This window comes from Aeromonas genomosp. paramedia, assembly GCF_023093515.1.
In the GTDB taxonomy this organism is placed as follows: Bacteria; Pseudomonadota; Gammaproteobacteria; order Enterobacterales; family Aeromonadaceae; genus Aeromonas.
In genome coordinates this window covers 111,990-225,789 of the sequence record NZ_JAAROG010000001.1, presented here as the reverse complement: position 1 = coordinate 225,789, position 113,800 = coordinate 111,990, and the positions used below count along the sequence as shown (strand labels likewise).

The following is a 113,800-nucleotide window of genomic DNA, read 5'->3' as shown; positions in this document are numbered from 1 at the left end:
GACCAGCCATCGAGATCCCAGCGCAGCTGGGTCAAGGACTCGCTGGCATATTGCAGCCGGGCAATCTGGCCGCTCCAGAGGGTGCCGCTCACCCCCTCCAGCTGCATCAGGTTGGGGGGCAGCGGCAGATGGCGCACCACCAGGGTGGCTGGCAACCTCACCAGCAGGAAACCGAGATAGGCCACCAGAAACAGGGCGGCGATCAGGACTTTTTGTTTCATAGAACAGGACTCGACTGCAAGGATCCGGCCCGGGCCAAGCCAGGAGCCAACATTGAGCGCCATGCCAAAAACCGGGCGGCGCCCATTACGCTTGGTGTCATTGGGGACGGCTCAACTGCAAGCGCCTGACCTTGACCAGGCCGGGAGCCAGCCCCTCCCGGGCCACCTCTATGATCTGCACCTGGACGCCGTACTGCTCGGAGAGGGTCGCGAGCCAGAGCAGCAGATCCTCGAACGGGACTGTGTCTATCCACACCTGCAACTCCTGCCCCTGGGGTTGCAGCCTGGCTATCTTGATCTTCTGGTTGAAGGCGGTGCGGTTCACTACCCCGTCCAGGGTGCCGCTGGTGTCGATCTGGCGGCCTTGGCCCCCCTGCATCGCCAACACCTCCTGCCCCTTCTCTTTCAACCAGGCGAGCGTCTGCTGCTGGTTGGCCACCTGCCGCTGCCGCTCGTCGATGCGATTGGCGACGGGCTGCCAGATGACCCAGTAGCAGAGCCCGATCAGCAGGGCACAACCCCCCACCGCCACCAGCCGCTGCTCGCGGGGACTGATGCCACGCCACCAGCCTTGCAGTTTGTCCATCATGATGATTTCCCCTTCAGCATCAGCGCCCCTTCCACCTTGCCCTCATGGCTTCGCACTTCACCCTGCTGCACCTCGAAGCGCTTGCCCGCCAGCTCGCGAAAACGCTCTATCTCGGTGAAACCGGGGGCGGTCACCTGCAACCTGAGCTCGCCCCTGGCCGCGTCGAAACGCATCACCTCGGGCTTGAGACCGGGCACCTCGGCAAACACAGGCGCCAGCTCGGTCAGCAGCAGCAGAACCCCACCCTGCGGGGCCTGCCCCAGGGACTTGAGGTGCTGGCTCATCTGGCTGCGGACGTTGACGATCCGGGTCTCCCCCGGGAAGATCCGAGTATAGACCTGCCGGATCTCCGCCTTGAGGGCCTTGTCCTGCTCCGTCAGTTGATAGAGCTGTACCCCGCGCTGGGCCAGGGCCACCAGCAGCAGCATTCCCGCCAGCACCGCCACCTTGCGCCACTGCTGCCAGTAACGACCGTATTCGGTCTGGGGTCGATAGGGCCCCTGCAACAGGTTCGCCTGGCAAGCGATCGCCCCTTTCGCCAGCAGCAGCATGGGCAGCTCGGGATCCGCCGCCTGCCAGTTGGCGGCCGCGATGGCGGGAGCCGGGGTATGGGCATGGATGGTGACGGGTTCGGGCTGGGCCGCCAGCAGCATGGCCAGCAGCGGCTCGTCGGCGACTATCCCCTGGGCTGGGCCCTGGCGGATCAGCCACTCGGCGCCGAGTTGCAGGGCAGACCACCCCTCGGCGGCGGGCGGCAGGGCCAGCACGTCCGGCAGCAGTTGCAGGGTCTTGAGCCCCGCCTGCTGCAGCCACGCCAGCCACGCCTGCATTTTCGCCTTGTCCACCGCCATCAGATCCACGTCCTGCCCCTGATGACCCAGCACCACCAGGTGCAGCTCGTCCACGTCGGAGGCGATCTGCTCCTCGAGCAGATAGGGCAGCGCCGCCGCGGCCTGACGGCTGTACTTGCCCGGCAGGCTGACCCGCCGGAAGATGAGATCGCTGCCGGGCACCAGGGTCACCACGGGGCGGCCACCGGCACGCTCCTGCAGCTCACCCAGGGCATGGGCCGAGGCCAGGGTGCCGGAGGCGATGATCTCCTGCTCCTGCGTCGACCACACCAGCCAGTGCACCGGCTGCTGCGCATTGGTCCCCAGACGGATGACCAGACTATCGCTCACAAATGATTCTCCTGCCATGCCCGCCAGCATCCTCGTCGATGGGCGGGGCCGCAGCCGTCGGCTGCAGTCCAGATAAGGGGCGGGACAGAGGGGGCCAGAGGCCTGCCATCTCCCTGTTATTCGGCACCGTCGTTCAGACGGCGCAGCATCACCAGCTTGTTGTCCTTGCCGCGCTGGAAGACGGTCTCCAGCCGGGCCCGCACATCACCCACCTCGGCCAGCAGACGGGCCTCGAAGAAGCTGCTCTTGATGTCCAGCGCGGCGTCCAGCCCCGTGATGCTGCCCGGCTGTACCGACAGCTCATCCGTCATCTCCTTCTTCTCCTTCCACCCCTTCTTGGGGCGGTTGGTCAGCACCCGCTTGGCGTCGTCCAGCCCTATCTTGCCCTGATAGAGCCCCACCAGCAGGGCCGCCTGCTCCGGCTTGATGGTGTTGATGTTCACCACCAGCTTGTCGTTTGGCAGGGTGCAGACATAGGGGGCGAGCCGGGCGTAGAGCTCGCTGCTCACCCCGCGCACGGCCCGCAATTCGTCCGTTCCCAGCAGCCACTGGTTCGCCACCAGGTAGGGGGGATTGAGCCCTTCGTAATAGGCATCCTCGGCCCCGTTGCTCGAGACCAGCTGGGTATTCTTGTCGGTCCAGTCGCGGATGGCGTCGGTGAGCTGCACCGCCTCGTACTCATCCACCTCCAGCGCCTCAAGCAGGGCCCGGAACGCCTTGAACTGATAGGGCTGCGCATCGAGATCATCGCCGCTCTCCCCCTCTTTCAGGGCCAGGCTCAGGCTGTTGAGGTTGAAGCAGGATTGCAGATCCCGCACCCGCCCGGACAGGGTGCCGTCGTCCACCGGGAAGACGGCATCCTGCCGTGCCCAGTTCTGACCCAGGTTGACCACATCGGGGTCATCCTTGAAGTCCTGGTTGAGCACCTTGATCACCAGCGCCTCCGCCGACATGGCATACCACCAGGCCTGCTTGCCAGCAGTGAGGTTGCTGGTCCGGCGCAGCTCCAGCTGCAACCGGCCGCTCATGTTGCTGGCGATGATCACCATCACCGACAGAATAAGCAGCACCACCAGCAGAGCCATGCCCCCTTGCCGGCCGGGTATGGTACGGAATGGGCCCCGGCGGCGCTTAATTGCCATTTTCAGCCCTCTGACCACCGGCTCCAATCAGGAACTGACGGCGAATGGTGCCGTAATCCGCCAGATCCAGTTCCACCGCCAGCCCATAGGGCAGCAGGTCGCGCTGGGTCCACTCCTCCTTCCACGCGCCCTTGTCGTAGAAGTAGAGCCGCAGGGCCGTCACCCCGGTCAGCACGGGCTGAATCCGCGGCTCGGTGCCGATCGCGGGATCCGGGTAGAGGTAGCTCAGCCGCTCCAGGGTCTGCTCCTTGAGTCGCCAGCCCACCCGCTGCAAGCCGGAGCGCGGCAGCATGCCGTCCGGATTGAGCCAGCCGCCACGGATGAAGGCCATGCCCCAGTCATCGCTCTGCTGGCCGAAGCGGGAGGCCGCCAGCAGCACCTTGTTGTTCTCGCCGTCGATGCGGCCGCTGCGCGGCACCATCTGGGTGATGTCCCGCTCCAGCAGGCTGAAGGCGCGCTGCAGCTCGGAGAGGCGAAGCTCCTTGCGCTTGGCTACCTCGTCGCTGGTGAGCACCCCCTGCAGCACCTGATAGGCCCCCATGCTGAGGCTGGCGAAGATGGCGATGGCTACCAGCATCTCAAGCAGGGTAAAGCCGGCCTGGCGGACAGCGCGCCGGCCTGAGGTCACCGACATGGGCGATGGCCCCAGCAACCTCTCAAGCAGGGTAAAGCCACGGTGGCGGGAAGGGCGGGTGTTGCTCTGGATCATCGGCTGATATAGGTCCGCATCATGGCCACCGGGCTCTCTGCCTTGGGCGCGGTGCGTACCTCCACGTCCAGGGCCTTGAAGTTGTTGTCGCTGGTGGCGACGCCACGATAGCGCCAGTACCAGGTCTGTCCGGCCATCTCCTCGTCCCCTTCCACCCAGCTGTCTCCCGGCCATTTGCCCTCGAGCTTTTGCTGCACCAGCCGGTTTTCCACCACCCAGGTCGCCAGGGTCTTCTGCTCCAGGTAGTTGAGGCCGGAGAGGTGCTCGCTGGCGGTCTTCATCACGGCAAGGCCGGCGATGGCGAACACCGCCAGCGCCACCATGACCTCCAGCAGCGTCATGCCGCGCGCCCTGGCGGGCCCGCCCGTGACGCGGTGAACTCGCTCGCCGCCTGCGCTCCTGCCCGTCACTCTTCTTCCTCTTCGTCTTCTTGCAGGAAGAGGCGACCGAACTCGTCCCCTTTCAGGGTGCGCAGGTAGCTCAGATCCTCGTCCTGCTGGCTCAGGGTCAGCACGAAGGGGGTAAGCTCCCCCCCCGGAAAGATGAAGATCTGGGGCGTGCGCTCCTTCTCGTCGCGGCCCTGCTCGCTCTTCTCGTCCGACTCGGTGCGCCAGCTGAACCCCTCCAGCTCGACGGCCAGGGTGATCCCCTCCGGCAGTTGCACCGGCCCCAGCAGCTTGTCGCCGGTCAGTGCCTGCCACTTGCGATCCTTGGGATTGCGGGACATAAACTGCCAGCCGCTCTCCTCGACTCTCAATCCCAGCAGCCGGCCATCCATCACCGAATACTCCTGCGCCTGTTGCAGGGTCGCCATCAGGCGACGCGCCTGTTTGTCCAGCTCCCTGTCCCCCCGGGCGCCCCCCATGCTGAGGACGACGGCGGTGGCCACCAGCCCCATCAACATGGCGACCAGCAAGACTTCCAGCAGAGTAAAGCCAGATTGACGACGAGCAGATGGCGCAGCCCTCATTCAGGCTGCTCCAGCAAGGCGGAGCAAACGGGGCGGCAAATCACTTACTGGAAGTCCTTCAGGTTCCAGTTGCCGATGTCGTCATCTGTCCCGGCTTCGCCGTCCAGCCCCATGCTGAAGATGTCGATCTTGCCGAACTGGCCCGGGCTCAGCAGCTGGTACTGGTTGCCCCAGGGATCCTGCGGCAGGCGCTTGATGTAGCCCCCTTCCCGGTAGCTGCGCGGCTCGGGTGACGCGGTCGGCTTGTTGACCAGGGCATCCAGACCCTGCTCTGTGGTCGGGTAGCGGTTGTTGTCCAGCTTGTACATGTCGAGGGCATTTTCCAGCGCCACTATGTCGGAGACCGCTTTCTGCTGATCCGCCTTCTCCTTGTTGCCCATCAGGTTGGGCACCACCAGGCTGGCCAGGATCCCCAGGATCACGATGACCACCATGACTTCCAGCAGGGTGAAACCCGATTGACGACGCTTTTGCATGACTGACTCCCTAACGAAATGAGATGGCATGAACCATCGACGATTGATTGTTGACCCGCGATCGTCCGATTACGCCGCCATGCGGCTAATCAAACCTGCGAGGTCGACTGGCTTTGCAGGTTCGAATAGGGTCGCGTATTCGGACATCCGAACCTCACTCACAAATTGACCATGCTGTTCAGTTCGAGCGAGTTGACCGCAGGATCGACCGACGTCACCGCACGCCAGCATCATAAATTCACCATATTGTTGAGCTCGAGGATCGGCTGCAGGATCGACATCACGATAAACAGCACCACCCCGGCCATGGAGACCACCAGCATGGGCTCGAACACCCCGAGGGCGATGTTCACCTGGGTTTCGAACTCTCTGTCCTGGTTGTCCGCCGCCCGCTCCAGCATGCTGTCGAGCTCCCCGCTCTGCTCGCCGGAGGCGATCATGTGCAGCATCATGGGCGGGAAAATCTTGGTCTCATCCAGCGCCTTGCGCAGGCTGGTCCCCTCCCTCACCCGCTCGGTGGCCTCGCCGATGCGGTGGCGGGCAAAGTCGTTGGAGAGCACCTCCCCCGAGATCTTCATTCCCTCCAGCAGCGGCACCGCGCTGGCGTTGAGAATGCTCAGGGTGCGGGCGAAACGGGCGGTGTTGAGGCCGCGGCTGACCCGGCCGATGACCGGCAGGCGCAGCACCACCTGATGCCAGTGGCGGCACCGTCCGGCATCCGTGAGCCACCAGCGCCAGACCAGGCCACCGATGAACAGCAGCAGCAGGAACCAGAGGCCGTAGTGCTGCATCAGCTCGCTGGTACCGATGAGGAAGCGGGTGGTGGCGGGCAGTTGCTGGCCCATGTGTTCGAACTGGGCCACCACCTTGGGCACCACGGCGGTGAGCAGTATGGAGATGACGCCCACGGCCACCAGGGTGAGGACTATGGGGTAGATCATCGCCTGCAGCAGCTTGGTGCGCATGTGCTGGCGCTGCTCCGTGTAGTCGGCGAGGCGGTTGAGCACCTTTTCCAGGTGACCGGACTTCTCGCCAGCCGCCACCATGGAGCGGAACAGCTGATCGAACACATGGGGGAAGGCGCCGAGCGAATCGGCCAGCGAGTAACCTTCTACCACCTTGCTGCGCACCGTGGCTACCAGGCTGCGCAGGTGGGCCTTCTCGCACTGCTCGGCCACCGCCTTGAGGGCCTCTTCTATGGTCAGCCCGGCACCCACCAGGGTCGCCAGCTGGCGGGTGATGAGGGCCAGCTCCGAGGTGGAGGCGCCGCGGCGAAACAGCACGAAGCGATTGGCCTCCCGCTTCGCCTTCTCGGTGGTCTCGTTCACCTCGAGGGGGGTCAGCCCCTGCTCGCGCAGCAGCTGGCGAACCTGACGGGCGGAGTCCCCCTCCATCACCCCGGACTTCTGTCTGCCCCTGGGGTCGAGGGCCTTGTATTCGAACGCAGCCATCTCAGTCTTCCCGGGTCACGCGCAGCACCTCTTCGAGGCTGGTCTGCCCCTGGAGCACCTTGTCGATGCCGTCGCGGCGTATGCTGGGGGTATGGCCCCGGATCAGGCGCTCGATGGCGAGTTCGCCGCTGGCGCTGTGAATCGCCTCGCGCACCGCCTCGTCGATCACCACCAGTTCGTGGATGCCGGTCCGGCCGCGATAGCCGGTGTGGTTGCACTGCTCGCAGCCCACCGGGCGCCACATCTGCTGATCCGGCGCGAGATCTATGCCCATGGCGATCCGCTCCTGCTCCGAGATGGGGTGCGGGGCACGGCAATCCGGGCAGAGGGTGCGCACCAGCCGCTGGGCCAGCACCGCCAGCAGGGACGAGGAGAGCAGGAAGGGCTCTATCCCCATGTCCCGCATCCGGGTGATGGCGCCGATGGCGGTGTTGGTGTGCAGGGTCGACATCACCAGGTGACCGGTCAGCGACGCCTGCACCGCGATCTGGGCGGTTTCGAGGTCACGGATTTCACCCACCATCACCACGTCCGGATCCTGACGCAGAATGGCGCGCAGGCCCCGGGCGAAGGTCATGTCCACCTTGGTGTTGACCTGGGTCTGGCCCACCCCTTCCAGGTCATATTCGATGGGGTCTTCGACGGTCAGGATGTTGCGATCCCGGGAGTTGATCTCGGAGAGCGCGGCATAAAGGGTGGTGGACTTGCCCGAGCCGGTCGGGCCCGTCACCAATATGATGCCGTGGGGCTTGCGGATGAGCTCGCTGATGATGTTGCGGTTGGCTAGCGTCATGCCGAGCTGCTTGAGCTCGAGGCGCACGTTGTTCTTGTCGAGCAGTCGCAGCACCACCCGCTCGCCGTAGCTGGAGGGCATGGTGGAGACCCGCACGTCGACGGCGCGGCCGCCGATGCGCAATGAGATGCGGCCATCCTGGGGCACCCGCTTCTCGGCGATGTCCATGCGGGACATGACCTTGATGCGCGACACCAGCAAGGAGGCGAGCTTGCGATGGGGACGCAGTATCTCCCGCAGCACGCCGTCGATGCGGAAGCGGATGACCAAAGCCCGCTCGAAGGTCTCGATGTGGATGTCGGAGGCCTCTTCCTTGATCGCCTCGCTCAGCATGGCGTTGATGAGACGGATGATGGGGGCGTCGTCGTCGGCGTCCAGCAGATCCTCGCTCTGGGGCAGCTCTTCGGCCAGGGCGAAGAAGTCCATCTCGTTGCCGAGATCCTCCATCAGCTGGCGCGCCTCGGAAGAGTCGCGCTGGTAGTGGGCCATCAGCAGCGTCTCGAACTCGTCATGACCCAGCTGCTCCACCGCGAAGGCGCACCCCGCCACTCGGCGCACCTCCAGCAGGGTCTGCGGCGCCACCCCCTGGCGACAGAGCAGCACGGGGGCGCCCTGACGCTCGGTCAGGATGGCCCCGAAGTTGCGGGCGAAGGCAAACGGCAGTTCCGGCAAGGGGGCCGGCAGCTCGCTGCCATCGAGCTGGTAGGCGGCCATCAGGGCTTGCTCTGCACGAAGGGTTGCCCCTGCACCTGGGTTTTGGCCCCGGTGGCGGTGGACTGCTGCTGGGCCTTCATCCGCTCGATCTGCTGCTGCACCTCGGGGGAGAGCATCACATCCTGACCATAGGCCGGCAGCACCTGACGGGGCGGCGAGGTGGCATAGCCCTCCTCGGCCGCCAGGTTCAACTGTTCCGCACGGAACAGGGTGTACTTGTTGCTGGAGACCCCGGAATAGACGTTGGCATCGCGCAATATGGTCGGCCGGATGAAGACCATCAGGTTACGCTTGGCGGTGGTGTTGGAAGTGGAGCGGAACAGGTAGCCCAGCACCGGGATATCCCCCAATATTGGCACCTTGGAGACCTGCTCCTTGGTCTGCTCGTCCATCAGGCCGCCCAGCACCACTGTCTCGCCGCTCTTCACCAGGACGGCGTTCTTGACGGTACGGGTATCGAAGGTGGGGCCCAGGTTGGCGGTACCCGTCGCCTGGGTCTGGGCCACGCTGGAGACCTCCTGCTCTATGTTGAGCAGCACCGAATCCCCTTCGTTGATCTGGGGCGTCACCACCAGCTTGGTGCCCACAGTCTTGCGCTCTATGGTGTTGAACACCTGGTCGCTGGTGGTGGAACTCTGGGAGCCGCTCTGCACCGGCACTTCCTGGCCGACATTGAAGGAGGCTTCCTTGTTGTCCATGGTGACTATGCTCGGGGTCGAGAGGATGTCGTTCTTGGTGTTGGTGGAGAGCGCCGTCACCAGCATGGCCCAGTCCCCCTTGTAGAAACCGGCCGCCATGCCGCTGAAATCACCGAGCAGGTTCTCAAGCCCGTCGGTGTTGCCGTTGTCCTTGTAATCCTTGCCCGCGATGATGGCCGGCCCTATGGGCAGACCGGTATTGGTGAACTGGGTGCCGCCGCCATTGGCGTTGCCCCACTGCACCCCGAGGTTGAGGCCGTCGCCATCCTGGATCTCGACGATGATCGCCTCCACCAGCACCTGGGCGCGGCGAATGTCGAGCTTGGCGATGACCTGCTCCAGCTCGGCCATGACGTCCGGCTGGGCGGTGATCACCAGGGCATTGGTGGTCTCGTCGGCGGAGATGGCGAGCTGGCCGCCGCCTATGCTGGCGCCACCGCCGGTGGCTGTGGTGGCCGCGCCACCCTTCTTGTCAGCGGCGATGCTGGAGCTGACCCCCTTGAGCACGTCCACCAGATCCTTGGCCTTGCCATATTTGAGGTAGAAGACCCGGGTGTTGCCCTGGCTCTGCAGGTCCCGGTCGAGCTGGCGCACCATCTGGATGATGCGGGCACGGGCCTTGGGCTCACCGCTGATCACCACGGAGTTGGTGCGCTCGTCGGCCACCACCTTGGGAGAGAGCAGCAGGGAGGCGTTGGCGCCCTGGTTGTTGCCATCCTTGTTGAGGTTGGTCACCAGCCGCACCATCTCGCCGGCGGAGGCATATTTGAGCTTGATGACGTCCATCTCCTGATCGCCTGCGCGATCCACTCGGCGCACCACCTCCACCAGACGGTTCACCACGGCGGCGCGGCCTGTGATGAGCAGCACGTTGGAGGGCTCGTAATGGACCACGTTGCCGCCACCGGCATTGTCGTTGAGCTGGCGCAGCAGGGGCGCGAGTTCACGGACCGAGACGTTGCGCACCGGCACCACCCGGGTCACCATCTCGTCACCCACGCCGGGGTTGCTGTCATCCACCACGGGGATGGCTGAGGTCTTGGCATCCTTGGAGCGCACCACCTTGAGCACGCCATTGTTCATGGGCACCACGGCGAAGCCATAGACGTCGAGCACGCTCAGGAAGAACTGGTAGTACTGATCCTCATTGAGCAGATCGTAACTGCGGACGTTGATCTTGCCGCGCACCGAGGGCTCTATGATGATGGTCTTGTTCAGGTTCTTGCCGACCGTGTTGATGAACTCTTCGATGTCGGCATTCTTGAAACTGGCGGAATACTCGGTGGCCCAGGCAGAGCCAGCCATCATCAAGGCTGCCGCCACAGTGGCCAGACGCCAGCCCTTCCCTTTATTTATCATTCTTGGTGCTACTCCAATTCATTATTCTGACAAGCCGACATAGACGTCGTAGAGCTGTCCTTGCCGCTCGACGGTGACGGTCATTTCCGTGGCGCCCGCCACTTGCTGCATCGCCTGCATGGCCTGTGCGTTGTCCCGCAGATCCAGACCATTGATGCTGACCGCCAGGTCGTTGGCGACCAGTCCGAGTTGATTGAACACTTCGGGATTGCTGCCCGGGTTGAGGCGATAGCCGACCATGCGACCATCCACCCGGACCGGAGAAATATTGAGATAATCGGTGATCTTGCCAGGATTGCTCATCAACTCGCTGCGAACGGAGGAGAGCTCGGCCCCCTGCCGCGTCACCTTGGGCAGCGGCTTGCCGTACTCTTCCCCATCCAGCATCAGGGTCTCGTCACGGCCGTCCCGGGCGATGATGACCCTGTCGGCAAACACCTGACGGATCCTGGCCTGGGTGCCGTCGATGTAATCCCCTATGCCATAGGAGTTCTGCAGGCCGTTGTGGGCGATGATGGCGATGGACTTGCTTGGTTCTGTACTGGCCAGCACCCCGTTGAGCTGGGCATTGAGCTGGGTCTTGGGGGCATCGATCAGGGCCGCCTGGGCCACCTTGTCGGCCTGCGGCTGCTGCGCCTTGCCAAACAGGGAGAGCCGGCTGAGGTTGCCGAGATCGAGGCGGGCAGGTCCGGCGCCCTGGCCCGGAGTGACCGCAGGCTGCCAGGGCGCGGGTCGGGGGGACTGGGTGAGATCGAACAGACGCCAGGTGAGCACGGCGCACTGCTGGGCCAGCAACAGCAGAAGCAGCCAGAACAGAGGCTGGCTGAAACGGGAGAGTGGCACTGACTTGCAACGAGCCAGAAGGGAGCTCAACAAGTCATCCCTGAACGGTAGCGTCATCTTTATCAAAATATTCTGGCATCCAAATCGGTTGGCTATTGTGTACGGCAATGGACCCAGAGACAACCGACCGGATGGGATGAAGCTGTGAAAATTCAGATTCCGTCACACCCCGCTTCCCCCTGTTTCTATCCCGGGCCCTGCCTCTGGTATAATCAGGCTCCCTTTTCAGCCATCCCGGAGCCGATCCATGTCGAATCCAGCACAAAGCAGCACTCAGGTCCGTCTCGACAAGTGGCTGTGGGCGGCACGCTTCTACAAGACCCGCAGCCTGGCGCGGGATCAGATCGACGGCGGCAAGGTGCACTACAACGGCCAGCGCAGCAAACCGGGCAAGGCCGTCGAGGTCGGCGCCCTCGTCCGTTTCTGGCAGGGCCAGGACGAACGGGAGGTGCGGGTGCTCGAGGTGAGCGAGCAGCGCAAAGCCGCCCCCCTGGCCCAACTGCTCTATGAAGAGACCGAGGAGAGCCTGAAGAAACGGGCCCAGAACAGCGAGGCACGCCGCTTCAACAGCCAGTTCGCCCCAAGCCCGGAGCGCCGCCCCGACAAGCAGGAGCGACGCCAGCTGCTCAAGGTCAAGCAATACTGACTCGCCCTTGTGGCCCCTTTATGACGACAGGAGCGGGAATTAGTTCCTAACCACCTGTTTAACAATGTATTTATCTTTTCCCCCAGAAAACCCTAGGAAAGCATGATGAGTAACCAAGATCTCCTGTATCGCTATCTGTTCGAAGAGTACGAAGTCCGGGGGGAGCTGGTCCAGCTGGATAGTACCTATCGTCACATCGTCGATGCCCAGAACTACCCGGTACAGGTACAGAAACTGCTGGGTGAACTGCTGGTCGCCACCAGCCTGCTGACCGCCACCCTCAAGTTCGAAGGCTCCATCACGGTGCAGCTGCAAGGGGACGGGCCGGTGCGTCTGGCGGTGATCAACGGCGATCACAACCAGCAACTGCGCGGCGTGGCCCGCTATGAAGGCGAGCTGCCGACCGACGACAAGCTGCAGAGCCTGATTGGCAACGGCCAGCTGGTGATCACCATCACCCCTGAAGAGGGCGAGCGCTATCAGGGCATCATAGCCCTGGAGGCCGACACCCTGGCGGCCTGTCTCGAGCAGTACTTCGCCCAGTCCGAGCAACTCGCCACCAAGCTCTGGATCCGCACCGGCCACCACCAGGGCCAGCCCCGCGCCGCAGGCATACTGCTGCAGGAGCTGCCCGCCCAGAGCGAGGATCACGGCGCCGATTTCGACCACCTGATCCAGCTCACCAGCACCATCAAGGATGAAGAGCTGTTCGGTCTGGAGGCCGAAGAGATCCTCTACCGCCTCTACCATCAGGACAAGGTACGGGTGTTCGATCCCCAGGCGATCGAGTTCCGCTGCACCTGCTCCCGCGCTCGCTGCGAAGGGGCTCTGCTGCAGATAGAGAAGGAGGAGGCGGTGGCCATGGTGCAGGAGCTCGGCAAGATCGACATGCACTGCGATTACTGCGGCGCTCACTACCAATTTGATGGAATAGACATCGAAACCCTGTTCAGCGGGGCTCCCGGTAATGATGCAAACAAGTTACACTAATTGAAGGCGGGCAAAACCCGCCTTTAACTTAAATAACAAAAAAATACCCTATTTTATAAAGTTTGATGGCGATCGCTAAACCCTACCACCTAAGTGATAGGATGAACGTCAGATAGAACCCTACACACCTCTGAACCCAGGAGAACATAATGACTATCGTGGTAGAACCCACCCTGGCCCAACAACTGAAGCTGGACCAATACGGTATCAAAAACAGCCAGGAAATCGTTCGCAACCCCTCCTATGAGCAGCTTTTCGCAGAAGAGACCCGCCCAGACCTGGAAGGATTCGAACGTGGCGTCGTCACCGAACTCGGTGCCGTCAATGTCAACACCGGCATCTTCACCGGCCGTTCCCCAAAAGATAAATATATCGTCAAGGACGGCACCACCCAGGATACTGTGTGGTGGTCTGACCAGGGCAAGAACGATAACAAGGCAATCACCCCGGAAGTGTGGTCACATCTGAAATCCCTGGTGACCAAACAGCTCTCCGGCAAGCGCCTGTTCGTGGTGGATGGCTACTGCGGCGCCAACCCGGACACCCGCCTGGCGGTGCGCATCATCACAGAGGTGGCCTGGCAGGCACACTTCGTGAAGAACATGTTCATCCGCCCGAGCGAAGAAGAACTGAAAACCTTCAAACCGGACTTCGTGGTGATGAACGGTGCCAAGTGCACCAACCCGAACTGGAAGGAGCAGGGTCTCAACTCCGAGAACTTCGTCGCCTTCAACATGACAGAGAAGATGCAGCTCATCGGTGGCACCTGGTACGGTGGCGAGATGAAGAAGGGCATGTTCTCCATGATGAACTACTTCCTGCCCCTGCGCGGCATCGCCTCCATGCACTGCTCCGCCAACGTGGGCAAGGATGGGGACGTGGCCATCTTCTTCGGCCTCTCAGGTACCGGCAAGACCACCCTCTCCACCGATCCCAAGCGCCAGCTGATCGGCGATGACGAGCACGGCTGGGACGACCACGGCGTATTCAACTTCGAAGGGGGCTGCTACGCCAAGACCATCAAGCTCTCCAAGGAAGCCGAACCGGATATCTACAACGCCATCCGTCGCGACGCGCTGCTGGAGAACGTGACGGTCGCGGCCGACGGCACCATCGACTTCGACGATGGCTCCAAGACCGAGAACACCCGGGTCTCCTACCCCATCTATCACATCGAGAACATCGTCAAGCCGGTCTCCAAGGCGGGTCATGCCAACAAGGTGATCTTCCTGACCGCCGATGCCTTCGGGGTGCTGCCTCCGGTCGCCAAGCTGACCAAGGAGCAGACCAAGTACCACTTCCTGTCTGGCTTCACCGCCAAGCTGGCCGGTACCGAGCGCGGCATCACAGAGCCGACCCCGACCTTCTCCTCCTGCTTTGGCGCCGCCTTCCTCAGCCTGCACCCGACCAAGTACGGTCAGGAGCTGGTGAAGCGGATGGAAGCCGCAGGGGCGGAAGCCTACCTGGTGAACACCGGCTGGAACGGCACCGGCAAGCGCATCTCCATCAAGGACACCCGCGCCATCATCGACGCCATCCTGGATGGTTCCATCGAGCAGGCGCCGACCAAGGTGCTGCCTGTCTTCAACCTGGAAGTGCCGACCGAGCTGCCGGGCGTGAACCCGGCCATCCTCGACCCGCGCGACACCTATGCCGACCAGGCCGAGTGGGACGCCAAGGCCCAGGATCTGGCCCAGCGCTTCATCAAGAACTTCGAGCGCTTCACCGACAACGACGAAGGCAAACGCCTCGTTGCTGCGGGTCCGCAGCTGTAAGCTGCGTCCTGCCAAGGTGACAACCCCATACCGGTCAGCCCAGCTGGCCGGTATTTTTTGGTCGATGCGCGGCATATGGATCCTGCCAAGCCTTGCCTTGCAGGCGGTTGCGCGTTAGATTCAGCCAAACTTTATACAATATACAATTTTGCAACCTGCCCGTGACTCAAGCATGACCCTACCCTACAAGACCCGTACCCAGATGGTGATGGAGAACCTCCGCGGCCGGATTTTGCGTGGGGAGTTTGCGGCAGGCGCCCCCTTGCGCCAAGACGCCATCGCCAAGGAGCTGGCGGTGAGCCGCATTCCGGTGCGGGAAGCGCTGATGCAGCTGGAGGCCCAGGGGCTGGTGAAGTTCGAGGCCCATCGCGGCGCCGTGGTCACCATGCTGGACGCCTCGGCCATCGAGGAGCTCTTTTATTTGCGGGCGCTGCTGGAAGCCGATACCCTGTTCCACGCCGTCGACCTGATGACGGAGGAGACCTTCGCCAAGGCGCAAGCCATCCTGGCCCAGTTTGATCTGGCGCTGGAGTCCGGCACCCAGATCGAACACTGGGCCGAGTTGAACCACAGTTTTCACGCCACCCTCTATCAGGCCGCCAATCGTCCCCAGGCACTGGATCTCATCGCCCAGATCAATCTGAGCTGCGATCGCTACGTGCGCTTCGAGCTGCTGTTCGCCCAGGGCGGCGTGGACAAGGCCGAGCGTGAACACGCCCGCCTGCTGGAGCTGTGCCGCGCCCGCCGCAAGCACGAGGCCGTGGTACTGCTCAAGCAACATATCGAGGCGGCAGGCCAGTCGATCCGACAGATCCTGGCAAGCGGCCACAATCAGTGAACACTCACATCATCACAATCTGGCAATAACGACATGAATCATTTCGAGATTATTGAAACCCGCGTCGCCCAGGTCAGGGCCACTCTGGCCACGTTGGAACTGGACGCCTTCATCGTTCCCCACGACGACGAGCACCTGGGGGAGTACATTCCCGCCTACGCCGAGCGGCTGGACTGGATCACGGGTTTCAACGGCTCCGCCGGCCTCGCCATCATCATGGCGCAGCGGGCGGCCCTGTTCGTCGACGGTCGTTATACGGTGCAGGCCCGCATGCAGGCACCGGCCGAGCTGTTTGAGTTTCTTCACCTGAACGAAGATCCCCACATCCAGTGGCTGGCAGATCAACTGCCGTCCGGCGCCCGGGTCGGCTTCGATCCCCGCCTGCACAGCCTCGCCTGGTACCAGAGCGCCAAGCCAATACTGGCCGAGCGCGGCATAGCACTGGTTCGGGTCGATGAGAACCCCATCGATCTGCACTGGAGCGATCGCCCCGCCCCGACCAAGACCCCTGTCATCCTCTACAGCGAGGAGCTGGCGGGCCAGTCCAGCCAGGCCAAGCGCGAGCTGCTGGCGGCGGACCTGCGCAAGCGCGGGCTGGATGCGGTGCTGCTGACCCAGGCCGAGCCCATCAACTGGCTGCTCAACCTGCGCGGCCGCGATGTGGAGCGGCTGCCGGTGGTGCTGGGTTTCGCCGTGCTCTACGCCAACACCAGCATGGATTTCTTCGTCGACACCGACAAGATCGACTGCATCGCCTTCACCCGCCACGTGGGGCAGGATGTCTCCGTCTACCCCATCGACAAGCTGGGTGACGTGCTGCAACGCATCGGCGAGGATCAGCAGAAGGTGCTGGCCGACCCTAACACCGCCAACGCCTGGACCCAGCTCGTCATGGAAGAGGCGGGCGCCATCCTGGTGGCAGGGCAGGATCCGACCATGCTGCCCAAGGCGTGCAAGAACGCCGTGGAGCTGGCCGGCATGCAGCGCGCCCATCTGCGCGACGGCGTCGCCGTCACCCGCTTCCTCGCCTGGCTGGATCGCCTGATCGCCTCCGGCGACTATCAGGATATGGATGAGGGCACCCTGGCCGATCGCCTGGAAGCCTTCCGCCGCGAGCAGGATCACTACATCGAGCCAAGCTTTGACACCATCTCTGCGCTGGGTCCCAACGCCGCCATGTGCCACTACCGTCACACCAACGGCACCCCGCGCCCCTTCGGTCAGGACAGCATCTACCTGGTGGATTCCGGCGCCCAGTATCTGGACGGCACCACCGACATCACCCGCACCGTCAAGGTCGGTGAGGTCACCGAGGAGCACAAGGCGATGTTCACCCGGGTGCTGCAGGGCCATATCGCCCTGGATCAGGCCCGCTTCCCCCGCGGCACCGCCGGCATCCAGCTCGACGTGCTGGCCCGCATGCCCCTGTGGCAGGCCGGTTACAACTACGACCACGGCACAGGCCACGGGGTCGGCCACTTCCTCAGCGTGCACGAAGGCCCGCAGCGCATCGCCCCCAAGGGCAGCCTGGTGGCCCTGCAGCCGGGCATGGTGCTCTCCAACGAACCGGGTTACTACCGGGAAAACGGCTTCGGCATCCGCTGCGAGAACCTGGTGGTGGTGACCGAGCTGGAGCAGCTGGGCGAGCTGGCGATGCTGGGCTTCGAGCGGCTGACTTACGTGCCGTTCGATATCCGTCTCATCGATCGCAGCCTGCTGAGCCAGGCCGAGTTCCGCTGGATCAACGACTATCATGCCGAGGTCTACCGCCGCCTGAGCCCGCTGCTGGAGGGCGAGGATCTCGCCTGGCTGGAGCAGGCGACCCGCCTCATCTGATCGCAGACAGCCGAGGTTGTCCGGTGAAACAGGGCCTGCGGGCCCTGTTTCTATATCTGTGGTCTGCCACAGCCGACCCCCTTGCATCGACTCCTCGGGCCTTCTACCCTGTGCCTCCTTTTTTGGCTGCCCCGCAGCAGAAACCCGATGAGAGGAGCCCCGATGCACTCGTCCCCCGTATTACGCCTTGCCACCCACGCCGACATGCACGCCATCTGGCAGATCGACGCCGACGTCTTCGGGGAGGATGTCTACCCCGCCTTCTTCTTCCGTCAGGCCATGGATCTGTGGCCCGCCTTGCTGGTCGTGGCGGAGCTGGAGGGCAGGCTGCTGGGTTATGCCCTGGGAGGCCTGGGTCAGGATCGGTCGCAGGGCTGGCTGCTCTCTCTGGCGGTGCGGCCCGAGGCCCGCGGCTTTGGCCTGGCCGAGCGCATGATGCGGCAGGTGGAGCAGGCACTGGCAGAACTGCAGGTGGCACGAGTCAGGCTGACCGTGGATCCGGCCAATCCGGCCCAGCGCCTCTACTTGCGCCTCGGCTACGTCCTGCTGGCCGAGGAGCCCGGCTATTTCGGCCCCGGGGAGGATCGCCTGCTGCTGGAGAAGGCCCTGAGCTGACCCGTATCGGGGACTGACCGCCGTTCAGGCCACATAATTGGTTACACTTTGCGGGTTTAATGCACAATCCGGTTGGCGTAGAGTGGATTGCATCAAACCGATTAACCCGATGCCCGCCCAGGAGGCCCATCATGTTGAAACGTATTGCTCTCGTCACCCTGCTGGCCGCCACCACCGCCATCACCGGCTGCGCCAACAGCGACGTCTACTCCGGCGATGTCTACACCAAGGATCGCGCCAAGCAGGTTCAGACCGTCAGCTACGGCACCATCATCTCCACCCGCCCGGTGAAGATCCAGGCCGATGAGAACTCCCTGATCGGCACCATAGGCGGCGCCGTAGTCGGTGGCCTGCTCGGCAGCACCATAGGGGGCGGTCGCGGCAGCGACATCGCCGCCGCCGGGGGGGCCATCGCAGGCGCTGCCGCCGGCAAGGCTGCCGGTGACAAGCTCAACCAGGTGGATGGCGTCGAGCTCGAGATCAAGAAAGAGAACGGCGAATCCATCGTCGTGGTGCAAAAGGCCAGCCCCACCTTCGTGCCCGGCGCCCGGGTCCGCATGACCCAGGGCAATGGCAGCATCAACGTGGCCGTGGTGAACTGATCCCGACGGACGCTTTCCATCAGCAAACAAAAAGGTGAGCCTGGGCTCACCTTTTTTGCATTCAGTGCAAGCCTGGCCCCTCAAGCATCCAGGTGCAGCCAGGCCGCAATGGCCAGTTGCAGGCCCACGAGATCGGTGCCGTGCAGCAGGGCCGACAACCGCTCTTCCCCCGCCTCCGCCAGCAAACGCTGCTGCCCCCGAAGAGCGGGCAACCAGGCAGGGACCTGCGCCAGGTTCTCGGCGGCCTCGACCACCAGGTCGCAACCCTGCAGCATCCCTTGCAGCGCCAGCGGCCGCTCCTCATCCCCGCACTCCAGCCAGAGCTGCTCGTGATGCTGCCAGAGCTGCAGGCCGAGCGTGATGCAGGCCTTGCCATCGAGCCCGCCGACATCCGGCAAGGGTTGCGCCGCCAGGGGCTTGCCGAGCCCCGCCAGCTGATAGCCCCGCTGCGCCTTGGATTGGGCCCCCAACCTGACGCCCCCCAGCTCCGCCAGGCGCGCGGCCAGCCCGAACAGGGCCCTCGCCTCGCCGGACTTGAGCTCCAGCTCCAGCTCGTCGATATCGGTGCGCCCCAGGGTGCCGACGATCTCCCCTCTATCCCAGGCCAGCTCTATCTGGGCACCCTCGAAGGCGATGAGCCAGTGTCGGCGCAGGAAGTCGGTGCTGAATTGGGCCACCAGAGTGGACTGGATCTCGTCGCGCACGGCCAGACTCGGCCAGATGGCATCAGGGAAGGCGGACAGGGTCGGCAGATCCCCGCTCACCGGGGCATTGTATTCGGGTCTGGCGTGCAGCCCGCCGACCACCTGGCCACGACATTTGATGGTCTGTTCGGAAAATTGGTCGCTGCGGCGGATCCGCAATCCCATGTCGAGCCGGCGTAAATCCAGCTTGGGCGTATCGAAATAGACATTGCCGAGGCGAACCTGCTCAGAGGAGATAATTTCAAGTGAATTCAGAAAGTTGGAGAGAGATTCTTGAATATTGCTGGTGACGAAAAACTTTATCTCGATCTCAGTTTGCATAGTCATTCCGGGCAGGCAGGCAACTTTGGGGGGCATGATCCGGGTCGCGAGGATATAATGCCAGCGATAGATAAGGATTAATTCACGGTTTTATTGATGGCACAGTTCGGTTATCCTGCGCCCCTCATAAAATCGTATCGAGTGTTTTTTCACCGACACAGGTTTGGCCATGCCAGTAAATACTATTTTGGGTCTTTTTGCCAAGTCCCCCATCAAGCCGCTGCAGAAGCATATCGTCAAGGTTCACCAGTGCTCCCAGCAGCTGGTTCCCTTCTTTGATGCCGTTGCCGAAGACCGTTGGGAAGATGCCGAAAATATCCGGCAACAGATAGCCCAACTGGAAAAAGAAGCGGATATTCTCAAACGCGAAATTCGCCTCAAACTGCCTCGCGGTCTGTTTCTGCCGGTCGCCCGTACCGATCTGCTGGAACTGCTGACTCAGCAGGACAAGATTGCCAATCGTGCCAAGGATATTTCCGGCCGCATGCTTGGCCGCAAGATGGAATTCCCCACCGAGATGCGTGCCGATTTCATGGCCTATCTCAAACGTTGTATCGATGCGACCGCCCAAGCCGAAAAAGCCATCGGAGAACTCGATGAGCTGCTCGAAACCGGCTTTAAAGGACGTGAAGTTGAAATGGTTGCCGAGATGATCCACCAGCTGGATCTTATCGAGGACGATACTGACACCATGCAGATCGGGCTGCGCCAACAGCTGCAAGCGGTTGAGCACAAGTACAATCCGATCGACGTTATGTTCCTCTACAAGATCCTCGAATGGGTAGGTGACCTGGCTGATCAGGCCGAGCGCGTTGGCGCCCGTCTGGAACTGATGCTGGCTCGTTCGTAATCGACTGACTGGGTAAACACTACTAATGGACATTATCGCAAATTACGGCACCACCCTGGTGCTCGTGGCGGCCTTGTTCGGCTTTTTGATGGCCTGGGGCATTGGTGCGAACGACGTCGCCAACGCCATGGGCACATCGGTCGGCACCAAGTCTCTGACCATACGTCAGGCGATCATCATCGCCATGATCTTCGAGTTCGCAGGTGCCTATCTGGCCGGTGGCGAAGTCACGGCGACCATCCGTAACGGCATCATAGATACCAATGCCTTCACCGATACCCCGGATCTGCTGGTGCTCGGCATGATAGCCTCCCTGCTGGCCGCCGGCCTCTGGCTGATCCTGGCCTCCTACTTCGGCTGGCCCGTCTCCACCACGCACTCCATCATAGGGGCCATCGTCGGCTTCGCCGTGGTGAGCGTCGGCCCGGAAGCGGTGCAGTGGAGCAAGTTTGGCGGCATAGTCGGCTCCTGGGTGGTCACACCGGCCATCTCGGGCATCATCGCCTACTTCATGTTCATCAGCGTGCAGAAGCTCATCTTCAACACCGACAACCCGCTGGCCAACGCCAAGCGCTATGTCCCCTTCTACATGTTCCTGACCGCGCTGGTCATCTGCCTGGTGACCATCAAGAAGGGGCTGACCCACGTCGGTCTGCACCTGAGCGACGGCGAGGGCATCCTGCTCTCCATCGCCATCTCGGTGACCCTCTCCATCGGTGGCTGGTTCTACATTCGCGGTCAGCAGTACAACCCGCAGGATGACAACAAGATGCACTTCGCCAACGTGGAGAAGGTATTCGGCATCCTGATGGTGATCACCGCCTGTGCCATGGCCTTCGCCCACGGCTCAAACGATGTGGCCAACGCCATAGGCCCGCTCTCCGCCGTGGTATCCACCGTCGAGAGTGCCGGCCAGATCACCGGCAATTCCCACATCGCCTGGTGGATACTGCCCCTTGGCGGCATAGGTATCGTCATCGGTCTGGCCACCATGGGTGAGAAGGTGATGGCCACCGTCGGCACCGGCATCACCCACCTGACCCCGAGCCGTGGCTTCGCCGCCCAGCTGGCGACCGCAGCCACCGTGGTGATCGCCTCGGGTACAGGTCTGCCCATCTCCACCACCCAGACCCTGGTCGGTGCCGTGATGGGGGTGGGTCTGGCCCGTGGCATCGCCGCCCTGAACCTGGGCGTGCTGCGCAACATCGTGGTCTCCTGGGTCATCACCCTGCCCGCCGGCGCCATCCTGGCCATCGCCATCTTCTACGTGCTGCAGGCCTGCTTCTCCTAAGCCGGTTGCAACCTACAGACGGCAAAAAGCCCGGGTCGGTGACTCGGGCTTTTTTATGTCTCTGCTTTGCCTCAAACGGTCGATGACGCGTCGCTCATCGACCCTGTAGAAGCGCTTATTCCTCGATAAAGGTCCACTCGTCGCGCACCCGGCTGATGGCATCGAGCCGCCGCTTGGCGAGCTGCTCGCGGATCCCCTCCCCCTTGAAACCCGCCGCCACTATCTCCTTGACCGGCACCGCCTGGGCCGCCGCCAGGGCCTGGGCCACATAGTCCGGCTGACTGTAGACCTTCTCTTCGAAACCGGTACGACCGTGGAAGTCGGCGCGGCAGGCATCCAGCAGCTGGGCGAAGCGCTCCGGCCTGCGCCAGGCATCCGCCTTGTCGAACACCTTGAGCAGGGTCGGCGGCTTGAGATCGAAGGCGATGTGGATGTGGGTGTGCAGATCGCTCACCAGCAGGGCCAGATCGCGGCAGTCGTTCGGCACCCTGAACCGCTCGCAGAAATCCCGGATGAGGGGCAACCCTTTCTGGCCGTGGCCGTGGTGGCTCGGCCAGAACGCAGGGGGGGTCAGGCCCTTGCCAAAGTCGTGGCAGAGGGCGGCGAAGCGGACCGGTAGATCCGGGGAGCGCTGGCAGGCCTGATCCAGCACCATCAGGGTGTGAATGCCGGTGTCTATCTCAGGGTGCCACTTGGCGGGGGCCGGCACCCCGAACAGGGCGTCCAGCTCGGGGAAGAGCGCCTTGAGGGCACCGCAGTCGCGCAATACCTCGAAGAAGACCCTGGGGGTCCGTCCCAGCAGCACCTTCTCCAGCTCCTTCCAGACCCGCTCCGGGGTCAGGTGGGCGAGTTCGCCGGCGTCGGTCATCTCCCGCATCAGGGCCAGGGTGTCGGGGGCCACCACGAAGCCCTGCTCATGGAAACGGGCGGCGAAGCGGGCCACCCGCAGGATGCGCAGGGGATCCTCGGCGAAGGCCGGGGAGACGTGGCGCAGCAGCCGCGCCTCCAGATCCCGGAGACCGCCGTAGGGATCGTGCAGTTGCCCGCTCTCGTCTTCGGCGATGGCGTTGATGGTGAGATCCCGGCGCAGCAGATCTTGCTCCAGCGTCACCTCGGGGGCTGCGTGGCAGACGAAACCGGTATAGCCCTGCCCCTGCTTGCGCTCGGTGCGCGCCAGGGCGTACTCCTGCTGGGTGCTGGGGTGGAGAAACACCGGAAAGTCGCGGCCGACCTGAGTGAACCCCAGGTTCAGCATCTGTTCCACAGTGGCACCGACCACCAGGTGATCCCTGTCCCCCTGGGGCAAGCCCAACAGGCGATCCCGGACCGCCCCCCCAACCAGATAAATCTGCACGCGCACTCTCCCTCGATAAACCTGCCTCGATGATACCGCTTTTGGCCGTCATAGACGATGCGCCCGCGAGAGACGCGCCCGCCGCCCAGGGAGAAAGCGCAGTAAGATGGCCGCTTCTTGCCATTATCCGGGCGCGATCACCCCCGCTATTTGAGGCACCGGCTATGATGCCCCTCTTATGGTGTCCGGGTCTTTGACATCCCTCTGGGGAGGCTTTAACCTGCCGCCCATAACAATGGAATGGATCCTTATGTACACACAGTTCTTCGGTCTGTCGGAGCCCCCGTTCTCCATCTCGCCCAACCCCAGATACCTCTATATGAGCGAACGTCACGGGGAGGCCCTCGCCCACCTCAACTACGGGTTGCAGGACGGTGGCGGCTTCGTGCTGCTGACGGGGGAAGTAGGTACGGGCAAGACCACGGTCTCCCGCTGTCTGCTCCAGCAATTGCCCGCCGAGACCGAGATCGCCTACATCCTCAATCCTTCCCTGACCGAGCGGGATCTGCTGGCGGCCATCTGTGACGAGTTCCAGTTGCCCTACGGCGAGGAGGCCAGCCTCAAGCAGCTGTTCGATCTCATTCGCGATCATCTGCTGGCCAACCTGGCGGCGGGCAAGCGCAGCGTGGTACTGGTGGATGAGGCCCAGCATCTGCTGCCCGGCGTGCTGGAGCAGTTGCGACTGCTCACCAACCTGGAGACGGACGAGAAGAAGCTGCTGCAGGTGGTGCTCATCGGCCAGCCGGAGCTGCAACAGATGCTGCGCCAGCCCCTGCTGCGCCAGCTGGCCCAGCGCATCACGGCCCGCTATCACCTGCTGCCGCTCTCCCGCCAGGACGTGGATGCCTATGTGCGCTTCCGGCTGCAGGTGGCGGGCTGCGTCCAGCCCATCTTCACCCCAAAGGCGATCCAGACCCTGCATCGCCTCTCCGGCGGCATCCCGCGCCTCATCAACCTCATCTGCGATCGCGCCCTGATCGCCGCCTTCGCCCGCGGCAGCCACAAGATAGTGCACGGCGACATCAGCCAGTCGGCCTATGAAGTGAGCGGCATTCGCGACGAGGGCACCTGGCAGTCCGGTCTGCTGGTCGCGCTGGCCGGTGCCCTGCTGGTCGCCACCGGCTGGTGGGGCTGGCAGTGGCTCGGCGTCTTCCCGACCCGTCCCCTGGTCAAGGTGGAGGTGCCGGTCAAGGTGGATGAGACACCGGAGCAGCAGGAGCAGCTGACCCGCGCCATCAATCAGGCGCTGGACCCCGGAGTGGCCATGCAGAATCTCTACAAGGTGTGGGGCTACCAGACCGAGCTGGAGGAGTCGACCTGTGACGACGCCCCCCGCGCCGGGCTGCGCTGCCAGGAAGGGGAAGCCACCCTGGCCGAGCTTCAGGCCCTGCAACACCCGGCCCTCATCAGCCTGACCGACGAGACCGGCGGTCTCTACTATGCCACCCTGGTCAGCCTGGGGCCGGACAAGGCGTCCCTGCTCATCGGCAATCAGAGCTGGCAGGTGGACAGACAGTGGCTCGCCGACGCCTGGGGAGGCAGCTATACCCTGCTGTGGCGCATGCCCAAGGGCGGGGTGACCCTGATCGGCAGCAATGCCGGTGCGACCCAGGTGCAGTGGCTGGACAATGCGCTGAGCCGCGCCATGCAGCAACCGGATCGCAAGGTGAGCCGCTTCGATGCCACCCTCAAGAACAAGCTGCAACAGTTCCAGCGCGAGCAGGGGCTGACCCCGGACGGCATCGCCGGCAGCAATACCCTGCTGCGCCTGAATGTGGTGGCCGGTGAACCCATGCCGAGGCTGGAGGATGAATCCCTGCGTGCCAGCACCCCTGTCGATCTGGATGCCGTGGCGGATGACGCCATGGATCCCCTGGTGGAGGAGGCCTCCTGATGTCTACCCTGCTCAAGGCTCTGCGCCGCGCCGATCAGCCCCAGTTCACGCCCCACATGCCCCTCATGGGCCTGCCCGTGAGCCAGGAGGAGGAGCCGAACCGCCGCTGGATCTGGTGGCTGCTGGCCCCCCTTGCCCTGATCATGGGGGCGGCCGCCAACTATGGCTGGCACCTCTATCATCTCAAGCCCATAGAACAGCAGATCGAGGTGAAGGAGGTGGTGACGCCCCCCTTCGTGCGGGTCGAGCCCAGACCCATGATCACCCGCCCGCTGCCTCCGCCCCTGCCAGAACCCGTGGTGCAGCCCAAACCCGCTGCTGCGGCTCCCGCAACGGCGACCGCCGGCAACGGCACCCAGAGCCTGGCAGAGCGCATCATGATGGCCCTCAACAACACCCCGCTGGTGGAAGAGACGGCGCCCCAGGCCCAGCCCCAGTCCGGCGCCATGCCGATCAGCGCCCTGGATCCCGCGCTGAAACAGCAGGTGCCTCCCCTGACCTATGGCGCCCACAATTTCTCCTCCGACCCGGCCAAACGCGCCGTGGTGCTCAACGGGCGGGAGTTGCACGAGGGCAGCGAGGTCGCCCCCGGGGTGCTGCTGGTCGCCATCGCCCAGGATTACATCATCCTGCAGGTCGGCGGTCAGCATGTCAGCCTCAAGGCGCTGCAGGACTGGCGCGGCTGAGCGAACCACAATGGCAAGCCGGGCCTGCGGGCCTGGCCGGCAGTTCAAGAGGGAGCCCGAGAGCTCCCCTTTTTAATCAAGACATGAGAACCCCGTGAGCAATTCAGATAACAGCACTTTCGCCACCCGGGCGTTGTACTGGTATCAGCGCCAAGACTGCTACACGTTGGTCAATTTAGTTTTAAATCAATAGCATGAGAATAATGTGAGCAATTCAGATAACAGCACTTTCGCGACCCGGATCCTGGACTGGTACCAGATCCACGGCCGCAAGACCCTGCCCTGGCAGGAGGACAAGACCCCCTACCGGGTCTGGATCTCCGAGATCATGCTGCAGCAGACCCAGGTCGCCACCGTCATCCCCTACTATCAGCGGTTCATGGCCCGCTTCCCCGATGTGCTGGCGCTGGCCGATGCCCCCATCGACGAGGTGCTGCACCACTGGACCGGGCTTGGCTACTACGCCCGTGCCCGCAACCTGCACAAGGCGGTCCAGCAGATCCGCGATCTGCACGGCGGTCTGTTTCCGGAGCGACTGGACGAGGTGATGGCCCTGCCTGGGATAGGGCGCTCCACCGCTGGCGCCGTGCTCTCCCTCTCCCTCGGTCAGCCCCACGCCATTCTGGACGGCAACGTCAAGCGGGTGCTCACCCGCTGGCTGGCGCTGCCGGGCTGGCCAGGGCAGAAGCTGGTGGAGAACGATCTCTGGGAGCTGGCGACCCGCCTCACCCCAAGGCTAGGCGTGGCCCACTACAACCAGGCCATGATGGACATGGGGGCCACCGTCTGCACCCGCAGCAAGCCCGCCTGCGATCGCTGCCCGGTGCAGGCCGATTGCCAGGGGCTGTCGCAGGGCAACCCCACCGCCTACCCCAACAGCAAACCGAAGAAGAGCATTCCGGCCCGCAACGGCATCATGCTGATCATTCGTCACGGTGACCAGCTGCTGCTGGAGAAGCGCCCCCCCCAGGGGATCTGGGGCGGCCTCTACTGCTTCCCCCAAGTGGAGTCCCTGGCCGAGATCGAAGGGCGCCTGCAGGGGCTGGGACTCGATGAGACCGACTACCGGGAGCTCGCTGGATTTCGCCACACTTTCAGTCACTTCCACCTCGATATTCGGCCCTTGCTGATCGAAATGGCTGCCCCGCCCCCCCCCTTGCTCATGGAAGCGGATTCCCGACTCTGGTATAACTTACGCCATCCTGCCGAGGTGGGATTGGCGGCCGCCACGGCCCGCCTGCTCGCCTACCCGGACTTACAACCACAGAGGTCAACATGAGCCGTACCGTATTTTGCCAGCGTCTGAAAAAAGAGGCTCCTGGCCTGGATTTCCAACTCTATCCCGGTGAACTCGGCAAGCGGATCTTCGACAACATCAGCAAGGAAGCCTGGACCGAATGGCAGAAGAAACAGGTGATGCTGATCAACGAGAAGAAGCTGAACATGATGAATCTCGAGCATCGCCAGCTGCTGGAAAAGGAGATGGTGAGCTACCTGTTTGAAGCGGGTGAAGTGGCCATCGACGGTTACACCCCTCCCAGCCAGTAAACCGGGTCGGCGAGCAGGGCGCAGAGTGCCGAAGCCCGGCATCTGCGGCCATGCGGCTCCCGCCCCGGTGCCAATGAGTTGTCCCTGTGATCCAGGCTGAGTGGCCCTCGACGGCTGGCCCTCTTCTGGTTCAAGGCAAATGAGTGACGGGCGGCCTCACCGCCCAGTTTGAGGATCTTATGGGTCGAATTTTTTGGCTGCTGTGCGCCCTGCTGTTTCTCTCTGCCTGCTCCTCTTCTCCCAAACCCGGGGCAGAAGACGAGGATCTGGTCAACGGCAAGGACATCCGCGGCTTCGAACACATGATCAGTGCGCTCTCCCATAACGTGAACGAGATATGGGGACGCGAGGCACTGTTTGCGGGCAAGTTTGACTACGTCAAATACACGGATCAATACAAGAGCCGGGCCCACGTCGACTTCTCCAGCGGCCACATCATGGTGGAGACTGTCTCGGGCATCGATCCCCGCGCCCACCTGCGCCGTGCCATCATAGAGACGCTGCTGACCCCGGACGATCCGGCGGAAGTGGATCTCTATTCGGATAGAGAGATCATGCCAGGTGGCGAGCCCTTCCTCTATGGCCAGGTGCTAGACACCCAGGGTCAGGCCATCCGTTCCAGCTGGCGCGCGGAGCGCTATGCCGACTACCTGCTGGCCAGCGCGATGAAGAAGCGCACCCTCGGCATCCGCACCATCTTCTTCGTCGACATCCCCATGGTGGCCAACCATGAGGACAAGCGCGGCTACAAGTACGCCAGCATCATCCGCGAGGCCTCCCGCAAGTACGGGGTCGCCGAGAGCCTGATCTATGCGGTGATCAAGACAGAGAGCAGCTTCAACCCCTATGCGGTCAGCCATGCCAATGCCTATGGCCTGATGCAGGTGATCCCGGCCACCGCCGGACGGGACGTCTATGTGCGGGTCAAGGGCAAGAACGGTCAGCCAACCCGGGAAGATCTGTTCAATCCGGCCTACAACATAGACGTGGGAACTGCCTATCTGCACCTGCTGCAGACCGTCTATCTGGCGGATATCCAGGATCCCCAATCCCGTCGCTATGCGGTGATCTCCGCCTACAACGGCGGTGCGGGCGGGGTGCTCAACACCTTCTCCAGCAACCGCAAGGCGGCCCCTGACATGATCAACCGGCTCTCCCCCGAGGCTGTCTATCAGGTACTGACCGAGCAGCACCCCAAGGCGGAGGCCCGTCGCTACCTCTACAAGGTCAACCAGGCCGAGAAAGGGTTCAAGCGCACCGTCGCCGTCCGGGCCGGCTGACGGCAGCCACAAAAACAGGAAGGGCGCTTATCTGGCGCCCTTCCCATCAGCATGGTCTGCAAACTTACTTGGCGATGAAGCCGCCCTTGCTCTGGGGCGCGGCACCTACCTTTTCCAGATGCTCGACCTCGACCTCTGTCTTGTTCCAGCTGTGGTCAACCTCGCCGCGGATGCGGATCAGGTCGTTCGGGCCCACTTCGACGCCGCGCCACACGTCCCCGTCCACTTCCACTTCCACTTCACCGCTCTCATCGCGGAAGCTGTAGTTCTCGCCGCCAAGGTGCTTGACCAGCTTGCCTTCTAGGGTCACCCACTGATCATCTGCCACGTCTTTCAACTGCGCGACCGAGACCTTGTTCTGCTCCTGGGGGCCTGTGTAGGCCGCCATGGCGAAAGAAGAGACGGACATCAGGGCCACCAGGCCGATTACCTTTGCTTTGTTCATTTTCACGCTCCTGTCATTGGGGTATGCAGGCATCTTGCCCGGGCCGGCGTGAAACAAACGTGAAGCCTCCCCCATCCAGGGGAGTCCGGTGTGACCGCAATCGATTTAATGCCCATGGCTTGCTGCAAGATTGTATTCGAGTGGATACCGTGCAGCCTGGCAACAGGGTCCCCAGCCCCTTGCCTTCGAGGAACAGCCCGCAGGCAGCGCTTGCATCCACTCCATGAGAACAGCAAGATGAACAAATGGCTTCTGTGTTTATTGGGACTCTTCGCCCTGACGGCCCATGCCGCCGAGACGCGTCCCCCCTTCTCCCGCATAGTGATGTTCGGCGACAGTCTCTCCGACACCGGCAAGATGTACGGCAAGATGCGCGGTTATCTCCCCTCCAGCCCGCCCTACTATCAGGGTCGCTTCTCCAACGGCCCGGTCTGGCTGGAGCGGCTGACCCAGCCGTTCCCGGGGCTGAAAATCGTCAACGAGGCGGAAGGGGGGGCCACCGCGGTGGCCTACAACAAGATCTCATGGAACCCCAAGTACCAGGTCATCAACAACCTGGACTACGAGATCACCCAGTTCCTGGAGAAGGACAGCTTCAAGGAGGACGATCTGGTGATCCTCTGGGTCGGCGCCAACGACTATCTGGCCTATGGCTGGAATACCGAGCTGGACGCCAGGCGGGTGCGCGACGTCATCAGCGACTCGGCCAACCGCATGGTGCTCCATGGGGCAAAGCAGATCCTGCTGTTCAACCTGCCGGATCTGGGCCAGAACCCCTCGGCCCGCAGCCAGAAGGTGGTGGAGGCGGCCAGCCATGTCTCCCGCTATCACAACGAGCTGTTGCTGAACCTGGCACGCCAGCTGGCCCCTACCGGCATGGTGAAGCTGTTCGAGATCGACAAGCAGTTCGCCGAGATGCTGCGGGATCCGCAGAACTTCGGCCTGAGCGACACCGAGAACGCCTGCTACGGCGGGGGCTATGTGTGGAAGCCGTTCTCCTCTCGCAGCGCCGCCACCGACAGCCAGCTTGCCCCCTTCAATGCGCAGGAGCGCCTCGCCATCGCCGGCAACCCCTTGCTGGCTCAGACCGTTGCCAGCCCGATGGCTCGCCGCAGCGCCAGCGAACTCGACTGTGAAGGCAAGATGTTCTGGGATCAGGTCCACCCGACCACGGCCGTGCACGCCGCCCTGAGCGAGCGCGCCGCCACCTTCATCGAACGGGAGTACGAGTTCATCCCCCAGTGATGAGCAGACTGATGCAAGAGGCCGACTTCACGTCGGCCTCTTTATTGGAGTCAGTTGCTTCCCGCAACGAACGGGTGAAACTCGTATGACACTCATCACAGAATCGGGTCATGTCCCCAACAGTCATCAGCCGACTCCTCTATGATGCAGATGGTTATCACAATATGTTTTATATCAGTTGCTTGTGGATTTTAAAAAGCGAGCTACGTTTAAACATGTTGTGGCTGGACACAGGCCCAACCCATGAGGCGAGACGACACAGAATCGATCTCTCCCACAGACAAATTGCAGAGGCTTCATATGAACAAAACACTGATTACCTTGCTGGTTTCAGGCTTGCTTGCGGCCAACGCTCAGGCAGCCGGACAAGACAATACCTGGTATGGCGGTGCCAAACTGGGTTGGTCCAACTTCTATGGCGTCGACGAGAGCAACACCATCACCACCGAAGACAAGGATGACGATGAGGTGGGGGTCGGTGCCTTCGCCGGTTACCAGATAAACCAGAACCTGGGGATCGAGCTCGGTTACGACTACCTTGGCAAGCTCAAATACAACGGCACCCGCAATGGTGCCGTCTTCAACGACGATGTCGAGGCGCAGCTGGCACAGCTGACCCTGAAGCTCGGTTTCCCTGTGGCGGACAATCTGGATCTCTACGGTCGCCTCGGTGGCGGTTATGGCTGGACCAGCAGCGACAAGCTGGACGATGATGGCCGCGCCGTCTTCGTCGGTGCACTCGGCGCCGAATACGCCCTCAACCTGGACTGGGCAGCCCGCCTCGAGTACCAATACAGCACCCCTTACGGCAGTCGTGAAGACACCGGATTGCGCATGGACAACGGCCTGCTCTCCCTGGCCGCCGTCTACCGCTTCGGCCAGGTTCCGCCGGCCATGCCGGTCGCAGCGCCGGCCCCGGCTCCCGAGCCGGTGATGGTCGACAAGCAGTTCACCCTGAGCTCGGACGTGCTGTTTGACTTCAACAAGGCCACCCTCAAGCCGGAAGCCGGCCAGGCACTGGACACCCTCTACACCCAGATTGAGGAAGCCAGACCCAAGGATGGCTCGGCCACCGTCATCGGCTATACCGACCGCATCGGCTCCGATGCCTATAACCAGAAGCTCTCCGAACAGCGCGCCCAGACGGTCGCCGACTATCTGGTTGGCAAGGGGCTGCCTGCCGGCAAGGTCAACGTGGAAGGCCACGGCGAGAGCTCACCGGTCACCGGCGACAGCTGCACCAGCAAGTCCAAGCGCGAGCTGATCGTCTGCCTGGCCCCGGATCGCCGGGTAGAGGTCAAGGTACAAGGGGTATCGGAAGTTCAGCAATAACCCCAGAGCCAGACAACAAAACGGGAGGCCTGGGCCTCCCGTTTTTCATTGTCCCGTTCAGCCGCGGGTACGCACATCCGCCGCTATCTGATCGAGCAGTTGCTGCCAGCCCTGTCCCAGTTCGTCGACCAGGACACCATAACCATCGGCCGGCAAGACCCGCTCCTGCTGGAAGGGCACGTCCCGCAGCACCACCCCCTCCTCCGTCAGCAAGCGCCAGCGGCCGCTCAGCAGGGCGCGACCATCATGCCGCCCCTGGAAGCGTTCGACCGAGATGGTCAGCACGGGCCCCTTGCGGGCCCCGTCCTGCCGTATCACCCAGCCCGGCAACCTGCTGGAGAGGCCATTCAGGGTGAGCTGGTTCAACTGGGCATCCAGTGAACCCGCCCAGCGATGGTACTCGGCAAAGTGCAGCTCCTTGCCCTCCAGCTGATAGACCAGACTCATCCGATCCAGCTGGCCAGAGAGGACGACGGGACGCAGCACCAGCTGGTGCCGGGGCTGCGCCGTGATGCCGTTCGACTGCGGGATCTCCGCATCCAGCGAGTAGTAGTGCAGTGCCGTCGGGGCGGCGCTGCATCCTGCCAGCAGGCCCAGCAAGGCCAGGGTCATCATCCGTTTTTTCATCATTTTCCTCGCTTGGGCTCAGGATCCTGGGGACGGGAGCGGTCGAAGATCAGCGAACTAGGCTGCTCGTTCAGGGAATGGACCAGGGGTTGCAACTCCCCCATCAGCTGATTGAGAGACTGCACCGACTGACGCAGCTCCTGGTTGGTCTGGGAACCGGCATCATAGGTCTGCAACGTCTCCTGCAGTTGCTTGAGACTCTGGTTGAGGGACTCTGGCAACTGCTGGGTCGAACGCTGACCGGTGAACTGCTCCAGATTGGCACTCACGGCCTTGATGTGCTTGAGGGTCTTGTCCAGGGTCGCCAGGGTGGTATTCACCTGCGTCAGCGTGGTGGCCATGTCCATGTCGACGAACTTGTCGAGGATGAGGTTCACCTTGCGCTCTATCTGATCCAGCCCGGCCTGCACGGTCGGGAACACCTGATAGCCTGCCAGCTTGATGGGCTCATAGGCGGGAGCATCCGGATAGAAGTTGAGATCCACCACCTTGCCGCCGGTCAGCAGACTGGACGTCTTGAGGCTGGCCCGCAACCCTTCCTTGAACTGCTTGCTGAACAGGGCACGCCACTGCTCCCGCTCCGCATTGGCGTAGCGATGGGAGAGGCGCTGTACCTCGATGCGGGCCAGCACGGGGATCTGCCGGCTCTTGAAGATCTGCACCCCCTTGTCGTCGATGAGGTAGGGGGCAGAGATGACGGTGCCGACCCGGATGCCGCGATACTGCACCGCCGCCCCGGGGTGCAGGCCACCCACGTTGTCCTCGAACAGGAAGACATAGTCGATGAACTGATCCAGGCTACCGGCCAGCACGCTCGCCTCGTCCTGGAACAGGGTGAAGCTGTCCATCTGCTTGACCGGCTCACCGGGTGTCCAGCCCGGTGGCAGCCCCATGGTGATGCCGCCGTCCAGCAGGCTCTCGAGCGAATCCATCTTCACCTTCATCCCCTCGCTGCTCATGGAGACCTCGAAGCCCGGGGTCAGCCAGAAGCGGGAGTTGCTGCTCACCAGGATATCGTAGGGGGCATTGATGAAGAGCTGGTACTGCATCTCGCTCTTCTCCGGCAGGAACTTGGCCTCCTCTATCTGGCCTATGGTGAAGCCCTGATAGCTGATGGGGGAGCCGATCCCCAGGGCACGCGCATCTCGGCTGCTGAGGGAGAGCCTCAGCCCCTTGGCGTCCACCGAGGCGAGCGGGGGCTTGTCCAGCATGGCGTATTCACCGCGCGCCTTGCCCTTCTTGCCCGGCGCGAGTTCGATGTAGGCCCCGGAGAGCAGGGTGCCAAGACCCGACACCCCTTCCCGCCCGACCCTGGGTTTGACCACCCAGAACTGGCTGTCCTTCTTGAGCATGCCGGCGGCGGCATTGGTCAGACGGGCCTTGAGCACCGCATGGCTATAGTCATCGCTGAGCTCCACCGCCTCGATGCGACCCACTTCCACCTCGCGGGAACGGATCACCGTCTTGCCCGCCACTATGCCCTCGGCGGTGGCGACCGTCAGGGTGAAACTGGGGCCTTGTGAATACCAGTGCTGGAACAGCATCCAGACTCCGATGAACAGCGCCAGCAGCGGCACCATCCAGATAGCGGCGGCCGAGCTCATAAAGTCAGAGCCCGGTTTCCACCTCGTCTTACGCTCACTCACGTTCGCGCTCTCCTTGTTGTAAATCCCAGATCAGGCGGGAATCGAAACTCATGGCGGCCACCATGGTGATCAAAACGACCCCGGCAAAAGCAATGGCCGCGGGGCCCGGGTAGATGGTCATCAGATTATCGAGCCGGATGAGGCCAGCCAATATGGCCACCACGAAGACGTCGATCATCGACCAACGCCCCACAAATTCGGTCATGCGATAGAGCTTGAGCTTGCCAAGGGGAGAGCCGACCCGGCCACGCTGCACCATGTAGCAGAGCCACAGCAGTGCCAGTATCTTCACCAGAGGCACCACCACGCTGGCGAAGAAGATCACCGCAGCTATGGGGTATGACCCCATGGCCCAGAGCAACACCACACCACCCATGATGGTCGAGGGGCTGTCGTCCCCCAGAAAGACGGTGTCCATGATGGGATAGAGGTTGGCAGGAATATAGAGGATCACCGAGGTGATGAGCAGTGCCCAGGTGCGGTTCAGGCCGCCCGGCTTGCGGTGATGCAGACGATCGCCGCAACGGGAACAACTGTGGGCATCGCCGTCATTGAGCGCGCCGCAGATGTGGCAACCCACCAGCCCGCACGCCAGGGCGCTGGCCTCGGGATCCAGCTCCCTCGCCTCGGTCGGGCCGAACAGCCGCTGCCACAGCCACATCCGGTCCAGAGACGAGATCATCTTGATCAGCAGCACCGTGTAGCCCACGAAGGCCCAGAACGACAGCCCCATCTTGACGTCCGCCATGCCCATCAGCTTGACCAGGGAGATGAGCACCCCGATGAGGAAGACATCCACCATCAGCCAGGGCTTGATCCGGCACAGCAGTCGGCCGAGGGAGCGCAGGGCATTGCTGTGCAGATCCTTGTCGAGCCGCCACAGCACCAGCATGATGGAGCCGATATAGACCAGCGGCAGGCCGATCAGGGTCAGGCTCAGCACGGCCCCCAGAAACAGATAGCCCTGATCCACCAGGGTGGTAATGCACTGCAGGAAGGTCATCTCCTGCCCCACCCCCTTGGCCGAGAACGACATGAAGGTGAAGGCGTTGGAGAGCACGAACATGATGAGCGCCGCAAAGCCGTAGGCGATGGGCCTGCGCTCCTGCTGCGGAAGGTGCGCACTCAGGGTATGACCACAACGGGGACAACTGCTCGTCTCCCCCACGGCCAGCTCGGTGGCCGGCACCAGCAGGTCACACTCTTCGCACGCGGTCGCGTCATGGGTATAGGTAATTGGGTGTTGGTGTGAAACCGGATGCAAGATAGGACCCCAGCATGAGGCCGCGAACGGCCAGAGGCGCCAATTATTGCAGCCACCGCCGCTAACCACCAGCCCTGTTCATGTACAGAGCCTTAAGGGACGGGAGATAGATGGGCATAGCCCATGGCCTGGAAAGGGGGCTTGTGACATAGCCCGACCCCGCATCAAGGGAAGAGGGGCATATTTATCTGCAGATTTGCGCAAGCTCCCGCACCGCAGCCCCCGTTCACCGATGCTTTGGCGACGGGGTGAGAATGACTTTGACAAGCCTGTGACCATTTAGCACAATCAAACGCCACTTTTTTTCCGCGGGACAATAATTTATGACAACTGAATCCCCAAGCTACTCCACCATCGAGCAGGCTTTCTCCCTTGGGAACGGGCAAGATTCTGCCCTCAACTGGTTGCGCAAGAACCGCAGTCAGGTCGCCATCTTCCTAGTGAGCGGCATCAAGCTGGAGGGGACCATCAGTGGCTTCGACCAGTACAGCGTGCTGTTGACCGATGCCCATGGCAATCAGCAACTGGTCTACAAGGCCAAGATCTCCACCATCGCCATGCACTCCGGCCGCCCCCAGGTCAGCATCCAGCGCGCCCGCAAGCCACGGGTCTCCATGACCCCGCGCCCCCACGGCGGCCCGAGCCGTTATGACGACAACCAGGGCGGTAGCAGCGAGCAGTGATGCTCGCCTCCTCCTGACTCTGAGCTTGCCGCTGCGTCAATCGGTGACGACGCGCATCCCCACTCTCATGTCATGCCTGTCCCGTATGAGAGTGGGTCTTCTCCCCCAGCCAGCCTCGGCGGCCAGCCCCTTTGCTCAGCAGGTCAATCCGACCGGCTTCCCTTCCTTGACCATGCACACCTGCATGCCCGCGGCCTCACCGGCCTGCGCCCCTATGCCAGTGTCCTCGAACACCAGACAGCCCTCAGGCTCGACCCCGAGTCGCCGTGCCACCAGCAGGAAGGTATCCGGGTGGGGTTTGTGCAGCTCCACATCGTCGGCGGTCACCACCACGGAGAAGTAGCGATCCAGCCCGGTATTGCGCAGCACTGCCTCGGCATTGATGCGGGGTGAGCCCGTGCCTATCCCCATGGGGATGAGGCCGTGATGACGCCTGACCAGATCCAGCATGGCCGGGAAGGGGGTCGCCTTGTGCAGGTTGGCCACGTAGTGCTCCGTCTTGCAGCGCGTCACCACCAGGGGATCCAGCGCGATCTGCTGCACCTCGGCCACCAGCAAGGCTATCTTGCGACTGGGCATGCCACCCAGCTCATAAAACCAGTCGGCATCGAACTGAAAGCCAAACTCGCGGGCGGTATGCTCCCAGGCGGCCAGGTGCAGGGGCATGGAGTCCACCAGGGTGCCGTCGAGGTCGAAGACCAGGCCTTGAAATCCGGATAGGGTCATGGTGCAGGATCTGTCTGTGAAAAATGGGCCCCCATTCTAGCCAGACCCGGGGATCATCGCCACGCATCAAGGGGCGAGAAACGCTTGCGACCACATTTATGCCGGGCAAGAGGGCCGCCGCCCTGAGGCAGCGGTCAAGGTGAGAGAAGCAGGCCCGGGTCAGCGATAGGCCAGGGTACAGGCCCGCCCCTGCGACTTGGCGTGATAGAGCGCCTGATCCGCCTGTTCGGTCAGGGTCTGCCACCCCTTGTCCGAGGAGGGGATGAGATAGCTGAAGCCGATGCTGACGGTGAGCATGGTCGCCACCCGGGAGGCCGGATGGGAGATCTGCAGGGCTTCCAGTCCCTGGTGGATCTGCTCTGCCAGTCGCTCCGCCTCCCCGGGTTGCGGGGCGCACAGCAGGATCACGAACTCCTCGCCACCATAGCGGGCCACCAGATTGGTGCGCCGCCGCTCCGTCTCCTGCAGCAGGGCCGCGACCCGTTGCAGGCACTGATCCCCCTTGCCGTGACCGAAGTGGTCGTTGTAGGACTTGAACTCGTCCACATCTATCATCAGCACCGCCAAGACTCCCTGATGGCGACGCGCCCGCTCCCACTCCCGCTCCATGGTGATGTCCCATTGACGGCGGTTGGCGATCCCGGTCAGGGGATCCTCCAGCGACAGCAGGGAGAGACGCCGGTTGGCCTCCTCCAGCGCCCGGTTGGTGTCGGCCAGCTGCCGGGTCCGCTCCTGCACCCGCAGCTCCAGGTCACGGTTGAAGCGCTCGAGCGCCGCCTGGGTGCGCTGGCGGATCAGCAGTTGGGAGAGCACGGCGGCATACTGCTTGAAGATCTCGCTCTGATACGCCTTGAGCGGGCGCCGCCAGAGCAGGTTGTCGGCGGCGATCCAGCCGATGGGGGTGCCCCCGTCCCAGAGCGACACCATGGCATTCCAGCCCCGCCCCACCTCCTGCTTCTCGTAATAGAGCGGAGTATCTTCCAGCACCAGCACATAGTCCTTGCGGCGCAGCGCCTCCTGCACCGTGGGGTGATCCGGAATGGCGCTGATGAAATGGCGCTCGTCGATGAGCTCGCCCGCCTCGTTGGTGCCCCAGGTCCCGTGCATGGTCTTGAATTCACTGTCCGTCAGGAAGATGGCGATGCGATCGAACTGCAGCTCCTGGCGCGCCAGCACCACGGCATCGTGCAGCAGGCGATCCTCGCTGTCACAGCGCGACAGCTTGACCCCCACCTGGTGCAGCGCCTGCAGCATGCTGAGGAAGGAGTCCTGCAGGGCCTGGCTGCGGACAAGGTCGGCCTGGGTATGGATCCGCTGATCCCGCTCCAGATCGACCTGACCGGCGAGCCGCCGGCTCTCCAGCTCGGCGGCGAGGTAGTGCATGAGCAGTTGTATGCTCTGCTGCTGGCGCCTTGGCAGACGATCGAGGCGACGCCGGGTTTCCAGATAGACCACGGCCTCCAGCCCCTTGTGGCGTTTGAGCGGGAAGCAGGCACGCAGGCGCGGGACCTCTGGCTCGACGCTCTCCCAGATGGCGCTGGTCGGCGCGATGGGCTCCACCAGCAGCTGGCCGAGATCGAGGGAGCGCTCTATGAAGAGGAGGGGCAGGTCGAGGGAGCTGAGCAGGTCGGCGTTCAGACAGAGCAAGCCCTGCTCGGGCCTGTAGTGATAGAGCTGGGGCGTCGGCGCCCGCAGCCACAGATAGATCTGCTCGGCCTCGGTCTTTTCTCTGACCGCGGCCAAGGTCACTTCACAGAGATGTTCAAAACTGGTGAAGTGCTCCGGATCCCATTCTTGCATGCCAAATCATCCTTGGTTGTATCCAAGCGAGTATATCGGCAAAGCCTGGCCATTAATTGACCTGGCAGTCAAAAGCGAGATCCAGAGCCCAGTTTTTACAACAGATTCAATGCCTGCATGGCGGCGCGGATCCGCTCGCGGGTGGCGTCAGACAGCGGCATCACCGGCAGACGGCACTCCTCGCTGCACAGTCCCAGCAGGGAGACAGCGTATTTGGCTCCCGCCGGGCTCGGCTCGGCGAACATGGCCTGATGCAGCGGGATCAGCTTGTCCTGCAGCTCGCGGGCGGCCTGCCACTCGCCGGCCAGGGTCAGGTTCTGGACCTCGGCCACCAGCTTGGGGGCCACGTTGGCGGTCACCGAGATGCAGCCCTGACCACCGCCGATGTTGTAGGCGACGGCGGTGGCATCTTCACCGGAGAGCCAGGCGAAGGGCTTCTTGATGAGCTGGCGCTCGGTCCAGGGGCGGGCCAGATCGCCGGTGGCATCCTTCACGCCGGCGATGCGCGGCAACTCGGCGAGGCGGGCCAGGGTCGCCGGCTGCACATCGACGATGGCGCGGGGCGGAATGTTGTAGACGATGATGGGCTTGGTGGTGGCGTCATGGACCGCCTTGAAGTGGTGGAACAGGCCTTCCTGATTCGGGCGGTTGTAGTAACCGGCCACATGCAGGGTAGCGTCCGCCCCCATCTGCTCGGCGAAACGGGTGTATTCGATGGCTTCGACCGGGTTGTTGGACCCCGCGCCGGCGATGACAGGGATCCGTCCCGCCACCTGCTTGACCACCAGCTCCACCACCCGGCAATGCTCGTCGTGGGTCAGGGTCGGGCTCTCCCCCGTGGTACCGACCGGCACTATGCCATGGGTCCCCTGCTCTATGTGCCACTCCACCAGGCGAGCCAGTGCGGCCTCGTCCAGCTGGCCCTGTCGAAATGGGGTGATCAGGGCAACTATCGAACCTTGAAACATGGGATTTCCTTCTCCTAAACAGATGGATTGGTCAATAAAAAGCCCCGGTACGGGGGTCGCTACCGGGGCTTGAATCGTCTCAGAGATGAGAGGTTACGCGCGCACGCCAGCAGGCCCGAATGTCAGGCTGTGTTTATGCTTTCGTTTCGATACGCATGACCGCATTGCATCATCTCTGGATAAATAAGGTGTCTGGGCATATTTCGGGAACACAGCATAAATGTCAAGGCGAAAGCGGCCATGTATAATGGCCGCCCAAAAAAGCGTGGAGAGTCCCAATGAGCCGTCCTGTCAGTGCCGTCAGCCAGATGCTGGAACGTAATCAAGCCCTCTTTGTCGGCAAACGGCTATTGGTGTGTGGCGCCCTGGAAGATGATTATCCTCGTCAGCTGGCCGAGCTGGCCGACTCCCTGACGGTCTTCACCACAGACTACTGCTATTTCCTGAGCCAGCAGGCAGCCCTGGGTGAGCGCATCCTGTTCGATCACCAGCTCGGCGGTGCCCCTCGTTTCGATGCCCTGCTGCTGCTGATGCCCAAGGCCAAGGCCGAGGCGCAATATCTGCTGGCCATGATGGCGCCGCTGCTCGAAAGCGGTGCCGATCTGTTACTCGCCGGCGAGAACCGGGGCGGCATCAACGGGGCCGACAAGCTGCTGGCCCCCTATGGCGAGAAGCCGATAAAGCGCGACTCCGCCCGCCGCTGCTCTCTCTATCATGGCGAGCTCGGCAAGCCGGTTGCCCCCTTCGAGCTGGATGCCTGGTTCAGCCGCTATGAGTGCCAGGCGGGCGACACCACCCTGACCGTCATGGCCCTGCCCGGGGTCTTCAGTGCAGACGGCCTGGATCTCGGCACCCAGATGCTGCTGGCGAGCCTCCCCCCCGTGACGGGCAAGCTGCTCGACTTTGGCTGCGGCGCCGGCGTCATCGGTTCCGTGCTGGCCAAGCGCAACCCGGCCCTGGCCGTCACCATGGTGGATATCAATGCCCTGGCACTGGAGTCCAGCCGCCGAACCCTGGCGGTCAACGGTCTGAGCGGGCGTGTTCATGCCTCCGATGTCTATTCCGACATTGCCGAAACATTCCAACAGATTGTCTCGAATCCCCCCTTCCATGCCGGGCTCAAAACCTTCTACGCCGCCACCGAAACCTTCCTGGCAAAGGCACCTGAGTACCTGACCGCAAATGGCGCCCTGACCATAGTCGCCAATGCCTTCCTGCGATACCAGCCTATACTGGATGCGCACTTCAAACAGACCGAGGTGATCGCGGGCGATGCCAAATTCAAGGTGTATCTGAGCAAAGCTTAAAGAAGTGCAACGGTTGTAATAAAACAAGTAGAGAGTGCCAGACGGGATCTGTTAAGGTACCAAGAAAACGTTTACCACCCCTTTAGGGGTGTTTTTTTCGCAGCAACATGAAAACCTTTTCAACATCATGATCTCAGGGAGAGAACGACGATGGCAGGCATACTCACCATGATACTGGCAGGCGGTGAAGGTACCCGACTGCAACCGCTGACCACCACCCGCAGCAAACCCTCCGTACCCTTTGGCGGCAGTTACCGGTTGATCGACTTCGTGCTCAACAACTTCGTCAACGCCGACTTCCTGCGCATCTATGTACTCACCCAGTTCAAGTCCCAGTCTCTTTACCTGCACATGAAGAAGGGCTGGAACATCGTCGGCATCACGGATCGCTTCATCGACCCCATTCCGGCCCAGATGCGAATGGGCAAACGCTGGTATGACGGCACCGCAGACGCCATTTACCAGAACCTGCGCTTCATCGAGATCTCCGACCCCGAGCACGTCTGCATCTTCGGCTCCGATCACATCTACAAGATGGACGTGAGCCAGATGGTGAGCTTCCACAAGCAGAAAGCGGCCGCCCTGACCGTCGCGGCACTGCGCATGCCCATCGAGGAAGCAAGCGCCTTCGGGGTGATCGAGGTGGATCAGGAAGGGCGCATGATTGGCTTTGAAGAAAAGCCCCGTCACCCGAAACACATCCCCGGCGACCCCACCCAGGCCCTGGTCTCCATGGGCAACTACATCTTCGAGACCGAGGCCCTCTATCGGGAGCTCAAGCGGGATGCCGCCGAGGAGAACTCCAGTCACGATTTCGGCAAGGACATCATTCCCAGCCTGTTCCCCCGTGCCCCCGTCTATGTCTACGACTACAGCACCAACGTGATCCCGGGCGAGAAGCCCAATGTCTACTGGCGCGATGTGGGAACGCTCGACTCTTACTGGCAGGCGCACATGGACCTGGTGGCCGACGATGCCCCCTTCTCTCTCTACAATCGCAAGTGGCCGCTGCACACCCATTACCCGCCCCTGCCCCCCGCCACCTTCATCGATACCGACGACTGCAAGGTCAAGATCGCCAACTCCCTGATCTCCGGTGGCTGCTTCATTCAGGGCAGCCAGATCCAGCGATCCATACTGGGATTTCGCTGCAACATAGGCCCCTGCAGCCACATCAGTGAATCCGTGCTGCTGGGGGATGTGAAAATCGGCGAAGGTTGCTCCATTCGCCGCGCCATCATCGACAAGAACGTTGAAATTGCACCCGGCACCGTGATCGGTGAGAATCTGGACCATGACAGAGAGCGGTTTACCGTATCCGAAGGCGGTATCGTCGTGGTACCTAAGGGAGCAAGAGTTGGCTATTAACCCACTGAAAATCCTGTTTGTAGCCTCGGAGGTTGAGGGGCTGGTGAAGACCGGGGGCCTGGCGGATGTGGCCAAGGCCCTGCCGCAGCATCTCGCCCGTCAGGGGCACGATGTGCGCATCATTATGCCCTTCTACAAGACCATCAAGCGTCGGGACGAGGCCACCCTCCTCGCCTCGCGCTGGCTCCCCACCCCCCAGGATCGCAGTGATATCAGCTATCGCATCCATCAGCTGGAACTGGACGGGATCTGCGTCTATCTGCTCGATTGCCCGCACTATTTCGACCGCCCCCAGCTCTATGCCGAGAACAACCAGGCCTATCCCGACAACGGTGAACGCTTTGCCTTTCTGGCCGCGGCGGCCCTGCATGCGTGCGAACAGCTGGGTTTCGCTCCCGACATCGCCCACTGCAACGACTGGCACACCGGTCTGCTGCCGCTGCTGCTGAAAACCCGTCATGCCCACAACCCCTTCTTCCAGCGCACCCGGTCGGTCATCAGCATTCACAACGCGGCCTTTCAGGGGGTATTCGATCGCCAGCAGTTCTGGGCCGTGCCGGAAATCCACGACTACGAGCAGCGCATCAACTACGACTATGGTCACATCAATCTGCTCAAGTGCGGTGTGCTCTACGCAGACAAGATCAATGCGGTCAGCCCCAACTACGCCAGCGAGCTGCTGACGCACCTGGGCGCTCACGGCATGGCCAGCGTATTCCAGCAGCGGGCTGCTGACCTGCGTGGCATCCTCAACGGCTGTGACTATCAGGACTGGGATCCCGCCTTCGATCCTCTGTTGCCCGCCACCTATGATGCCGACAACCTGGATGGCAAACACACCTGCAAGCGCATCCTGCAGCAGGAGACGGGGCTCCCCGTCGGCAACCTCCCCATCTATGGCATGGTGTGTCGACTGACCGAGCAGAAAGGAGTACACCTGCTCATCCCGGCGCTAGACAAGTTCTTGCAGCATCAGGTCCAGGTGGTAATTGTGGGCTCCGGTGATCCCTCTCTCGCCGCCCAGTTGCAGAGCATTGCCCAGCAGCATCCCGACAAGTTTGCCTTCATCAATGCCTATGACGACCGCCTGGCCCACCTGGTGGAGGCTGGCGCCGACTTCTTCCTGATGCCTTCTCTGTTCGAGCCATGCGGGCTCAACCAGATGTACAGTCTGGCCTATGGTACCCTGCCCCTGGTGCGGGCCGTCGGCGGATTGAAAGATACCGTCGTGGACTGGGATGCTGACCCGGCGCACGCGACCGGTTTCTGCTTCAACGATCCCACTGCCAGCACCTTGCTCGATGCCATGCGCCGCAGCCTGCTCCATTATCTGCAGGAGCCGGCACGTTTTGCCCGTGTGCAACACCACGCCATGAACACCCGCTTCGACTGGGCAGACTCCGTCATCCTGTACGAACAGATGTATCAGGATGCGCTGGCCACCGTCTGACGCCGATTGCTGAAGTTTTGTGCCCTTGGCACGCCTTTATCCGTCAACAGCGAAAAAAGTCCCCTTTGGCTGTTGACGCCCCCCCAAAACTCTATAGAATCCCCCACCGCAGTGATGCGAAGGTGGCGGAATTGGTAGACGCGCTAGCTTCAGGTGTTAGTGTCCCACGGATGTGAGGGTTCGAGTCCCTCTCTTCGCACCATATTGCAACATGCTCTTATCAGACGGCATGTAAATTCAGACTGATAACCCGATGTGCGAAGGTGGCGGAATTGGTAGACGCGCTAGCTTCAGGTGTTAGTGCCCCCCGGGTGTGAGGGTTCGAGTCCCTCTCTTCGCACCATGCTTTTGTCAGACAGCATGTAAATCCAGACTGATAACCCGATGTGCGAAGGTGGCGGAATTGGTAGACGCGCTAGCTTCAGGTGTTAGTGCCCCCCGGGTGTGAGGGTTCGAGTCCCTCTCTTCGCACCATGCTTTTGTCAGACAGCATGTAAATCCAGACTGATAACCCGATGTGCGAAGGTGGCGGAATTGGTAGACGCGCTAGCTTCAGGTGTTAGTGCCCCCCGGGTGTGAGGGTTCGAGTCCCTCTCTTCGCACCATGCTTGTGGCATGTAAAACACAGAAAATGCGCTCCAACCGCATTTAAAAACCAGCTGGAGAAAATCAGTGTGCGAAGGTGGCGGAATTGGTAGACGCGCTAGCTTCAGGTGTTAGTGTCCCACGGATGTGAGGGTTCGAGTCCCTCTCTTCGCACCATTCATCATGCAAAAAGGCCCATCACGAAAGTGATGGGCCTTTTGTTTTTGCCCCTGCCATGGCTATGCTGTTGAGGATGCCACGCCACCACAGGGGCTTTCCCATGATCCTGGATACCGACATTCACAACTTCTATGAGCATCTGGTGCTCAAAGAGATAGAAAAACAAGGGCTTAACCAGACACTGACCCCCTACCAGCTGGCCGATCTCTGCTGCCTGACCCTGAACCAGCTCCCCTCTCACTACATACGCCACAACGTCGACATGATCTACTTCACCACGGATGTCGAACGCACCGAGATGGAGCAGAAGGTCATGACCTCACTGCGCCTGGCCTACGACAAGATCCAGGCCGTCCCTTCCCGCTGAACGGCTCCTATAGCCAGCTTTGCTGCCAGAGCTGGGTGACGACCCCCGTCATGCCCGCGACCGGCAGCAGGATCAGCGCCGGCCTCAGCCTGGGTTCCAGCATGACCCAGGCGGCCAGCAAGAAGCCCAGACTCCACAGGCCGTACGCCTTGTCCTGACCCCAGCCCAACACCGCCAGCAAGGCTGCCAGCAAGAGACACCGCACTATCCAGATCATGATGATGCTACCCATAGAATCAAACGATAACGATTATCGTTTGTGATTATGGAGAGTGCAATCGGACTTCTCTATGGGTTTTGGCTATTTGCCCTGCCTCGGCCTGATATTCAAAAAAAGTGCCGATGAGATCAACTAATGAGTAGATTTATCAAACATTAATGCATTTTTGCTAAATAAGTTGGGATTTTGCGCCCCGGGTTTGTGGTAGATTGCGGCCTCTTTTTGGGCCGGCCCCTCGGGATACGTGTATCCACAGGACGAGAGGGACCGACCTTGGCGAGCAAGAGTTTAGGAAGTATCTATGCAAAACCAACAAAACCACATCCGATTGCCTGGCATGGCGCAGGTCTTTGCCTGTCTGGCCATTTTCCTGGCCCTGGCCTTTTCGTTCACCAGCGTGCTCGATCTGCCGATCCAGCTGGCACTGTTCATCGCCTGGTTCGTCATCATGGGGCTCGGCATCCGGCTAGGCCATGATTACAAGTCCCTGGAGCAGGCGGCCGTCGACGGCGTCGCCAAGGGGATGGGAGCCATATTGATACTGGTCTCCGTCGGTGCCCTGGTGGGCACCTGGATCGCCGGCGGCATAGTCCCCAGCATCATCTACTTCGGCCTCAAGGTGATACACCCCTCCATCTTCCTGCTGGCGACCCTGATCATCTGCTCCCTCACCTCGCTGGCTACCGGCACCTCCTGGGGCTCTGCCGCCACGGCGGGGATCGCCATGATGGGCATAGGCCACAGCCTGGGCGTCCCTGCCCCCCTGGTGGCCGGTGCCGTGCTCTCCGGCGTCTACTTCGGTGACAAGCTCTCCCCCCTCTCCGACTCAGTGGTGCTGGCGTCGACCATGTCCAACGTCGACGTGGTGGAGCACATCAAGGGGATGCTGCCCATCAGCCTCTTCTCCTACGTCATCACGGCGGCCCTGTTCACCGTGGTCGGCATGCAATACTCCGGCAACGTCAGCCTGGAGCAGGTCAATCTGGTGATGGAGGCCCTCGACAAGCAGTTCAACATCACGCCGCTGGCCATAGTGCCGGTGATCCTGGTGCTGGGCCTGCTGGCGAACCGCAAACCCGCCTTCCCGGTGATCAGCTTCGGCGCCCTGCTCGGCCTTGTCTGGGCCATCGCCTTCCAGGACATGGACCCGGTCAAGGCGATGCACTCCGCCTACAGCCCGTTCGCCATCACCTCAGGCGTCGACTTCATCGACAACATCCTGGGTCGCGGCGGCATGGAGTCCATGCTGGGCTCGGTGGCCGTCATCATCTTCGGCTTAGGCTTTGGCGGCCTGCTGGAGAAAGTCGGCATACTGGCGGTGATCGCCAGCGCCTTCGAGAAGCGCATCAACAGCGTCGGCAGCCTGACCAGCCACACCATAGGCACCGCCTTCCTGGCCAACGTGTTCGGCTCCGCCATGTATGTGTCCCTGATCCTGACCCCCAAGATCATGGCCAAGAACTACGATCGGCTGGGACTGGCGCGCAAGAACCTCTCCCGCAACGCCGAGTTCGGCGGCACCCTCACCTGCGGCATGGTGCCCTGGAGCGACAACGGCATCTTCATGGCCGGGGTACTGGGGGTGGCCACACTCGACTACCTGCCTTACATGTGGCTCAGCTTCACCTGCATCATAGTGACCATCACCCTCGCCTATCTGGGCAAGGCGGTGAACCGAGTGCCGGTGATAGAGGCGGCCAGCTCCCGCTAACAGCAGGGAAAATAATGATAAAGGCGCCATCACGGCGCCTTTTGCTTGGGGGAAGTTCGGGGTTAAGCTGGCAGCCAACCTCGTCGCCCGTGGCAGGATGCCCAGATGAATTTTACCTTTCGCCAGATCCGTTACTTCGTGGCCGTGGCCGACAGCTTCTCCGTGAGCCGCGCCGCCGCCGAACTGCACATCTCCCAGTCGGCAGTCACCAGCGCCATCCGCGAGCTGGAGACCGAGCTCGGCGCCGCCCTGTTCGAGCGCAACCCGCGCGGCGTCACCCTGACCGCCCAGGGCCACCAGTTCCTGCTCCATGCCAGGCGCATTCTCGGCGCCATGACCGAAGCCGGCCAGTCCCTCAAGGCGGTGGCCCAGCAGGATCAGGGGCAGCTCACCATAGGGGTGACGACGCTGGTGGCCGGCTACTACCTGTCGGAGGCCATAGGCCGTTTTCGCCGCGCCTTTCCGGCGGTGCGCATCGAGGTGAAGGAGGACGAGCAGCCGTTTCTGGAGCATCAGATCGTCAACGGCGAGGTGGACGTGGGGATACTGATGACCAACCGCACCATACGCCAGGAGGCGTTCGATACCGAGCTGCTAACCCGATCCCCCCTGCGGCTCTGGCTCGCCGCCAACCACCCCCTCTGCGCGGAATCGACCCTCTCCCTCAAGGCGTTGGGTGACGAACCCATGATCTCGCTGACTGCCGATCAGCTGGATCAGATCATCGGGGCCGGCCTGCGCCGCTACGGCATCTCCCCCCGCACTGTGCTGCGCACCGCCTCGGTGGAGGCGGTGCGCAGCCTGGTGGCGAGCCAGCTCGGGGTCGCCCTGCTGCCGGACTTTGCCTATCGCCCCTGGTCGCTGGAGCAGGAGCGGGTGGAGGCCCGCCCCATCAAGGAACCCATCCCTGCCATCGACATCGGCCTGGTGTGGCGTCGCGGCTCGCGGCTCGACTGGACCGCCCGCGAGTTCATCGACATAGCGCGGGATCAGAGCCGGCTGCGGGCCCGCCAGCCGGCCTCCCGCTAGTCAGCGCCCTCAGGGTGATCGTCGCGCCGCCATCAAAAATAAGATTCATCTGCACTCGATATAGATTTGGCAGATACCTCTGGCGTTAAAAATTGAAATTCTCATTACCACTGCCTTCTCCTACGCTCATGGCTGGTTAACAGGATGTTATACGCCATTGCGGTATCGCATGGCTCCAGATCATGCAAGGAGAGCAAGATGAAACTGACCCCCCTGACCCTGGCCCTGATCCCCGCCCTGCTGGCAGGCCAGACCCAGGCCGCCCCGACCGAACTCGGCAAGGGTGAAGGCCAGCTCAATATAGTGGCCTGGGCAGGCTACGTGGAGCGTGGCGAGACCGATAAGAACTACGACTGGGTGACCGGCTTCGAGAAGGAGACCGGCTGCAAGGTCAGCGTCAAGACGGCCGCCACCTCGGACGAGATGGTGGCGCTGATGAACGAGGGGGGCTTCGATCTGGTGACCGCCTCCGGCGACGCCAGCCTGCGCCTCATCGCGGGGGGCAAGGTGCAACCGCTCAATCTGGCGCTCATCCCGAGCTACAGCAAGATAGACCCCCGCCTGCAGAATGCGCCCTGGCACACTGTGGAGGGCAAGCACTACGGCGTCCCCTACCAGTGGGGCGGCAACATCCTGATGTACAACACCAAGGTGTTCCCCAAGACGCCCGACTCCTGGGGCGTGGTGTTCGAGGAGCAGACCCTGCCGGACGGCAAGTCCAACAAGGGGCGGGTGCAGGCGTTCGACGGCCCCATCCACATCGCCGATGCCGCCCTCTATCTGATGACCCACCAGCCGGCGCTCGGCATCAAGGATCCTTACGAGCTGAACGAGGAGCAGTACAAGGCCTCCCTCGATCTGCTGCGCAAGCAGCGCCAGCTGGTGGGGCGCTACTGGCACGATGCCTTCGTCCAGATAGATGACTTCAAGAACGAGGGAGTGGTGGCCTCCGGCTCCTGGCCGTTCCAGGCCAATGCCCTGATCGCCGACAAGCAGCCCATCGCCACCACTGTGCCCAGGGAGGGCGTCACCGGCTGGGCCGACACCAGCATGGTGCACAGCGAAGCCAAGCACCTCACCTGCGCCTACCAGTGGCTGGAGCACTCCCTCAACAACAAGCTGCAGGGGGATCTCGCCTCCTGGTTCGGCTCCGTGCCCGTGGTGCCCGCCGCCTGCGAGGGCAATGCCCTGCTGGGCAAAGAGGGCTGCAAGACCAATGGCATAGACAACTTCGACAAGGTGCACTTCTGGCGCACCCCCGTCTCCCAGTGCAAGAGCCAGGGAACCTGCGTGCCCTACTATCGCTGGGTGTCCGACTATATCGCCATCCTGGGTGGCCGCTGAGGCGGGTAGTTCAGCACGGCAGCCAGCGGAGGACCCGCGTGTCCTCTGCACTACCGCTGGGTCTCGGACCATATCGCTATCCTGGGTGGCCGCTGAGGCTGCTTGAATCAAGGCCGATATTGGGCCGGACAGGAGTCCGGCCCGCACCTCTAGTGACAAGGACGTACCATGACAGCCGTACAATTTGACCGGGTCAGCCGCCACTATGGCGAGGTGAAGGCGGTCGACGACATCTCCTTCCAGATCCCGTCCGGAGAATTCTTCACCCTGCTGGGGCCGAGCGGTTCCGGCAAGACCACCTGCCTGCGGATGATCGCGGGCTTCGAGTACCCGAGCGAGGGAGAGATCCGGCTGTTTGGCGAGCCCTGCTCCCGGGTGCCGCCCTATGATCGCAACCTCAATACCGTGTTTCAGGACTACGCCCTGTTTCCCAACATGGATGTGCGGGACAACATCGGCTACGGCCTGATGATCAGGGGAGTGCCCAGGGCGGAGCGTCACCGCAAGGTGGACGAGATGCTGGAGCTGGTGCGCCTGCCCGGTGTCGGCAACCGCAAGCCAGGGCAGCTCTCCGGCGGCCAGCGCCAGCGCATCGCCATCGCCCGGGCCCTTATCAACCAGCCGCGCATCCTGCTGCTGGACGAACCCCTGGGTGCGCTGGACCTCAAGCTGCGCGAGCAGATGCAGCTCGAACTCAAGGCGCTGCAGCGCCAGCTCGGCATCACCTTCATCTTCGTCACCCACGATCAGCAGGAGGCGCTCTCCATGAGCGACCGGATCTGCATCTTCAGTCAGGGCAAGATAGAGCAGATAGCCGCGCCGGATACCATCTACGATGCCCCTGCGACGCCGTTTGTGGCCCGCTTCGTCGGCACCGTCAACCTGTTCGAGGGTGAGCAGGCCAAACGCCTGTGCGGCGATGCACGCCAGATGATGGTGCGCCCGGAGCGGATCCGGCTCACCGAGGCCGGCATGCCGGGCTGGTCCGGCGAGATCCGCGAGGTGGAGTACCTCGGCCCCTTCGTGCGCTACCGGGTCGATCTCGGTGAGCAGCTCGAGCTTATCGTCAACCATCCCAACGAGGGGCAGGCCCGCCTGGCCCGTGGTGCCCGGGTCAGCCTCAGCTGGCCTGAGCAGGCCATCCACCGCCTGAGCGCCTCAGGATCGGGGGCTCAGCCATGAGCCTCCCCCACAGTGCGAGTCTAGCCATGAGCCACGCCATCGAACCTGCACGCTTGCGGCCGCTGCGGCGCCTCTCCACCCTGCTCTACGGCCGTCCCGGCCTGCTGCTGGGGATACTGCTGGGACCGCCCCTGCTGTGGCTCGGCATCATCTATGTCGGCTCCCTGCTGATGCTGCTCTCCAACGCCTTCTTCGGGCTGGACGAGTTCAGCGGTCAGGTGCGCCACGAGCTGGGACTGCAAAATTTCATCGCCCTGCTGCGGCCGGAAAACCTGGACGTCATCGGCCGTACCGTCGGCATGTCGCTGCTGGTGACCCTGGCCTGCGCCCTGCTCGGCTTCCCCATCGCCTACTACATGGCGCGCTACACCAGCGGCAAGACCCGGGCGCTGTTCTATGTGGGCATCATGCTGCCGCTCTGGTCCAGCTATCTGGTGCGGGTCTATGCCTGGAAGCTGATCTTGGCCAAGGAGGGGGTGGTGAGCTGGCTGGCGGACAGCCTGGGGCTGGAGTGGCTGCTGGACGGAATCCTCTCCCTCCCGGTGATCGGCGGCCCTTCGCTGTCGTTTTCGCGGCTCGGCACCTTCATCGTCTTCGTCTACGTCTGGCTGCCCTTCATGATCCTGCCCATCCAGGCGGCGGTGGAGCGGATCCCGCGCTCCCTGCTGGAGGCGAGCAGCGATCTGGGGGCGACCCCGGCCCAGACCTTCCGCACCCTGATACTGCCGCTGGCGCTGCCCGGCGTGGTGGCGGGCTCCATCTTCACCTTCTCCCTGACGCTCGGGGACTACATCATCCCCGGCATCATAGGCAACTCGACCATGTACATAGGTCAGGTGGTCTACATGCAGCAGGGCACGGCGGGCAACCTGCCCTTCGCCGCCGCCTTCTCCCTGGTGCCCATCCTTATCATCGCCGTCTATCTGGCGATAGCAAAACGCCTGGGGGCCTTCGATGCGCTCTAATCGATCCATGCGCCAAAGTCAGCAACCTTCCGGCCTGCTCAAGTACGCGGCCATCGGCGGGCTGCTGTTTCTGCACTTCCCGATCCTGTTTATCTTCCTCTACGCCTTCACCAGCGAGAGCAAGAGTTACCAGTTCCCGCCCCCCGGGCTCACCCTCAAGTGGTTCGAGGTGACCCTGAACCGCCCCGACGTGTGGCGCGCCATCCAGCTGTCGCTGGAGGTGGCGGGGCTGGCGACCCTGGCGGCCATGGTGCTCGGCACCCTGGCGGCAGGGGCCATCGCCCGCAGCCGTTTCTTCGGCCAGGAGGTGGTGTCGCTCTTGCTGGTGCTGCCCATCGCCCTGCCCGGCATAGTCACCGGCATAGCGCTGCGCTCCGCCTACGGCCTGATGGAGATCCCGTTCAGCTTCTGGACCATCGTCATAGGCCACGCCACCTTCTGCGTGGTGGTGGTCTACAACAATGCCCTGGCGCGCTTTCGCCGCACCCACCAATCCCTCATAGAGGCATCCATGGATCTCGGGGCCGATGGCTTCCAGACCCTGCGCTACGTGATCCTGCCCAATCTGGCCACCGCACTGCTGGCGGGGGGCATGCTGGCCTTTGCCCTGAGCTTTGACGAGGTGATAGTCACCACCTTCACCGCGGGCCAGCAGACCACGCTGCCCATCTGGATGTATCAGGAGCTGATCCGCCCCCGTGACAGACCCGTCACCAACGTGGTGGCCCTCATCATAGTGGCCGTGACCACCATTCCCATTCTGCTTGCCTACTACCTCACCCGCGACGGCCAGGACGTCGCCGGCAGTGGCAAATAACGACTCAACGCCTGCGCAAGGATGCAACCATGAAATTCTCTACCCAACTCTTGATCGACGGCCAGTTCGTGACCGGTGACGGCCAGGCCGAACCTATTCTCAACCCGGCAACCGGGGAGCTGCTCGCCTCTGTCCCCGAGGCGTCGTTCGAGCAGGTGAACAGGGCGGTGAACGGCGCCCAGCGCGCCTTCGCCCAGTGGAGCCGCACCACCCCGGCAAGCCGCAGCACCCTGCTGCTGCGCCTGGCCGATGCCATCGAGCGCCACGCCGAGGAGTTCGCGGCGCTCGAATCCCTCAACTGCGGCAAACCCTATCTGGCGGTGCTCAATGACGAGCTGCCCGCCGTGGTGGACTGCTTCCGCTTCTTTGCCGGAGCCGCCCGCTGCCTGCAGGGACCGCTGGCGGGGGAGTATATCGAGGGGCACACCAGCATGATCCGCCGCGACCCCATAGGGGTGGTGGGCAGCATAGCCCCCTGGAACTACCCCCTGATGATGGCGGCCTGGAAGATGGCCCCCGTGCTCGCCGCCGGCAATACGGTGGTGCTCAAACCCTCCGAGCAGACCCCGCTCACCGCCCTGCGCCTCGCCGAGCTCGCCAGCGAGCTCTTCCCGCGCGGCGTCATCAACATCGTCTGCGGCCGGGGCGAGAGCGTGGGGGCGCCGTTGGTGGAGCATCCGCTGGTGCGCATGGTGTCGCTCACCGGTGACATCGCCACCGGCCAGAAAATACTGCAGAGCGCCGCCCGCACCATGAAGCGCACCCACCTTGAGCTGGGGGGCAAGGCGCCGGTGATCATCTTCGACGATGCGGACCTGGAGGCCGTGGTGGCGGGCATTCGCACCTTCGGCTTCTACAACGCCGGACAGGACTGCACCGCCGCCTGCCGCATCTATGCCCAGGGCAAGATCTACGACAAGTTCGTCGCCGCCATGACGGAGGCGGTGGCCTCCATCAAGGTGGGGAGCCAGCGCGAGGAGGGGGTGGAGATGGGGCCGCTCATCTCGGACCGCCAGCGCAACCGGGTCGCCAGCTTCGTGGAGCGGGCCCAGAGCAGCGGCCACGTGGAGGTGACCACAGGCGGCAAGATCCGCCCCGGCAACGGCTTCTTCTTCGAGCCGACCCTGATAGCCCATGCCCGCCAGGAGGATGAGATCGTGCGCCGCGAGGTGTTCGGCCCCGTGGTGTCGGTGACCCGCTTTGGCGACGCCGAACAGGTGGTGCAATGGGCCAACGACTCGGACTACGGCCTCGCCAGCTCGGTCTGGACCCGGGATCTGAGCCTCGCCAGCAAGGTGGCCAGCCACCTGCAATATGGCTGCACCTGGATCAACACCCACTTCATGCTCACCTCGGAGATGCCCCACGGCGGCATGAAGATGTCCGGCTACGGCAAGGATCTCTCCCTCTATGCGCTGGAGGATTACACAGTGCCGCGCCACATCATGGTCAAGCTCTGAACATGATTCAGGCTGGCCCCGGGGCCAGCCTGAATGTGCAAACCACTACCCAAATCCCCTGCCAGATACCCCCCCTATGACAGCCGCCACAGCCAGTGGTGGTCCAGAACAAGCAGACCAAACAGCAACATCAGGTGATAGATGGAGAAGCGGAAGGTGCGCATCGCCTGGCCGGGGCGCTCCGAATACTTCAGCAACCAGCCATGCCAGCAGAACCCGAGGTTCAGCAACAGGCTGCCGATAAGATAGAGCAGCCCGGACATGCCGATCAGGTAGGGCAGCAGGCAGACCAGGGTCAGGATCAGCAGATAGAGCAGGATGGCCGTCTTGGTGAACGCTATGCCGTGGGTGACGGGCAGCATGGGAATGTTCGCGCCGGCATAGTCATCCCGTCTGTGGATGGCCAGGGACCAGAAGTGGGGCGGCGTCCAGGTGAAGACGATCATCACCAGCAACCAGGGCTCGGCCGAGAGCTGTCCCGTGATGCTGGTCCAGCCCAGCAGCGGCGGCATGGCGCCCGCCAGCCCGCCGATGACGATGTTCTGTGGCGTGGCCCGTTTCAGCAGCAGGGTATAGACGACCGCATAGCCGAACAGGCTGGCCAAAGTCAGCCAGGCGGTCAGGGGATTCACGCCCCGATAGAGCAGGACAAAGCCCGTCAACGCCAGCCACAGCGCAAACGCCATCGCAGACTTAGGCCCGATCCGCCCCATGGCGACCGGTCGCCAGCGCGTTCTGCGCATCTGGGCATCGATGCCGTGATCCAGAGAGTGATTCATGGCCGCGGCACCGGCAGCCAGCAGTCCTATTCCCGCCAGCCCCAGCACCATCTCGTCCAGGGAGGCCTGGGTCGGCTCGGCCAGCAGCATGCCGACCCAGGCGGTCAGCAGCAGCAAGGCCACCACCTTGGGCTTGGTCAGCTGGTAGTAGTCCCGCAGCAGCCGGGTGTCGATGACGCGGGCCAAGGGCTTGCTGTTCATGTCTGACTCCTGATCGCCTCAGGCGACAGCGAAGGGGAAAGCCGGGGGCGGGAGAGCCGTCCACGGGCCAGCACACAACACACCAGCAAGTGCGCCGCCACCAGGTTGTGCGCGAGGGCGTTGGCCAACGGCAGGGCCAGATGGACGTTCGCCAGCCCCAAGGCAATTTGCACGAGCAGCAGGGCCAGCAAGAGCCCCCCCAGGAAGCGCAACGAGGCCCCCTGACGGATCAGGGCGAAGGCAAAGCCCCCCACCAGCAGGGCGGTGGCAAGGGCTCCCAGACGATGGGCGATATGGATGGTCTGGCGCGCCTCCTTGCTCAGCACCCCGAACTCATAGCTGGCGTGGCCGAGCGGCAGATGAAAGGCCTCCTCCCAGTTCAACTGCGCCTGCCAGCTCCCCTGGCAGAGAGGCAGCTCGACGCAGGCCATGGCCGCATAGTTCGCCGACGTCCAGCCCCCCAGCGCTATCTGCAGCAGCAGCACGCCGCAGGCCGCATTGCCCAGCCAGGGCAAGCCCTGACCGCGGCAGACGGGCGCGTTCGCGGGAGAGCGCACAAGCTCGGCCCAATAGAGCCAGAGCAGGGTCAGGATGGCGAACCCACCCAGCAGATGGGTGGTCACCACCAGAGGGTGCAGCGCCAGCGTTACCGTCCACATGCCCAGCGCCGCCTGCCCAACCACCAGCACCAGCAAGGCCCCCGAGAGGTGACGCAGACGACCGCCAGCGCGCCAGCTCAGCACGAACAGCAACGCAATCACACAACCCAGCACACCGGCGAAGTAGCGGTGCACCATCTCGCTGCGCGCCTTGTGAGGCTCCAGCGGCGTATCCGGGTAGAGCTGGGCCGCCCGCTCCATATGCACGGGTTGGGGGACGGCCATGGAGCCGTAACAACCGGGCCAATCGGGGCAGGCCAGCCCGGCATCCGTCAGCCGGGTATAGGCACCGAGCACGATGACCAGTACCGCCAGTGCGATGGCGATCGATGCCAGCCTCTTCTGTATATTCATACGCCCCCCCGCTGACGCTTGTACCCGGATGATGACAACAGGACACACGACACTGGCCTCAGGTGCGTGTTCATTGCACACCTCGCTGATACTTGAGCAGTTGCTGCAGATCCGACAGCACGGCCTTGCCAAGCAGCGGCCACGCCGCCGTGCTGGCCGGCACCTCGTAGCGCAGGATGGCCAGCCCTTGCGAGTCCACCAGCATCATATCGCCCGCCCGCACGGCTCCGTTCGCCCCGCGCGGCGGCGCATCGGCCAGTTGTACCAGATCCAGCTTGTCCAGATTGCGGCCAAGGGCGCTTTGGATCCGCGACATCAACTCGGGCACCTGCTGGCATTGCGCCTCACAACGCCGGGCGGCCAGATAGACCAGTCGCCATTGGTTCTGATGGGGCGGGAGCGGCTGCAACAGATAGACCTCCTGATCCAACCAGGCCCCCTTGTTGCGAGTACCGGGTTCATACCAGCCCTGCCTCAGGGTCAGCGCAGCCAGTACCACAGGCAGCAGTATCACCAGCCCAAAGAGGACAGGCACCTTCCATCTTGACCATGAGTTCATGGAGACAACCTCCTTGTCAGCACCAGGCCCCCCACCAGCATCACCAGCGCCAGCCCAAGCCATTGCACTGCATACGCCCTGTGCTTCTCGGGCGGCATGACATTCGGCTGGTAGTGGTGGAGGAAGGGAGTCTGCCTTTGATAAAACACGGCATCAGCGAGGGGCGAGCCGAGGATCTCGCTCAGGGCATCCACCCTGATGGACTGCAGCCGGTTAGGATAGGGGCCGTACTCGATGTTCTGACCCAGCAAGACGCCACCGGGGGCCGTGCGCAGCAGACCGTCGAGCTCCAGAGTTGTCGGGATGACGGGACTTGGCAGTTGCTGCCGGCTGGCGGGTGCAGGCACCCAGCCCAGATTGACCAGCAGCAGGGGACGGGCATCACCGGCGCGTACCGGTATGATGACGTCGTAACCGATCTCGCCCGCCACCGCCTGGTTGTCCAGCAACCAGACATGAGGGGACACCCATTCGACCTCCCCTCCCAGTGACAGGCCGTCCAGTGACTCAAGGTTGCGCCAGTCGAGCCGGGCAAGCGCCATTGGCGCCACCTGCTGCGCCACCGCCATCCGTCCCAGCCAGGCCTCTTTCTCCATCCCCCGCTGCCACTGCCAGAGCGACAGCTTGCACAAACCCGCCGTCACAACCAGAGTGAACATCAGTACGATCCAGCGCCTGTGATGCCATGGTCGCCGCTTATCCCATGTAGCCATGTCACGCATATAACGGAGGGCTCCAACATGTTGATCAAGATAGTGCTGGTACTGATGCTGCTGCTCATCATTGGGCAGCTGTTTCATGCCCTCTGGTTGATGATGACCACGGGTCATCCCCAGAAGATGTCCGCCCCGCTGGGGCGTCGGGTGTTCTTTTCCCTGCTGGTGGTCGTCATCCTGCTGCTCTCCCTGATGATGGGCTGGCTGGAGCACAACCCGCGCCCTTACTGATCCCGACCTCAGAGCAGGTAGACGAACACGAAGAGGCAGAGCCAGACCACGTCGACGAAGTGCCAGTACCAGGCCGCGGCCTGGAAGGCGAAGTGGCGCTCGGCGGTGAAGTGATCCTTCAGCACTATCCGCAGCCATATGATCAGCAGGAACACCGTCCCCAGGGTGACATGCAAGCCATGGAATCCGGTCAGGATGAAGAAGGTATTGCCGTAGATGCCGGAGTCCAGTCGCAGCCCCAGATCCCGGTACGCATGCAGGTATTCATAGCCTTGCAGCCAGAGGAACGCCAACCCGAGCAGCACGGTCACAAGCAGCATCCCCTTGAGACGACTGCGCTTTCCATTCTCCAGCCCGGTATGAGCAAACAGCAGGGTGACGGAGGATCCGAGCAGGATCAGGGTATTGATGAGGGGGATACCGTGCCAGGGCATGGCCTGGGTCGTGGTCCCTCCCGGGGTCTTGACCATGGGCCAGTGCGCCGAGAAATCCGGCCACAGCAACTGGGCCGTCATCGCCTTGTTGCCCGCGCCGTCCAGCCAGGGCATGGCAAGCTGGCGGGCATAGAACAGCACTCCGAAGAAGGCCAGGAAGAACATCACCTCGGAGAAGATGAACCAGACCATGCCTTGCCGGAAGGATCTGTCCATCTGGGCGCTGTAGAGCCCGGTCATGGACTCCTGGATGATGTGACGAAACCAGCCAAACAGCATGAAGACCAGCAAGGCAACGCCAGCCATCATCAAATACCGGCCGACCCCGGCCTGCTTGCTCGCCACCTCATTGACCAGATGCCCCGCCCCGAAAGCCAGGAAAAACAGGGCAACGGCCCCTATGATGGGCCAGCGGCTCTGGTCAGGGACGTAATACGTCTGGTTCACTTTGGCCATGATTATTTCCTCTGCGCCAGCGTCGGGGCTGGGGTGGACTGAGTGATCTCATAGAGTGAATAGGAGAGCGTGATGGTGTTTATGTTGTCGGGCAAATCAGGGTCGACATAAAACTTGAGCGGCATCAGCTTGCTCTCCCCCGCCTGCAACTCCTGACGGTTGAAGCAAAAGCACTCCACTTTCTTCAAATAGGCGGCGGCGGGACCGGGCGAGACTGACGGCACTGCCTGACCAATCATGGTGCGATCTGTGGGATTGAACACCCGATAATTGACCAGCTTCATTTCGCCCGGGCGCACCGACAACCGCGCCGTTTCGCCGCTGAACTGCCACGGCATCCGGGTGTCCGCATGGGCAAGGAACTCGATCTGGATGGTCCGTTTGCTGTCGATCACCGCCCGCTCGGTCGTTGCCGGCTGTACGGCGGTCTTGCCGTTGAGACCGGTGATCCTGCAGAAGACGTCATACAGCGGCACCAGCGCAAAGGCGAACCCGAACATGACAAGCACCACCAAAGCCAGCTTTCTGAGCAGGGGACCGTGATTGACCTGAGCCATATGACCTCCTTACCGCACCTCTGGCGGGGTCTTGAAGCTGTGGTAGGGAGGGGGGGATGAGAGCGTCCACTCCAGCCCCTCTGCCCCTTCCCACACCTGATTGCTCGCCTGCTGCCCCCCCCTGATGCACTTGATCACCCCCCAGACGAACAGCAACTGCGACAACCCGAAGGCGAAGCCGCCGAGACTGATCAGCATGTTGAAGTCGGCAAACTGCAGCGCGTAATCCGGAATGCGACGGGGCATGCCCGCCAGACCGACGAAATGCATGGGGAAGAAGAGCACATTGACCGAAATGAGCGAGCACCAGAAATGCCATTGGCCGAGTCGCTCGTCATACATGTGCCCCGTCCATTTGGGCAGCCAGTAATAGGCGGCGGCCAGGATCGAGAAGACGGCGCCGGTGACCAGCACATAATGGAAATGGGCCACGACAAAATAGGTATCGTGATATTGGAAATCGGCCGGGATCATCGCCAGCATCAACCCCGAGAAGCCACCTATGGTGAACAGGGTGATGAAGGCGATGGCGAACAGCATGGGGGTCTCGAACGTCAGGGAGCCCCGCCACATGGTGGCAACCCAGTTGAATACCTTCACCCCGGTCGGCACCGCGATCAGCATGGTGGCGTACATGAAGAACAGCTCGGCGACCACCGGCAACCCAGTGGTAAACATGTGGTGAGCCCAGACCATGAAGGAGAGCAAGGCGATGCTGCTGGTGGCATAGACCATGGATCGATAGCCAAACAGTTTCTTGCGGGAGAAGGTGGGAATGATGCTGGAGACGATGCCAAAGGCCGGCAGTATCATGATGTACACCTCAGGGTGGCCAAAGAACCAGAAGATGTGCTGGAACAGCACAGGATCCCCGCCCCCGGCCGCATCGAAGAAGCTGGTCCCGAAATACTTGTCCGTCAGCACCATGGTCACCGCCGCCGCCAGGACCGGCATGACCGCGATGAGCAGGAAGGCCGTGATAAGCCAGGTCCAGACAAACAGCGGCATCTTCATCCAGCCCATGCCCGGCGCCCGCAGGTTGAAGATGGTGACGATGACGTTGATGGCACCCATGATGGAGGAGATACCCATGATGTGGATGGCGAAGACGAACAGCGCCGTACTGTTGCCGCTGTATTTGGTGGACAGGGGGGCATAGAAGGTCCAGCCCGAGCTGGGGCCGCCGCCCTCCATGAACAGGCTCGACAGCAGGATCAGAAACGCAAACGGCAGGATCCAGAAGCTCCAGTTGTTCATCCGGGGCAGTGCCATGTCCGGGGCCCCGATCATGATGGGGATCAGCCAGTTGGCGAGACCGGTGAAGGCGGGCATCACGGCGCCAAAGACCATGATGAGGCCATGTACCGTGGTCATCTGGTTGAAGAACAGGGGCTCGACCAGTTGCAGACCGGGCTGGAACAGCTCGGCCCGAATGACCATGGCCATGGCGCCACCGGTGAAGAACATGGTCAGGGCGAACAGCAGGTAGAGAGTGCCGATATCTTTGTGATTCGTGGTGTATAGCCAGCGTTTCAGGCCCGATGCAGGTTGGTGGGCGTGCTCGCTGTGCAGGGTATCCGTGATTCCATCACTCATGCTGGCGCCTCACTTGTCCTTGTTTGGTTCGACTGGGTTCAGAAGGGACTGCACCTCTGCAGCCTGAATGACATCACCGGTCTTGTTGTCCCAGGCATTGCGCTCGTATGTCACGACGGCGGCGAGCTCCTGCGCCGTCAGCTGCTTGCCGAAGGGCTGCATCGCAGTCCCGCTCTTGCCATGCAGGACTATGTCCAGGTGCTGGGCCCTGTGTTCTGGCAGCGTCGCCACCTTGCTGCCCTTGAGGGCCGGGAAGATACCGGGCAAACCCGTACCCGCGGGCTGATGGCAGGCGGCGCAATGTCCCAGGAACACCTTCTCACCCAGCTCCATGGCCTGCGGCAGCGTCATGGTCTGGCTGGCCAGGTCTTGCTGCTGGGCCTTGGCTGCCGCCTGATCTGCCGCTGTCTTTGCGATCCAGCCATCGAACTCCCCGGTCGGCTTGGCCACCACCACTATGGGCATGAAGCCGTGGTCTTTGCCGCACAGCTCGGCACACTGCCCCCGGTAGGTGCCGGCCTTGTCGATGCGGGTCCAGGATTCGTTGATGTAACCGGGATTGGCATCTTTCTTCACCGCGAAGGCGGGCACCCACCAGGAATGAATTACATCGTCCGAGGTCATCAGGAATCGGATCTTCTTGCCGACGGGCAACACCAGAGGCTGATCCACTTCCAGCAAATAGGTGCCGCTCTTGGGTTCGTCGCCCGAGATCTGCTTCTTGCTGGTCGCCAGCAAGGAGTAAAACTCCACCGGATGCTCGAGGTATTTGTAATGCCATTTCCATTGCGAGCCCGTGATGAGCACGGTGAGATCGGCTTTGGAGGTATCCTCCATCTTCAGCAGTGTCGAGGTCGCCGGTGCCGCCATCGCGACCAGGATCAGCACCGGGATGGCCGTCCATAACAGCTCGATGCGGGTGCTCTCGTGAAATTGGGCGGCCTTGGCGCCACGAGACTTTCTGTGGTGGACGATGGACCAGAGCATGGCCCCGAAGACGATAAGGCCAATGGCACAGCAGATATAGAAGATCGTCATATGCAGGTCATACACCTGCTGGCTGATGGCGGTCGCCCCGCGTGTCATGTTGAATGTGATGTCGTTGGCGGAAACACTGCTGCTGGCGAGCCACACCATCCATGCGCCATGGTTGATTGCATTTTTTCCCACATTGCACTCCCTGTGCACGTTAGAAAAGATGGCAAGCATTGACAGCTTAAACGCTAACCATCTGAAAATAATGCATTTATTAAACGTTCAGTCACACTCAAGTATTAGTCCATATTCTGAAAAAACCAAAGTGGTGCCGGCCGACGAGGGACTCATCAGAGCAGTTGGCATCCTATCCGGGGTAAACGAGGAGGGGGGTGGTGGCGGCCATTGCCCCATGACATAGCCCTGAACGGCGCAATCACAGGACATATCCGGTAGCGAGCGGCCAGGGCCGCGCGACAAAAGAGAAGGGGCCACACCGGCCCCTTGTTTATGGCGACCGCAGGTGTCATCTCGCACCGCCGCGGCCCTGTCGTCCGTCGTCAGGTCATGGGTGCCTGTTTGTCCAACAGCCGGGCCAGCAGGCTGCGCAGCCGCTTGATCACTGCAGGCTTGCCGGCAACCCCCAACGTCTTTGCCAGCTCGGCCCAGGGCACATACTGCCAGATGGGGGCGATCAGCAGCCGACGCTCGTCGGGAAGCAGTTCATCCAGCACAGCCAACCGACTGGCCAGCCAGCGTTGCAGGCTGGCTTGGCACAGCTCGAACGGCTTGTGATGATGGGCAAAGCAGTCGAGCTCCTGATACTCGAACTCATCCAGTTCGGGTGCCTCTGCGGCCACGTCGCCTCTCAGACATAGCCAGACCAGTTCGGGCTCCAGCCCCTTGAGCTCTCCTGCCAGCAGGGTGGGCAACTGGCTCACGAAGCGCCGTCGCCATTGAATCAGCTCCGGATCGAGCTCCTCTTTCAGCGGTTTGAGCAACAAGGCCGCATGGCTGCCGCTGGCTGCATCCCGCTGCAGGCCGATGCGCAATACCGTCAAGCCCCCCTTGAGCCAGAATGGCAGCAGATCGGGACTCGCAGAAAAGGCTGACCCCAGATAGTCGTATCCCTGCGCGCGGTAGTGTGTTTCCAGCTGCGCCAGCAGCAAATAACCCAGTCCCAGGCGATGCAGGGCGGGATGAATGGCGATGCGCATCACCCTGGCATAGGTGCGCTCCCCAGCCGTGATGAAGCCGGCGTGTGCCAGCAGCGACTGGGGCAGCAGATGACCACGGGGGCGTCTTCGCCCAGCCCAGATGTCATGAGCCAGCGCAGGCGCTATGTTCCCTTCCCGGGCCACCAGGGCAACACCGAGCAGCTCCCTCTCCTGCTCCAGCAGGTGGATGTCGAGGTCCGGGCTCTCCAGCAAATATCGCAGATCGCTGGGGCTGGTCTGATAATGGGCCAGGACGAGCAGGCCGAACACCCGATTGAGCAGCGCCTCATCCCCGGCCAGCGCCTCCTGCGCCAGCCGTCGCCAGCTCGGTGTCTTCGGAGGTTGAGGTGCCACTATGTCGGCATTGAGGCCGAGCAGCCGGAAGATCAGCGGCTCCAGCGGATCATGTCGGCTCCAGCGGATGGGTTCCGCCAGATGCAGCTCCTGCCAATCCGGGGTCTGCCTATCGAGCACCCGCTTGAAACGCAGATGAAAGCCACGCCCCGTCCCCTCATAGCCGTGCTCGGTGGTGGCGAACACTATGCGGCTGTGATGGGCCAGGATGGCCTCCAGCAGCGGGGTTGGAATGGCGGCGGCCTCATCCACCAGCAGCAGATCCGCTTGCACATCCCCTTGAGCGACTCGGTCTGGCGACACATAGGTCAGGCCCGCCAGCCGCTCAGGCGTCTCTGCCAGCGCCGCCGAGGCATGGGCAAAGAGCGTGGCGACGGTCGCCTGGGCGGGTGCCGTCACCACTATCTGCAGGCCGGGATCCTGACGCAGCAGATCGGCGCTGGCCAGACCCAGCAGCGCACTCTTGCCGCGGCCACGATCCGCGCTCAGCACCAGCGGACGACGGCGATGACCATGCAACACCTTGCGAATGGCCGGCAGCGCACGGGCTTGATCGGTACTAAGTGGCCGGCTTGCGTCAAGAGGACGCCAGGGCTCGCCGCCGGCAGGAGGACTCAAGGAGAGGGCGGGATCCCCTGTCAGCAGCCGCACCAGGCGGGCGATAAAACCATGGCTCGCCAGCTTGGCATCCTCAGGCTGGGCGACCAGTCGCAACCTGTCCGGATCCGGGTAGGCTGGCCACTCATCTCTGGGAGGCGTCAGCAACAGCAGCAGCCCACCGGCGCGCAGCGTGCCCGCCAGGGCGCCGAAGGCATCGGGATGAAAACCGCTGAAGGCGTTGAACACCAGGGTATCGCACTCCTGACCGAGCCGTTGTAGCGCCTTTGCAGCGGGCAACGGCCCATGGTGCTCGGGGCCATCCCCCAGCCAGAAGACAGCCTCCCCCAGCAAGGGTTCGGCGCGGGTGATGCAATCGGCTTCGAGCCCTTCCAGCCAGATCAGGCGACGCTCACCGGCGTGAGCGAGAGCCTGGCGCAACAGATCCACCTCGGCAGGGATCATGAGGCTGAACTGTCGCCAGGCTTCACCCGCAGCTCAAACATGCGCTCCCCCATCTGATCGATGAAGGTATGGGCTTTTTGCACCATGAAGCGCTCGGCGTCGGCTGGGTTGGCGAACAGATCGGAGCGGATGAAGCGATGAGTCTGTAATTGCCCGTCGATCTCCCTGGTGATGCGACCGGCCAGCCTGTACTGCCCCCCTTCCGCCATGGGTTCGGGATAGATGAGATAGCCGGCGTATTCGGTGGGCGTGACATCAACTATCTGGGCAGCTTGCCCCTTGAACAGGGCACTGAATAGTTTCTTGAGCATCTTGGTCTCCTCTCTGATGGTTGCATTCTCCTCAAGGGGGGAATCACTGGCAAGCAGGGGATCTTATTACCATTCGTTCTTTGCATTACGAACCATTCTCATTTAGATTTCATCTCATTCCAGCATGAGGTCCATTAATATGTACGTGTGTTTGTGCCGCGGCATCACAGATAACCAGATCCGCAAGGCGGTACAGGCAGGCAAGACCGAGTTCAGACAGCTGAAACAGTCGCTGGAAGTCGGTGCCCAATGTGGCAAGTGCGTGCGCATGGCGATGGAGATCATCGCCACCGAGATCGACAAGCTGGAGTCGGAGCAGGCGCCCCTTTATTACGAAGTGGCCTGAAGCGCCTCTTCCTGACCCCTTCACTTCATCGAGCGGATGCTCTCCCTTGCAGGGGAGCCGATTCGCCATCTTCTTATGGTCATTTTTCTCGACTACGCTCTAGTGATCGGTGCCCTAGGCTCGAACACGAGGAGTAATGTCGATGAAAGGAGATCCCAAAATCATTGCCCACCTCAACAAGGTGCTGGCCAATGAGCTGGTTGCCATCAACCAATATTTCCTGCACGCCCGCATCTACGATGACTGGGGCCTCAAGGGGCTCGGGCACAAGGAATATCATGAGTCCATCGATGAGATGAAGCATGCCGACGAGCTGGTCAAGCGAGTGCTGTTTCTGGAAGGACTACCCAACTTGCAGGATCTGGGCAAGCTGCGCATCGGTGAGACCGTCGAAGAGATGTTGCGCTGCGACCTGTCACTGGAAATGGATGCCATCCCCGACCTGAAAGTGGCCATCACCTATGCCGAGTCCGTCCATGATTACGTCAGCCGTGACCTGTTCCAGGAGATCCTGGAAGACGAGGAGGAGCACGTCGATTGGCTGGAAACCCAGCTGGACCTCATCGCTCGCATCGGCCTGGAAAATTATCAGCAATCCCAGCTTCATACCGCATCATCCTGAGTGCGGATGTCATCAAGATCTGCCCCCAACCCGCCAAGGCGGGTTTTTTCTGGGCCGCCAGCTTAAAACCCAGGCATGAATCTGAAACATACGGGCATTACTGTCTGCCAGGCAGGTGGCCAACCGGGTGGTTTTCCCAAGTCAGCAAACCCCTTCACGGCACGGGGCGCACCGCCGGGCTCGGTGAACGAGGCACGGCTCCAAGCCGGATTGAACCATTGCAGTGATCACAGTTACGATGCAGGGCAGAGCAGCACACGCCGCTTTCGATTAGGATACGGCCCTATTCCCATCACTTTGCTACGGATGATTTCCATGGAACTGATTGCACGTGAGATGGCGCCCCACAAGCGGGTAGCCCTGGTGGCTCACGACAACATGAAGACCCCATTGCTGAACTGGGTGCTGCGCCGCAAGGAGGAGCTCAAGCTCCACCACCTCTATGCGACCGGCACCACCGGCACCCTGCTCGGCAAGAAGGCGCAACTGCCCATCACCTGCCTCTTTTCCGGACCCATGGGGGGCGATCAGCAGCTCGGCGCCCTCATCGCCGAAGGGAAGATCGACGTGATGATCTTCTTCTGGGATCCCCTCAATCCCGCGGCGCACGATCCGGATGTCAAGGCACTGCTGCGCCTCGCGGCGGTCTGGAACATCCCGGTCGCCACCAACGAAGCGACGGCGGACTTCATCATGGACAGCCCGCACATGCAGCAGGCATTCAGCGTCCAGGTGCCCGACTACGCCGGTTATCTCAAGGCAAGAACCGAGTAGCCCCAACCAGATAGCAAAGAGCCGGACAGTGTCCGGCTCTTTCGTTTGAAGGATGGTGGCGGCTCAGCGCTGGAAGCTCTTCTGGGCGAACTTGGGTCTGGCATTCATGATCTGCTCCACCTGCTCGTCGCTCATCTTGCCGCGCGACAGCCCCAGCACCTTGTAGGTCAGCAGCGGCCGGGCCGGCAGCGCAATCATCAGGGCGCGGATCTGGTTTTCGTCCTCTTTCTCTCGCACCGGCTTGCCATAGGCATAGGTCAGCACCCCGGCATCCATCAGGTTTTTGACGGCAGGCTCGGTGATCGGCAAGTTTATGACGCTTTTCCGTTGCAGCACGAACTCGCGCAGCACTGCCTTCTCGTTGAAGTCGAGGAAACCAATCATCTGGGCCAGTTGATCCTGCTGGCGGCGGGACTGCCACTCGTCACAGGCCCACTCCCAGGCGATCAGGAAACCCTGGCTGCAGAAGTAGGAGATGGCGATCAGCATGCCGACCCCCAGCCAGGCGGCGTGAGCCGTGGCCCACTGACTGACGGCGCCTTTCATCAGCCCGGCCGGGAACAGCAATATGATGCTGCAGCAGAGCAGCAGCCAGACCATCAGCCAGTTGAGGCGATTCAGCTGATAAAAATGTTGGATCCACCGTTTCATCGTTCACCCTTCCCAAGTCAATGTGGACAGTAGTCAACTCATAGCAATCCCTGTGCCAAGGCGAGGATCCTGTGGGCGGGATCCGGATCCTGGCGAGCAGACTGGTGGGATTGGTCGCTGGCCAGGTTACATCCCCTTACAAGTTGCCGGGGGGATGAGCCGCCATTTTCCTTGTGGGGTGACCCGTCTCTTGGTAAAAACCCCGCACTGTCATTGGGGAGTAGCAACCCGCCCGTGATCCGGGCCGGGCTCATGTCAACATTCTTGGATCTGCCGATCCATGGCATGGGCGGCGATAGCATCTATCGTCCTGCAAGACCTTTGGCCTCGATACGCAAGCCAGCCGGGCGAGCCGTATCGGGTCCATCGGTTGTTCTGCTCGCCTGGCGGTTGCCCATTATGCTGATCACCCTGCTGTTATTTCTGCTCTCTGCCGCCACCATCTACCTCGCCTGCGAATATTTCGTCAACGGTATCGAATGGACCGGCCATCACCTCAAGTTCTCCCAGAGCGCCACCGGCTCGCTGCTGGCGGCCCTCGGCACTGCCTTGCCCGAATGCATAGTCACCCTGAGCGCGCTGCTGATGGGGGATGCCCCCGCCCAGCAACAGATAGGGATAGGGGCCGCCCTCGGCGGTCCCCTGGTGCTCTCCACCATAGGCTATGCCGCCGTCGGCCTGACCCTGCTGCTGTGCATGAGCCCTGAGCACAGGGCCATAGATGGCGAGGTGCAGCGCGAGATAGGTCGGGATCAGGCCTGGTTTGTCGGCATCTTCCTGGTGGCGGTGGCCCTCGGCATGGTGGCCTTCACCGGCAAGACCTGGCTGGCCCCGCTGTTCGTGCTGGCGTACCTCCTCTATGTGCGGCGCGAGCTGAAACAGACCGACAGCCACGAGACCCAGTTGCCCTCCCCCCTAAAGCTGGATCCCAAGGCCGGCACCCCGGTCCTTCGCAAGGTGCTGCTGCAGACCCTGGGAGCCCTGGTGGTTGTCGCTCTGGCGGCGCAGCTGTTCGTCCATCAGCTGGAGAGCATGGGTGAGCTGTTCGGCCTCTCCCCCGTGCTGGCGGCCCTGCTGCTGAGCCCGGTGGCGACCGAGATGCCCGAGCTGATGAACGTGCTGATCTGGGTGCGGCAGGGCAAGCATCGGCTGGCGCTGGCCAACATCTCCGGCGCCATGATGATCCAGGGCACCATTCCCAAGGCGTTCTGCCTGCTGTTCACCCCCTGGTTGCTCGACAGCACCATGCTGGTCTCCTCCCTGGTGACCCTGCTGGCGGTGGCACTGCTGTGGTGGGGCTTCAGCTACGGGCGGATGACGGCGGGCAGGCTGGCCTGCGTGGGGCTGGTGTATCTGGGGTTCTGCGGCTGGCTGATGGTGAGCTGAAGGCACCTGGCATCTGAACATGGCGCCATAAGCAAGGGCAGGATCGGATCCTGCCCTTTTTTCATGGATTTAGGTTAGCGGGTTGAGCCCCGGGATCAGAACTGCTGGAACCAGCGCTGGATCTGGGCCGGATCCTTGCTCTGGGTCAGGGAGAGCATCAGCAGGATACGCGCCTTCTGCGGGTTCAGGGTGCCGGCGGCCACGAAGCCGTACTTGGCGTCATCGATCTCGGCATCCAGAGTGGTGGCGCCGGTCGGCACGCGGGCGGAGCGCACCACCCGGATGCCATCCTTGCTCGCCTTGGCCAGGGTGTCGAACAGGCTGTGGTAGAGGTTGCCGTTGCCCACCCCGGCGCTGACGATGCCGTCAAACTTGGCATCCACCATGGCTTTGGCCGGCAGATCGGTGGCGTTGGCATAGTTGTAGACGATGCCCACTTGCGGCAGCTTGTCGAGCTTGCTCACGTCGAACGGGGTCTTGCTGGTGTGCAGGCGGGCCGGGCTGCGCTGGTAGTCGATCTTGCCGTTGTGGATGTAACCCAGCGGGCCGAAGTTGGGGGCGGCAAAGGTCTGCACCCCTGTGGTATTGGTCTTGGTGACGTCGCGGGCATCCAGCACGGTATCGTTCATGGCGACCATGACGCCACGGCCCTTGGAGCTGGGGTCGGAGGCGGTGACCACGGCGTTATACAGATTCAGCGGGCCGTCGGCGCTCATGGCGGTGGAGGGGCGCATGGCGCCGACCAGCACCACGGGCTTGTCGCTCTTGACGGTGAGGTTGAGGAAGTAGGCGGTCTCTTCCATGGTGTCGGTGCCGTGGGTGATGACGATGCCGTCCACGTCATCCTTGGCCAGCAGCTCGTTGACCCGCTTGGCCAGCTTGAGCCACACCTCGTCGTTCATGTCCTGGGAGCCGATCTTGACCACCTGCTCCCCCTGCACGTCGGCCACGTTCTTCATCTCGGGCACGGCGGCGATCAGGGTCTCGATAGCCACCTTGCCCGCTTCATAGTTGGACTGGGTGGCTGACTGTCCCGCACCGGCTATGGTGCCACCGGTCGCCAGGATATGAACCTGCGGCAGGGCCATGGCCAGGGGGGAGAGGGTCATGCCGAGGACGACGGCGAGCAGGGTCTTGCGGATAGGGTGAGTCATGCTGCAATCCTTTTGGGTTAGTTGACGGCAGCATTTTCATCCAACTAGGCTCGTTTTTAAGTGATCACTCTCAACAATAAAAACAAGTAAACAGAATATTGGTCTGATTTTTACCCATATAGGGATAAATCACTCCGCACTAAATCCCTTGGCTTCGATCAGCGCGATCAACTCGTCCCTGCTCAGCTCGCTCTCGATGACGGCCTTGCGGCTGCCAAAATCGACCCGAGCCTGGCTGACGGCACTTTGAGCCAGCAGCGCCTTCTGCAGGCTGGCGGCGCAGCCACCGCAGGACATGCCGGAGACGGTGAGTTCTATGGTCATGGGATATCTCCTCTGTGGATATGTCCCCAGCCTAAAGCTGACGCCCGCAGCAAGGTCAAGCCCTAGCGGGCCACCACGGATTCACGCACCACCAGGCGTCCCTGGAATTTCTGCTGTTCATCGGCCGGTCGCAGACTCTGCGCCAGCTGTGCTTGCAACACCCGCACGCTCTCCTGGGCCAGCCGCTCACTCGGGTATTCGATGCAGGTCAGCGGTGGGGTCAACTGGCTCGCGAGGGCGGAGCCTTCCAGGCTGATGACGGAGACATCCTGAGGAATATGGAGGTTGAACTCGCGCAGCAGCCGCATGGCGTCGGCAGCCTGGGCATCTTGCTGCACCACCAGCGCGGTGAAGGGCAGGTAGCGATTGAGCAAGCCGAGCAGCGCCTGCTGGTTGTCGGTACCGTCGATCACCAACTGGCTGTTATAGGGCAGGGATTGCTGCTGTAGTGCCTGCTGGTAGCCCTGAATGGCGCTCTTTCCCGCAGGCGAGACCTTGTCATCCAGCATCAGCACCAGCTGGCGATGGCCCTTGCCGAGCAGGAAACGACAGGCGCTCTCCGTGGCAAAGGTCAGGTCATAGCTGAGATTGAGGTTGCCGGTGTCGCTCACCCCATCCAGCTGAATGAGGCGTGGGTCTGGGTTCAGAGGCTGTTTGGAGCCGAGGACCAAGACGCCATCACAACGCCCTCCCAGCAACTCATCGACCGCTTGCTGCTGCTGTTGCGTCTCGTCGGCAAAGCGCACCAGCATGCTCTTGCCCGTCTTGGCCAGCGCGCCTTCCAGCAGCGGCAGCATGCTGGCCAGACGATTGCCAAGCTGGGAGGGAAGTATGATGCCCACACAATCCGTCGCCTGGGTCGCCAGGGAGCGAGCCGTGGCATTGGGTCGGAAATTCAGCTGCTCGGCGGCTTGCAACACGGCCAACCGGCTCTCTTCACGCACACCGCGCGAGCCGCTCAGGACGCGGGAAACGGTGGCTTTAGACACATTCGCGAGGCGCGACACATCGGTAATATTGGCCATGGCTTCATCAACGGTAACCGGTTAACAGGCCTCCATCCTAGCACAGGCCAGCGACCTCCGGTAAGGGCCGGCACTCTGGTCAATGGAAAAGGGGGGCCCTTGCCCCCCTCTGCCAATCTGGCTTCCATCAGAAGTAATATTTGAAACGCACCCGGCCACCGTAGCGATCGATGTTGTCCACCTCGCTGCTGTCGACATTCAGCTGGGACCAGTAGGCTCCCAGATAGATATCGAAGTTGTTCAGATCCAGCACGCTCGGGATCTTGTAGGAGGCGTATACGGTGTTGATGGTGTGCTTGCCCACCATATTGCCGAAATCGGCGCTGGTGTTGTTCAGATTGGCGCTGCTGATGTCGTTGATGGCGTAGATGTAACCCAGGCCGGCATTGTGCCAGAGCAGGTTGGCGCCCAGGGTGGTATCGGTTTCAGCCTCGGCATCCATGCGGGCCAGGTTGGCATTGATGACCAGGGCATCCTGGCTCCAGCTGGTGGTGAGGCCATAACCCATGCGATCAGACACTGAGACGTCGTCGCTGGTGACGATGGCGTCGCTGATCACGTTGCCCTCGGCCCCCAGGGCGACCTTGAGGTTTTCCCCCTTCCAGGCGATGACGGGACGCACGATGATGGAGTCCTTGGCCTTGGTCAGCGCATAGCCGTGGTATTGCTGGCCTGCAAACAGATTGGTGCGGTCCCCGATCAGGGTGGAGAGCTCCAGATACCAGTTGCCCGTCTCCTTGTTGAGCAGCAGCTGACCCCCCTTGCCAGCCCGGCCACGACCCTCCTTCAGCATGTAGACATAGCCATTGCCATCGGAGTAGAGGTCGTTGGCACTGTCACCCGAGTGCTCGACAAAGATGTCCTGCCCCAGCGGGAACATGTCGTAGGCCTCGAAGCGGCCGACCTTCATCCCCCAGTTGCTGCGCTGGCCGAACCCCAGGTACGCATCGTCGGCACCGGCACCGCCGTTGGTGCCTATGGTGGGCTGGATCTGGATCTGGCCATAGCGACCATCTTCCAGCTCCCGTACCCCGAGGAAGTTCAGCAGCAGGCGACCATCCTCGTCCCAGCGATCGGTGCGAGTCTCGCTGGTTTGACCCAGCACGTTGCCACGGGTGGTGTTGGACGCGTTCAGGTTGATCTCCGCATCGCCCCCCAGGCTCAGGCGCCCGAAGTCCGTGTTGGTTTCCACCACGGCGCTGGCCATGAAAGGGGTGCTCAGGGCCAGGATGGCAAGGAGCTGGGCGGACAGGTTTGTCAGTTTCATTATTATCATTCCTTGAGTTTTATGTTTTTGATATACAAGCATTTATTTATCTGCCTCCCCGAAGGGAGGACAAATTCAGGCATGCCTTTCCCCCATCGCAACGCAATGTAAGGCAAAGGGCATGGATCAAATCGGGTGGGGGACTAGGGCCCGAGGAAGTGTCTCAGCCCCTGGCAGGCATCGCCCGCCGGGGGAGGCGAGTCGGCGCTCTCTCCTCGGCCACGGCTCAGATGGCCCATGTGGTGGCTCCTTCGACGCAGCTTGGCAGCCAGGCGGCGCCGCGTACCCCGCTGCTGTCCCCGTAGCGGGCAGGCACTATGGGGGTGAGGCACCACTCCGAGAAGAGGTAGGGAACCACTGCCGCGGGCAGATCACGATAGAGGGAGGCGATGTTGGAGAGGCCGCCCCCCAGTACGATGACATCCGGATCCAGCACATTGATCAGGCTGGCGACGCTGCGGGCCAGGGCCTGGATGAAATGGTCATAGTGGACCTGGGCCTCCACATCCCCCTCGGCGGCGGCCGTGATGATCCCGAGCGGCGACAGCCCGCGGCCATGGCGCTCCACGAAACGGCCGGCAAACCCCGTCCCGGAGACGAAGCGCTCGATGCAATTGCTGCGCCCGCAGTAACAGGGCTGGGTTGGGCCATCACGGGCCGGGTCATAACCGGGCAGCGGGTTGTGACCCCACTCCCCGGTGATGGCGTTGGGACCGACGATGAGCTGGCGATTGACCACCAAGCCGCCACCACAGCCGGTGCCGAGGATGATGCCAAACACCACCCTGCCCGCCTCTCCCGCCCCGTCGACGGCCTCCGAGAGGGCGAAACAGTCGGCGTCATTGGCGAGCCAGACCGGCTGGCCCAGCGCCCGGGTCAAGTCTTGCTTGAGGTCCTGTCCGTTGAGAAACAGACAGTTGGCATTCTTGATGCGACCCGTCTGCGGGTCGATCGCCCCGGGCAGCCCTATGCCTATGGTGAAGGCGCTGTCCATCGCCTGCCGTATCTCCCTCACCAGAGAGGTGATGGCCACCAGGAAATCGCCGTACCCCGTGGTCGGGGTCGCGATCCGTCTGCGCAGCAGGCTGACGCCCTGGCCATCGAGCAGTTGAGCCTCGATCTTGGTTCCCCCGATGTCGAGTCCGAGTCGCAACATGATCGTCTTCCTCAGGCAGCCAGCTTGCGATGCAGCTCGATGAGCTCAGTGACCAGCTCCCGGGCCAACATGGCGGTCATCAGGTGGTCCTGGGCGTGGACCAGGATCAGCGTCACCGGGATCTTGCCCTCCCCTTCATCCGCCTCGATCAGCCTGGTCTGTACCCCGTGGGCCGCATTGGCTGCCTCGGCAGCCTGACGCAGCAGGTCATCGGCCTCCGAAAACTGGCCGGCCCTGGCCTGACGCAGCGCCTCAAAGCAGAGGCTGCGGCTCATGCCGGCATTGATGATAAGACCCATGACGGTCTCTTCCAGATCGAACATACACACTCCTTGGTGATGGGCGCCGGCCTTGGGGCAGGCGCTCTTTAATAGGGGTCAGGTGACGGAATAATCAGTCGAAGCCATTCTCACGGGCGGCGGTGGCAAACCACTGGCCGCTCTTCTTGATGCGTCGGGTCTGGCTCTCCAGCTCCAGCTCGATGAAGCCGTAACGGTTCTTGTAGGCATTGCTCCACGACCAGTTGTCGATGAAGGTCCAGAGGTGATAGCCCCGGCACTGGCAGCCCTCCGACAGTCCCTTGTGCAGCCAGATGAGGTGATCCCGGATGAAGCCGATGCGGTAGTCATCCTGGATCTGGCCGTCCTCTCCCTTGAACCTGGCCTCACCCTCCACCCCCATGCCGTTCTCGGAGATATAGCTCGGGATGTTGCCGTAGTGGTCGCGCAGGTTGACCAAGATGTCGTAGATCCCCTGCTCGTAGATCTCCCAGCCCCGGTGCGGGTTCATCTTGCGCCCCGGCATCTCGTAGTAGTCGAAGAACCACTCCGGCATGAAGGGGCTGGCAGGATTGACCGCGTGGCTGCGGGCCTTGACTCGGCGCGGCTGGTAGTAGTTGACCCCCAGCAGGTCGATCTTGCCGGCCGCCAGCAGGGCCTTGTCCCCCGGCTCGCAAGCCGGCAGCTGATCGTATTCCCGCAGCAGCTCGACCAGCTCGGCGGGGTACTCCCCCTTGACCGCCGGATCCAGGAAGCTGCGGTTGAACATCAGATCCGCAATGTTGGCCGCCTTCAGATCCGCCGGGTGTTGCGAGCGAGGATAGGAAGGGGTCAGATTCAGGATGATGCCGATCTGGCCATCCTGACCTAGCTCCCGGTAACGCTGCACCGCCGTGGCGTGAGCCAGCATGGTGTGATAGGCCACAGTGGCGGCGCGGCGAAAGTCCACCACGTTCGGATAGTGGAAGTCGTAGAGGTAGCCCCCCTCCACCGGCACTATGGGTTCGTTGAAGGTGAACCAGTGCTTGACCTTGCCGCCGAACAGCCTGAAGCAGGTCTCGGCAAACTCGGCGTAGGCGGCGATCACCTCCCGACTCTCCCAGCCCCCCAGGGCCTGCATGCTCATGGGCATGTCGAAGTGGAACAGGCAGATAAAGGGCTCGATCCCCTCGGCCTTGAGCTCGTCGATCATGGCGTCGTAGAAGGCGACAGCCTCCGGGTTGGGCTCCCCCCGGCCAGCCGGGATCAGCCTGGACCAGGCGATGGAGGTGCGAAAACTGTTGTGACCAAGCTGTTTCAGCAGACGGATGTCATCGCGAAAATGCTCATAGAAACCGGAGGTCTGCGCCGGCCCAATCTGCTGATGGAAACGGTTGGGGGACTGCTCGAACCAGTGATCCCAGATGGTTGGCGCCTTGCCGCCCTGGAGGCTGGCGCCTTCGGCCTGAGCGGCGGAAGAGGCGCTGCCCCACCAGAACTGTTCAGGAAAACGGTATTGCATCTCGTGTTACTCCAAGCTTGAAAAAAGAGGCCGCCAGGCAGCCCCGGCAGGCAATCAACGGGTGGCGGCGGCCAGCTCCGGCGTTTTCGGACTCTCTTCCTGCTCTTCCTGTTTGAGCAGGGTGCGCTCATAGGCTTTCAGGAAGGGGTAATACATGGCCGCGGCGGAGCACATGCAGAGCAGGCTCAGCACCATGGGGCTGATGGCCCAGTTGGCGGCCCAGGAGGCGCCGATGGGACCAGGTGTGGTCCAGGGAGTGAGAGAGACAACCCGCTCGACCAGGCCGAAGTCCAGGGCAAACCAGGCCAGAGTGGCGTTGATCATGGGCACCAGAATGAAAGGCAGGAAGAACACCGGGTTCATCACTATGGGGGCACCGAACAGGATGGGCTCGTTGATGTTGAACAGGCCGGGCACCACGCCCATCTTGCCGATGGATCTCAGGTGGGCCGCCTTGCTGCGCAGCAGCAGGAAGGCCAGCGGCAGGGTCGATCCGACGCCACCGATCAGCAGGTAGTGATCCCAGAAGCCCTGCAGGAAGATATGGGGCAGGGCTTCACCCGCGGCCATGGCGGCCTGGTTGTTGGCCAGATTGGCCATCCAGAACGGATTCATGATGCCGGTGACGATCAGGGCACCGTGGATCCCCGCGAACCAGAGCACCTGGCACACCAGCACCGCCAGCAACATGGCTGGCAGGGAATCGGAGGCCGCCACCAGCGGCTTGACCAGAGACATGATGGCCTCCGGCAGTATCATGCCGGTGGTGCTCTCCAGGATCAGGTTGAGCGGGTGCAGGGTCAGGATGATCACCAGCACCGGGATCAGCACCTCGAAGGAGCGGGCGACCCCCGTCGGCACCTGGGGCGGCAGCTTGATGGTGATGTTGTTGCGCTTGAGGAAGGCATAGACCTCAGCCGCATAGATGGCGGTGATCAGGGCCGTGAAGATCCCCTGACCGGAGAAATACTGCATGGAGATGGCCCCCTCCTTGACGGGGGCGGCTACCAGCATAAAGGACATCAGGCAGAGCAGGCCGGTAGTGACGGGGTCCAGACCGTTCTGCCGCGCCAGGCTCGCGCCTATTCCCACCGAGATAAACAGGGTCATCAGCCCCATGCTCAGCTGGAACGGGAGCAGCAGCTGCGGTTGATAGGTGGCAGAGAAGTCGAGCCAGGCACGGGCAAATCCCCATTGGGTCTGGGGAGAGAAGGGAGGGAAAATGAACACCAGCATGAAGCTGCCGACGATCATGAAGGGCAAGGCGGCAATGAAGCCGTCACGGATCGCCTGCACGTATTTCTGCTGGCCGATCCGGCCGGCCAGCGGGCTGACCCGGTTCTCAATGGTACTGACAAAGCGCTCGTAAAGGGTGTTCATGAAGGTTTCCTTGTGACATTCACTGGTTGGGGTCTGCGCATCAGCCGATCAGGGTAAGGGCATGGTCGAGGACCTTGTCACCCCGTTGCATGCCGTAGTCCATCATGTTGATGGTGTCGACAGGCACGCCATGAGCCGCCGCTCGCTGCTGTAGCTCGGCCTGCATGTATTTGACCTGCGGCCCCAGCAGCACCACCTGGTAGTGGGGCATCTGCAGATCGAACTCTGCCGCACCGAAGGCCTGTATCTCGGCGTCCAATCCCCGCTTGTCCGCCTCCTCTTTCATCTTCTTGACCAGCAGGCTGGTGGACATGCCGGAAGAGCAGCACAACATGATTTTTTTCATTTCCCGATTCTCCAGACGTTCATAACGGATGGCGCATTCTGGATCGAATGGATTTATTTTGGAAACCGGTTTCCAATAACAATCCGTCGATGTGTGAGCGGGATCGGGATTTTCCGGTTCGAGGGGGCAGGAAGTGTGAGCGAGGTAATGAAATGGCAAAATGGTTTCGGATATTACGGAAACAAAACCACAAAGCCGTCAAAATGGCGTCCAAACCCCATGATGACAAGGGGTATCAGGATGACAAGGAACCGAATAACGTGATGAATCTGCAATGGATGGCAATGCTGGTCGGCATGATAGAGCAGCGCATGGTACCGTTTGCCAACTGGCTGACCCGCAGTCGCCATGTGCTCTCCTTGCGCGATGGTTTTCAGCTGGCCATGCCCTTCGTCATCGTCGGCAGCTTGCTGGTTCCCATCCTGTATCCTCCCATCGCCCCTGACACGCCGCACGCATTCGGGCAGTGGCTGCACTGGTTGGCGCGGGCGCTGCATCCTTTCCTGTTTCCCGTCTACTCACACACCCTGGGGCTGGTGGCGCTGATCATCGCCTTCGGTGCGGCATCCAGCCTTGCCAAGGCGTACGAAATGCCGGAACGCCTGTGCGGCCTGGGAGGTTGCATGGCCTTCCTGATGCTGATCGATTTTCGCTCGCTGCAACCCGGGGTATTTGGCTATCTGGGGGGCGCCGGGATCTTCACGGCCCTGCTGATGGCGTTCTATTCGGTGGAGGTGACTAGGCTCTTCTATCGCCGGGGCTGGTACATCCAGATGCCGGAGGAGGTGCCGGTGATGACCCGCCGGGGCTTTCAGCTGATCGTGCCGCTGTTGTTCATCATGCTTTCGCTGAGCCTGCTGCGGCTCTGGTTGCAGCAGCAGTTCGGGATCAGTCTGCCGGACTTCATGGCCGCCCTGTTCAGACCATTGATCGTAGGGGCCGACACCCTGCCCGCCCTGCTGATCACCCTGTTGATCGCCCATCTGCTCTGGTTCATGGGGATCCACGGTGCCCTGATCGTGACCGGTTTGCTGTCGCCCTTCTGGATGGCCGGAGTGAGCGCCAACCAGGACGCGCTGATGGCGGGAGAGCCCCTGCCCCATATCTTCCTGCAAGGGTTCTGGGACTACTACCTGTTGATCGGGGGCATAGGCACCACGCTGCCGCTGGTATTCATGGCCATGCGCAGCCGTTGCCACTCCATCCAGTCGGTGGGCAAGCTGGGCTTCATACCCTCGATGTTCAACATCAACGAGCCGCTGCTGTTCGGTTTCCCCATCATCATGAATCCGCTGTTCTTCCTTCCCTTCATCAGCGTCCCCCTGATCAACGCCGTGCTCGCCTGGCAACTGACCCAGTGGGGATTTCTCGACAAGTTCATCGCCCTGCTGCCCTGGTCCATGCCCTCTCCTCTCGGTGCCGCCTGGGCGGCCAACGGCAGTTGGAGCAATGGCCTGATGAGCCTGGTCTGCATCCTCAACAGCTATGTGCTCTACCGCCCCTTCTTCCTGGCCCATGAAAAAATGGTGCTGGAGCAGGAGCGTGAACGTCTGGGCTGACGTCTGACCGCAGTGCGAAAAGGTGATGAAGACGGGTTTCCAACCAAGGCCCGGGGTGTCAGGGTGGGCGGCTAACCCATCAACCCCAGGTAGTTCATCAGGGCGGCTCCCAGGCTGGTGGTGACGAGCGAACCCAGGGTAGTGGTGGCGATGATGTTCGCCGCCAGGGCGCTGTCCCCCCCCATGGCGCGGGTCATCACATAGCTGGCGGCGGCGGTCGGGGTGGAGCTGATGAGGAACAGGATGCCGAGGGCCTGGGGAGTGAAGCCGAGCGCCCAGGCACCCAGCACCAGCAGCACGGGAATGCAGAACAGGCGGTTGGCGGTGGCCCAGCCGGTCAGCATGGCGCCGCCGCGCAGGGCCTTGAGGTTGAGGCTGGCGCCGGTACAGAGCAGCGCCAGCGGCAGTGTCATGCTGGCGAAGTAGTTGCCGGTAGTGATCACCAGCTGGGGAAGTTCTATGCCGAGCAGGCCGAACGGCAGGGCCGCCAGTATGGCGATGATGAGGGGGTTTCTGACGATCCCCTTGAGGATGGGCTTGATCCCTTTTCCGCCCCCCAGGCTGCGGGTCAGGGTGATCACGGCGAGGATGTTGTAGAGCACTGTGATGGAGCCCACCAGCAGGGCGGCGGCACCTATGCCCTCGGGGCCATAGGCGTTCTGCACATAGGCCAGCCCCATGATCCCCATGTTGCCGCGAAAGCTGCCCTGCACGAAGATGCCCCGCAGTTTCTGCTCGCTGATGAAGCGGGCCGCCAGCAGCTCCAGCACCAGAAAACCGGCCAGGGTGCCGAGCAGGCCGTAGAGAATGAGCCAGGGGCTCGGCATGGTGGAAAAATCGGTGCGCACCATGCTGAGAAACAAGAGGGCTGGCAGGGTGACTTGGAACACCAGGCGGGAGGCGGACTCGACGAAGCTGTCGGGCAAGAGACCCAGCCGCTTGAGCCAGATGCCGAGTACCAGCACCAGACAGATGGGGCCAGTGATGGAGAGGGAGAAGTGCAGACTTGCCAACAGATCCATGATGCGCGTCCTGTGCAGTGGCGGAGGCTCCGCCTGGGCAAAAGGGCATTCTAACGCCATGGGCTTGTATTCACAGGACTTAATCACAACAATGTCTGCATCCCGGTTGCCGCCCTCCCCTGTCACGGATCCCACATGGAAAAGAAACTGACCATCCTCGATATCGCTCGCCTCAGCGGGGTCGGCAAGTCGACCGTCTCCCGGGTGCTCAATCAGGATCCCAGGGTCAATGCCCAGACCAGGACCAGGGTCGAGGCGGTGATCGCCGAGCACGGCTTCGTGCCGAGCAAGTCGGCGCGGGCCATGCGCAGCCAGAGCCAGCAGGTGGTCGGCATAGTGGTGTCGCGCCTCGACTCCAGCTCCGAGAACCAGGCGGTGCGCGGCATGCTGGAGACCCTCTACCAGCGTGGCTACGACGCCGTGCTGATGGAGAGCAAGTTCTCCCCCGCCAAGGTGAGCGAGCACCTGGCCGTGCTGGAGCGGCGCGGGGTGGACGGCATAATCCTGTTTGCCTTCAACGATCTGGACTACGCCGCCATGGCGCCGCTCAGGGAGAAGCTGGTGTTGATGGCGCGCGAGCGTCCCGGCTTCTCGTCGGTCTGCTTCGACGATGACGGCGCGGTGCGCGCGGTGCTCGCACACCTAGGGGAGCGCGGCCTGACAGAGGTCGCCTATCTCGGGGTCGAACGCAGCGACCTCACCACGGGGCTGCGCCGCCATCAGGCTTACCTCGACTACTGCCGGGAGCAGGGGCTCACGCCCCGTAGCGCCCTCGGGGATCTCGGCCTGCAAAGCGGCTACCGACTGGCGGCCGAGCTGGTCACCCCCGGCACCCAGGCCATGGTCTGCGCCAGCGACACCCTGGCCATAGGCGCCGCCAAGTACCTGCAGGAGCAGGGGCGCACCGACATCCTGGTGAGCGGCCTTGGCAGCAATCCCATGCTCACCTTCCTGTTTGCCAACACCCTCAGCCTGGATTTCGGCTACAAGGATGCCGGCATTCTGGCCGCCAGACAGCTGCTCGATCAGATTGAAGAGGGGCAGCCCCCCAGAGCCACCATAGCCCCCTGTCAGCCCCTGTAGTCTATCTTTTCCTCTCATTACCGGCGTTTTGCACTTTTTGTGACCACCGCCACGAATTGGGAACGTTCCCATTGCTGATGTCTGCCACTGGCTTCATGCTGATTGGGAACGATACCAATAAGCGGGCGGTCATTGGCCAGCCGGCAAAGAAACGACCATTATTCATGGAGTCACAGAGGGAAGGCTCATGTCAAAAGTCAACACACAGCATCTGGCACAGCTGATCGAACGGATCGGCGGCAAGGACAACATCACCACCGTCAGCCACTGCCTGACCCGGCTCAGGTTCGTGCTGGCCGATCCGGCCAAGGCCGATCCCAAGGCTATCGAGACCATCCCCTCGGTGAAGGGGAGCTTCACCCAGGGCGGCCAGTTCCAGGTGGTGATCGGCAACGAGGTGGATCAGTGGTACAAGGCGCTCACCGAGGAGATCGGGGTGAGCGGCGCCAGCAAGGATGCCGCCAAGCAGGCGGCCCGCCACAACATGAATCCGCTGGAGCGCGGCATCTCCCACCTGGCGGAGATCTTCGTGCCCCTGCTGCCCGCCATCATCACCGGCGGCCTGATCCTGGGCTTTCGCAACGTCATCGGCGACATCAAGATGTTCGACGACGGGACCCATACCCTCACCGAGATCAGCCAGTTCTGGGCCCAGGTCCACGCCTTCCTCTGGCTGCTGGGTGAGGCCATCTTCCACTTCCTGCCGGTGGGCGTCTGCTGGTCTGCGGTGAAGAAGATGGGGGGATCCGAGATCCTCGGCATTGTGCTGGGCATCACCCTGGTCTCGCCGCAACTGATGAACGCCTACGGCATCGGCCAGCAGACCCCGGAAGTGTGGGACTTCGGCCTCTTCGTCATCCAGAAGGTGGGCTATCAGGCCCAGGTCATTCCGGCCCTGCTGGCGGGTGTCTTCCTCGCCTGGGTGGAAACCAGCCTCAAGCGCATCATTCCGGCCTATCTCTACCTGGTGATAGTGCCCTTCATCTCCCTGCTGCTGGCGGTGATAGTGGCCCACGCCTTCATCGGCCCCTTCGGTCGCTGGATTGGCGAAGGCGTCGGCTTTGCCGCCAAGGCCGCCATGACGGGCTCGTTTGCCCCCATAGGCGCCGCCCTGTTCGGCTTCCTCTATGCCCCCCTGGTCATCACCGGCATCCACCACACCACCAACGCGGTGGATCTGCAGCTGATGCAGAGCATGGGGGGCACCCCCATCTGGCCGCTGATCGCCCTCTCCAACATCGCCCAGGCCTCGGCGGTCGTCGGTATCATCCTTATCAGCCGCAAGGAGAACGAGCGGGAGATCTCGGTCCCGGCCGCCATCTCCGCCTACCTCGGGGTGACCGAGCCGGCCATGTACGGCATCAACCTCAAGTACAAGTTCCCCATGCTGTGCGCCATGGTGGGCTCCAGCCTCGCGGCCCTCATCTGCGGCTTCAGCGGCGTGATGGCCAACGGCATCGGCGTGGGTGGCCTGCCGGGCATCCTCTCCATCCAGCCGCAATACTGGGGCATCTACGCCGTCGCCATGCTGGTGGCCATAGTGGTGCCCGTGGTGCTGACCCTGCTGGTCTACAAGCGCCAGCAGGCGGCCGGCAAGCTGGATCTGGCGACCGCCTGATCCACACAACATCGGCGGAGCCCTGGCTCCGCCCTTTTTCGTTGCCCTGTTCCAACCAGTTCCAACCTATGAGCGAACCAACCATGACACAGACACCCTGGTGGCAAAGCGCCGTGATTTACCAGATCTACCCCAAGAGCTTTCAGGACTCCGGCGCCCGTGGCACCGGTGATCTCAAGGGGATCATGGCCCGCCTCGATTATCTCAAGACTCTCGGCGTCGATGCCCTCTGGCTGACCCCTGTCTACGTCTCCCCCCAGGTGGACAACGGCTACGACATCGCCGACTACCTGGCCGTCGATCCGGCCTACGGCACCATGGCCGACTTCGAGGCGCTGCTGGCTGCCGCCCACGCACGCGACATCCGCATCGTGATGGACATAGTGGTGAACCACACCTCCACCGAGCACGCCTGGTTCAAGTCGGCGCTGGGTGACAAGCAGAGCCCTTATCGCGACTACTACATCTGGAAAGACCCGGTAGAAGGCGGTGCGCCCAACAACTGGCAATCCAAGTTTGGCGGCAGCGCCTGGGAGCTGGACCCGGCCACCGGCCAGTACTACCTGCACCTGTTTGCCCGCGAGCAGGCGGATCTGAACTGGGAAAACCCTTTGGTTCGCGCCGAGGTGAAAAAGATCATCCACTTCTGGGCGAAGAAGGGGGTCGACGGTTTCCGTCTCGACGTCATCAACCTCATCTCCAAGGATCAGGCGTTCCCGAACGACGAGATAGGTGATGGCCGCCGCTTCTACACCGACGGGCCGCGCATCCACGAATTCCTGCAGGACATAAGCCGCGACGTCTTCGCCCCGGTGGGGGCCATGACGGTGGGGGAGATGTCCTCCACGTCGCTGGAGCACTGTCAGCGCTACGGTGCGCTGGACGGGTCGGAACTCTCCATGGTGTTCAACTTCCACCATCTGAAGGTGGATTACCCCAACGGCGACAAGTGGACCAAGGCGCCGTTCGATTTCCTCGAGCTCAAGCGCATCTTCAACCACTGGCAGAGCGGCATGCACGGCAAGGGGTGGTCGGCGCTGTTCTGGTGCAACCACGATCAGCCGCGCATCGTCTCCCGCTTCGGCGACGAGGGCGAACATAGGGTGGTCGCCGCCAAGATGCTGGCCAGCACCTTGCACGGGTTGCAGGGCACTCCCTACATCTATCAGGGGGAGGAGATCGGCATGACCAACCCCGGCTATCAGCGCATCGACGACTATCAGGATGTGGAGAGCCGCAACATCTTCGCCATCAAGCAGGCTGAGGGGATGAGTGAGGCCGAGATCCTCGCCATTCTGGGGGCCAAGTCCCGTGACAACTCCCGAACCCCGATGCAGTGGAGCGCCGCCCCCAACGCGGGCTTCACCCAGGGTTCGCCCTGGCTCAAGCCTGCCGCCAACTACCCCGAGATCAACGCCGAGGCGGCGCTGGCCGACCAGCACTCTGTGTTCTGGCACTACCGTGATCTCATCGCCCTTCGCAAGGCATATCCCATCTTCACCCAGGGGGATTATCAGGAGCTGCTGGCGGGGCACGCCCGGATCTGGGCTTACACCCGCCGCGCCAACGGCCAGACCCTGCTGGTGGTGAGCAACTTCTACGGCGAGCCGGTGGAGTTTGCCTTGCCTGCCGAGCTGGCCAATGGAGAGGGCCACCTGCTGCTTGGCAACTACCAAGGCAGCCCGGCCCGCCCGCAATCCTGCGAGCTGCGTCCTTATGAATCCCTGATCTGGTTGATGGAGCAATGATGGCCGAGACAATCACAGCGCAGCGGGCAGCCGAGCGTTGCCCCGAATGGCAGAAGATGGTGGCGGGGGAACCCTATGATGCGGGCCACCCCGAGCTGAAAGCGGCCCGCGAGCGCTGCCGCAGGCTCTATCACGGCTTCAACACCAGTTGGCAAGAGAAGCCGGAGCGGGATGCCCTGCTCCATGAACTGCTCGGCGGGCGCGGTGCCCAGTGCGCCATCACGCCCCCCTTCTTCTGCGACTATGGCGCCAACATCTTTGTCGGCGAGAACTTCTACGCCAACATGGGCTGCACCATCCTCGACGTGTGCGAGGTGCACATAGGCGACAACGTGTTGCTGGCGCCCGGGGTGCAGATCTACACCGCAGCCCATCCGGTGGCGGTGGCGCCTCGGGTGGCCGGGGTCGAGTTCGGCAAGCCGGTGCGCATCGGCAACAACGTCTGGATTGGGGGCAGCACCGTCATCTGCCCAGGCGTCACCATAGGGGACAACAGCGTCATCGGGGCAGGGTCAGTGGTCACCAGAGACATTCCGGCAGGGGTGGTGGCGGTCGGCAACCCCTGCCGGGTGTTGCGCCCCATGACGGCGCAGGAGCTGGCGACCGGGGAGCCCGGCTGACACAGGGGGCAGGTAGTATCTGCCCCTTTTCGTTTTCCTGACGGCCCCTTCGCGCGCCTTTGATTCCGGGAAAGGCAACGGCCCCTCCCCCTTTCTCACCCGGGCAGCAAGGCGCCGCAACGCTTGTGCTGCCCCATGACCACCAGGGTCTTGAAGCTGCGCACCTGCTCCCTGGCATGGAGCACCCGCCGGGTGAACTGCTCGTAGCTCTGCATGTCTCGCGCGGCGACCTGCAGCACGAAGTCCTGCTCACCCGTCACGTACCAGAGATCCATCACCTCGGGTTCCCGCTGCAGGCTGGCGATCATCTCATCGACGATGCGACCGTGATCCCGCTCCAGGGTGACGAGCACCAGCATGGTGATGGGCCAGCCCATGGTGGCCGGGGCCACCAGCGCCACCTCCCGCTCGATGAGGCCCGCCTCCCGCAGCGCCCGGACGCGGCGGTAACAGGCGGGCGCCGAGAGGCCGACCCTGTGGGCCAGCTCGGGAATGGGCAGACGGGCATCCTGCTGCAGCTCGGCGAGGATGAGCAGATCAAATTTGTCGGTCATGGGGCTCATTAGATAAAAATTATCGTGTAAGGCCAGTATTAGACCGAAATTACGACGGCCTCCAGATATATTTTCTTGCTTCTACCCAACTCAGGTTTGAACAAGATGCAGCCAAACAGCCCCGCCCTCCCCTCCCTGCTGGCCGTCCTGCTCGCCATGTTGTCGATCACCCTGGGGGCCTCACTGGCCAAATCTCTTTTTCCCCTGCTGGGAGCCGCAGGCACGACCCTGTTCCGGCTGGGGTGCGCCGCCCTCCTCCTCTCCCTGGTGTTTCGCATCTGGCGTGCCCCCCTCGACCGGCGCACCCTGCTGGGGGCCATCCCCTACGGACTCTCCCTTGGGGCCATGAACCTGCTCTTCTATCTGGCCATCGAGCGCACCCCCCTCGGCGTAGCCCTGGCCATCGAGTTTATCGGCCCGTTGACGGTGGCGCTGCTCAGCTCCCGCCACCGAGCAGACTTCATCTGGCTGGCGCTGGCCATAGCCGGACTGCTGCTGCTCTTGCCCCTGCGGGAGGCCGAGCAGGCCATAGATCCCCTGGGGGCCGCCCTGGCTCTCGGGGCCGGCGTGTTCTGGGGGCTCTATATGCTGACCGGCAAGCGGGCAGGTGCCTTGCTGGGGGCCCAGGCCCCGGCCCTTGGCATGTGGGTGGGCACCCTGCTGGTGCTGCCCTTCGGCCTCGGCGGGGCGAGCGAGGCCAGCTTCACACTCCCCGTGATCCTGACCATCATCGGGGTGGGGCTGCTCTCGAGCGCCATCCCCTACTCTCTCGAGATGTTTGCCCTGCGCCGGTTGCCGCTCAAGAGCTACGGCATCCTGACCAGCGGCGAGCCCGCCATGGGCGCCCTGATGGGGTTGCTGCTGCTGGGGGAGCAACTGCCCCCGTCCCAGTGGCTGGGGATAGCCGCCATCATAGCCGCGTCGATGGGCACCACCTGGCATGGGGGACGACGACGCGCCGACCCGGCCTGATCCCCCCAACAGAGACGATGGCTGGCCTCATTTCGGCAACGGTCCTGCAGGCCGCTGGCGGGAGCGGCTCAGACGCGGATAGACCTGAGTGGCAGATCCCTCATATCTTGTTCATGTTTTTTGAATATCTAGACCAGTTAATCTCGCTAACAACCGAGCGATGACCTGTTTACCATTCATTCATCGCTTAGGCAGGATCGCCAAGCGGCCAAATAACCAGTTGTTCAAGGCTGTGATACCAGAAACAGGGTGTCTGATGTCAGTAAAAGAACTACATAGTATTTGAATAACCTCTTGCAAGGATGCATTGATGCGGGCCTCTCCGGCCTTGCCAATGACATGAAAACCAAGAGAGTGAATGAAGATGAAAAATGTAATCAAGATGCTGGCCGTCGCAGGCCTGATGAGTGCCGGTGTTGCCCAGGCTGCCGTTCCCGCCGACTTCAATGCCACCCCGGGTGTGCTGTTCGTGAACTGGCATGCCAGCGCTGCCATGGCTGGCAAGAGCAACCCCATGCTGGAGGTGCGCGACGAATCCGGCGACCTGGTGGCCTCCGTCCACGCCAACCTGATGGGCACCCAGCAGGTGCAACTCCCGAGCCGCGCCCAGGGCAACCTGACAGTGAGTCTGGGGGATCAGAGCAGCGACTACCGCATCCCCTTTGGCATCGGCAGCGGCAACTCGCGCTGATCCTCGCAACCGACGCTTTCACTCCATCCGGTTGCCAGGACCCGGCCAGAAAGGGTGAGTGAGCCCCATGACAAAGGCGCCATAGAGGCGCCCTTGTCGTTTCTGCCGGTTCGTCAGCGGCTAATGGGTAAACACGGGGCCAAAACCGGATCCCCACAGAATGGCCGTGGCCGCCAGCACGCAGACCAGCAGCACCAGGCCGACGGTGACCACCGAGCTGGCATAGATGAACCCCTGCTCCTTGGGAATGTGCATCAGGATAGGCACCCCCACATAGAGCAGGTACACCGAGTAGCTGAGCCCGATGAGGCCTATGATCATCATGAACCAGAGGTGCGGGAAGAAGGCGGAAAAACCGACCATGAACAGCGGTGTGGAGGTGTAGGCCGCGAGCTCTAGCGACGTCGTGTAGCTGGGATCCGAACCGAAGGTATGGCCCATCCAGTGCACCAGATAGGAGAGCGCGAGGACGCCTATGATGAGCGTCACGTACATGGCTATCGACAGCATGAGGGCGCTGTTCGCGGTCAGGGTGATGGGCTCACCGACGCCAATGCTCCAACCTATGTGCACGGCGGAGTAATAGGCACAGATGGGCGGGATAAGGGCCACGATCAGGATATGAGTCAGACTGTTTCGGAAACTGTCATGCCTCTCGTCTATGGTATGCCATTCGGTGTGAGGATGCGCATACAATCCCCATAAGTGATTCAATATCATAGCGTTATTCCTTCTCTGCTTCGATTGTGGACTGATCGATACCGCTCTCGCTCCCCTGCTTTTTTTCTCGTGCAACACTAGGCGCACCATCCATCGCAAGCGCGACCCATGACTCTAAATAAAGTCGCTCCACTGCCGGTGCGTCAAGGAAGAACACCATCCCCGCCGTGCTGGCGGATCCTGGCGGCTGGTCAGTCCCTGGCGGCAGGACAAGTGGTGTCACCGCCGCCAGCGCTATCGTCAGTACTGCTTGGTCTTTGAAGCAAAGCCGGCGAGGAAGAGGCCGGTCAGAAACATACCGCAGAACGCCTCTATGGCCGACAACAACTGGAGGGGAGAGGAGGTCTGGGAGATATCGCCGTAACCCAGGGTCACGAAGGTCACTATGCTGAAGTAGAGAGAGCGCCCCAGGTGACCATGGGTCACGGACTCCGGCGCCAGGAAGTAGGTCAGGGTCGCCAGCAGTATGACGCCCATCGACATCAGCAGGCTTCTTATCGGCCGCTCGCCAAATCCCCAGGTAATGAAGCTGACAAACTTGCTGGCACACTTGAGATAGCACAGCAGGGAGAGCCACCCCTTCGTCATCAGGCCGCTGCGCAGCCAGCGCTCCCTGAACAGCTCCCTCGGGCTTGCCAGGGATTTCATCTCGTGCAGCTTCTCCTTGTAATAGCACTCGCCGGCATCGACGGTGTCTCCCACGCTGGAGAAGATGCGTTTGGCATTGCGGTACAGCTTGCTGGCCTCGTTGTGATCGATCCGGCCATTCTCGTTGTAGACCACCTGCACCTTGTCCAGATTGGTGTGCTCCATGGTGGCATCGAAGTTCTTGGCACTGACGTTGAAATTTTTCAGCACGGCCCGGGAGGCGTGGAAACGGATCTCCTCGCACTCTATGGTGAAGTCCTGAAACACCCCATCCTCCAGCGCCAGCTCCCGTTTCTTGGCCCAGGCCCTGTGATCCCACAGCAGGGAATCGAACAGATCGAGGCCGATCACCCCGCCGTTCACGCGTACTCCCTTGGCCGAGCAGTGCCACAGATAGACCTTGGAGTTGTTGACGGCGCCGTCCAGCGAAAGCTCGTCCAGGCAGGTAAAGTCCAGCAGCCGGCCGGAGATGATGGGGCTCTTGAGCTCGACGCCGCCGATGTTGAGCAGGCGATGCTTGCCCAGCACCTGGGCCTCCCCCTTGTTGTTCTCGGAGACGGAGAGCAGGCTCTGCGCCCGCTTTACCTCGGCTTTGCCATGCCTGGCGGCCAGCCACATGGCATAGGGCTCGAAGCACGTCTCGGAGCGGACAAGGCCGCTCTTGCGCAGGGACTCCAGCGCGCTAGAGGCGCTCTCATAGAGCCTTATCTTGTCGTCGCTCATGTAGACGCAGAGGCTGAGCACGGATCGCGAGCTGATGAAGCGGGCGATGCCGATCTGGAAGATGACGCTTTTCTCTATTTTCTGCTCTGTCATCCAGTCGTCGAAATGGGGCAGCGAGGCCACCAACAACTCCCAGATCAATGGATAGTCATTCTCCCGCCGCCACTCGTTGAATTGTTCGGGAGAAAGCTGCCACAGCTCGGTCGCATTCATAGATTACCTCGATCATGGTTTTGTCCCGCCCAGGGTTGCCAAGGGAGGGGATCAGGTGCCTGCACGCCCAAAGAGAGATGCCAGTTCGCAGAAAGCGGGGGGCACAGGCCGGTCACGTCATCATACTAGCCGAGAGGATGGCTGTAACTCACTGACAGGAAAGGTATAAGATGCGGGGTACGACAGATTGTCGCGAAGCTGAAGAGGAATAAGGCACCAGGGTCGCCATGCCAGGCGGTTTCGTCCGTCCTAAAAGCGGGAGCCCGGACAAGCAAGAGGGGATGCCATGGCATCCCCTCTTCACATCAGCTGAGCTGACGTCAGCTTATTGCTGCACTTCCTGCACGCCGGAGACGCGGACTTCGACGCGACGATCCGGTGCCAGGCAGGAGATCAGCTCGTTCTTGCCCTTGACGCCGTCACACTGGGTACCGGTGACAGGGTCGGCTTCACCGCGGCCTTCGATGGCGATCTTGCTGGTGGCCAGGCCCTGGCTCACCAGGAAGTCGGCCACAGTGCGGGCACGGGCTTCGGAGAGCTGCTGGTTCTGGGCATCGGAACCGATGCGGTCGGTGTAACCCACGACGATGGCGCTGCCATCCTTCGGCTGGAATTCAACGATCTGCTTGTACAGACCGCTCAGGGCTTCCACCCCTTCCGGCTTCAGATCTGCCTTGCCAAAGGCAAACAGCACGTCTGAGTTCAGGGAAAAGTTCTTCTCGACCATCACAGGAGCCGCCTCTGCCACGACAGGAGCTGCAACAGGCTCAACGTAGGAGGTGCGGAACGGGTGATATACGGCTTCCAGCGTCGCCACGCTCTGGTTGGACTTGTACTGCTCACCGGTGTAGGTGGTCAGATCGGCCACGTCCCACATGTAGCGGTAGCGCGCCTGCAGATCCAGGGCATCGTTCAGCTTGTAGGTCAGACCGACACCGGCCAGCGGAGAGACACGGGTGTCGCTGTTGTCCAGACCGTCGGTATGGGCCCAGTAGGCACCCGCTTCACCGAACAGGGAGAAATCTTCGCCAAGGGGCAGACGGGCGATACCGGACAGGGTCGCACCCTGGTTCTCGTAACGCTCACCATCGGCACTACCGCGACCAGCGTACTGGTAACCGAGTTCGGCACCGAACGTCTCGTTGAAGTTGTAACCCATGAAGAGGTTGGTCGCGGCGGCATCTTCAGTGCCGGTTTCGACGGCTGCGTTGTTCAGGCCGTTGAAGTGAGCGGCACCAACACCGGCACCAAAGTAGATGTCGTCGGTAGCGTGAGCGGCTGTGGTGGCCAATGCCAGTGCAATCCAGACAGGGGTTAGTCTTAAGTTCATGTATAGCCTCATCAATACGAAATGGCGGGCGTTAGGCCCTTGTTATATGTGGTCTCCATTTTATAGGCGAAATCATGTACAGGACCTTAAGCACAGACTAGTTACCATCCATTTTACTGCTTGTTTTTCATGCACTTCCCGTGCTTTCAACAGAAAAACGTTTTCACTCAATAGCGGGTCTTACATGCCCCGAAATGCGGGTGCTGGCGGCTGCATGAGGAGCCATGGGATTATCGAGCGCATAAAAAAAGACCCCTGTCTTGCGACAGGGGTCTTTTTGAAATGGCTCCTCCTACTGGACTTGAACCAGTGACATACGGATTAACAGTCCGCCGTTCTACCGACTGAACTAAGGAGGAATTGTAAGTGGTGCCCAGAGACGGAATCGAACCGCCGACACGGGGATTTTCAATCCCCTGCTCTACCGACTGAGCTATCTGGGCAAATGGTGCCGGCTACCGGAATCGAACTGGTGACCTACTGATTACAAGTCAGTTGCTCTACCTACTGAGCTAAGCCGGCACACTTAAACTATTGTGCATGAACAAATTTTTCTTTCATGGCACCAAATATGGTGCCCAGAGACGGAATCGAACCGCCGACACGGGGATTTTCAATCCCCTGCTCTACCGACTGAGCTATCTGGGCGTGGGCGCTATTAAACGGATTTTAAGGCGGGTGGTCAACGGGAAATTTCACTTTTCGTCTCGTTCGTCTCTTTTTTGCGCAGCATCACTCGTTTTTATCACTTCTGTGGGGGAAGCCGTGCCTCGGCGGCCCCAGAGTCGGGATTCCTCGCCCCTGAGCAGGCGGGTGATGTTCTCGTGATGGCGCACCAGGATGAGACAGGAGAGCAGGGAGACCGGCAGGGTATATTCCGGCTTGAGCAAGTAGGTAAAGAGCGGGGTCAGCAGCACTGTAATGATGGAGGCCAGCGACGAGTAGCCGCTCACCAGCAGCACCAGCAGCCAGGTGGCGATCGCCGCGCCCCCCATGGCAAAGCCGATGGGCAGCATGGTGCCGAGCGCAGTGGCGACGCCCTTGCCCCCCCGGAAGTGGAAGAAGATGGGGTACATGTGACCCAGACAGGCAGCGACGCCGATGAACCCCAGGTAGACGGGCTTGATCTGCAGATACCAGGCGAGGTAGACGGGAGCCATGCCCTTGAGCACGTCGAGCAACAGGACGATCAGCGCGGCCATCCGGCCACCGAGGCGCAGCACATTGGTCGCCCCCGGGTTGTGGGAGCCATGGTCGCGGGGATCCGGCAGACCCGTGAGGCGGGAAACCAGCACGGCGCTGGACAGCGAGCCGCCCAGATAGGCCAGAATAATCATCAAAATCGTCAGGGCCGTCATCTTGGTCGTTTTTACCACGATATGAATGGGGTATGATGCGGGCCACATTCTCTGGTCTGGGCTTGCCCGAAAGCCTGTCGCCCAAACCGGCCGCCAGCGGCAATCGGCTTGCCAGGCCTGCATCCCTGCGCTGTTTTCACAGCCCATCAAGAGTAAAGAAGAAGTACTGTCATGGACAAGGTGTTTATTCGCGGACTCGAGGTTTTGACCACCATAGGGGTATATGAGTGGGAGAAAGGCATTCGCCAGAAGCTCTGTTTCGATCTCGAGATGGGATTCGACAACCGACCCGCCGCCGCAACCGACGATATCAATCTGGCACTGGATTACGCCACCCTCTCCCGCAAGATCTGTGATCACGCCCAGAGCAAGGTCGTCGAGCTGGTCGAAACCATGGCCGAGCAGGTGGCCGCCCTAGTGCTGGCCGACCAGCGGGTGCAGTGGGTCAAGGTGACCCTGACCAAGCCGGGTGCCGTGCCCAATGCCGCCGGGGTCGGGGTCGAGATCCTGCGCCACCGCACCCCGGCCGCGAGTGCCTGCTGATGACCCGCATCTATATCAGCCTTGGCTCGAACCAGATAACAGGGAGCGCTGCATGACCCGTATCTACATCAGCCTGGGTTCCAATATCGAGCGGGAGCGCCACATCCGGGCCGGCCTCGATGCCCTGCATGCCGAGTTTGGCGAGTTGCAGGTTTCCAGGGTATTCGAGAGCGAGGCGGTGGGCTTCAACGGCCGCCCCTTCTACAACCTGGTGGTGGGGGCAGACACCGATCTGCCCCTCGCCGTTCTGTGCCAGCGGCTACGGGCCATGGAGTTCGCCCACGGCCGCGAGCCCGATGCCAAGAAGTTTGCCCCCCGCACCCTGGATCTCGATCTGCTGCTCTATGGGGATCTGGTCTGCGACGCCCCCCTGGTACTGCCCCGTGGCGAGATCCTCACCAACGCCTTCGTGCTCTGGCCGCTGGCGGAGCTGGCCCCCGGCCTGCGCCATCCCACCGATGGCCGCCCCCTGGGCGAGCTGTGGCAAGGCTATGACAAGGCCTCCCAGCGCCTCGACCCCATCCCCTTCCACTGGACGCCGAGCGGCGTCCTGGCCGATATCCAGGCCTGATCGCGCCCGCCCCCTTCCGGACACACCCCACCGCCGGTTCGGGGCGACGCCAGACTATTTCGCTATATGACAGTGGGATGACAGAACCCATCGAATCCATATCGCGAAACCGGCAGAATAAAACGCTAAAGCCACCTTCAGGATATATCTTCAGCGCCGATACGCTAGTCATCTCCCTTGCCCCTTGAGGTCGTCGTGAACGTCAAACAGAAACTTGTGTTATCCGCCATCCTGGTGGCCGGAATCCAGGCCGTCGTCATGGGGGTCATGTTTTACTTCTCGGGGCAGGAGTCGCGCAGCAACGCTGAAATGCTGCAGGCCAAGCAGGTGGAGGCCGACCTCGTCGCCCTCACCCTGCAGGAGAGGGAGTTCCTGTTGAGCCGGGACCCCGCTGCCGCCACCGCCTTCATTACCCAGAGTGACCAGGCCAGTCAGCTGCTCGCCGAGATGGCAAGAGACCATGGGGGCACACAGCAGGCCGACATCCTGGCCTTTGCCAGCCAGCTCAAGGAGTACAGCCGCCAGTTCGAGACCCTGCGCGCCCAGCAGGAGAAGATAGGGCTCACCCCTACCAGCGGCCATTACGGCGCCCTGCGTCAGGCCATCCATGCCCTGGAGCAGGAGCTCAAGGCCCGGGGTCAGCAGCAGGAGAGCCTGCTGATGCTGCAACTGCGCCGGGACGAGAAGGACTTCATGCTGCGCCGTGACATCAGCTATCGTGCCAAGTTCGAACAGAACCTGGCCCCCCTGGCCCTGGCTCTCGCCGGTGAACCGGCCCTCGCCGCTCTGCTGGAACGCTACCGCCAGAACTTCCTTGCCCTGGTCACAGAGGAGCAACGCCTGGGTCTGAGTGCCAGCGAGGGGCTGAGGGGCGAGCTCAATCGCAGCGCCGAGCAGATGCGCCAGGCGGGCATGACCCTGACCCAGGCCCTGACCCGGGAGGCCGACGCCACCCATGATCGCACCCTCAGGGTCATGGTCCTGCTCTGCATCCTCGGCATACTGGCCGCCCTCGGCCTCAACCTGCTGATCGGCCGCGACGTCATGAGCGGCCTGCAACGGCTGGCGGACACCATGCGTCGGGTCACCGCCAGCAGCGATCTCACCCTGCGCGCCCGCATCGGCTCCAGGGACGAATTTGGCGCCATGGGCCGCGACTTCGACACCATGCTGGAGCACTTCAACCAGGTCATAGGCCAGGTCGTCTCCTCGGTCACGGACCTGGAACGCCTCACAGCCCAACTGCAGCGCAACGCCAACGCCGCCCAGGAGGGCACCCAGCAGCAGTTGCAGGAGAGCGATCTGGTTGCCACCGCCGCCACCGAGATGGAGAGCACTGTGCAGGAGATCGCCAGCAACACGGAGAGCGCAGCCGAAAGTGCTCGCACCACCAACCTGAGCGCCCAGCAGGGTCGGGAGAGCGTGGAGACAACGATGGTGGTGATCCATTCCCTCTCCGCCAAGCTGGAAGCCTCGGGCCAGGAGGTGATCGCCCTGGCCGAGGAGAGCCGTCAGGTGGGCAATGTGCTGGCGGTGATCCAGGCCATCGCCGAGCAGACCAACCTGCTGGCTCTCAACGCAGCCATCGAGGCCGCCAGAGCCGGCGAGCAAGGACGAGGTTTCGCCGTGGTTGCCGATGAGGTGCGCAACCTGGCCATGCGTACCCAGCAGAGCACCAGCGAGATTGCCGCCATCGTCTCCGGCTTGCAGGCTCGTACCCAGAGCGTGGTCACCCTGATCGGCGAGTGCCGCACCCAGGGGGAACGCAGCGTCGAGGCCGCCGGAGAGGCAAGCACCCAGCTCGCCAACATCACCCGTCAGATGGACCAGATGATGGACATGAGCACCCAGATAGCGACCGCGGTCGAAGAGCAGAGCTCGGTGGCGAGTGAAATCAATCGCAATGCAGTGGTGATCCGCGACATCGCCAACGACGCCCTGACCCAGGCCGAGCAGAACAGCCGCGCCAGCCGGAACGTGGCCGAACAGGCGAGCCTGCTCCACCGGGCTGTCGATCAGTTCAGGGTCTGATACCCCAAAAAGAGAGGGCGGCCAGGGCCGCCCTCTCTTTTTGCCGCGCCATCCCTGTGGTCATCAGACCGGACCCTGGCGCCGTCTCTCCTTGATATCATCTCTGGCCAGCTGGGCGAAGATGAGCGCCGCCAGCATGGACATCAGACCTATGCACAGGTAGGTGAGGTGGAAGCCGCCGAGCCAGCGTTCGCTCGCCTGTGCCGGCTGCCCGGCGGAGAAGAGCCCGAGCAGGCTGGCGGCGATGGCCACCCCCAGGCTCATGGAGAGCTGCATCACCACAGAGAGCAGGCCGTTGCCGCTGCTGGCGTGCTCGGCACTCAGATCCTGCAGCGTGAGCGTATTCATGGCGGAGAACTGCAGCGAGTTGATGGCACCGAAGACCGCCAGCCAGACCAGCAGCACCCAGTGCGGCACCTGGTTGTCAATGAAGTAGAAGCTGGCGATCATCACCCCCAGCGCCAGGGTATTGCCGATCAGGATGCGGCGATAGCCGATGCGCGGGATCAACTTGTTCACCAGCGTCTTGGTGAGCATGGCGCCGATCACCGTGGGGATCATGGTCATGCCCGCCTTGCTCGGCGAGAAGCCCAGCCCCAGTTGCAGGAAGAGCGGCGTGAGGAAGGGCATGGCGCCGCTGCCGAGGCGGGCGAACAGGTTGCCCCAGATGCCAATGGCGAAGGTGGTGGTCTTGAACAGCGCCAGGCTGAAGAGCGGCTGCGCCACTGTGGCGGCATAGAGCCAGTAGCTCGCCATGGCGGCCAGACCGAACAGCAGCGCAAACAGGGCCCAGCCGGTGGAGATGCTGTGCTCCCCCAGCCCCTGCAGGCCCACCGACACCAGCACCATGCCGGCGCTGAACATCACGAACCCCTGCCAGTCGAACTTGGCCGTGCTCTGGCGCAGATCCGGCATGAAGTACCAGCTGGCGATGAAGCCGAGCAACCCCACCGGCAGGTTGATGAGAAACACCCAGTGCCAGCTCGCTACCTCCACCAGCCAGCCCCCCAGTGCCGGGCCGATCAGCGGCCCCACCAGGCCGGGGATGGTGACGAACGACATCACCCGCAGCAGCTCGTGCTTGCTGTAAACCCGCAGCACCGCCAGCCTGCCCACCGGCATCAGCAGGGCACCACCAATCCCCTGCAGCACTCGCGCCGCCACCAGCAGCGGCAGGGAGTTGGCAGCCGCGCAGGCCAAGGAGCCCAAGGTAAACAGCAGGATGGCGGCCAGATAGATGCGGCGGGTGCCGAAGCGGTCCGCCAGCCAGCCGGAGGCGGGAATGAGCAGCGCCACCGTCAGCATGTAGGCGATGATCACCGACTGCATCTGCAGTGGGCTCTCGCCCAGGGTCTCGGCCATGCTCGGCAGGGCGGTGTTGAGGATGGTGCCATCCAGCGTCTGCATGAAGAAACCGACCGCCGTGAGCGGCGGCAGCCATTTGCGTTGGGCAGGGGTCACCATGTGTGTGCTATCGGGCATCTGCAGCCACCTCCTCTTCAGACAAAAAAAGACCCGCACAAGCGCGGGTCATCTCATTACATCAGGCATCAGGCTGGCCGAGCATGGCTCTGAGCTGCTCTTCCAGGCTGGGCTCGGGCGCCTTGAGCGTATCAAGGAACAACCGCTCTATCCCCGCCTTGTCCTGGCTCTTCACGATGAACACCAGCCGGGACTGGGCCTTGCCCTCCGGCCACTCCCCCAGGGCCTGCAACGGATAGAGCTGGCCATGCACCCCGTGGATCACCACGGGCTGGCTCTCGCCCTCCAGCTGCAAGATCCCCTTGAGCCGCAGCAGGGAGTCGCCATACTGCCCCTGCACCGCATCGATGGCGGCCAGCAGGCGGGACGGCTTGAGGGGCTCGCCGATGCGCAGGGAGAAGCTCTCTATGTTGCCATGCTCGAAATGGGTCGGTGCGGCCGTGCCCACCTTGGCGGCAAACGGCTGCATCCTGGGTTGCATGGGGGAAGCCAGCCCCTGTTTCGGGGACTCGGTGCGCAGCCAGGCCAGCAGCTGGCGCACGTCGCGCCCCGCCGCCTCGTTGTAGGCGCCGAGCTTCTCCAGCACGGCGGGTGAGAGCACGCCGTTGCTGACCCGCTGGATGGGGGCCGCCGGGTTGAGGGAGGCCAGCTGTGCTTCCACCCGATTAAGCGTCTCTTCCTCCACCAGGTCCCCCTTGCTCACCACCAGCAGATCCGCCAGGGCCACCTGCTTGACCGCCTCGTATTGCTGGCCGAGCTGCTGCTCGATATGACCGGCATCCACCACTGTCACTGTGCCGTCGAAGCGGTAGCGCTGGGCGATGAAGCCCTCCTCCTTGAGGGTAAAGAGCACGGGAGCCGGGTCAGCCAGGCCAGTGGTCTCGATAATCAGTCGCTTGAAGGGTTTTATCTTGCGCTGAATCGCCTTCATAAAGAGCCCCTGCAGCGCCTCCACCAGGGAGCCCTGCACCGAGCAGCAGATGCAGCCGGAATCGAGCAGCACCACCTGCTCGTCCACCTGCTGTACCAGGTGATGATCCAGCCCCACAGAGCCGAACTCGTTGATGAGCACGGCGCACTCGCCGAGCTCCGGCTGCTTGACCCAGTGGTTGAGCAAGGTGGTCTTGCCGCTGCCGAGGAAGCCGGTCAGCAGGGTTACTGGGATTCTGGTGTCTTGCGGGTCTGTCATGTCACATCCTTAGCGCCTGTCGTCATGGGGCCTGAAGAGGCTATCTTTTCCCCTCATCCCCCTCCCTTCTCCCACCCGGGGAGCAGGGAGAAAAAAATATCGCCCCTATCCAAGAGGATGGCCTCAGCGGTTGGCGAACAGTTCGCCGAGCCAGCGGTTCTCGAAGCGGCCATGGGGGTCGAGCTCGCGCTTCAAGGCCAGGAAGTCGTGCCAGCGCGGCAGCAGGGTCGGGAAGTCGTAGAGATCCATCGCCAGGTGCTTGCCAAAATGCGGCGTGCCGCCGAGGGGCACCAGCAGTTGCTGCAACTCGCGCATCTGCTCCATGGAGCCCCCCACGAAGGTACCGTCCGCCGCCAGATAGACCAGGAACCCGATCCAGCACACCGACTTGCCATAGGCGGCGCTGAGCCAGGCCTCTGAGGGGCCGGTGCAGCGCAGGATAAAGGGGTAGTGCAGCGCCCCCGGGTTGCGCTCCTGCCAGTGCTGCAGGATCTCCAGCGCCTCCTGCATGCGCTCGAGGGGCACCGCCACCTCGCAGTTGATCTGGGGCGCCGGTATCCCCTTGCAGAGGATCTGGTAGACGTTGCCCACCAGGTCAGAGGCATCCTTGAAGCGGCGCACCGTCTCGAAGTGCTCGCCCGTCCGCGCCTCGTCCTTGGTGTCCCGCGCCATCTTCTGCAGGGTGGCATCTATGGTGTCATTGAGTGCGGCTGTCATGGCGCTGTCAACGTCCCCCTCCAGCAGCAGCGGCTCGCTGCCCGCGGCGTGGTAGCGGGCCACCTCCTCCTCGGAGGCGGGATCCACCAGCCAGATGTGGCTCTCGCCGGTCCAGGCGAACCACCAGCTCTTCACGAAGCCGTGCTCACGGTTGAGCCGCTCGTTGTGTTCCAGCAGGAAGGGGTAGTCGGTGGTGAACTTGGTGCAGCGCATGATGCGGTTCGGCACTGTGCGCAGGGTGACGTCGAGCAACACGCCGAGCATGCCCATGCCCATCACGAAGGCACCGAAGCGCGGATCGGCGCGATCCACGCCAATGATCTCCCCGTTGGCCAGCATCACCGTCAGGGCCTCCACCGCATCGCACAGGGAGGACTGGTGCAGCCCCTGGCCGTGGGTGCCGGTGCTGAGCGCGCCCCCCAGGGTCTGGATGCCGATGACGCCGGGGGACGCGGGCAGCATGCGATCCATGGCGATGAGCTCCCCATAGACGGTATCGAGGGGCGTGCCCGCCTGGTAGGTGACGGTATCGGCGCTCTGGGCCAGGCGGCCGCGCAGATGGTGCAAATCCACCAGCAGCGCCTGACTGCCCTCGGCATAGACGCTGTGGATGGGTTCGAAGGAGAGACCGGAGCCGATGAGCCGCAGCTTGCGATCCGGGTACTCCCGCAGCAGTTGCTGCAGTTCGTCACGGCTCTTCGGGCGCCACACCTGATCCAGGGCGCCGAGGGGATTGGTCCTGGACCAGTTGAACAGCACCTCCCGATTGCCAATCGCCTTGATGCTGTGAAATGCCTGGAACCTGACCGTCATACCGCGCCTCATCTGACTTCTAAATGAGCGGCAATTCTACCGAAAAGCGAGCGCCAAGGCATGAAAAACAAGCCCCTACAGTCGAGGGTGGATAAGGGAGCCAGCCCCCTTCCCCTCAGCGCGAGGGCTGGGTCAGTGCCAGCAGCATGCCGAAACCCACCAGCAGACCGCCAAAGATCCGATCGATCCAGTGGCGCACCGCCAGCAGACGAGCCCGAACCGAGGCGCTGGAGAAGAAGAGCGCCACCGCGCTGAACCAGAGGGCGTGGGCCAGCACTATGAAGGCGCCGTAGCCGAGCTGGACCGCCAGCGGCGTCTGCGGCTGCATCACCTGCATGAAGAGGCTGACGATGAAGATGGTGGTCTTGGGGTTGAGCACATTGGTCAGAAAACCGGTGCGCAGCGCCCCCAGGCTGGAGAGGGCCGGCTGACTGGCCAGCTCTTCACCGGTCGCGGGCTGGGTCCGCAGCATCTTGATGCCGAGGAAGATGAGGTAGGCCGCCCCCGCCAGCTTGATGAGGTTGAACAGCCAGAGGGACTGCTGGATCAGCAGGCCCACCCCCAGCAGGGTGTAGCTCACGTGGACACAGACCCCGGCCGCGATGCCGAGCGCCGTCAGCACGCCGGTGCGACGGGAGAGCAGCAGGCTGTTGCGCGACACCATGGCAAAATCGGGGCCCGGACTGATGACGGCAAAGAAGGTAATGGCTACTACGGCTAACAGTTCGGTCATGAAAATAGTCCTGATTACATGGGATATCGGCTATTTTATTTGGCAATTATCCCAATGACGAACGATAACTTCTGACATGAACGGTGAGAAAAATTCACAGAAAAGCCTCTCGCTCCCCTCCCTGACAGCCCTGCGCTGCTTCGAGGTGGCGGCCCGCACCGAGCACTTCGGCCGCGCCGCCGACGAGCTGCACCTCACCCATGGCGCCATCAGCCGGGCGGTGCGCCTGCTGGAGGAAGATCTGGGCGTCAGGCTGTTCGAGCGACGCCAGCGTCGGGTCTTCCTGACCGAGGCGGGCGACCGGCTCTATCAGGCGGTCAGGGAGGGGCTGGGCCAGATCCGGGAGACGGCCCAGGCGCTGCGCCAGCAGAGCCGCCCCCAGTCGCTGGTGCTCTCCTGCGAGCCCACCCTGCTGATGCGCTGGCTGATCCCGCGCTGGCCCGCATTTCAGGCCCTGCACCCCGAGCTGGACGTCCATCTGATGGCGGGGGGCGGCGCCCTCAGCTTTGGCAGCGGCATCGATCTCGCCATCCGCCGCAATGACTTCCACTGGCCCGAGGATCTGCACAGCCAGCTGCTGTTCGAGGAGCTGACCGGGCCTGTCTGCCAACCGGGCAAGATGGAGCAGTTTTTCGAGCCGCGAGGGGAAGAGCCCGCCCTGCGCCCCTCGACCCCCCGTCTGCACACCAAGACGCGCCCGGATGCCTGGCCAGGCTGGCTGGAGAATGCAGGGCATAGCCTGAGTGACGAGGCGCCCAGCCTGCGCTTCGAGCACTTCTACTTCAGCCTGCAGGCAGCAGTGGCGGGCCTTGGCGTCGCCATCGGCCCCTACCGGCTGGTGTGTGACGACCTGGAGGCCGGACTGCTGACGGCCCCGCTCGGCTTCGTCCCGGATGGCACCGGCTACCACCTGCTCGCCCCCGCCAGACCCGAACCCGGCAGCCCCCACGAGACGCTGGCGAACTGGTTGCACAGCCTGGCGCACTGAGAGAACCGACTCAGGTCACTCCGACCAACTCCATGACAGGGTCGGCATTTTGCCCCTCAGCCAGCCACTCGTCGCAGAATTGCTGGATGGGCGCGGGGCGACCGAACAGGTAGCCCTGCAGATAGGTCACCTTGCCCTTGAGATACTCCGCCTGCTCGCGGGTCTCGACCCCTTCGGCCACCAGCGTCAGGCCGAGGCGATGGCCCAGATCGATCACGTTGTCGACTATGTGCTCGGAGAGGGACTCTGTCCCTATGCGCGCGATGAAGGACTGGTCGATCTTGAGGTAGTCCACATGGAACTGCTGCAGATAGACCAGGCTGGAGTGGCCGGTGCCGAAATCATCCATGGCCAGCTTGACCCCCATCTCGTCCAGTGCCTGGAACAGCGAGAGGGTGTGGGGATCCGCCACCAGGAGCTCCCGCTCGGTCAGCTCCAGCACCAGGATCACCTTGCCCGGTGCGAAGCGGGCGAGGAAGCTGCGACAATCCTCCATCAGGCTGTCGTCGCGGCAATGGGCCGCGCTGATGTTGAAGCCGACATGGAAGCCATCGGACAACCCCGCCTGCTCGGCGGCCAGTCGCTCAGCCACCGCCCCCATGACGAGGCTGGTCATGGGCACGATCAAGCCGCTGGCCTCCGCCTGGGGAATGAAGAGATCCGGCCGGATCAGGCCCACGTCAGGATGCTGCCAGCGCATCAGCACCTCGACCCCCATGATGCGTTCGCTGCCGCTCTCCACCAGGGGTTGCAGGTAGGGGACGAACTCTTTGGCCCGCAGGGCCCGGGCCAGCTCGCTGATCGGGGAGCGGGGGCGACCCAGCAGCCACCACATGATGGCGGCGAAGCAGGTGCTGAAGGCAAACAACAGCCAGATCCCGAAGCCATGATGGCGCCACAGCCCCATCAGGGTGGGCGCAGAGGAGTAGCCAGCATAAATGGAGAGAGGATAGCCGGCAGCCTGGAGCCGCACATGGTCCTGGCTCACCAGGGGCGGCTCGGCGGCAAAGAAATGTCCTTCCTCGTCGAGCCAGCACTCCCCCACCCTGAGCATCAGGGGCATGGCTCTCTGGTTCAGGCTCAGCATGAAGTTGAGGTAATCCCCATCGATCAGGGTCATCACTGCCCCCTGGGCAGTGTCGGTGCGCACCGAGAGGACGGGATGATGCCGTCGCACCTCGTTCCCCTCCATCAGCCTCAGGCGACCCTGGCTATACGCGTCGGCGGCATAGAGGATCTCCCGCAGGCCAAACTGGGAGGTGCAATATATGCGGCTCCCCGCCCCCAGGTTGACCGAACGCACGAAGGGCACCATGGCGACCAGGGATCTGAGGGTCGGCAGCGCATCGGCACAGGGCTTGCCCAGAAATGGCAAGGCCTGGCGATTGGCCTCCTGGGCATGGGACAGCATGGTTTCCATCAGCGCCAGGGTATGGCTCGCCGCCTGATGGGACTCCCACTGCAGATCGACCCGATAGCGAACGAGCATGGCCCAGTTGCCGAGCAACATGGGCAGCGCGAACATCAGCATGGTGAGCAGCAATCTTGGCCTGGGTCTGGCCGTGTCGGGCGCGGAGCAAAAACGCATGGCGGGTCCCCTTCTAAAGGGGGCCCATGTTAGCAACCCAAGCTGAACCCTGGCCTAACCGGTCAAATAACGAGCAGCCTCACCGAGGGATCAGGCGGAGGTAGTGCGGGCGGCAACCGGCTGGCTGCCCGCCTCCCCTGCCGTCAATCCCTGACAGAACTGGCGCAGCGGCTGGGGCCGCGCGAACAGGAATCCCTGCAGATAGTGGACCCCCTTGCCCCTGAGGTAGGCGGCCTGATGCTCGGTCTCCACCCCTTCGGCGACCAGGGCCAGGCCCAGCCTGCGACCGAGATCGATGACGTTGTCGACTATGTGCTCGGAGAGGGACTCGGTGCCGATGCGTCCGATGAAGGAGCGGTCGATCTTGAGAAAGTCCACATGGAACTGCTGCAGATAGATCAGGCTGGAGTGGCCGGTGCCAAAGTCATCGATGGCGAGCTTGACCCCCATCTCGTCCAGCTGTGCGAACAGGGAGAGGGTATGGGGGTTGGCCACCAGCAGCTCCCGCTCGGTCAGCTCCAGCACCAGCGCCACCCGCCCTCGCTGGAAGTGGGCGAGGAAGGCACGGCACTCCGCCAGCAGGGAGAGATCCCGGCAGTGGGCGGCGCTGATGTTGAAGCTGATGTGAAACCCCTCTGGCAGCTGACTCTGCACCTGCTTCAGGCGCTGGGCCACCACCTTCATGAGGTGGGTGGTCATGGGCACTATCAGCCCGGACTCTTCCGCCTGGGGGATGAAGAGATCCGGGCGGATCAGGCCTGAGCTCGGGTGCTGCCAGCGCATCAGCACCTCGGCCCCCACCATGCGGCCGTCCTTGCTGGCCATCAGGGGCTGCAGGTAGGGAACGAACTCCCCCGCCAGCAGCCCGCGCCTCAGCTCGTCCGTCGGGGAGCCAGGGCGACCGAGCACCCACCACACCAGCAGCGCGAGCAGCACAGAGGTGCCGGCCAGCCACAGCAGGGCAAGATGGCGGGCCTCCCACAGGGAGTGCCAGTAGAGCGGCATGGCATAGCCCGCCTGGATGGCGAAGGGGTAGCGGTGGGAGGCGAGGGCAAGGCGGGTCTTGCTGTGCAGCCTGGGGGGCTGGTTCTGATGATGGCCGGACTCATCGATCCAGGCCGACCCGACCTGCAGATAGAGCTCGCTGGTGTCGCTGCTCATGGCGAGCATGAAGCTGAGCTGGGTGCTGTCGATGGCGCTCAGCACCGCATCGCGCCCGCGATCATGGCGCACCACCAGCAGCGGATGATCCTGACTCACCTTGTTGCCGCGCATCAGCAGCAACTTGTTCTGGGTGTAGACCGACCTGTCATCCACCTCATGGACAGGCCCGAACAGCGAGGTGCAGTTGATCACCCCGTCGCGCACCAGATTGACCGAGCGCAGGAAAGGCTCGAGGGCCACTCTCTTGCGCAGTTGCAGCAGGTTGCCGGCACAGGGCCGGTTCACCAGCGGCAATGCCTCCAGGTTGGCCTGCTCGGCCTGATCCAGCATGCGCTCGAGCAAGGTTCTCGCCTTGTAGGCGGAGGCGCTGGCGTCGCTCTTCAACTCCTGCTCATAGCTGCTGTGCACCATCCAGCCCCCCGCCAGCAGTGGCAGGGTCAAGACCAGCAAGGCACAGCCGAGGCGCCATCTCGTACGGGCAAGATCAATCCGGAACAGGAACATAGAAACCACGCCGCAATTCGCAGGCTTGCCCTGGCAAGCACCGCAGTGAAATAACGCCCATTTCACACAGAAGACAATGGGACCATTCAGGCCAGACAACCTAACGCAGCGCGCTGGTAAAAGGAATCGACGACGCAGTGGCGGGAGATTGGCGGCCTATTATCGCGCAACCCCCATCAATGGAAAATGCCGCGTCGAGACGCGGCATTGTTATTTCCAGTGGTCAGACCGGCCAGGCTTAGACTGCCTGCTGCAAAATCACCGCATCGGCCTTCCTGGTGTAGGAGGCGATCTCGTTGAAGTTGAGGTAACGGTAAGTGTCGGCTGCAGTGGCATCCAGGGTCTTGGCGTACTGCAGGTACTCCGCCACTGTCGGGATCTTGCCGATGATGGCGGCAACCGCAGCCAGCTCGGCAGAGGCCAGGTAGACGTTGGCACCCTTGCCCAGACGGTTCGGGAAGTTGCGGGTAGAGGTGGAAACCACGGAGGCCCCTTCCGCCACACGCGCCTGGTTGCCCATGCACAGGGAACAGCCCGGGATCTCGATGCGGGCACCGACGCGACCAAAGATGCCGTAGTAGCCCTCTTCGGTCAGCTGATCCTTGTCCATCTTGGTGGGCGGGGCGATCCACATGCGGGTCGGCAGCTCGCCCTGGTACTTCTCGAGCAGTTTGCCGGCGGCACGGAAGTGGCCGATGTTGGTCATGCAGGAACCGATGAACACCTCGTCGATCTGGCTGCCAGCCACCTCGCTCAGCAGGCGGGCGTCGTCCGGATCGTTCGGCGCACACAGGATCGGCTCCTTGATGGTGGCCAGATCGATCTCGATGATTTCGGCGTACTCGGCATCCTTGTCCGCTTCCATCAGCACCGGATTGGCCAGCCACTCTTCCATCCCCTTGATACGGCGGGTGATGGTGCGCACGTCGCCGTAGCCTTCGGAGAGCATCCATTTCAGCATGACGATGTTGGACTTCAGGTACTCGATGATCGGGGCCTGATCCAGCTTGATGGTGCAACCGGCGGCGGAGCGCTCGGCGCTGGCGTCCGCCAGCTCGAACGCCTGCTCCACCTTCAGGGTCGGCAGACCTTCGATCTCGAGGATGCGGCCCGAGAAGATGTTCTTCTTGCCCGCTTTCTCGACGGTCAGCAGCCCCTTCTGGATGGCGGCGTAGGGGATGGCATGAACCAGATCACGCAAGGTGATGCCTGGTTGCAGCTCGCCCTTGAAGCGCACCAGCACGGATTCCGGCATGTCCAGCGGCATCACGCCGGTGGCGGCAGCGAAGGCCACCAGGCCAGAGCCCGCCGGGAAGGAGATCCCGATGGGGAAACGGGTGTGGGAGTCACCACCTGTACCCACGGTATCCGGCAGCAGCATGCGGTTCAGCCAGGAGTGGATGACGCCATCACCGGGGCGCAGAGAGACACCGCCGCGGTTCATGATGAAGTCCGGCAGGGTGTGGTGGGTCTGTACGTCGATGGGCTTGGGATAGGCCGCGGTGTGGCAGAAGGACTGCATGGTCAGATCGGCGGAGAAGCCGAGGCAGGCCAGGTCTTTCAGCTCGTCACGGGTCATGGGGCCCGTGGTGTCCTGGGAGCCGACCGTGGTCATGCGCGGCTCGCAGTAGGTGCCTGGGCGAATGCCCTGCACGCCGCACGCCTTGCCCACCATCTTCTGGGCCAGGGTGTAACCCTTGCCGGTGTCGGCCACCGGCTGCGGGCGACGGAACACGGTGGAGAACGGCAGACCCAGGGCCTCGCGGGCCTTGTCGGTCAGGCCGCGGCCGATGATCAGCGGGATGCGGCCACCGGCGCGCACTTCGTCGATCAGCACCTCGGTTTTCAGTTCAAAGCGGGCCAGCACCTCGTCGGTGCCGTGACGGGTGATCTTGCCCTCATAGGGGAAGATGTCGATCACATCGCCCATCGCAAGCGAAGAGACATCCACCTCGATGGGCAGGGCGCCAGCATCTTCCATGGTGTTGAAGAAGATGGGGGCAATCTTGCCGCCCAGGCAGACGCCACCGGCGCGCTTGTTCGGCACGAAGGGAATGTCGTCGCCCATGAACCAGAGCACGGAGTTGGTGGCGGATTTGCGGGAGGAGCCGGTACCGACCACGTCACCCACGTAGGCCAGCGGGAAGCCTTGCTCTTTCAGGGCGTCGATGGTCTTGATGGGGCCGATGACGCCGTCCTTGTCCGGAGTGATGCCGGGACGGGCGTTCTTCAGCATGGCCAGGGCGTGCAGCGGGATGTCGGGACGGGACCAGGCATCCGGCGCCGGAGACAGATCGTCGGTGTTGGTTTCGCCGGTCACCTTGAACACGGTGACGGTGATCTTCTCGGCCAGGGCGGGGCGGCTGAGGAACCACTCGGCATCGGCCCAGGATTGCAGCACCTGCTGGGCATGGGCATTGCCCGCCTTCGTCTTCTCTTCCACGTCGTGGAAGGAGTCGAACATCAGCAGGGTGTGGGACAGGCCCTTGGCGGCAAGCGGCGCCAGGGAGGCGTCGTCCAGCAGATCGATCAGCGGCTGGATGTTGTAGCCACCCTGCATGGTGCCGAGCAGCTCGACCGCTTCGGCGGCGGTCAGTATGGGAGAGTGGGCCTCGCCCTTGGCGACGGCGGTGAGGAAGCCGGCTTTGACATAGGCCGCTTCATCGACACCCGGGGGAACGCGGGAGGACAACAGTTCTTTCAGAAAATCATGTTCACCGGCGGGCGGGTTCTTGAGCAGTTCAACCAGGGCGGCGACCTGCTCTGCGTCCAGAGGTTTGGCAACCACGCCCTCGGCGGCACGTTCTGCGACGTGTTTACGGTATGTTTCAAGCACGACTAATTCCTCTTTGGTCTTTTTTTTGGGGTTCGCCCAAGCTCGCGGCGATCGTCCTTGCGGGACACCCGTAGGGTGCCCCCCACTATATAAGTTTTAACGAGTAATTAAAATCCAAACCCTGTGCAGTTATTCACCAAACCAGCATAACCATATAAGCCGGTTAGGTTTTTTTAAACTGCCAAGACACACAGCACAGACAAGTTAACAAAAAATCAGCATTTCACCCTTATTGGAACGTAGTGCCCAATTGCAGATAGAACATGTCGTGTCCCCCCTCCGCCATGCCATAGCCGAGGAAGATGGGGCCGAGGAAGCTCTCCACCCCCACATAGACGGAGCCGGCGGTATAAGAGGATTCCAGGCTGATGTCATCCCCCTTGTCCCAGACCCCACCCTGCTCGAGGGAGCCCCCGAGGAACAGGGGTGCCTTGATGGCCCCGAAGTCGTTGTCCGCCACCCGGTAGATGTAGCGCAGACCGCTGAACAGGCTGTAGCGGCCGCTCAGCTGGTAGTGCTGGAAGCCGGAGAGCCGGAACAGGCCGCCGAGATCCTGCACGAACAGCGGCACCTCTTCCTCCGAAGAGGAGCCGCCCCCTTCCAGCATCAGGTTGATGCTGTGTCGTCCCCATGACCAGGGCTTGATCATCGCCAGGTGGTAGTTGAGCCCCTCGGTGTTCTCCGTCGGCTCGCCGGTCGGCTCTATCTTGATGTGGGAGTAGCCCCCCTTGATGTCCCAGTAGATACCCTGATAGGGGAAGTAGCGACTGTCGAGGGTGTCGTGCTCGAAGCGAATGTAGGGGCCCCAGGCGGTGGCATCCGCACTCGCGTCGGACAGGTTCTGGACATCGACGCTGCCCACCTGGCCTTCCAGCCCCAGGGACAACCGGCTCCAGGGCTGGCGGTTCCAGCCGACGGCGAGATCCATGCTGGTGAAGCTGTACTCGGAGTCCAGATAACGGACCCCGGACGATTTGACATCCTCCTCCGGGAAGAAGACCCGGCGCTGGGTCTTGTCATAGGCCAGGCTTGCCTCGCCATAGAAGGTCTGGGAGGGCTCGAGTGGCGTGTAGAAGTCGGTCTTGAGGTGCTTGGCGGTGCCGAGCGACGCCTCTGTCAGCCACTCGGCGCCCCAGTCGTTGACGTTGGTCAGGGTATAGGACATGCCGACGTTGTAGTTGGAGCTGCTCTCGAAGTCATCGGAGAAGCCGAGCTGGAAGTTGAGATAGCCCGGGCCCCAGTTCTTCTCGCTGGCATCCACCACCAGCACGTTCTCGCCGTCCCGCTCCTCCACCTCGTAGGTGATGCGATCGAACGACTCCAGGGCGTAGAGGCGGCGGATCCCGGCCTCCAGGCTCTCATAGGTCTGCACCTTGTCCGGGCGCACCTTGAGCATGGCCCGCACCGTCTCGTCGGAGAGGCGCGACTTGTTGAGGATCTCCACCTTGTCGATGTAGTAGGCCGGCTGCCCGCTGCGCTCGGCGCGGCGGCTCAGCTTCTTGTTGCGGTAATCCGCATAGGCGTCGGGGGAGAGCGACAGGGCATCGAGCTGGGCAGCGGCGCGGTCGGCCACCGCCTCCCCCTGCTTGATCCCCTCCGGCATCCGGGCAAAGTCGGCGATCCCCATGTCACCGAACTCGGGGCTGAGCAGCACGTCCTTCGGCCCCAGCAGCGCCTTCTGCTTCTCGGTGCCGACCTGGGTCATGTAGGTGGTGAGCTGGTCTATCATGGCCAACCCGGATTTGAGCGACTCCCTGGTGCGCAGCTTGGCGCCTATGTCCACCGCGATCACCACGTCGGCCCCCATGGCCTTGGCCACGTCCACCGGCATGTTGTTGACGGTACCGCCGTCGGCCAGGATGTGCCCCTCCCACTCCACGGGTTTGAGGGCGCCGGGGATGGACATCGAGGCCTGCATCGCCTTGGCCAGGCTGCCACTGTCCAGCACGAAGGGGGTCACCGTCTCCATGTCGGTGGCCACGGCGCGGTAGGGAATGGGCAGATCGTCGAAGCTCTTCTGGGCCGGCAGGTTGGAGGTGGCATGGCGCAGCAGGCTGGCCATGGATTGCCCCTGGAAGAAGCCGTCCGGCAGCTGGGTAGAGTCCCCGTTGACCCCGATGTCGGTGCGCAGCTGGTACTTCTCGCTCTGCTGCTTCTTGCGCAGGGAGAGCTCGTCACGACCGACCTTGTCCTGATACCCCTTGTTCCAGTCGATGGCGAGGGTCATCCGCTCCACCTCCTCGGCACTGAGCCCCATGGCGTACATGCCCGCCACATAGGAGCCCATGCTGGTGCCGACGACGATGTCGACCGGGATGCGCTTCTCTTCCAGCACCTTGAGCACCCCGATATGGGCCGCCCCCTTGGCGCCGCCGCCGCTCAGCACCAGGGCTATCCTGGGTCGCTCCGCCTTGCCTTCGCCGCCGTGCACCCGAGCCTTGGGCCCGGTGTCACTGGCCAGGGCCATCCCCGCCAATGGCAGGGTCGCCAGCAGAAGCATAAGCAGATGGGTCCATCCCCGATGAAAGATGCGCATATGAGTGTCCATTGATCCGTGCGAGTCGAGCGAGCAGCCCGCCGACATGAGTGCTGCCAACTATAAGTTCCAGAACTTTAACTGCAAGCGCCCCCGCTGGCGAGATGTCATCACCCCCGGGGCCCCAGAGCCAGGGATAACCGGCGCCAATCCAGTCCCAGCCTGATGTGAGCGCAAACGTTAATCGGCAATAATCGCCGCCACCACCTCAAGAGCACGCCAGCTCAGCCGTTAATATGTACTCAACCTTAGGTCCACACTCCCGAGTCACCCTTATGTTCGCAAGCCTGACACTCAAACAGAAAATTCTGGCCACCGTCATCCTCGCCGTGGCTCTCTCCTGCCTGCTGGTGGGCTACTTCAGCCAGCGCTCGGCCCAGCAGCTGATCGAGACCCGCATGTTCGAGCAGGAGCTGCCCAACCTGACCCAGCGCATCGGCAAGGAGATCGAGAAGGATCTCACCTCGGTCGCGAGCGCCGCCAGGCAGCTGGCCAATGACCGTTTCGTGCTGGACTGGGTGGCCCGCGGCATGCCCAAGGAGCAGGAGTCCATCCTCATCGACCAGCTCAAGGACATGACGAGCCAGTATGGCCTGGTCACCGCATCCTTCGCCGATCGCCAGAGCGCCGCCTACTACAACCAGGACGGTTTCCTGCGCATCCTGAACCACGAGCAGGACAACTGGTTCTACGACTACACCAAGAGCGGCCAGGACCTGATGCTCAGCATCTTTCGCGAGAGCAATGGCGAGGTGAAGCTGTTCGTCAACTTCCAGCAACTCGACGGGCGCGGCCTGGCCGGGCTCGCCAAGTCCCTCGACAGCATGGTCAGCATGCTCGCCAACTTCCGCATCGGCGACAGCGGCTTCGTCTTCATGACGGATGGCAGCGGCAAGGTGAAGCTGCACCCGGACGCCGCCCGTATCGACAGAGACAGCCTGGCCCAGTTGGCAGGTTCCAGCGCTAGCAGCCTGCTGACCAAGCAACCGTTCGCCGTCACCCACGCCGAAATAGATGGCCAGCCAGTGGTGCTCGCCACCAGCTATATCCCCCTGCTCGACTGGTATCTGGTGGCCCAGGTGCCGGAAGCCGAGATCTATGCCGAGCTGGACAAGGCGCGACTGCACATAGTGCTGGTGAGCCTGCTCATCGCCGTCGGCATGGGGCTGCTCGGCGTCCTGCTGGCCGGCTCCGTCAGTCGCCCCCTCAACGAACTGGCCCGCCTGTTCCGGGAACTGGGCAGTGGTGACGGGGATCTGACCCAGCGCCTCAAGGTGGAAGGACGGGACGAACTGAGCCAGGTCGCCACCGGCTTCAACAATTTCGTCGCCAAGATCCACGGCTCCATCGAGCAGGTGGCGAGCAACTCCCGCCAGCTCGCCGCCACCGCCAACGAGGTGGCCGCCAAGGCCCAGCTGACCCAGCACAACTGCACCGCACAGCGGGATCGCACCGTCCAGGTCGCCACCGCCATCCACGAGATGGGCGCCACCGTCAGCGAGATCGCCGGCAATGCGTCTCTCGCCGCCGACGTGGCCAAACAGGCCAACGATCAGGCCGATGCGGGTGCGGTCGTGGTGGCTCAGGCCCGCCACGGCATCGTCGGCCTCTCCGGGGAGATCGAGCAGGTGGCCGGGGTCATCGAGTCCCTGGCCAGCCAGACCGACTCCATTGGCAGCATACTCGACACCATCCGCAGCATCTCGGAGCAGACCAACCTGCTGGCCCTCAACGCCGCCATCGAGGCCGCCCGCGCCGGTGAACAGGGCCGCGGCTTCGCCGTGGTGGCCGACGAGGTGCGCAACCTCGCCAGCCGCTCCGCCGCCTCCACCGCCGAGATCCAGAGCATGATCAATCGCCTCCAGGAGCAGAGCGCCCGCGCCGTCAGCGCCATGGCCCAGGGGCGAAACCAGAGTCTGGAGGTGGTGGCCCAGGCGGACGCCGCCAACGGGGCGCTCGGCCAGATCACCGCCCACATCACCCAGATCAGCGACATGAACATCCAGGTCGCCACCGCCACCGAGGAGCAGTCCAGCGTGGTGGGGGAGATCAACCGCAACGTGGAGGACATCAACCAGCTCACCATGGAGACCGCCGACATCGCCCATCAGCTGACGGAGTCCAGCCGCAGTCTGCAGCAGCTCTCCGGCGAGCTCGACAAGCTGGTCGGCAACTTCCGGCTATGAGATGAAAGAGCGCTTCGGCGCTCTTTTTCGTCCGGGTCGGCAGGGAGTGTCGGCCCGGGAATGACGGCAAACCGTCATGACAAGCCGCTACAGTAGCGACATAGCAACACACCAAGGAGTCATCATGCTGGCAGGCAAGATCACGATCAAAACCCAACTCATCCTGGCCGTTACCGTGCCCTGTCTCGCCCTGTTGCTGGTCGGCGCCGCCAGCCTGCGCAGCATGGGCAACATCAAGCAACAGGCCGATGAGCTGTTCCAGAATACCGCCACCCCCATGCGGGCCATGGCGGAAGTGGCCTCCCGCATCCCTCGCATGCGCGTCGGCATCGACATGATGCTGCTGCAGGAGACCTCCCTGCGCGACGAGAAGGGGGTGCTGACCCGGGTCAAGGAGACCCGCGAGGAAGACATTCCCGAGATGCGCCAGGCCATGCAGCAGGCGGTGACGGCCCAGGTCGATCCCGCCGCCCGGGCCGAGGCCGAGCGGCTGCTCGGCCAGTTCGAGAAGATGGAGCGCGAGGAGCTGATCCCCATGCTGCAGGCGCTGGAGAAGGATGAGATGGAGGTGGCCCGCACCATTTATCGGGATAGCTACAGCCAGACCTATGGGGAGATGCGCAAGGGGGCCAACGCCTTGCTCGACGGCCTCATCGGCCAGGCCCAGCAGCGAAACGAGCTGAGCCAGGGCAGCTATGACAGTGGCCGCAACCAGATGATCGCCATCATAGTGATCGCCATCGCCATCTCGCTGCTGGTCTCGACCCTCATCCTGATCGGGTTGCGCCGCCGGGTCTCCTTCCTGCAACTGCACATCGGGGATGCCGCCCGCCATCTCGCCCTCGACAGCAGCGCCAGCCTGACCGGCAAGGACGAACTGGCCGAAATAGCCAGCAGCTTCAATCAGTTCGTGGCCCGCATCCACGGTGCCATCGAGCAGGTGGCAAGCAACTCCCGCCAGCTCGCCGCCACCGCCAACGAGGTGGCCGCCAAGGCCCAACTGACCCAGCACAACTGTACCGCCCAGCGGGATCGCACCGTCCAGGTCGCCACCGCTATCCACGAGATGGGCGCCACCGTCAGCGAGATCGCCGGCAATGCGTCGCTCGCCGCCGACGTGGCCAAACAGGCCAACGATCAGGCCGATGCGGGTGCCCAGGTGGTAGCCCAGGCCCGCCACGGCATCGTTGGACTCTCGGGGGAGATCGAACAGGTGGCCGGGGTCATCGAATCCCTGGCGAGCCAGACCGACTCCATCGGCAGCATACTCGACACCATCCGCAGCATCTCGGAGCAGACCAACCTGCTGGCCCTCAACGCCGCCATCGAGGCCGCCCGCGCCGGTGAACAGGGCCGTGGCTTCGCCGTGGTGGCCGACGAGGTGCGCAACCTCGCCAGCCGCTCCGCCGCCTCCACCGCCGAGATCCAGGGCATGATCAACCGCCTCCAGGAGCAGAGCGCCCGCGCCGTCAGCGCCATGGCCCAGGGGCGCAACCAGAGTCTGGAGGTGGTGACCCGGGCGGACGCGGCCAACGGGGCGCTCGGCCAGATCACCGCCCACATCACCCAGATCAGCGACATGAACATCCAGGTCGCCACCGCCACCGAGGAGCAGTCCAGCGTGGTGGGGGAGATCAACCGCAACGTGGAAGACATCAACCAGCTCACCACAGAGACGGCCGACATCGCCCACCAGCTGACCGCGTCCAGCCGCAGTCTGCAACAGCTCTCCGGCGAGCTCGACAAGCTGGTCGGCAACTTCCGCCTCTAGCCCTCTCCTTCCCATCAAGCCAGCCACAGGGCGCGTCGCGACGCCCCTGTGGCTTCAACGGCAGGCCGCCTGCCTGGGCCATCCCCTGAAAACAAGCAGCGGGCCGCAGGCGTCATGGAGCCATGGCCTTCCCCACCGGATCCGGAAAGCCCCGCGCAACAGCCACAAAAAAGCCGCTCCTGAGAGCGGCTTTTTTATCTTGGCGGAGAGAAGAGACTTACTTCTTCTTCTTGGCCTTGGCGTTCGGCAGGTCGGTGATGGAGCCTTCGAACACTTCGGCAGCCAGACCCACGGACTCGTGCAGAGTCGGGTGAGCGTGGATGGTCAGCGCCAGATCTTCGGCGTCGGCACCCATCTCGATGGCCAGACCGATCTCGCCCAGCAGCTCACCACCGTTGGTGCCGACGATGGCACCACCGATGACGCGGTTGCTGTCCTTGTCGAAGATCAGCTTGGTCATGCCGTCGGCGCAATCGGAGGCGATGGCGCGGCCGGAAGCAGCCCAGGGGAAGGTGGCGACTTCGAAGTTCAGGCCCTGTTGCTTGGCTTCCTTCTCGGTCAGACCGACCCAGGCCATCTCTGGCTCTGTGTAGGCGATGGACGGGATCACTTTCGGGTCGAAGTAGTGCTTCTTGCCGGCGATGACTTCGGCCGCCACGTGGCCTTCATGCACCCCCTTGTGAGCCAGCATCGGCTGACCGACGATGTCACCGATGGCGTGGATGTGCGGAACGTTGGTACGCAGCTGCTTGTCCACTTCGATGAAACCGCGCTCGTTGACGGCTACGCCAGCTTTCTCGGCGTCCATCAGCTTGCCGTTCGGCACACGACCGACCGCGACCAGCACGTTGTCGTAGCGAACCGGCTCGGCCGGGGCGTGCTTGCCTTCGTAGGAGACGTACAGGCCGTCTTCACGGGCTTCAACTGCGGTGACCTTGGTCTCCAGCATGATGTTGAATTTCTTGGCAACGCGCTTGGTGTAGATCTTGACAATGTCTTTGTCGGCAGCCGGTACCAGCTGATCGGCAAATTCCACCACGTCGATCTCGGAGCCCAGGGAGGAGTAAACGGTACCCATCTCCAGACCTATGATGCCGCCACCGATAACCAGCAGCTTGCCCGGTACTGTGGTCAGTTCCAGCGCATCGGTTGAATCCCAGACGCGGGGGTCATCGTGGGGAATGAAGGGCAGCTTCACCGGACGGGAACCGGCCGCGATGATGGCGTTGTCGAAGGTCACTGTGGTCTTGCCGTCGGCACCTTCCACTTCGAGGGTGTTCGGGCCGGTGAACTTGCCGAAGCCGTTCACAACCTGGACTTTACGCATCTTGGCCATGCCGGCCAGACCGCCGGTCAGCTGGTTGATGACCTTCTCTTTCCACAGACGCACCTTGTCGATGTCGGTCTGCGGGGCACCGAAGACGATACCGTGCTCGGCCAGCGCCTTGGCTTCTTCGATCACTTTGGCAACGTGCAGCAGCGCCTTGGAGGGGATGCAGCCCACGTTCAGGCAGACGCCAC

Annotated in this window: 102 protein-coding genes, 9 tRNA genes, 1 pseudogene and 1 riboswitch (2 of these 113 only partly in view); of the genes and pseudogenes, 51 read left to right on the top strand and 61 right to left on the bottom strand. The window is 62.6% G+C overall.

Translation table 11 applies throughout. The features are described 5' to 3' along the window. From exeN to exeC, 12 genes are all read right to left on the bottom strand, one after another. Positions 1-221, bottom strand: the 5' portion of a protein-coding gene (gene exeN / locus HB860_RS01170; protein ID WP_247625483.1) for a type II secretion system protein N. 538 nt of this gene lie to the left of the window's left edge; 221 of the gene's 759 nt are visible here — the first part of the coding sequence; its start codon is at positions 219-221; its stop codon lies off the left edge, out of view. A 97-nt stretch (positions 222-318) separates the two neighbouring features. Further along, a complete protein-coding gene (gene exeM, locus HB860_RS01165) occupies positions 319-810 on the bottom strand; it encodes a type II secretion system protein M (RefSeq protein WP_247625482.1) in 492 nt (163 codons plus the stop codon). Next, on the bottom strand, positions 807-1,991 hold the full coding sequence (gene exeL / locus HB860_RS01160; RefSeq protein WP_247625481.1) for a type II secretion system protein GspL: 1,185 nt from the start codon (positions 1,989-1,991) through the stop codon (positions 807-809). The genes exeM and exeL overlap by 4 nt, the downstream gene beginning before the upstream one ends. A gap of 116 nt (positions 1,992-2,107) precedes the next feature. Further along, on the bottom strand, positions 2,108-3,133 hold the full coding sequence (gene exeK / locus HB860_RS01155; RefSeq protein ID WP_247625480.1) for a type II secretion system minor pseudopilin GspK: 1,026 nt from the start codon (positions 3,131-3,133) through the stop codon (positions 2,108-2,110). Then, positions 3,123-3,767, bottom strand: coding sequence for a type II secretion system minor pseudopilin GspJ (exeJ, locus tag HB860_RS01150; RefSeq protein ID WP_247625596.1), 645 nt, complete (start codon positions 3,765-3,767; stop codon positions 3,123-3,125). Before exeJ ends, exeK begins: the two co-directional genes overlap by 11 nt. A 71-nt stretch (positions 3,768-3,838) precedes the next feature. Beyond that, a complete protein-coding gene (gspI, locus tag HB860_RS01145) occupies positions 3,839-4,252 on the bottom strand; it encodes a type II secretion system minor pseudopilin GspI (protein ID WP_275066051.1) in 414 nt (137 codons plus the stop codon). Continuing rightward, positions 4,249-4,812: a type II secretion system minor pseudopilin GspH gene (gene exeH / locus HB860_RS01140; RefSeq protein WP_247625479.1), complete on the bottom strand. Its 564-nt coding sequence runs from the start codon at positions 4,810-4,812 to the stop codon at positions 4,249-4,251. The genes gspI and exeH overlap by 4 nt, the downstream gene beginning before the upstream one ends. 44 nt (positions 4,813-4,856) lie before the next feature. Further along, entirely contained in the window at positions 4,857-5,288 is a 432-nt protein-coding gene (exeG, locus tag HB860_RS01135) for a GspG family T2SS major pseudopilin variant ExeG (protein WP_025328342.1), read from the bottom strand. 230 nt (positions 5,289-5,518) lie between these two features. After that, positions 5,519-6,739 (bottom strand): type II secretion system inner membrane protein GspF, encoded by a 1,221-nt coding sequence (gene exeF / locus HB860_RS01130; protein WP_247625478.1) that lies wholly within the window; start codon positions 6,737-6,739, stop codon positions 5,519-5,521. Position 6,740: 1 nt separating this feature from the next. Beyond that, a complete protein-coding gene (gene exeE / locus HB860_RS01125; protein ID WP_247625477.1) occupies positions 6,741-8,246 on the bottom strand; it encodes a type II secretion system ATPase GspE in 1,506 nt (501 codons plus the stop codon). Beyond that, the gene (gene exeD, locus HB860_RS01120; protein ID WP_247625476.1) at positions 8,246-10,303 is read right to left on the bottom strand and encodes a type II secretion system secretin GspD; all 2,058 of its coding nucleotides are present in this window, start codon (positions 10,301-10,303) and stop codon (positions 8,246-8,248) included. The genes exeE and exeD overlap by 1 nt, the downstream gene beginning before the upstream one ends. A gap of 21 nt (positions 10,304-10,324) precedes the next feature. Further along, entirely contained in the window at positions 10,325-11,176 is an 852-nt protein-coding gene (exeC, locus tag HB860_RS01115; RefSeq protein WP_275066050.1) for a GspC family type II secretion system variant ExeC, read from the bottom strand. A 217-nt stretch (positions 11,177-11,393) separates the two neighbouring features. Here exeC and hslR point away from each other — a divergent pair, with 217 nt between their 5' ends. From hslR to HB860_RS01080, 7 genes are all read left to right on the top strand, one after another. Further along, on the top strand, positions 11,394-11,792 hold the full coding sequence (gene hslR, locus HB860_RS01110; protein WP_247625475.1) for a ribosome-associated heat shock protein Hsp15: 399 nt from the start codon (positions 11,394-11,396) through the stop codon (positions 11,790-11,792). Between the two features lie 105 nt (positions 11,793-11,897). Beyond that, entirely contained in the window at positions 11,898-12,782 is an 885-nt protein-coding gene (gene hslO, locus HB860_RS01105; protein WP_025328348.1) for an Hsp33 family molecular chaperone HslO, read from the top strand. A 149-nt stretch (positions 12,783-12,931) separates the two neighbouring features. Beyond that, positions 12,932-14,557: a phosphoenolpyruvate carboxykinase (ATP) gene (gene pckA, locus HB860_RS01100; RefSeq protein WP_247625474.1), complete on the top strand. Its 1,626-nt coding sequence runs from the start codon at positions 12,932-12,934 to the stop codon at positions 14,555-14,557. 172 nt (positions 14,558-14,729) lie between these two features. Beyond that, a complete protein-coding gene (locus HB860_RS01095) occupies positions 14,730-15,395 on the top strand; it encodes a GntR family transcriptional regulator (RefSeq protein WP_139433938.1) in 666 nt (221 codons plus the stop codon). Positions 15,396-15,428: 33 nt separating this feature from the next. Further along, positions 15,429-17,231: an aminopeptidase P family protein gene (locus tag HB860_RS01090; protein ID WP_247625473.1), complete on the top strand. Its 1,803-nt coding sequence runs from the start codon at positions 15,429-15,431 to the stop codon at positions 17,229-17,231. A 162-nt stretch (positions 17,232-17,393) separates the two neighbouring features. Next, on the top strand, positions 17,394-17,846 hold the full coding sequence (locus HB860_RS01085) for a GNAT family N-acetyltransferase (protein ID WP_247625472.1): 453 nt from the start codon (positions 17,394-17,396) through the stop codon (positions 17,844-17,846). A gap of 131 nt (positions 17,847-17,977) precedes the next feature. Further along, the gene (locus HB860_RS01080; protein WP_139433935.1) at positions 17,978-18,448 is read left to right on the top strand and encodes a glycine zipper 2TM domain-containing protein; all 471 of its coding nucleotides are present in this window, start codon (positions 17,978-17,980) and stop codon (positions 18,446-18,448) included. A gap of 80 nt (positions 18,449-18,528) precedes the next feature. Here the strand turns inward: HB860_RS01080 and HB860_RS01075 are convergent, their stop codons facing one another. Continuing rightward, complete coding sequence (locus tag HB860_RS01075; protein ID WP_247625471.1) at positions 18,529-19,473, bottom strand: inorganic triphosphatase; 945 nt, start codon at positions 19,471-19,473, stop codon at positions 18,529-18,531. Between the two features lie 169 nt (positions 19,474-19,642). On the opposite strand from HB860_RS01075, the gene HB860_RS01070 reads away from it, so the two are divergent. After that, positions 19,643-20,323: a TIGR00153 family protein gene (locus HB860_RS01070; RefSeq protein WP_247625470.1), complete on the top strand. Its 681-nt coding sequence runs from the start codon at positions 19,643-19,645 to the stop codon at positions 20,321-20,323. A gap of 25 nt (positions 20,324-20,348) precedes the next feature. Next, positions 20,349-21,614: an inorganic phosphate transporter gene (locus HB860_RS01065; protein ID WP_106885734.1), complete on the top strand. Its 1,266-nt coding sequence runs from the start codon at positions 20,349-20,351 to the stop codon at positions 21,612-21,614. A gap of 115 nt (positions 21,615-21,729) precedes the next feature. On the opposite strand, the gene HB860_RS01060 is transcribed toward HB860_RS01065, so the two are convergent. Beyond that, positions 21,730-22,968 carry a multifunctional CCA addition/repair protein gene (locus tag HB860_RS01060; RefSeq protein WP_247625469.1) on the bottom strand — a complete coding sequence of 413 codons (1,239 nt, stop codon included), beginning with the start codon at positions 22,966-22,968 and terminating at the stop codon, positions 21,730-21,732. A gap of 250 nt (positions 22,969-23,218) precedes the next feature. On the opposite strand from HB860_RS01060, the gene HB860_RS01055 reads away from it, so the two are divergent. The 5 genes from HB860_RS01055 to mltC all read left to right on the top strand — a co-directional run bounded on the left by HB860_RS01055 (position 23,219) and on the right by mltC (position 28,376). Then, positions 23,219-24,862, top strand: a complete 1,644-nt coding sequence (locus HB860_RS01055) for an ExeA family protein (RefSeq protein WP_247625468.1) — start codon at positions 23,219-23,221, stop codon at positions 24,860-24,862. Beyond that, entirely contained in the window at positions 24,862-25,548 is a 687-nt protein-coding gene (gene exeB / locus HB860_RS01050; RefSeq protein ID WP_139433932.1) for a GspB family T2SS assembly factor variant ExeB, read from the top strand. The genes HB860_RS01055 and exeB overlap by 1 nt, the downstream gene beginning before the upstream one ends. Before the next feature lie 205 nt (positions 25,549-25,753). Beyond that, complete coding sequence (gene mutY, locus HB860_RS01045) at positions 25,754-26,827, top strand: A/G-specific adenine glycosylase (RefSeq protein WP_247625467.1); 1,074 nt, start codon at positions 25,754-25,756, stop codon at positions 26,825-26,827. Next, entirely contained in the window at positions 26,824-27,096 is a 273-nt protein-coding gene (locus HB860_RS01040; protein WP_139433930.1) for an oxidative damage protection protein, read from the top strand. The genes mutY and HB860_RS01040 overlap by 4 nt, the downstream gene beginning before the upstream one ends. Before the next feature lie 179 nt (positions 27,097-27,275). After that, the gene (gene mltC, locus HB860_RS01035; protein ID WP_139433929.1) at positions 27,276-28,376 is read left to right on the top strand and encodes a membrane-bound lytic murein transglycosylase MltC; all 1,101 of its coding nucleotides are present in this window, start codon (positions 27,276-27,278) and stop codon (positions 28,374-28,376) included. 64 nt (positions 28,377-28,440) lie between these two features. Here mltC and HB860_RS01030 read toward each other — a convergent pair whose 3' ends face one another. Further along, positions 28,441-28,821, bottom strand: a complete 381-nt coding sequence (locus tag HB860_RS01030; protein ID WP_247625466.1) for a YgiW/YdeI family stress tolerance OB fold protein — start codon at positions 28,819-28,821, stop codon at positions 28,441-28,443. Between the two features lie 237 nt (positions 28,822-29,058). On the opposite strand from HB860_RS01030, the gene HB860_RS01025 reads away from it, so the two are divergent. Further along, complete coding sequence (locus HB860_RS01025) at positions 29,059-30,066, top strand: SGNH/GDSL hydrolase family protein (protein WP_247625465.1); 1,008 nt, start codon at positions 29,059-29,061, stop codon at positions 30,064-30,066. A 300-nt stretch (positions 30,067-30,366) separates the two neighbouring features. After that, positions 30,367-31,398, top strand: coding sequence for a porin OmpA (gene ompA, locus HB860_RS01020; RefSeq protein ID WP_247625464.1), 1,032 nt, complete (start codon positions 30,367-30,369; stop codon positions 31,396-31,398). A 57-nt stretch (positions 31,399-31,455) separates the two neighbouring features. Here ompA and HB860_RS01015 read toward each other — a convergent pair whose 3' ends face one another. Genes HB860_RS01015 through HB860_RS01005 form a run of 3 tightly spaced genes read right to left on the bottom strand, consistent with a single transcriptional unit; the run spans position 31,456 to position 34,935 of the window. Continuing rightward, a complete protein-coding gene (locus tag HB860_RS01015; protein ID WP_139433925.1) occupies positions 31,456-32,025 on the bottom strand; it encodes a PqiC family protein in 570 nt (189 codons plus the stop codon). Beyond that, the gene (gene pqiB, locus HB860_RS01010; RefSeq protein WP_171273185.1) at positions 32,025-33,671 is read right to left on the bottom strand and encodes an intermembrane transport protein PqiB; all 1,647 of its coding nucleotides are present in this window, start codon (positions 33,669-33,671) and stop codon (positions 32,025-32,027) included. The genes HB860_RS01015 and pqiB overlap by 1 nt, the downstream gene beginning before the upstream one ends. Then, positions 33,664-34,935, bottom strand: coding sequence for a paraquat-inducible protein A (locus HB860_RS01005; protein WP_139433923.1), 1,272 nt, complete (start codon positions 34,933-34,935; stop codon positions 33,664-33,666). Before HB860_RS01005 ends, pqiB begins: the two co-directional genes overlap by 8 nt. Positions 34,936-35,258: 323 nt before the next feature. On the opposite strand from HB860_RS01005, the gene hfq reads away from it, so the two are divergent. Beyond that, positions 35,259-35,618, top strand: coding sequence for an RNA chaperone Hfq (gene hfq, locus HB860_RS01000; RefSeq protein WP_025328369.1), 360 nt, complete (start codon positions 35,259-35,261; stop codon positions 35,616-35,618). 135 nt (positions 35,619-35,753) lie between these two features. On the opposite strand, the gene HB860_RS00995 is transcribed toward hfq, so the two are convergent. The 3 genes from HB860_RS00995 to dapA form a co-directional block, all read right to left on the bottom strand. Next, complete coding sequence (locus tag HB860_RS00995; protein ID WP_247625463.1) at positions 35,754-36,344, bottom strand: HAD family hydrolase; 591 nt, start codon at positions 36,342-36,344, stop codon at positions 35,754-35,756. 159 nt (positions 36,345-36,503) lie between these two features. Next, the gene (locus tag HB860_RS00990; protein ID WP_247625462.1) at positions 36,504-38,144 is read right to left on the bottom strand and encodes a GGDEF domain-containing protein; all 1,641 of its coding nucleotides are present in this window, start codon (positions 38,142-38,144) and stop codon (positions 36,504-36,506) included. Between the two features lie 95 nt (positions 38,145-38,239). Then, a complete protein-coding gene (gene dapA / locus HB860_RS00985) occupies positions 38,240-39,112 on the bottom strand; it encodes a 4-hydroxy-tetrahydrodipicolinate synthase (protein WP_042648184.1) in 873 nt (290 codons plus the stop codon). Positions 39,113-39,390: 278 nt separating this feature from the next. Here dapA and rsmC point away from each other — a divergent pair, with 278 nt between their 5' ends. The 9 genes and pseudogenes from rsmC (at position 39,391) to HB860_RS00940 (ending at position 44,369) form a co-directional block, all read left to right on the top strand. Then, a complete protein-coding gene (gene rsmC / locus HB860_RS00980) occupies positions 39,391-40,419 on the top strand; it encodes a 16S rRNA (guanine(1207)-N(2))-methyltransferase RsmC (protein ID WP_247625461.1) in 1,029 nt (342 codons plus the stop codon). 147 nt (positions 40,420-40,566) lie between these two features. Next, a pseudogene (glgC, locus tag HB860_RS00975) lies at positions 40,567-41,787 on the top strand (glucose-1-phosphate adenylyltransferase); the annotation flags it as partial. Next, a complete protein-coding gene (glgA, locus tag HB860_RS00970; protein ID WP_104452232.1) occupies positions 41,777-43,237 on the top strand; it encodes a glycogen synthase GlgA in 1,461 nt (486 codons plus the stop codon). The pseudogene glgC and the gene glgA, both read left to right, overlap by 11 nt. Before the next feature lie 116 nt (positions 43,238-43,353). Then, positions 43,354-43,439 (top strand) — tRNA-Leu (locus HB860_RS00965). 55 nt (positions 43,440-43,494) lie between these two features. Next, positions 43,495-43,580: transfer RNA gene (locus HB860_RS00960), tRNA-Leu, on the top strand. A gap of 45 nt (positions 43,581-43,625) precedes the next feature. Further along, positions 43,626-43,711: transfer RNA gene (locus HB860_RS00955), tRNA-Leu, on the top strand. A gap of 45 nt (positions 43,712-43,756) precedes the next feature. Next, positions 43,757-43,842: transfer RNA gene (locus HB860_RS00950), tRNA-Leu, on the top strand. Between the two features lie 71 nt (positions 43,843-43,913). Further along, positions 43,914-43,999, top strand: a tRNA-Leu gene (locus HB860_RS00945). 103 nt (positions 44,000-44,102) lie between these two features. Continuing rightward, the gene (locus tag HB860_RS00940) at positions 44,103-44,369 is read left to right on the top strand and encodes a late competence development ComFB family protein (protein WP_139433918.1); all 267 of its coding nucleotides are present in this window, start codon (positions 44,103-44,105) and stop codon (positions 44,367-44,369) included. Positions 44,370-44,376: 7 nt separating this feature from the next. Here HB860_RS00940 and HB860_RS00935 read toward each other — a convergent pair whose 3' ends face one another. Continuing rightward, positions 44,377-44,586 (bottom strand): hypothetical protein, encoded by a 210-nt coding sequence (locus HB860_RS00935; RefSeq protein WP_247625595.1) that lies wholly within the window; start codon positions 44,584-44,586, stop codon positions 44,377-44,379. 304 nt (positions 44,587-44,890) lie between these two features. Between HB860_RS00935 and nhaC the strand changes: the two genes are divergently transcribed. The 7 genes from nhaC (at position 44,891) to HB860_RS00900 (ending at position 53,097) form a co-directional block, all read left to right on the top strand. After that, positions 44,891-46,300 carry a Na+/H+ antiporter NhaC gene (nhaC, locus tag HB860_RS00930; RefSeq protein ID WP_139433917.1) on the top strand — a complete coding sequence of 470 codons (1,410 nt, stop codon included), beginning with the start codon at positions 44,891-44,893 and terminating at the stop codon, positions 46,298-46,300. A gap of 105 nt (positions 46,301-46,405) precedes the next feature. Continuing rightward, on the top strand, positions 46,406-47,329 hold the full coding sequence (locus tag HB860_RS00925) for a LysR family transcriptional regulator (RefSeq protein WP_025328378.1): 924 nt from the start codon (positions 46,406-46,408) through the stop codon (positions 47,327-47,329). A gap of 198 nt (positions 47,330-47,527) precedes the next feature. Then, entirely contained in the window at positions 47,528-48,673 is a 1,146-nt protein-coding gene (locus HB860_RS00920; protein WP_247625460.1) for an ABC transporter substrate-binding protein, read from the top strand. A 168-nt stretch (positions 48,674-48,841) separates the two neighbouring features. Beyond that, complete coding sequence (locus HB860_RS00915) at positions 48,842-49,855, top strand: ABC transporter ATP-binding protein (RefSeq protein WP_247625459.1); 1,014 nt, start codon at positions 48,842-48,844, stop codon at positions 49,853-49,855. After that, on the top strand, positions 49,852-50,820 hold the full coding sequence (locus tag HB860_RS00910) for an ABC transporter permease (RefSeq protein WP_139433913.1): 969 nt from the start codon (positions 49,852-49,854) through the stop codon (positions 50,818-50,820). The genes HB860_RS00915 and HB860_RS00910 overlap by 4 nt, the downstream gene beginning before the upstream one ends. After that, the gene (locus tag HB860_RS00905) at positions 50,810-51,637 is read left to right on the top strand and encodes an ABC transporter permease (protein WP_247625458.1); all 828 of its coding nucleotides are present in this window, start codon (positions 50,810-50,812) and stop codon (positions 51,635-51,637) included. Before HB860_RS00910 ends, HB860_RS00905 begins: the two co-directional genes overlap by 11 nt. A gap of 29 nt (positions 51,638-51,666) precedes the next feature. Continuing rightward, positions 51,667-53,097, top strand: a complete 1,431-nt coding sequence (locus HB860_RS00900) for a gamma-aminobutyraldehyde dehydrogenase (RefSeq protein WP_247625457.1) — start codon at positions 51,667-51,669, stop codon at positions 53,095-53,097. 74 nt (positions 53,098-53,171) lie between these two features. Here the strand turns inward: HB860_RS00900 and cyoE are convergent, their stop codons facing one another. The 4 genes from cyoE to HB860_RS00880 all read right to left on the bottom strand — a co-directional run bounded on the left by cyoE (position 53,172) and on the right by HB860_RS00880 (position 56,308). Then, positions 53,172-54,077 carry a heme o synthase gene (cyoE, locus tag HB860_RS00895; RefSeq protein WP_247625456.1) on the bottom strand — a complete coding sequence of 302 codons (906 nt, stop codon included), beginning with the start codon at positions 54,075-54,077 and terminating at the stop codon, positions 53,172-53,174. Beyond that, a complete protein-coding gene (locus tag HB860_RS00890) occupies positions 54,074-55,090 on the bottom strand; it encodes a COX15/CtaA family protein (RefSeq protein WP_247625455.1) in 1,017 nt (338 codons plus the stop codon). Before HB860_RS00890 ends, cyoE begins: the two co-directional genes overlap by 4 nt. A gap of 70 nt (positions 55,091-55,160) precedes the next feature. Then, positions 55,161-55,649: a hypothetical protein gene (locus HB860_RS00885; protein ID WP_247625454.1), complete on the bottom strand. Its 489-nt coding sequence runs from the start codon at positions 55,647-55,649 to the stop codon at positions 55,161-55,163. Beyond that, the gene (locus HB860_RS00880) at positions 55,646-56,308 is read right to left on the bottom strand and encodes an SURF1 family protein (RefSeq protein WP_247625453.1); all 663 of its coding nucleotides are present in this window, start codon (positions 56,306-56,308) and stop codon (positions 55,646-55,648) included. The genes HB860_RS00885 and HB860_RS00880 overlap by 4 nt, the downstream gene beginning before the upstream one ends. Before the next feature lie 81 nt (positions 56,309-56,389). Between HB860_RS00880 and HB860_RS00875 the strand changes: the two genes are divergently transcribed. Next, a complete protein-coding gene (locus tag HB860_RS00875; RefSeq protein WP_247625452.1) occupies positions 56,390-56,596 on the top strand; it encodes a DUF2909 family protein in 207 nt (68 codons plus the stop codon). Positions 56,597-56,604: 8 nt separating this feature from the next. Here the strand turns inward: HB860_RS00875 and HB860_RS00870 are convergent, their stop codons facing one another. The 6 genes from HB860_RS00870 to HB860_RS00845 all read right to left on the bottom strand — a co-directional run bounded on the left by HB860_RS00870 (position 56,605) and on the right by HB860_RS00845 (position 63,558). Next, positions 56,605-57,486: a cytochrome c oxidase subunit 3 gene (locus HB860_RS00870; RefSeq protein ID WP_247625451.1), complete on the bottom strand. Its 882-nt coding sequence runs from the start codon at positions 57,484-57,486 to the stop codon at positions 56,605-56,607. Positions 57,487-57,488: 2 nt separating this feature from the next. Further along, positions 57,489-58,043 (bottom strand): cytochrome c oxidase assembly protein, encoded by a 555-nt coding sequence (locus tag HB860_RS00865; protein ID WP_005330440.1) that lies wholly within the window; start codon positions 58,041-58,043, stop codon positions 57,489-57,491. 9 nt (positions 58,044-58,052) lie between these two features. Beyond that, positions 58,053-59,639 carry a cytochrome c oxidase subunit I gene (gene ctaD / locus HB860_RS00860; protein ID WP_139433907.1) on the bottom strand — a complete coding sequence of 529 codons (1,587 nt, stop codon included), beginning with the start codon at positions 59,637-59,639 and terminating at the stop codon, positions 58,053-58,055. Between the two features lie 9 nt (positions 59,640-59,648). Then, positions 59,649-60,809, bottom strand: coding sequence for a cytochrome c oxidase subunit II (coxB, locus tag HB860_RS00855; RefSeq protein ID WP_432612663.1), 1,161 nt, complete (start codon positions 60,807-60,809; stop codon positions 59,649-59,651). A 365-nt stretch (positions 60,810-61,174) separates the two neighbouring features. After that, positions 61,175-63,247, bottom strand: coding sequence for a tRNA(Met) cytidine acetyltransferase TmcA (locus HB860_RS00850; RefSeq protein ID WP_247625450.1), 2,073 nt, complete (start codon positions 63,245-63,247; stop codon positions 61,175-61,177). Then, on the bottom strand, positions 63,244-63,558 hold the full coding sequence (locus tag HB860_RS00845) for an HlyU family transcriptional regulator (RefSeq protein WP_247625449.1): 315 nt from the start codon (positions 63,556-63,558) through the stop codon (positions 63,244-63,246). Before HB860_RS00845 ends, HB860_RS00850 begins: the two co-directional genes overlap by 4 nt. Before the next feature lie 139 nt (positions 63,559-63,697). On the opposite strand from HB860_RS00845, the gene HB860_RS00840 reads away from it, so the two are divergent. The 3 genes from HB860_RS00840 (at position 63,698) to HB860_RS00830 (ending at position 65,300) form a co-directional block, all read left to right on the top strand. Next, on the top strand, positions 63,698-63,904 hold the full coding sequence (locus tag HB860_RS00840; protein WP_139433903.1) for a bacterioferritin-associated ferredoxin: 207 nt from the start codon (positions 63,698-63,700) through the stop codon (positions 63,902-63,904). A gap of 142 nt (positions 63,905-64,046) precedes the next feature. Next, positions 64,047-64,526 carry a bacterioferritin gene (bfr, locus tag HB860_RS00835; RefSeq protein WP_139433902.1) on the top strand — a complete coding sequence of 160 codons (480 nt, stop codon included), beginning with the start codon at positions 64,047-64,049 and terminating at the stop codon, positions 64,524-64,526. A 315-nt stretch (positions 64,527-64,841) separates the two neighbouring features. Further along, on the top strand, positions 64,842-65,300 hold the full coding sequence (locus HB860_RS00830; RefSeq protein ID WP_162519091.1) for a methylglyoxal synthase: 459 nt from the start codon (positions 64,842-64,844) through the stop codon (positions 65,298-65,300). 63 nt (positions 65,301-65,363) lie between these two features. On the opposite strand, the gene HB860_RS00825 is transcribed toward HB860_RS00830, so the two are convergent. Continuing rightward, on the bottom strand, positions 65,364-65,951 hold the full coding sequence (locus HB860_RS00825; protein WP_025328396.1) for a superinfection exclusion B family protein: 588 nt from the start codon (positions 65,949-65,951) through the stop codon (positions 65,364-65,366). A gap of 203 nt (positions 65,952-66,154) precedes the next feature. Then, positions 66,155-66,262: riboswitch (yybP-ykoY riboswitch) on the top strand. Positions 66,263-66,350: 88 nt separating this feature from the next. On the opposite strand from HB860_RS00825, the gene HB860_RS00820 reads away from it, so the two are divergent. Beyond that, positions 66,351-67,337 carry a sodium:calcium antiporter gene (locus HB860_RS00820; RefSeq protein WP_247625448.1) on the top strand — a complete coding sequence of 329 codons (987 nt, stop codon included), beginning with the start codon at positions 66,351-66,353 and terminating at the stop codon, positions 67,335-67,337. 95 nt (positions 67,338-67,432) lie between these two features. On the opposite strand, the gene ansB is transcribed toward HB860_RS00820, so the two are convergent. From ansB to HB860_RS00775, 9 genes are all read right to left on the bottom strand, one after another. Next, a complete protein-coding gene (ansB, locus tag HB860_RS00815) occupies positions 67,433-68,491 on the bottom strand; it encodes an L-asparaginase 2 (protein WP_247625447.1) in 1,059 nt (352 codons plus the stop codon). A 129-nt stretch (positions 68,492-68,620) separates the two neighbouring features. Then, the gene (locus HB860_RS00810) at positions 68,621-68,815 is read right to left on the bottom strand and encodes a heavy-metal-associated domain-containing protein (RefSeq protein ID WP_247625446.1); all 195 of its coding nucleotides are present in this window, start codon (positions 68,813-68,815) and stop codon (positions 68,621-68,623) included. 62 nt (positions 68,816-68,877) lie between these two features. Next, positions 68,878-69,840, bottom strand: a complete 963-nt coding sequence (locus tag HB860_RS00805; RefSeq protein ID WP_247625445.1) for a LacI family DNA-binding transcriptional regulator — start codon at positions 69,838-69,840, stop codon at positions 68,878-68,880. A 127-nt stretch (positions 69,841-69,967) separates the two neighbouring features. Next, positions 69,968-71,107: a carbohydrate porin gene (locus HB860_RS00800; RefSeq protein ID WP_247625444.1), complete on the bottom strand. Its 1,140-nt coding sequence runs from the start codon at positions 71,105-71,107 to the stop codon at positions 69,968-69,970. Between the two features lie 226 nt (positions 71,108-71,333). Next, the gene (locus HB860_RS00795; protein ID WP_247625443.1) at positions 71,334-72,263 is read right to left on the bottom strand and encodes an ROK family protein; all 930 of its coding nucleotides are present in this window, start codon (positions 72,261-72,263) and stop codon (positions 71,334-71,336) included. A gap of 11 nt (positions 72,264-72,274) precedes the next feature. Then, the gene (gene chbA / locus HB860_RS00790; protein WP_163127402.1) at positions 72,275-72,586 is read right to left on the bottom strand and encodes a PTS N,N'-diacetylchitobiose transporter subunit IIA; all 312 of its coding nucleotides are present in this window, start codon (positions 72,584-72,586) and stop codon (positions 72,275-72,277) included. Positions 72,587-72,656: 70 nt separating this feature from the next. Beyond that, complete coding sequence (locus tag HB860_RS00785) at positions 72,657-74,042, bottom strand: glycoside hydrolase family 1 protein (RefSeq protein ID WP_247625442.1); 1,386 nt, start codon at positions 74,040-74,042, stop codon at positions 72,657-72,659. Between the two features lie 54 nt (positions 74,043-74,096). Then, positions 74,097-75,422 carry a PTS sugar transporter subunit IIC gene (locus HB860_RS00780; RefSeq protein WP_139433892.1) on the bottom strand — a complete coding sequence of 442 codons (1,326 nt, stop codon included), beginning with the start codon at positions 75,420-75,422 and terminating at the stop codon, positions 74,097-74,099. Between the two features lie 40 nt (positions 75,423-75,462). Then, complete coding sequence (locus HB860_RS00775) at positions 75,463-75,768, bottom strand: PTS sugar transporter subunit IIB (RefSeq protein WP_041204936.1); 306 nt, start codon at positions 75,766-75,768, stop codon at positions 75,463-75,465. Between the two features lie 263 nt (positions 75,769-76,031). On the opposite strand from HB860_RS00775, the gene HB860_RS00770 reads away from it, so the two are divergent. Beyond that, positions 76,032-77,327, top strand: a complete 1,296-nt coding sequence (locus HB860_RS00770) for a PTS sugar transporter subunit IIC (RefSeq protein ID WP_139433890.1) — start codon at positions 76,032-76,034, stop codon at positions 77,325-77,327. A gap of 71 nt (positions 77,328-77,398) precedes the next feature. Here the strand turns inward: HB860_RS00770 and HB860_RS00765 are convergent, their stop codons facing one another. Then, positions 77,399-78,349: an AEC family transporter gene (locus HB860_RS00765; RefSeq protein WP_247625441.1), complete on the bottom strand. Its 951-nt coding sequence runs from the start codon at positions 78,347-78,349 to the stop codon at positions 77,399-77,401. Positions 78,350-78,484: 135 nt separating this feature from the next. Here HB860_RS00765 and treR point away from each other — a divergent pair, with 135 nt between their 5' ends. The 4 genes from treR (at position 78,485) to HB860_RS00745 (ending at position 83,418) form a co-directional block, all read left to right on the top strand. Further along, positions 78,485-79,432 carry a trehalose operon repressor TreR gene (gene treR, locus HB860_RS00760; protein WP_247625440.1) on the top strand — a complete coding sequence of 316 codons (948 nt, stop codon included), beginning with the start codon at positions 78,485-78,487 and terminating at the stop codon, positions 79,430-79,432. 187 nt (positions 79,433-79,619) lie between these two features. After that, positions 79,620-81,050 carry a PTS trehalose transporter subunit IIBC gene (treB, locus tag HB860_RS00755; RefSeq protein ID WP_139433887.1) on the top strand — a complete coding sequence of 477 codons (1,431 nt, stop codon included), beginning with the start codon at positions 79,620-79,622 and terminating at the stop codon, positions 81,048-81,050. A gap of 83 nt (positions 81,051-81,133) precedes the next feature. Next, a complete protein-coding gene (gene treC, locus HB860_RS00750) occupies positions 81,134-82,798 on the top strand; it encodes an alpha,alpha-phosphotrehalase (protein WP_247625439.1) in 1,665 nt (554 codons plus the stop codon). Beyond that, positions 82,798-83,418, top strand: a complete 621-nt coding sequence (locus HB860_RS00745; protein ID WP_247625438.1) for a sugar O-acetyltransferase — start codon at positions 82,798-82,800, stop codon at positions 83,416-83,418. Before treC ends, HB860_RS00745 begins: the two co-directional genes overlap by 1 nt. A 95-nt stretch (positions 83,419-83,513) precedes the next feature. Here HB860_RS00745 and HB860_RS00740 read toward each other — a convergent pair whose 3' ends face one another. Beyond that, positions 83,514-83,972, bottom strand: coding sequence for an Lrp/AsnC family transcriptional regulator (locus HB860_RS00740; protein ID WP_247625437.1), 459 nt, complete (start codon positions 83,970-83,972; stop codon positions 83,514-83,516). Between the two features lie 105 nt (positions 83,973-84,077). Here HB860_RS00740 and HB860_RS00735 point away from each other — a divergent pair, with 105 nt between their 5' ends. Together HB860_RS00735 and HB860_RS00730 are read left to right on the top strand one after the other, a co-directional pair. Further along, positions 84,078-84,944 carry an EamA family transporter gene (locus HB860_RS00735; RefSeq protein ID WP_247625436.1) on the top strand — a complete coding sequence of 289 codons (867 nt, stop codon included), beginning with the start codon at positions 84,078-84,080 and terminating at the stop codon, positions 84,942-84,944. A gap of 358 nt (positions 84,945-85,302) precedes the next feature. After that, entirely contained in the window at positions 85,303-85,635 is a 333-nt protein-coding gene (locus tag HB860_RS00730; RefSeq protein WP_247625435.1) for a hypothetical protein, read from the top strand. A 120-nt stretch (positions 85,636-85,755) separates the two neighbouring features. Here HB860_RS00730 and HB860_RS00725 read toward each other — a convergent pair whose 3' ends face one another. The 8 genes from HB860_RS00725 to plsY form a co-directional block, all read right to left on the bottom strand. Further along, complete coding sequence (locus HB860_RS00725; RefSeq protein ID WP_106885681.1) at positions 85,756-86,355, bottom strand: Yip1 family protein; 600 nt, start codon at positions 86,353-86,355, stop codon at positions 85,756-85,758. Between the two features lie 240 nt (positions 86,356-86,595). Further along, positions 86,596-87,939, bottom strand: a complete 1,344-nt coding sequence (locus HB860_RS00720) for a potassium channel family protein (RefSeq protein WP_247625434.1) — start codon at positions 87,937-87,939, stop codon at positions 86,596-86,598. A gap of 325 nt (positions 87,940-88,264) precedes the next feature. Beyond that, positions 88,265-89,269, bottom strand: a complete 1,005-nt coding sequence (locus tag HB860_RS00715) for an OmpA family protein (RefSeq protein WP_247625433.1) — start codon at positions 89,267-89,269, stop codon at positions 88,265-88,267. Positions 89,270-89,552: 283 nt separating this feature from the next. Then, positions 89,553-89,628: transfer RNA gene (locus HB860_RS00710), tRNA-Asn, on the bottom strand. An 8-nt stretch (positions 89,629-89,636) separates the two neighbouring features. Beyond that, a tRNA-Phe gene (locus HB860_RS00705) sits at positions 89,637-89,712 on the bottom strand. 3 nt (positions 89,713-89,715) lie between these two features. Then, positions 89,716-89,791, bottom strand: a tRNA-Thr gene (locus HB860_RS00700). Between the two features lie 50 nt (positions 89,792-89,841). Then, positions 89,842-89,917: transfer RNA gene (locus HB860_RS00695), tRNA-Phe, on the bottom strand. A 47-nt stretch (positions 89,918-89,964) separates the two neighbouring features. After that, positions 89,965-90,627, bottom strand: a complete 663-nt coding sequence (gene plsY / locus HB860_RS00690) for a glycerol-3-phosphate 1-O-acyltransferase PlsY (protein ID WP_139439591.1) — start codon at positions 90,625-90,627, stop codon at positions 89,965-89,967. 171 nt (positions 90,628-90,798) lie between these two features. Here plsY and folB point away from each other — a divergent pair, with 171 nt between their 5' ends. The 3 genes from folB to HB860_RS00675 all read left to right on the top strand — a co-directional run bounded on the left by folB (position 90,799) and on the right by HB860_RS00675 (position 93,772). Then, on the top strand, positions 90,799-91,170 hold the full coding sequence (gene folB, locus HB860_RS00685; protein ID WP_202047317.1) for a dihydroneopterin aldolase: 372 nt from the start codon (positions 90,799-90,801) through the stop codon (positions 91,168-91,170). A 52-nt stretch (positions 91,171-91,222) separates the two neighbouring features. Then, positions 91,223-91,741 (top strand): 2-amino-4-hydroxy-6-hydroxymethyldihydropteridine diphosphokinase, encoded by a 519-nt coding sequence (gene folK, locus HB860_RS00680; RefSeq protein ID WP_247625432.1) that lies wholly within the window; start codon positions 91,223-91,225, stop codon positions 91,739-91,741. 195 nt (positions 91,742-91,936) lie between these two features. Continuing rightward, positions 91,937-93,772, top strand: a complete 1,836-nt coding sequence (locus tag HB860_RS00675; protein WP_247625431.1) for a methyl-accepting chemotaxis protein — start codon at positions 91,937-91,939, stop codon at positions 93,770-93,772. A 63-nt stretch (positions 93,773-93,835) separates the two neighbouring features. Here HB860_RS00675 and mdtD read toward each other — a convergent pair whose 3' ends face one another. The 4 genes from mdtD to HB860_RS00655 all read right to left on the bottom strand — a co-directional run bounded on the left by mdtD (position 93,836) and on the right by HB860_RS00655 (position 98,706). Further along, positions 93,836-95,254, bottom strand: a complete 1,419-nt coding sequence (gene mdtD / locus HB860_RS00670; RefSeq protein ID WP_247625430.1) for a multidrug transporter subunit MdtD — start codon at positions 95,252-95,254, stop codon at positions 93,836-93,838. Between the two features lie 61 nt (positions 95,255-95,315). Beyond that, on the bottom strand, positions 95,316-96,443 hold the full coding sequence (locus HB860_RS00665) for a CobW family GTP-binding protein (RefSeq protein ID WP_247625429.1): 1,128 nt from the start codon (positions 96,441-96,443) through the stop codon (positions 95,316-95,318). A 123-nt stretch (positions 96,444-96,566) separates the two neighbouring features. Beyond that, positions 96,567-97,973: a D-arabinono-1,4-lactone oxidase gene (locus HB860_RS00660; protein WP_247625428.1), complete on the bottom strand. Its 1,407-nt coding sequence runs from the start codon at positions 97,971-97,973 to the stop codon at positions 96,567-96,569. A 115-nt stretch (positions 97,974-98,088) separates the two neighbouring features. Further along, positions 98,089-98,706 (bottom strand): LysE family transporter, encoded by a 618-nt coding sequence (locus HB860_RS00655; protein ID WP_247625427.1) that lies wholly within the window; start codon positions 98,704-98,706, stop codon positions 98,089-98,091. Between the two features lie 76 nt (positions 98,707-98,782). Here HB860_RS00655 and HB860_RS00650 point away from each other — a divergent pair, with 76 nt between their 5' ends. Then, positions 98,783-99,694, top strand: coding sequence for a LysR family transcriptional regulator (locus tag HB860_RS00650; protein WP_247625426.1), 912 nt, complete (start codon positions 98,783-98,785; stop codon positions 99,692-99,694). A 10-nt stretch (positions 99,695-99,704) separates the two neighbouring features. Here the strand turns inward: HB860_RS00650 and HB860_RS00645 are convergent, their stop codons facing one another. From HB860_RS00645 to HB860_RS00630, 4 genes are all read right to left on the bottom strand, one after another. Continuing rightward, a complete protein-coding gene (locus tag HB860_RS00645) occupies positions 99,705-101,282 on the bottom strand; it encodes an EAL domain-containing protein (RefSeq protein WP_247625425.1) in 1,578 nt (525 codons plus the stop codon). A gap of 90 nt (positions 101,283-101,372) precedes the next feature. Next, positions 101,373-102,950: an EAL domain-containing protein gene (locus HB860_RS00640; protein WP_247625593.1), complete on the bottom strand. Its 1,578-nt coding sequence runs from the start codon at positions 102,948-102,950 to the stop codon at positions 101,373-101,375. A 238-nt stretch (positions 102,951-103,188) separates the two neighbouring features. Beyond that, positions 103,189-105,786, bottom strand: a complete 2,598-nt coding sequence (gene acnB / locus HB860_RS00635) for a bifunctional aconitate hydratase 2/2-methylisocitrate dehydratase (RefSeq protein WP_247625424.1) — start codon at positions 105,784-105,786, stop codon at positions 103,189-103,191. Between the two features lie 229 nt (positions 105,787-106,015). Then, on the bottom strand, positions 106,016-108,322 hold the full coding sequence (locus tag HB860_RS00630) for a patatin-like phospholipase family protein (RefSeq protein ID WP_247625423.1): 2,307 nt from the start codon (positions 108,320-108,322) through the stop codon (positions 106,016-106,018). Positions 108,323-108,597: 275 nt separating this feature from the next. On the opposite strand from HB860_RS00630, the gene HB860_RS00625 reads away from it, so the two are divergent. Beyond that, positions 108,598-110,508 carry a methyl-accepting chemotaxis protein gene (locus HB860_RS00625; RefSeq protein ID WP_247625422.1) on the top strand — a complete coding sequence of 637 codons (1,911 nt, stop codon included), beginning with the start codon at positions 108,598-108,600 and terminating at the stop codon, positions 110,506-110,508. Positions 110,509-110,632: 124 nt separating this feature from the next. Continuing rightward, positions 110,633-112,279, top strand: a complete 1,647-nt coding sequence (locus tag HB860_RS00620) for a methyl-accepting chemotaxis protein (protein WP_247625421.1) — start codon at positions 110,633-110,635, stop codon at positions 112,277-112,279. 217 nt (positions 112,280-112,496) lie between these two features. Here the strand turns inward: HB860_RS00620 and lpdA are convergent, their stop codons facing one another. Next, positions 112,497-113,800, bottom strand: partial view of a dihydrolipoyl dehydrogenase gene (gene lpdA / locus HB860_RS00615; protein ID WP_025328438.1) — the 3' portion only. Its footprint extends 124 nt past the window's final position; the window shows 1,304 of its 1,428 coding nt (coding positions 125-1,428); its start codon lies beyond the right edge, outside the window — the gene reads right to left on this strand; it ends in the stop codon at positions 112,497-112,499.

What these genes read in the sequence shown, in the direction of transcription:
- exeM (WP_247625482.1), bottom strand. Translation starts at nt 810, where the DNA reads ATGATGGACAAACTGCAAGGCTGGTGGCGTGGCATCAGTCCCCGCGAG.
- exeK (WP_247625480.1), bottom strand. Translation starts at nt 3,133, where the DNA reads ATGGCAATTAAGCGCCGCCGGGGCCCATTCCGTACCATACCCGGCCGG.
- exeJ (WP_247625596.1), bottom strand. Translation starts at nt 3,767, where the DNA reads ATGTCGGTGACCTCAGGCCGGCGCGCTGTCCGCCAGGCCGGCTTTACC.
- exeH (WP_247625479.1), bottom strand. Translation starts at nt 4,812, where the DNA reads ATGAGGGCTGCGCCATCTGCTCGTCGTCAATCTGGCTTTACTCTGCTG.
- exeG (WP_025328342.1), bottom strand. Translation starts at nt 5,288, where the DNA reads ATGCAAAAGCGTCGTCAATCGGGTTTCACCCTGCTGGAAGTCATGGTG.
- exeF (WP_247625478.1), bottom strand. Translation starts at nt 6,739, where the DNA reads ATGGCTGCGTTCGAATACAAGGCCCTCGACCCCAGGGGCAGACAGAAG.
- exeE (WP_247625477.1), bottom strand. Translation starts at nt 8,246, where the DNA reads ATGGCCGCCTACCAGCTCGATGGCAGCGAGCTGCCGGCCCCCTTGCCG.
- exeD (WP_247625476.1), bottom strand. Translation starts at nt 10,303, where the DNA reads ATGATAAATAAAGGGAAGGGCTGGCGTCTGGCCACTGTGGCGGCAGCC.
- hslR (WP_247625475.1), top strand. Translation starts at nt 11,394, where the DNA reads ATGTCGAATCCAGCACAAAGCAGCACTCAGGTCCGTCTCGACAAGTGG.
- hslO (WP_025328348.1), top strand. Translation starts at nt 11,898, where the DNA reads ATGAGTAACCAAGATCTCCTGTATCGCTATCTGTTCGAAGAGTACGAA.
- pckA (WP_247625474.1), top strand. Translation starts at nt 12,932, where the DNA reads ATGACTATCGTGGTAGAACCCACCCTGGCCCAACAACTGAAGCTGGAC.
- HB860_RS01095 (WP_139433938.1), top strand. Translation starts at nt 14,730, where the DNA reads ATGACCCTACCCTACAAGACCCGTACCCAGATGGTGATGGAGAACCTC.
- HB860_RS01090 (WP_247625473.1), top strand. Translation starts at nt 15,429, where the DNA reads ATGAATCATTTCGAGATTATTGAAACCCGCGTCGCCCAGGTCAGGGCC.
- HB860_RS01085 (WP_247625472.1), top strand. Translation starts at nt 17,394, where the DNA reads ATGCACTCGTCCCCCGTATTACGCCTTGCCACCCACGCCGACATGCAC.
- HB860_RS01080 (WP_139433935.1), top strand. Translation starts at nt 17,978, where the DNA reads ATGTTGAAACGTATTGCTCTCGTCACCCTGCTGGCCGCCACCACCGCC.
- HB860_RS01075 (WP_247625471.1), bottom strand. Translation starts at nt 19,473, where the DNA reads ATGCAAACTGAGATCGAGATAAAGTTTTTCGTCACCAGCAATATTCAA.
- HB860_RS01070 (WP_247625470.1), top strand. Translation starts at nt 19,643, where the DNA reads ATGCCAGTAAATACTATTTTGGGTCTTTTTGCCAAGTCCCCCATCAAG.
- HB860_RS01065 (WP_106885734.1), top strand. Translation starts at nt 20,349, where the DNA reads ATGGACATTATCGCAAATTACGGCACCACCCTGGTGCTCGTGGCGGCC.
- HB860_RS01055 (WP_247625468.1), top strand. Translation starts at nt 23,219, where the DNA reads ATGTACACACAGTTCTTCGGTCTGTCGGAGCCCCCGTTCTCCATCTCG.
- exeB (WP_139433932.1), top strand. Translation starts at nt 24,862, where the DNA reads ATGTCTACCCTGCTCAAGGCTCTGCGCCGCGCCGATCAGCCCCAGTTC.
- HB860_RS01040 (WP_139433930.1), top strand. Translation starts at nt 26,824, where the DNA reads ATGAGCCGTACCGTATTTTGCCAGCGTCTGAAAAAAGAGGCTCCTGGC.
- mltC (WP_139433929.1), top strand. Translation starts at nt 27,276, where the DNA reads ATGGGTCGAATTTTTTGGCTGCTGTGCGCCCTGCTGTTTCTCTCTGCC.
- HB860_RS01030 (WP_247625466.1), bottom strand. Translation starts at nt 28,821, where the DNA reads ATGAACAAAGCAAAGGTAATCGGCCTGGTGGCCCTGATGTCCGTCTCT.
- HB860_RS01025 (WP_247625465.1), top strand. Translation starts at nt 29,059, where the DNA reads ATGAACAAATGGCTTCTGTGTTTATTGGGACTCTTCGCCCTGACGGCC.
- ompA (WP_247625464.1), top strand. Translation starts at nt 30,367, where the DNA reads ATGAACAAAACACTGATTACCTTGCTGGTTTCAGGCTTGCTTGCGGCC.
- HB860_RS01015 (WP_139433925.1), bottom strand. Translation starts at nt 32,025, where the DNA reads ATGAAAAAACGGATGATGACCCTGGCCTTGCTGGGCCTGCTGGCAGGA.
- hfq (WP_025328369.1), top strand. Translation starts at nt 35,259, where the DNA reads ATGACAACTGAATCCCCAAGCTACTCCACCATCGAGCAGGCTTTCTCC.
- HB860_RS00995 (WP_247625463.1), bottom strand. Translation starts at nt 36,344, where the DNA reads ATGACCCTATCCGGATTTCAAGGCCTGGTCTTCGACCTCGACGGCACC.
- HB860_RS00990 (WP_247625462.1), bottom strand. Translation starts at nt 38,144, where the DNA reads ATGCAAGAATGGGATCCGGAGCACTTCACCAGTTTTGAACATCTCTGT.
- dapA (WP_042648184.1), bottom strand. Translation starts at nt 39,112, where the DNA reads ATGTTTCAAGGTTCGATAGTTGCCCTGATCACCCCATTTCGACAGGGC.
- rsmC (WP_247625461.1), top strand. Translation starts at nt 39,391, where the DNA reads ATGAGCCGTCCTGTCAGTGCCGTCAGCCAGATGCTGGAACGTAATCAA.
- HB860_RS00940 (WP_139433918.1), top strand. Translation starts at nt 44,103, where the DNA reads ATGATCCTGGATACCGACATTCACAACTTCTATGAGCATCTGGTGCTC.
- HB860_RS00935 (WP_247625595.1), bottom strand. Translation starts at nt 44,586, where the DNA reads ATGATCTGGATAGTGCGGTGTCTCTTGCTGGCAGCCTTGCTGGCGGTG.
- nhaC (WP_139433917.1), top strand. Translation starts at nt 44,891, where the DNA reads ATGCAAAACCAACAAAACCACATCCGATTGCCTGGCATGGCGCAGGTC.
- HB860_RS00925 (WP_025328378.1), top strand. Translation starts at nt 46,406, where the DNA reads ATGAATTTTACCTTTCGCCAGATCCGTTACTTCGTGGCCGTGGCCGAC.
- HB860_RS00920 (WP_247625460.1), top strand. Translation starts at nt 47,528, where the DNA reads ATGAAACTGACCCCCCTGACCCTGGCCCTGATCCCCGCCCTGCTGGCA.
- HB860_RS00915 (WP_247625459.1), top strand. Translation starts at nt 48,842, where the DNA reads ATGACAGCCGTACAATTTGACCGGGTCAGCCGCCACTATGGCGAGGTG.
- HB860_RS00910 (WP_139433913.1), top strand. Translation starts at nt 49,852, where the DNA reads ATGAGCCTCCCCCACAGTGCGAGTCTAGCCATGAGCCACGCCATCGAA.
- HB860_RS00905 (WP_247625458.1), top strand. Translation starts at nt 50,810, where the DNA reads ATGCGCTCTAATCGATCCATGCGCCAAAGTCAGCAACCTTCCGGCCTG.
- HB860_RS00900 (WP_247625457.1), top strand. Translation starts at nt 51,667, where the DNA reads ATGAAATTCTCTACCCAACTCTTGATCGACGGCCAGTTCGTGACCGGT.
- cyoE (WP_247625456.1), bottom strand. Translation starts at nt 54,077, where the DNA reads ATGAACAGCAAGCCCTTGGCCCGCGTCATCGACACCCGGCTGCTGCGG.
- HB860_RS00890 (WP_247625455.1), bottom strand. Translation starts at nt 55,090, where the DNA reads ATGAATATACAGAAGAGGCTGGCATCGATCGCCATCGCACTGGCGGTA.
- HB860_RS00885 (WP_247625454.1), bottom strand. Translation starts at nt 55,649, where the DNA reads ATGAACTCATGGTCAAGATGGAAGGTGCCTGTCCTCTTTGGGCTGGTG.
- HB860_RS00880 (WP_247625453.1), bottom strand. Translation starts at nt 56,308, where the DNA reads ATGTTCACTCTGGTTGTGACGGCGGGTTTGTGCAAGCTGTCGCTCTGG.
- HB860_RS00875 (WP_247625452.1), top strand. Translation starts at nt 56,390, where the DNA reads ATGTTGATCAAGATAGTGCTGGTACTGATGCTGCTGCTCATCATTGGG.
- HB860_RS00870 (WP_247625451.1), bottom strand. Translation starts at nt 57,486, where the DNA reads ATGGCCAAAGTGAACCAGACGTATTACGTCCCTGACCAGAGCCGCTGG.
- HB860_RS00865 (WP_005330440.1), bottom strand. Translation starts at nt 58,043, where the DNA reads ATGGCTCAGGTCAATCACGGTCCCCTGCTCAGAAAGCTGGCTTTGGTG.
- ctaD (WP_139433907.1), bottom strand. Translation starts at nt 59,639, where the DNA reads ATGAGTGATGGAATCACGGATACCCTGCACAGCGAGCACGCCCACCAA.
- HB860_RS00850 (WP_247625450.1), bottom strand. Translation starts at nt 63,247, where the DNA reads ATGATCCCTGCCGAGGTGGATCTGTTGCGCCAGGCTCTCGCTCACGCC.
- HB860_RS00845 (WP_247625449.1), bottom strand. Translation starts at nt 63,558, where the DNA reads ATGCTCAAGAAACTATTCAGTGCCCTGTTCAAGGGGCAAGCTGCCCAG.
- HB860_RS00840 (WP_139433903.1), top strand. Translation starts at nt 63,698, where the DNA reads ATGTACGTGTGTTTGTGCCGCGGCATCACAGATAACCAGATCCGCAAG.
- bfr (WP_139433902.1), top strand. Translation starts at nt 64,047, where the DNA reads ATGAAAGGAGATCCCAAAATCATTGCCCACCTCAACAAGGTGCTGGCC.
- HB860_RS00830 (WP_162519091.1), top strand. Translation starts at nt 64,842, where the DNA reads ATGGAACTGATTGCACGTGAGATGGCGCCCCACAAGCGGGTAGCCCTG.
- HB860_RS00825 (WP_025328396.1), bottom strand. Translation starts at nt 65,951, where the DNA reads ATGAAACGGTGGATCCAACATTTTTATCAGCTGAATCGCCTCAACTGG.
- HB860_RS00820 (WP_247625448.1), top strand. Translation starts at nt 66,351, where the DNA reads ATGCTGATCACCCTGCTGTTATTTCTGCTCTCTGCCGCCACCATCTAC.
- ansB (WP_247625447.1), bottom strand. Translation starts at nt 68,491, where the DNA reads ATGACTCACCCTATCCGCAAGACCCTGCTCGCCGTCGTCCTCGGCATG.
- HB860_RS00810 (WP_247625446.1), bottom strand. Translation starts at nt 68,815, where the DNA reads ATGACCATAGAACTCACCGTCTCCGGCATGTCCTGCGGTGGCTGCGCC.
- HB860_RS00805 (WP_247625445.1), bottom strand. Translation starts at nt 69,840, where the DNA reads ATGGCCAATATTACCGATGTGTCGCGCCTCGCGAATGTGTCTAAAGCC.
- HB860_RS00800 (WP_247625444.1), bottom strand. Translation starts at nt 71,107, where the DNA reads ATGAAACTGACAAACCTGTCCGCCCAGCTCCTTGCCATCCTGGCCCTG.
- HB860_RS00795 (WP_247625443.1), bottom strand. Translation starts at nt 72,263, where the DNA reads ATGTTGCGACTCGGACTCGACATCGGGGGAACCAAGATCGAGGCTCAA.
- chbA (WP_163127402.1), bottom strand. Translation starts at nt 72,586, where the DNA reads ATGTTCGATCTGGAAGAGACCGTCATGGGTCTTATCATCAATGCCGGC.
- HB860_RS00785 (WP_247625442.1), bottom strand. Translation starts at nt 74,042, where the DNA reads ATGCAATACCGTTTTCCTGAACAGTTCTGGTGGGGCAGCGCCTCTTCC.
- HB860_RS00780 (WP_139433892.1), bottom strand. Translation starts at nt 75,422, where the DNA reads ATGAACACCCTTTACGAGCGCTTTGTCAGTACCATTGAGAACCGGGTC.
- HB860_RS00775 (WP_041204936.1), bottom strand. Translation starts at nt 75,768, where the DNA reads ATGAAAAAAATCATGTTGTGCTGCTCTTCCGGCATGTCCACCAGCCTG.
- HB860_RS00770 (WP_139433890.1), top strand. Translation starts at nt 76,032, where the DNA reads ATGAATCTGCAATGGATGGCAATGCTGGTCGGCATGATAGAGCAGCGC.
- HB860_RS00765 (WP_247625441.1), bottom strand. Translation starts at nt 78,349, where the DNA reads ATGGATCTGTTGGCAAGTCTGCACTTCTCCCTCTCCATCACTGGCCCC.
- treR (WP_247625440.1), top strand. Translation starts at nt 78,485, where the DNA reads ATGGAAAAGAAACTGACCATCCTCGATATCGCTCGCCTCAGCGGGGTC.
- treB (WP_139433887.1), top strand. Translation starts at nt 79,620, where the DNA reads ATGTCAAAAGTCAACACACAGCATCTGGCACAGCTGATCGAACGGATC.
- treC (WP_247625439.1), top strand. Translation starts at nt 81,134, where the DNA reads ATGACACAGACACCCTGGTGGCAAAGCGCCGTGATTTACCAGATCTAC.
- HB860_RS00745 (WP_247625438.1), top strand. Translation starts at nt 82,798, where the DNA reads ATGGCCGAGACAATCACAGCGCAGCGGGCAGCCGAGCGTTGCCCCGAA.
- HB860_RS00740 (WP_247625437.1), bottom strand. Translation starts at nt 83,972, where the DNA reads ATGACCGACAAATTTGATCTGCTCATCCTCGCCGAGCTGCAGCAGGAT.
- HB860_RS00735 (WP_247625436.1), top strand. Translation starts at nt 84,078, where the DNA reads ATGCAGCCAAACAGCCCCGCCCTCCCCTCCCTGCTGGCCGTCCTGCTC.
- HB860_RS00730 (WP_247625435.1), top strand. Translation starts at nt 85,303, where the DNA reads ATGAAGATGAAAAATGTAATCAAGATGCTGGCCGTCGCAGGCCTGATG.
- HB860_RS00725 (WP_106885681.1), bottom strand. Translation starts at nt 86,355, where the DNA reads ATGATATTGAATCACTTATGGGGATTGTATGCGCATCCTCACACCGAA.
- HB860_RS00720 (WP_247625434.1), bottom strand. Translation starts at nt 87,939, where the DNA reads ATGAATGCGACCGAGCTGTGGCAGCTTTCTCCCGAACAATTCAACGAG.
- HB860_RS00715 (WP_247625433.1), bottom strand. Translation starts at nt 89,269, where the DNA reads ATGAACTTAAGACTAACCCCTGTCTGGATTGCACTGGCATTGGCCACC.
- plsY (WP_139439591.1), bottom strand. Translation starts at nt 90,627, where the DNA reads ATGACGGCCCTGACGATTTTGATGATTATTCTGGCCTATCTGGGCGGC.
- folB (WP_202047317.1), top strand. Translation starts at nt 90,799, where the DNA reads ATGGACAAGGTGTTTATTCGCGGACTCGAGGTTTTGACCACCATAGGG.
- folK (WP_247625432.1), top strand. Translation starts at nt 91,223, where the DNA reads ATGACCCGTATCTACATCAGCCTGGGTTCCAATATCGAGCGGGAGCGC.
- mdtD (WP_247625430.1), bottom strand. Translation starts at nt 95,254, where the DNA reads ATGCCCGATAGCACACACATGGTGACCCCTGCCCAACGCAAATGGCTG.
- HB860_RS00665 (WP_247625429.1), bottom strand. Translation starts at nt 96,443, where the DNA reads ATGACAGACCCGCAAGACACCAGAATCCCAGTAACCCTGCTGACCGGC.
- HB860_RS00660 (WP_247625428.1), bottom strand. Translation starts at nt 97,973, where the DNA reads ATGACGGTCAGGTTCCAGGCATTTCACAGCATCAAGGCGATTGGCAAT.
- HB860_RS00655 (WP_247625427.1), bottom strand. Translation starts at nt 98,706, where the DNA reads ATGACCGAACTGTTAGCCGTAGTAGCCATTACCTTCTTTGCCGTCATC.
- HB860_RS00650 (WP_247625426.1), top strand. Translation starts at nt 98,783, where the DNA reads ATGAACGGTGAGAAAAATTCACAGAAAAGCCTCTCGCTCCCCTCCCTG.
- HB860_RS00645 (WP_247625425.1), bottom strand. Translation starts at nt 101,282, where the DNA reads ATGCGTTTTTGCTCCGCGCCCGACACGGCCAGACCCAGGCCAAGATTG.
- HB860_RS00640 (WP_247625593.1), bottom strand. Translation starts at nt 102,950, where the DNA reads ATGTTCCTGTTCCGGATTGATCTTGCCCGTACGAGATGGCGCCTCGGC.
- HB860_RS00630 (WP_247625423.1), bottom strand. Translation starts at nt 108,322, where the DNA reads ATGCGCATCTTTCATCGGGGATGGACCCATCTGCTTATGCTTCTGCTG.
- HB860_RS00625 (WP_247625422.1), top strand. Translation starts at nt 108,598, where the DNA reads ATGTTCGCAAGCCTGACACTCAAACAGAAAATTCTGGCCACCGTCATC.
- HB860_RS00620 (WP_247625421.1), top strand. Translation starts at nt 110,633, where the DNA reads ATGCTGGCAGGCAAGATCACGATCAAAACCCAACTCATCCTGGCCGTT.